This window comes from Sorangium sp. So ce726, from assembly GCF_051521405.1.
In the GTDB taxonomy this organism is placed as follows: Bacteria; Myxococcota_A; Polyangia; order Polyangiales; family Polyangiaceae; genus Sorangium.
Genome location: NZ_CP150349.1, coordinates 6,621,887 through 6,737,229, shown reverse-complemented (window position 1 = coordinate 6,737,229; position 115,343 = coordinate 6,621,887). Strand labels below are relative to the sequence as shown.

Below are 115,343 nucleotides of genomic sequence, written 5' to 3'. Positions count from 1 at the left end.
TGCGCGCGCAGCTGACCTACACGCTGGAGAACGACGAGATCTCGTCGGCCAAGAATACCGGCCTCGGCACGGCAGAGGAGCGAGCCTCGTTCCAGCGGCTCCCGCTCTACAACCTCTTCAACGCCGGGCTCACGTCGAGCATCCGCCCTGCGCTCACCTTCGACACGCGCAACAACCAGCTCTTCCCGACCTCAGGCATTTACCTGCAGGGCTCGGTGGAGCTCGCCCACAGCGCGTTCGGCAGCGAGAACGAGTTCCTGCGGTACCGTGCCACGGGGAGGTTCTACTACCCGATCACGGACAGCCTGGTCCTCAAGCTGAACACCGAGGCCGGCATGGTGACGAGCCCCAACCCGCAGGGCGTGCCGATCTTCGCCCGCTTCTTCCTGGGCGGCATCCTCGATGTGCGCGGCTTCGAGATCCGGGACATCGGCCCGCGCCTCCCGCTCCGCGAGTCGCTCGATCCGAACTCGCTGCCTGTCGCGAACGGCGCGAATATCGGCGGCAACCTGATGTACTACCAGAACCTCGAGCTGGAGTTCCCGATCCTCGAGGCCGTGCAGATCAAGGGCGTCGTCTTCACGGATCTGGGCAACGCCTGGAATCTCGAGAAGCTCTACTGCAACGCCGCCCCCGCATCGCCGCACGACGTCACGAACCCGTGCTTCTCGGCCGAGCGCCTCCTCGACGTCCGCACCTCGTGGGGATTCGGGCTCCGGTGGTTCTCCCCCCTCGGACCGCTGCGCTTCGAGTGGGGCTTCCCGTTCAAGCGGCTGCCCTACGAAGAGACGTACAAGTTCGAGTTCAACATCGGCAACTTCTTCTGAGCCGCTAGCCAGCGGGCGCAGCAGGGACGTGCGCGCTCCCGGGGGGGTTGCCCGGTGGCTGGTGCGCGGCCGGGCGGACCCTGGCTCGGAGCGTCCTGGATGGCGCGCAGCAGGCGTCGCGACCGCTGGAGGGCGGTCGGCGCTGGGCGGATCGCCGTGGAGTCCGGGGGCAGCGGTTGCTCGTCGGGGGCGCCGCTGTTAGGTGGAGATCCATGCGCCCGGAGCACAGCTCGATGGGGTTCCCCAAGCCAGGCAAGGCCCTGCTGGGGATGATGATCGCGATCGGCTGTATCTGGGTGATGTTCACCCTGGGCCTGAACTGGGGGGGCGCTGGCGAAGGCGTGCTCGAGCCGTTCCTCGGCATCAGCGAGAAGGTGCTCCACGGCCAGGTGTGGCGGCTGCTCACCGCGCCGCTCGTCCACAACCCGAGTGATCCCTGGCACTTCGTCACGACGCTGCTCGGCCTGTATTTCCTCGGTGCCTCGCTCGAAGAGCGCTGGGGAGCCAGACGTACGCTGGCGTTCCTGTTCGGCTCTGCCGCCTTCGCGTTCGCGCTCCAGGTGGCGGTGGGCGCGCTCCTCCCGAAGGTGGCGCGGCCGGTCTTCTACGGCGGGCTCGGGATGATCGAGGCGGTCGCCGTCGCGTGGGCGCTCGCGCACCGACATGCCACGGTCCGCCTCTTCTTCGTCCTCCCCGTGACGGGCACCATGCTGCTCGTCTTCATCTTCGGGATCTCGGTGCTCAACGTCATCGCCATGCGCGCGCCCCCCGAGGGGCTGATCACGCCGTTCGGGGGCATGCTCGCGGGGTATCTCTTCGGCGACTTCTCCCCGCTGCGCCGCTTCTATCTACGGATGCGCTTCCGCCAGCTGCAGGCGCAGTCCGCCGCGCTCCGCCGTGTCCCTGCGGCGCGCGGCCGCTCTGGGGGCGTCCCGCTGAGGGTCATCCCCGGCGGCCAGAAGGACCCCCCGAAGGACAAGCGCTATCTCAACTGAACGGGTCGCGGGGCGCCCCGCCTCGGCCGCGCTCCCAGGTGTTCAGGGCGTGGCGCACCGGCGGAGCTCTTCGAGCGTCTTCGCGCGGGTAAGGCAGCCGAGCTCGCCGGGGTCCACCCTGCTCCCGGCGAGCTCCCGCTTGCAGTCGGATGTCCACTCCGACGAGAGCCTCTCGCCCTCGCTGTGGATCACCACGGAGGCTTTCCCCGCGCCCCCTGGAGCGGTGGACCCGACCCGCTTTGCCTCCGCTGCCCATGCGGCGCGCATGCCCTCGCCGATCGTGCGGCAGTCGTCTTCGGACATCGTCTTGCTGCAGCCGCTGAGGACCGCGCTTGCGAGCACGAGGAGGGCCACGGCGGCGCGCTGCTCGCCAGGCAAACTCCTGCCCACGCGAGCGCGTGCTTGGCCAGCGAGAGGCCAGCAGCGCGGCCCGCGCGGGAGAGTTGCCTCCGGTTGGCGAGCAGGCCAGCCCACGGACTAGCTGTCGATGAAGCTCTTGAGCTGCTTCGAGCGGCTGGGGTGCCGCAGCTTGCGGAGCGCCTTCGCCTCGATCTGCCGGATGCGCTCGCGGGTGACCTCGAAGTCCTGACCGACCTCTTCGAGCGTGTGGTCGCTCTTCTCGCCGATGCCGAAGCGCATCCGGAGCACCTTCTCCTCGCGCGGCGTCAGCGTCTTCAGGACCTTACGGGTCTGCTCCGCGAGGTTCATGTTGATCACGGCCTCCGCGGGCGAGATCACGCTCTTGTCCTCGATGAAGTCGCCAAGGTGCGAGTCCTCTTCCTCGCCGATGGGGGTCTCGAGCGAGATCGGCTCCTTCGCGATCTTCAGGACCTTCCGCACCTTGTCGAGCGGGAGCTCCATCTTCTCGGCGATCTCCTCGGGGGTCGGCTCGCGGCCGTACTCCTGCACGAGGTAGCGCGAGGTGCGGATCAGCTTGTTGATCGTCTCGATCATGTGGACCGGGATGCGGATCGTCCGCGCCTGGTCCGCGATCGCGCGGGTGATCGCCTGCCGGATCCACCACGTCGCGTACGTCGAGAACTTGTAGCCGCGCTTGTACTCGAACTTGTCGACGGCCTTCATGAGGCCGATGTTCCCTTCCTGGATGAGGTCCAGGAACTGGAGGCCGCGGTTCGTGTACTTCTTCGCGATGGAGACCACGAGGCGGAGGTTCGCTTCGACCAGCTCCGCCTTGGCGCGCTCCGCCATCCGCTCGCCTTCGCGGATGTTCTCGTAGGTATCGCGGATCGCCGCGACGTCGATGTTGAGCTCTTCCTCGACCTTCTTCAGGCCCTTCTGGGCGTTCTTGATGGTCGATTCGAAGTCGTTGAGCTCTTCGCGGTTGACGTTGAGCTTCTTGGCGAGCCGCCCCTCGAGGGCGCGGTTGCCCTTCACCTTGATGAGCTCGCGCTTGAGCTCGCCCTTCGAGAGCCCGGTGCGCCGCTCCAGCTCCGTCGCCCCCGCCTCGGCTTTCTCGACCTTCGAGATGAGGCTCTTCAGCTTCTGGACGATCTTGTCGATCGTCCGCTTGTTGAGGCGCATCTCCTCGAGCGTCGTCACGAGCTCGGCTGTCGCCTGCGTCACCTCGACGTCGATCTGCTTGCGGCGGACCTCCGTCTTCACCTCTTTGCGCTCCTCCAGGAGCTCCGCCTTCTTCTTGTCGACGCGCTTCACCTTGTCGATGAGGCGGATGATGCGCCGGTCGGCCTCCTCCTCGTCGAACTCCTGGTCGTCGTTCTCGGCGTCCTTGATGAGCTCCTTCACCCGGATCTTGTGCTTCCGGAGCTTCTCTCCGAGATCGATGATCTCGCGGACGGCGATGGGGGAGTCGAGGATGGCGGCGTTGACCTTCTGCTCGCCGATCTCGATCCGCTTCGCGATCTCGACCTCGCCCTCGCGGGTGAGCAGCGAGACGCTGCCCATCTTCCGGAGGTACATCCGGACGGGGTCGTTCGACTTCGAGTAGTAGTCGACGTCCTCTTCCTCGCGGTCGGGCGTGACGACGAGCTTCTTCTCGCCCGCCTCCTCGTCCGCGATGCGCTTCGGCGCGATCTTCACCTGGGTCGCGCCGTCGACGATCTCGATGTCCTCGTCGCCGAGGGCGCCCACCACGTCGTCGAGCTGATCGGGCGCGACGTCCGCGGGGAGCGCGTCGTTCACCTCGTCATAGGTGAGAAAGCCTTTGCTCTTGCCGGTTTCGACGAGCTTTTCCAGCGTCTTTCGGTCCTTCTCTGACCGCTCGGCCCGGATGCCCGCGTCTCCTTTGTTGCTTGGGCGTGCCCCCGGCTCGCGTGTCGATGCGTGCCGCGCGCCGTTCAGCGCGCCGCCCCCCGCCGCCCTCGCGACCCCGCCTGCCCGACCGGAAGATTGCTTGGCCTTGCTCGCCATTACCTCATGCTCCACTTACGGCGATCAGCTCGCCGCGACCGACAAGACACCAAATGACTCCGATAAACTCTAGGGATCACGCACGTCGGGCCGCCACGGCGAGGCGACCCGGAACGCATCAAGGAAGACCGAGACCCCCCGCTCTTCGCTGGAATAGCTCACGCAGCAAAGCGTTTTCAGCATCAGCGTCGACCGCGCTCTTCTGAAGCTGGCTCACGACGGCTGCTTTTTGTCGCGCCAGGGCCTGTCTGCTCAACTTTTGTGAATTCTCCAAGAGCGTCGCCTTGGCCGTTGAGGCCGCTTCGAAGACAGGCGAGACCAGCCGTCCAGCCGCGAATGAATGGATCGGAGCCGGGACTTGCGCAAGAAATTCGCTGGCGGCAAGACCCATTTCAAAAGTGAAATTTTGACGCGCCGCAACAATCGCCAGGGCGACGTCGCCTTCGAGGCACTCCAGCGCTGTCTGGAGATCGTCGTCGGCCAGAAGCTCGGGAAAATCGAGGAGTGCGCCCAGGATCTCCAGGCTTACCTCCTGAATTTGCGCGCGTGAGCGCGCGCGCTCCCACGTCTCGGTCGTCTGTCCGGAGGGGATCACCTCGCGGGTTGGCTGGTTCCGCGGGCGGGAGAGGGACTCCTCGACGACGCGCTCCAGCTGCCGGAGGTCGTCCGGTGAGCGGCCGCCGATCACGAGCTTCGAGGAGAGGCGATCGGCGTAGAGCTTCGCCATCATCCTGAGGTTCGGGTCGTCTTCTTCGGCGAGCAGCGAGGTCACGGCGCGCACGCGGGCGAGCTGCTCGGGCAGCGACGAGCCTCCGAAGCTGTCGCCGTCGAGCGCCTCGTCGATGAGGTGCTCGAGCAGGCCGCGCGCCGCTTTGACGATGCGCGCGATCGCCTCTGGGCCGTGCTTGCGCGCGAGGTCGTCCGGATCGACGCCGGAAGGCAGCACGGCGACGCGCGCGCTGAGCCCCGCCTCGCGGCACGGGGAGCGCGCCGCGCGCGTGGCCTTCTTGCCGGCCGCGTCGCCGTCGAACAGCAGGATGACCGCGGGCGCGAAGCGCTTGATGAGCTTCGCCTGTCCGGGCGTGAAGGCGGTCCCGAGCGGAGCGATCGCCTGGCCGATGCCGCGCGCATGGAGCGCGACGACGTCGAAGTTGCCTTCCACGAGGATCGCCTCGCCGCGCTGGCGGATCGCCTGGCGCGCCTGGTGCAGCCCGAAGAGGTGCTCTCCCTTCGTGTAGATGGGCGACTCGGGGCTGTTGATGTACTTCGCCGGCGCGCCGTCGGCCTGCGGCGCAGGGCCGGTGAGGCCGAGCGACGAGAGCTCGGGAGGGCTGGGATCGGGCAACGCGCGTCCGCTGAACGCGATCACCCGGCCCATCACGTCGGTGACGGCGAACATGAGCCGGTGCCGGAAGCGGTCGTAGTGTCCGCTCCCCGACGAGCGCGGCACGAGGAGCCCGACGCGCTCCGCGAGGACCGGGGAGACGCCTTGCTGTCGCAGGTACGTGGAGAGCCCGTCCCAGCCGAACGGGGCGTAGCCGATCCGGAACGCCTGGAGGGCGTCGGCGATCGGATCGGCGGCTCCATCGCCGTCGCGGAGAGGCAGGCCGCGCCGCAGGAGCTCCTCGTGAGCGTAGCGCGCGAGTGGGTGAGGAGCGCTGCCCGGCCCTCCGCGGAGGCTGTGCTCGAAGAACGTCGCGGCGAGGTGGTTGACGGCATAGAGGTCGTCCTTCGACCTGCGCGCCGCCTGCGCCTCGCGGCGCTCGGCCTCGGTCAGCGACTCCGCCACCTCGATGCCGGCGCGCTCGGCGAGCGCGCGGACCGCCTCGGCGAACGTCCGGCCTTCGAGCTTCATCACGAAGTCGATGGCGCTGCCGGTCTCCTTGCAGCCGAAGCAGTGGTAGAACCCGCGGTTCGGGCTCACGTGGAAGCTGGGCGTCTTCTCCTTGTGAAAGGGGCAGAGCCCGGTGAAGGAGTGCCCTCGGCGGGCGAGGCGCACGCTTTCGCCGATGAGCGCTACGAGATCCGTGCGCTCTTTCACGAGCGCGATCGTCTCCGGAGAGATCATGGGCTGCCTTGGGGGCTCCGTGCGTGCGGGGCCCGCGGATCATCACGGGTGGACTCAGATGGCGTGGCGGCGTCCGCGCCAGCGCCTCGATGGTGCGGATGGCTCGCGAAGCGGGAGACCCCCCAGTCCCTCGCGGCCTGTGTGAAGACCAGTGTCCTGTGCGGCGGCCGCACGTGCAAGGCGGTAGCCGCCAGAGACGTCACTTCGGATCGGGGAACGGAGAGCCGGGCTTCTTGTGGTCCGTGAGGCTCTCGTCGGGCTGGGAAGCCTCGACCATCTCGTCGACCGGCGGCGCCTCGGCGTGCTCGGCCAGGAACCGCGTGTCTTCGCGGACCATCGGAGGGGGCGGATCGCCGATGAGCTCGAGCTCGGTGGCGAGCCACTGCTCCTCTTCGATGAGCGCCCTACGGCGCGGATCAGTCAGGTCGCCTTGCCAGTGGTCGAGCTCGGTATCGACCTCCTTGAGCCGGCGGCGTACCCTCACGACGTCTACGTCGTCCTTCACCGCGAAGCGCTCGGTGAGGAGCAGCGCGGTGTCGTCGGCGACCTCGACGAAGCCATGATGGACGGCCAGGCGGTGCTCCTGACCGTTCTGGTGGTAGGTCACGAGGCCGGTCCGGAGGGCGGCGAGCAGCGGGAGGTGACCCGGGAGCACGCCGAACTCGCCGGCGACGCTCGGCGCGGTCACGTCCGTGACCTGCTCGCGCAGCGCGACACCGGTCGGCGTCACGATCTCGAGGAGGATTGTGTCGGCCATGGCTGCGTCAGGACGCCCTCTGCGACGCCTTGGCCTTCACGTCCTCGATGCCGCCTACCAGGTAGAAGTCCTGCTCCGCGACATGGTCGAGCTTGCCGTCGAGGATCTCCTCGAAGCCCGCGATCGTGTCCTTGAGCGGCACGAGCTTGCCCTCGAGCCCGGTGAACTGGGCGGCGACGAAGAACGGCTGCGACAGGAACTTCTGGATCTTGCGGGCGCGCGCCACGACGAGCTTGTCGTCCTCGCTGAGCTCGTCCATGCCGAGGATGGCGATGATGTCCTGGAGGTCCTTGTAGCGCTGCAGCGTCTGCTGAACGCGCCGCGCGACGGAGTAGTGCTTCTCACCGACGATCTGGGGATCGAGCATCGTCGAGTTCGAGTCGAGCGGATCGACGGCCGGGTAGATGCCGAGCTCCGAGATCGCGCGCGAAAGCACGGTGGTGGCGTCGAGGTGGGCGAAGGCCGTGGCCGGCGCGGGGTCGGTCAGGTCGTCCGCGGGGACGTAGATCGCCTGGACGCTGGTGACGGAGCCCTTGGTCGTCGAGGTGATGCGCTCCTGGAAGGCGCCCATCTCCGTCGAGAGGGTCGGCTGGTAACCGACGGCGCTCGGGATGCGGCCGAGGAGCGCGCTCACCTCGGAGCCGGCCTGGGTGAACCGGAAGATGTTGTCCACGAACAGGAGGACGTCCTGCCCCTCCTCGTCGCGGAAGTGCTCGGCCACGGCGAGCGCCGAGAGCGCGACGCGGGAGCGAGCGCCCGGCGGCTCGTTCATCTGGCCGTAGATCAGCGCGGCCTTCGAGATGACGGGGCTGCCGTCCGCGAGCTTCGACTCGCTCATCTCGAGGAAGAGGTCGTTGCCCTCGCGCGTCCGCTCGCCGACGCCGGCGAAGACGGACACGCCGCCGTGCGCCTTCGCGACGTTGTTGATGAGCTCCAGGATGAGCACCGTCTTGCCGACGCCAGCGCCGCCGAAGAGGCCGATCTTGCCGCCCTTGCGGTAGGGGGCGATCAGGTCGATGACCTTGATGCCCGTCTCGAAGACCTCGACCTTGGTCGACTGCTCGATGAAGGGGGGCGGCTCTCGGTGGATCGGCGCCACCTTCTTGGCGTGCACGGGCCCGGCTTCATCGATCGGCACACCGACGACGTTCAGGATCCGGCCGAGGCACTCGTTGCCGACCGGCACCATGATGGGCTTGCCCGTGTCGCGGACTTCCATCCCGCGCACGAGGCCGTCGGTGGAGTCCATCGCGATCGTGCGCACCGACGACTCGCCGAGGTGCTGGGCGACCTCGAGCACGAGGTTGTCTGGCTCAGCCGAGATGCTCGGGTTGCTCAGCTTGAGCGCGTTCAGAATCTTGGGCAGCTGGCCAGCCGGGAAATCGACATCGACGACCGGTCCGATGACCTGGGTGATCTTTCCAACAACCATGGAGCGGGAGCCCTCCTCGTACGTGCTTTGACGAGTCGCGGGGCCCACTAGCACGGACCTGCGCGTCCGACTAGTGCCGTCTGCCAGAAATTCTGCGGGATTTTTGACAGCCACTCCGCTGCGGACGCGCAGCATTGGGCGTGTTTTCCGGGGCTGGGCTCCACACGGGACGTCCGGGTGCGACGTCCATTCGCGGCCGCTCTCCGGCTCTGGCGAGGGGGCGCCGGTGCGCGGCGGGCGCTCAGCGTCCTCTGGAGGCGGCGATCCGCGCAAACGCCTCCACGCTGAGCGTCTCGCCTCGCGCGTCGAGCGAGATGCCGGCGTCCTTCGCGTGCTGCTCGAGCTCCTGGGAGGACCAGCCATAGAGGTTCTTCCAGGCGTTCCGGAGCGTCTTGCGGCGCGCCGAGAACGCGGCGCGCACGGCCGCGCGAAAGGCGTCCGTCTCCTCGGCGCGCCGCGGGCGCCACGGCGTCAGCACGACGACCGCCGAGTCGACCTCGGGCCTCGGGTAGAACGCGCCGGCGCGCGCGATCAGGAGGCGGCGCACGTCGAACGCGGCCTGCACGAAGACCGAGAGCGCGCCGTAGTCGGCGCTGCCCGGGGCGGCGACGAGGCGCTCCGCGACCTCGAGCTGCACCATGAACACCGCGCGATCGATCTGATGCGCGACGGTGGTCGCCTGCTCGAGGAGCCGGCCGGTGATGTGGTACGGGAGGTTGCCCGCCACCGCGTGCGGCCGCGCGTGGCCGGAGAGCGCGCCGACCCAGTCGACCTGCGCCGCGTCGGCCTCGAGCAGCGTCAAGCGGCCTTCCTCGATCGGTCCAGCGAGCTGCTCGCGCAGGATCGGGACGAGGTCGCGATCGCGCTCGATGGCGACGACGTGCGCGGCGCGATCGAGGAGCGGCCGCGTGAGCGCGCCGAGCCCTGCTCCGATCTCGATCACCGCGCCGCCCTCTGTCGTTGTGGCCGCCTCGGCGATTCGGCGCGCCGCATCGACGTCGACGAGGAAGTTCTGCCCGAACCCCTTCTTCGGGGAGAGACCGCGTGTGCGCAAGAGCTCTGCGATGGCCATCTCTCGCCCTCAGATCTGTGGTGGGTGCGCCCCGTCGTGGGCTGCGTCTGCGGCTCTGCTCGGCGCGGCCGCCGCGCGCAGCCGCACCACGCGCACGCCGACCTTACGGAGCACGGCTTCGCGGCGGGTCTGAGCCACCCGCGCGCGGATGAGCACCGCCTCGGCCGCGATCGGCGCTAGCTCCTGGAAGGCCTTGTTGGCCGGCGTGGGGCCGCTCTGCCCCTCGTCGCCGTCGCTCTCCTGCGGCCGCGGAGCCTCCCAGGGAGGGCCGAGCCCTGGCTCGAGATCCGGGAGCGTCCACACCACGTGGACAGCTTTCCGAGAGAGCCGACGCACGGCCTCCGAGAGCTGGCTCAGCTGCGCGTCGGCGGGAGGCGGCGCGAGGACGTAGACCATGCTCGCGCGCGGCTTGACGCGCGCGATGTGCGTGAGCGACTCGGCGACCGCCACGGCGGGATCGCGCCGATCCGGCTCGGCGCGCGCGGGCGACTCGATGCCGTAGCTCGCGAGGTAGCGGCGCAGCGTCCGTTCGCGCTGCGAGCGTCCGAGCGGCGCAGGCGCCGAGAACGGCGCACGCGCGCGCATCGACTCCGCGCGGGCCGCCAGCCGGTCGAGGTCGCCGCGGCGCAGATCGTCGAGGCCGCGCGCGTCGAGCGGCCTGAGGTGCTCGATGACGCGCGCCGCGACGTCCGACTCGTCGAGCTCGCTCCGATCCGCGTCGTACGTGCCGCACCCGACGGTGAGCGCTTGCGCGATCTTCTGGCCATGCCCTGGGCCGTGATCGGGCGCGATCGTCACGCGCGGGCCGGGCGCCAGGATGATGAGCCCGACACGATCGCCGCGCCCGAGGTGCCTCGTCGCGATGGCCGCGGCCTCGTCGATCATGAGATCGAGCGGCGCGCGGCCGAGCGGCCCCGCCCAGAGCTCCACGGCCGCGTCGACGAGGACCCAGACCACATCCCGCTCCTCGCGCTCGAACTCCCGCACGAGCAGTGTGCCCCGGCGCGCGCTCGCCTTCCACGCGATCTTCCGGAACGGGTCCCCCGGCTGGTGCTCTCGCAGCTCGCGCAGGTCGTCTCCTTCGCCGCGTACGCGCCCGGGCTTGCCGGAGGCAGCGAGGAGGTGACTGCGTCCTCCGCGCGGCTGCGTCAGGTACGGCATGAAGGGCCGCGGGAGCACCTCGATGCCGTACGGGTTCGCGAAGGTCAGGGGTACCTCGAAGAGGCCCGGGGCGCCGTGCACCTCGAGCGCGAGCCCGTGGAGCCCGTGCTGGCCGACGCGCGGCGTTCGCACGATGACCTTCACCTTGAGCCGACCCGAGGCGGAGACCTCGCCGCGGTTCGGCTCGATGCGCACGTCGAGCTGCGACGAGGCGATGGTGCGCAGCTTGACGTAGCGAGCCGCGAGGGTGTCGCGGTTCCGAACCTCGGCCTCGATCTCCACGGTGCCTCCGCGCGCGGAACGGAGGATCCGCCGCGAGCCGCCCCAGAGCATCTCGAACCCGGCCGCGCGGATGCGCGCCACCGACACCAGCGTCACGCCGCGGGCGAGCGCGATCGCGACCAGGATTGCCCCGCCCCAACCGACGATCGCCGGCTCGCGCGCGATGAGCCCGGCGCCCATGACCGCGACGCCGGCGATGGCCAGGTGGGCGGCGGTGCGCGTGGGGTAGAGCTGCATGCGGATCTACGCCGGCCGCGCCGCGCGCCGGTACCCCACGCGCTGAACCGCCTCGTCGATGATCGTGTCGCGCGCCTTGGGGTCCACGTCGGCCTCGGGTACCAGCACCAGGCGATGGGCCAGCGTCGCTGGCGCCATGCCGCGCACGTCGTCCGGCGTGACGAACGGGCGCCCGCCGATCACCGCCGCCGCCTTCGCCGCCTGGACCAGCGCGAGCGTGGCCCGCGGCGACGCGCCGAGCAGCACGCGAGGGTGCGTGCGCGTGAACGCGGTGAGGTTCACCGCGTACTCGTACAGATCGTCCTCGACGTGGATCCTTCGCGCGACGCCCTGCAGCATCAGGAGGTCCTGGACGGAGAGCGTCGCCCGCGCCCGCGGCGCCTCGACGTTGTGCGCGCGGAGCATCGCCACCTCGTCCTTGTGCTGCGGGTAGCCGAGGCTCACGCGGATGAGGAACCTGTCGATCTGCGCCTCGGGCAGCGGGTAGGTCCCCTCGAGATCGATCGGGTTCTGTGTCGCGAGCACCATGAAGGGCGACGGCAGCTCGAAGCGATCGCCCTCGATCGTCACCTGTCGCTCCTGCATGGCCTCGAGCAGGGCCGACTGGGTCTTCGCCGGGGCGCGGTTGATCTCGTCGGCGAGCACGAGGTTCGCGAAGATCGGACCGGGGCGCAGCGTGAAGGTCCCCTCTTTGGGCGACAGGACATAGGTTCCCGTGATGTCGGCGGGCAGGAGGTCGGGCGTGAACTGGATCCGCCGGACCGACGCGCCCAGCGTGGCCGCGAACGCCTTGACCAGCGTGGTCTTCGCGACGCCGGGGACGCCCTCCAGCAGCACGTGCCCCTGCGCGAGCAGGGCGGTGAGCATCAGATCAATCGCGCGCGGCGATCCGATGTAAACGCGCGTGATCTCTCGCCGGACCGCCTCGATCCGCTCCTTGGCCGCGGAGATTTCGTCGACGGCGACGGCCTGAACCTGGTTCATCGAGCGCCTTTGTCTGAGTGGGGTGGTGCGAGCTTCGCGTCTGTTGGCGACGGGGACGCCGTCGCAGGATCGGGGGGCGCGCTGGGGTGACGTCCGCGCGGCGGCTTCCGGCCGTCGGCGCCGCAGGCGGCGAGGACGTTCCGCACGACGTCGGCGGCGTGCATGAGCGCGGGCCTGGACACGTTCGCCGGTTTGCCGGCGACGACGGACGCTTCGACTCGGTACATGGTGCCCAGAACATCCTTGAAGGCCGAGAGGGCTCGCTCGTCAAGAGATCCCTCTCGCGCCACGAGCCGCGCGACCGTCTCCTGCGCCGGATTCGCCTCCAGGCCGAACCGCAACGACAGCGCCTCGAACAGGGCGCTCTTCAGCTCGAGGAACGCGAGGCCCCGCGGGGACGAGGGGGCGGCGAGGACGGCGAAGCGCCCGGCTGCGCCTCCCTGGGCGACGAGCGGCGTCGGGCGGGCGTACCGGGGGAGCGGGCTTCGGTACGGCCGTGCGGAGGCGCGCGCCGTCCAGATCGCGAGGCCGAGGCCGGCGAGCGCAGCGAGCGCGAGGAGGGCGCCGCCCGGAAGTCCGTCGCGGCGGGCGCCCTCGACGGCGCTCGCGAGCGCCTTGACCTGCGCGTCGAAGTCCTTGCGGAGCGACGTCTCGCCGCCGAACGAGCTCTCTTCGTCGAACCGGTTCGCGACGATGTGGAGCCGCCCTCGGCGCGGCTCCGCCCCATCCTCGTCGACCAGGTAGCGGGTCAGGCCCGAGGCGAAGGCGCGGTTGCCCGGGTACCTGAGCATCATGTTCATCAGCGCGGACGGGTCCCCCATCGCGAAGAGCCGGCCCTTGCCGACCTGCCCGGCGACGGCGAGGATCACGTCCGGCTCGCTGACGGCGCGGATCCGCAGCACGGGCGAGAGGTTCGGGTGCCGGAGGCCGGTCGCGTGGTTCGTGACGAGCCGCTCCACGTGGCTGACGACGGGGTGCCGGCCGACGGAGTGGCCCCCGACGGTGTCGGCGACCGGCTCCGCGATCGCGAGGGAGGGCCGGTTCCGGAGCGCGGCGAGCGGCCGGGCTGGCGTCGGGATGCGCTCGATCTGGAACCGCCGGAGCGTGTCGTCGCCGCGGCCGAAATCGTCGATGATGGCGAGCCGGCCGCCGGCCTTCATGAAGGAGGTCGTGTCGTCAGCGTCCAGCGTTTGCAGCGGGTGGAGGACCAGGATGCCGTCCTCGGGGCCGACCTGGCTCCAGTCGAGCACAGCGACGGGGTGGACCCTCGCGGCCCCCAGCTCCGCGCGCGCGATCTCGAGAAGCTCCGAGCAACCCTCCCAGCTCGGGTCGTTCACGTCGAAGGCGGCGCCCGCTGCCCGGGCGGGCGCAAGCAGCGCCATCAGTGCGACCAGCACCGCCAGGAAGGAGCAGGATGTGACCTGCGAGCGCACTGGCCGACGCCGATCTTCCCGAACAAGTTCGGAAGCGGAGCCGGAACCAGAAGCAGAACCCGACCCTGAGCCTGAGAAGCATGCGTGCGAAAACCACGCGCCGTGCCGCGTCATGAGCGCCGCGAACATACCACTGTCGGCCCGACCGATAACCTTGACCCGCCATCCCACATTGCTAGATTCGCTTCTAAGAGCGGGGTGCTTTCTCGCAGACCTCGTTCCACCAATTCAGCCGAGCACTCTACGAGGTGGAGGGGTTAGTCGATGCTTCCTCCGTTCATCATCGAGCAAATACGGCAGCGCGAAGAAGAGAAGGATCGGTCCAGAAGAGAAGAAATTCGACCGCGCCTCGAGCTGCCGATCGAACGCTACCCTGCACCTCGTCGTCTTCCGGACTCGGAAGAGGACGATCCCAACCGGGGTGTCATCATCCTCGATCTGGGCTGACGCCACGTGTAGCACGCGCTTCCGCGTGAACTCGCTGGAAGCTCTGCTCCAGCAACGTGTCCTGGACGACGTACCTCCGAGACACTCCCCGTTCTTCTCGCGAATTCCACGAAATTAGTGACCGTTCTGGCACGCGGATCTCGGCTCCGCGCTTGCACCAGGCTCGTCCGGCGAGGACGGTTGGCGACGGGGCGAGAGGGGCTTTGAGCGGGCCGCCGTGGTCCGGAAGTTGTCCGCTGCAGACGTGCCCTGCTTGTGCGGGGTTGACCCCCGGCAGGATCTTCGCCTAGGTTGCGCCCCCACTTCTGGCGCCGAGCACTGAACGAGCTACGCTCCGGCGCCTCCAGAGCAGGCCGTGCACAACGTGCGCACGGGCTCTTCCATATCGATCGAGGTTCTACAGATGGCCGTTCATATTCGCCTCGCCCGCGCGGGCACCAAGAAGACGCCCTTCTACCGCATCGTCGTCGCCGACCAGCGCAGCCCGCGCGGCGGCAGGTTCATCGAGCGGCTGGGCACGTACGACCCGCGCAGGACCGAGATCCGCCTCGATGTTCCCCGCGTGAGGCACTGGATCTCGAACGGCGCCCAGCCGACGCACACGGTGGCGCTGCTCCTGAAGCACCCTGGGCTGGCCCAGGCGGCCGCTCCTGTGGACGTCGCGAAGTAGCATGGCCTCGTCGACGTCTCCGCTGGTCGATCTCGTCGCGCTGGTTGCACGCGCGCTCGTCGATCAGCCGGACCGGGTCGTCGTGCGCGAGGTCGCGGGAGACCGCTTCCCCCGGATCGAGCTGACGGTCGCTCGCGAGGATATCGGCAAGGTGATCGGCAAGGACGGGCGCACTGCGCAGTCGATCAGGACGTTGCTGAGCGCCGCCGCGAGCAAGTCGGGGCGCCGCGCGCACCTCGACATCCTCGACTGAGACGAGCACGACGTGGAGCGACGCTACGTTCCCGTCGCGGAGGTCGCCCGTCCGCACGGCGTCCAGGGGGAGCTGCGGCTGCGTCTCTACAACGAGGCGTCCGACCTGCTCCTCACGCGCCCTCCGATCAGGCTGCGCCTTCCCGACGGCTCTGCGCGGGACGCGAAGATCGTCGCGACGCGGCCCGTCGACAAGGCGCTGCTCGTGCGGATCGTCGGGATCGACGATCGGGACGCGGCCGAGGCCCTGCGCGGAGCGACGGTGTGCGTGCCGCGGGATGCGTTCGCGCCGCTCTCCGAGGGCGAGTTCTACGCCTGCGACGTCGAGGGGGCGCGCGTGATGACGCCCGACGGCGACCTGCTCGGGCACGTGAGGTCGCTCCAGTCGTACCCGACCTGCGACGTGCTCGTCGTGGAGAGGCAGGGCGCCGATTCCATCGAGATCCCGCTGACCGAGAGCTTCGTCAGCAGCGTGGACGCGGAGCGGCAGGTCGTCCAGCTGGCGACGCTGGAAGGCCTGGTCTGAGCCGCCGTTCCACGCAAGGGAGCCCGCCTCGGCAAGTTTGATGCGCATCGACGTAGTCACCCTGTTTCCGGAGCTCTTCGAGGGGTTCCTGGCGATCGGCATGGTCGGGCGCGCGCTCGCGTCGGGGGCGCTTGCCGTGCGGACACGTAGCCCGCGCGAGTTTGGTCTCGGTCGGCACCGGAGCGTGGATGACACGCCTTACGGCGGCGGCTCCGGCATGGTGATGCGCGTCGACTGCATCGTCCGCTGCATGGAGGCGCTCGACGAAGCCACCGCCGAAGGCGACGCGTCGAGCGCGCCTCCCGGGGCCGAGGCGGCGGCGTCCTCGGGGCCTCTGCCGCGCGCACACCGGGTGCTGCTCACGCCGCAGGGGCAGCCTTTCCGTCAGGAGAAGGCCATCGAGCTCGCGGCGCGCCCTGCCGTTGCGCTCGTTTGCGGTCGCTATGAGGGGTTTGACGAGCGGGTGCGCGCGTTCGTCGACGAGGAGATCTCGCTCGGCGACTTCGTGATGACCGGCGGCGAGGTTGCGGCGATGGCGGTGATCGATGCGTGCGTGCGCCTGCTCCCAGGGGTGCTCGGCAATGCTGTGTCGGCGGAGCACGAGTCGCACAGCCCCGCGCTGTCAGGGCTCCTGGAGTACCCGCAGTACACCCGTCCCGTGGAGTTCCGTGGGCACAAGGTGCCCGATGTGCTGCAGCAAGGAAACCATGCGGCCATCGCGCGCTGGCGACGAGCGGAGGCCGAGCTGCGCACGGCTCAGCGCAGGCCCGACCTCTGGCGCAAGGCGCGGGGGGGAGAGCCGCCCCCGGATGAGAGCGGCGAGGCGCGGCGATGAGGCTCGCGCTCGCGCTCGTTCACTACCCCGTGCTCGACCGGTCCGGGGAGACGGTGACCACGGCGATCACGAACCTCGACCTGCACGACATGGCGCGGAGCGCGCGCACGTACGGGGCCGAGCGGCTCTTCGTCGTTCATCCGGTCGCCGCTCAGCGCGCGTTGGCAGAGCGGATCAAGGAACACTGGGTGATCGGCTCCGGCAAGCGCCGGATCCCGGATCGCGCGGTCGCGCTCGATGTGCTGAGCGTGGTCTCCAGCCTGGACGACGTGTACTCCGCGCTGAGCAGCGCAGGCCGGGGCGGCGTCGAGGTCTGGACGACCGCGGCGGCCTCGCGAGGGCTCCCGGTGACGAGCTACGCAGCGACCCGCGCGCGCCTCGCGCAAGCGAGCGATCCGGTGGTGATCCTGTTCGGCACAGGCTGGGGCCTCGCGCCAGAGGTCATCGCCGATGCCGACGTCCGGATCGAGCCGATCAGGGCGGAGGCGAGCACGGGCTACAACCACCTGAGCGTGCGCGCGGCGTGCGCGATCACGCTCGATCGGCTGCTCGGCGACCGGAACGCGGGGTGATCTCGCGTGGCGCCAGCACCGCCGCGCGCCCTTCCGGTCCATCCTCCTGCGATGAGCGAGCGCGATGCCCATCCTCCCGCCGGGGAGGCGAGCGCGGCGCAAACGACGCCGGATCGGCTGGTGCGCGAGCAGGCGTTCGCGCTCGGCTTCGATGTTGTGGGCGTCGCCCGCGCCGATGAGCCGCTCGGGGTCGAGCACGCACGGTACCTGGAGTTCGTCGCGCGCGGCATGCACGGGGAGATGGGTTACCTCGCGGAATACGCGGAGCAGCGGCGCCGGCTGGACACGAGCGCGATCCTTGAAGGGGCACGCTCGGTCGTGTGCGTCGGCCGAAGGTATGCCCGGCCCAAGGAGAGCGAGCGGCGCGACCCGACGCTCGCGCAGAGCGTCGCGCGGTACGCGCGCGGGCAGGACTATCACAACCACCTGAAGCGGCGGCTCCGGCGGCTCGCAGCGTTCATCCGATCGCTCGCGCCATCCGTGCTCGCGCGGCCGCTGTGCGACGTCGAGCCGGTGATGGAGCGCGTCTGGGCGGCGCGCTCTGGCATCGGCTTCGTCGGCAAGAACGGGCTGATCATCACGCCGGGGCAGGGGAGCTACCAGCTGCTCGGCGAGGTGGTCACCACGCTGGATCTCGTCCCCGACGTGCCCATCGCGGAGCGCTGCGGATCGTGCACGCGCTGCCTCGACGCGTGCCCGACACAAGCGTTCGACGCGCCCTTCGTGCTCGATCCGCGGCGCTGCATTGCGTACCTGACGATCGAACAGAGGAACGCGCCGGCCGAGGCGCTGCGGTCCGGCATGGGTGAGCATCTCTTCGGCTGCGACGTCTGCCAGGAGGTCTGCCCCTTCAACAAGACCGCGCCCCCGCCCCTCGAGCGCACCGCGCCGTTCCATCCTCTGGCCCGATGGGAAGCGCGGGACGTCGATGACCTCGTGTCGCTCGACGAGCAAGCGTTCGACGCGCTGACCGTCGGGACGCCGGTCCGGCGCGCGCGACGCGGCGGGCTCGCACGGAACGCGACGATCGTCGCTGCGAACCGGCTGGCGAGCGGCGCAGAGGGCGCCGCAGCAGCGAGCGCGAAGCGCGCGCTCGTCGCGGCGCTCGCCCATGACGACGCCTCGGTGCGCGCCGTCGCCGCGTGGGGGATGAGCCACGCAGGGGGCGGCGAGCCGGCGAGCCCGGGCGCATCGAGGCCTGACGGACCGAGCGAGGATCCCGGTGCAGGTTGAGGCGCGCTGCCCGCCGCGATCGAACGCGGCGCGGAAGCGCGGCGGTGCTCGGGCGCTCTTCGCGGGCGCCCGATGATCCGCTACGGTGTCCGCCGGCAAGGCGCCGCGCGCACGAGCACCAACGTGGATCTCCCCTCCAGGCTCCGAGCGCTCCTCGACGATCTACGCCGGCACGATTCCGTCCTCTGGCGGCGGGCAGTCGACGCTGGGGTGACCTATGGCCCGGACCTCCTCGTCCGGCACAGCCCTGCGTTGTTCGGGCTCGTCGTCGGGGCGGTGTTGCCGGAGCAGCGGAGGGCCGTGCGCAGGAACCTGCGGCTGGCGCTGGGCGAGCGAGGGAAGCTCGACGAGTACCGCGACGTCGCCCGGGTGTTCATCAACTTCGCTAGCTGTCTCACGGACGCGTTCATCGCGGGCAGCAGCCGGCCCGATCGGCTCACCGGCCTGTGCGTGAACGACGAGCACTTCACGAACGCGTTCCGGCGGGGCCTCGGCGTGATCGTCGTCACGGCGCATACCGGCGGCTGGCAGGCCGCCGCGCCGCTGCTGCGATCGGTGCACGCCGCCGACGTGCTCATCGTGATGCAGCGCGAGCGCGACCAGCGAGCGCAGGCCATCCAGGACGGTACGCGAGATCGGGTCGGGGTCCGGATGCAGCACGTGGCCGACGATCCGCTCGCGGTGCTCCCGCTGCTCGCGCACCTCAGGCGGCAGGGCGTCGTGGCCATCCAGATCGATCGACTTCCGTCCGGGATGCGCGGGCGCGACGTCGAGCTCTTTGGGCGGCCCTGGCGCGTCCCGGAGGGCCCGCTTCAGCTCGCGGCGGTCAGCGGCGCGCCGATCGTCCCTGTGTTCACGCGGCGGACCGGCTTCATGGAGTACGAGATCTGCATCGCGCCGCCCATCTCGCTCCCCCGCAAGCCAGGATCGTCCGAGCTCGACGTGGCAGCGCGGCAGATCACGGCGGAGATGGAGCGTTTCCTCCGGGACAACCCGACGCAGTGGTTCCACTTCGAATAAATCAAGGATTTTGCTCCCCAAATGAGAAATCGCGCCGCCGTCGGGCACGCGCTGCATCGGCGCGCAAGCTGGGTTAAGAGTCCGCGCTGATGGCCCGCCTCCTCGTCGGACTGCCCTCGCTCAAGGGGGATATCCAGAAGTACAAAGATCGCTTCGATCTGGTCGAGCTCCGCCCGCTCGATACGTCGCTGCCTCGCGTGACGACGCTGCGCAAATGGCGCAAGGCGGTGCCGCCGGGCTTCGTCTTCAGCGTGGTGCTGCCGCGCGTGGTCGGCGAGCTCGCCGACGGGCGCGAGCTCGACGAGGCGCTCTCGGCCTCGCTCGAGGTGGCGGCCGTGCTCGAGGCGCGGTGCGTCGTGCTCCAGACGCCGGCGTCGCTCCGGCCGACGGCGAGCAACCGCAAGAAGCTCGCGGCGCTCTTCGAGCGCCTGCCCGCCGAAGGGGTCGTGCGCTGTTGGGAGCCCTCCGGGATCTGGGAGCGCGACGACATCGTCGCGACCGCGCGCGCCGCGAAGGTCATCCCGGTGCTCGACGTGGCTCGCGACGCGCCGCCGCCGGGGCCGATCGTCTATACACGGCTGCGAGCGCTCGGGCGCTCCTCGTCGATGGGAGCGGCCGCGCTCGAGCGGGTCGCCGAGCGTCTGCGCGGGCGGCGTGAGGTGTTCCTGGTCGTCGAGGGAGACCGCGCGCCGCAGATCAAGTCGCTGCTCGCGGCGGCGCTCGCGCGCACGCCCGATCGCTCGACGGCGTCGGCTGTGGTAAGGCCGACCATGCCCATGCCCAGCACCCTCGTCGCCGAGGACGAGGAGCAGTGATCCGCGGCGCGGCAGCCACCGCGAGCGATCCTTTTGCGGCTTCGGCCGCTCGGGCCACGCTCGAGTCCTCCGGCAGCGCGATCGACGCGATCGTCGCCGGCTTCTTCGCTGCAGCTGGCGCTCAGCCCGACGTGCTGCTCGCGCCCGCCGTCGCGCTGGCGGCCGGCGTCGGCGTGGGCGCGAGGGCGTTCGATGGACGGGCGATCCAGCCTGGGCGCGGCGCGCCGCGGCCGCGCGGGTTCGTCGACGGGCAGAGCGTCCCGGAGGCCGCGCACGTCGCCGTTCCGCGCTCGCTCGGCATGCTGGTCCTGCTGCACGGCTACCTCGGACGCGCGCGGCTCCGCGAGCTGGTTCGCTCCGGTGTGGCCGCGGCCGAGCGCGCGGGCGCGGCCGGGCGCGCTGCGCTGCTCCGCGAGGTCGGCTCGCTTGGCGCGGTGGCGCTCCGGGCGCGCGATGTGGAGCGGGCGCTGCTGGCCGTCGGCGGGGCGGTCGCAGGGGGGACGCTGACCGCCGAAGACCTCGCTGAAGCGGTACCCGCCGAGGTGGAAGCCGCGTCGACCACGATCGCGGAGGGAGCGACCGCGCTCCAGGCGCCGTGGCCGGTCGGGGATGTGGCGCGACCCACGGACGCCATCGTCGCCTGCGACGGCTGGGGCACCGTCGCAGCGCTCGCGTACACGCGCACCGACGATGGCGTCACCGTCCCCGAGCTCGAGATCGTGCTCGGCCGCGACGCCGTCCCGGTGCGCCGCGGGATCACGCGCCTCGCCCCGGGCACGCCCCTGCCCGCGGCCGCGCCGATCGGGATCCTCCAGCGCGGCGCCTTCGCGGCTGCGATCGCGCTGGCAGGCAAGCCCACGATCGAGGTGAACGTCCTCACCGCGCTCCTCGGCGGCACCTCGCTCGAGGCTGCCCTCCATGATGTCCGCACGCAGCAGGGCGCCAGCGCCGCCATCGCCGTCCTGCGTGACGAGCGCGACGCGCGCACGGCCAACCTCGCAGCCGGCTTCATGGCCGGGGCAGGGACGCAGCCGGCAGAGGGGTGAGGCGCAGCGGGCGTCGGTCGGCCGAAGCGGAGATCGGTCGGCCACCCGGCTTCCGTTCGCCTACGCGGCGCGGGCCATCGGCTCCGTGGAGGCGCGTTGACGCTGCAGCGAGGCGCAGCGAGCCGCCGCGCAACGTGCGCTGCGGCCGACGCCTGCCAGCTCGCGCCGGCTGCATGCGCCGCGTGCTGTGACGCACACGGCACTTCTGAGGCTGGGAATGGATGGAGGCGAACCCCGAGAGGGGGAGAGCCGAGCGCGGCGTGTAGCCAGCCGCGAAGCGGCGGCCGATATTCAGGCCGCCGCGCTGACGCTGGGCCTAGAGCGGGGAGCAGGTCCGAGGTGCACGCTGCTTGCATCCCCATGGCGGGAGGGCAGCAAGGATGCGACCCTGCGGACTCGACCTTCGAGAGCGCATCGTCAAGGCGTACGAGAATGGGGCAGGATCGGTACGCGACCTGGCCGAGCAGTTCGAAGTCGCACCGAAAACCGTGCAGTCCTATCTCACGCTCTACCGGACGACCGGCAGCGTTGCGCCGCGTCCTCGCGCCAACGGGCCGCGACCGAGGATCGACGGGCAAGCCCTGGATGACCTGAGGTCGCTCGTGGCGACGTCCTCCGACGCGACCCTGGACGATTTGGCTGACCAGCTCGCGCGCCGTGATCACATCGTAGCCAGCCGCCATACCGTCGGCCGGGCGTTGCGGCGGCTGAACATCACCCGGAAAAAAAAGCGCTCCACGCAGCCGAGCGCGACACGGAAGGTGTGACAGCGGCTCGCAAGGCCTTCGCGAAGAAGCTCGCTCGACTCGATCCACAAGAGCTGGTTTTTATTGACGAATTTGGGACCAATCTGGGTATGACACGGAGGTACGCATGGGCGCCACGGGGAGTCCGTGCCCACGGTGCGGTGCCGATCAACACCGACCCCACGATCACGCTCACGATCGGGCTGGCCCTCGATGGTGCCGTCGCTCCCTTCGCGTTCGAAGGCACGACGGACGGCGTAGCCTTCCGCGCGTACGTCGAGGGACAGCTCGTCCCGGCGCTGAGGCCAGGCCAAGTCGTCATCGCAGACAACCTCGGGTCGCACCGCACGCGGGGCGTTCGCGAAGCGATCGAAGGTGCTGGCGCGAAGCTGATGTACCTGCCGCCCTACTCCCCGGACTTTTCTCCGGTCGAGAATTGTGGTTCCAAGATCAAAGAGTCGATCCGAGCGGATGCGCCTCGATCGCCCTCAGCCGTCTACAAGTCGATGGGACATGCGATCGGCGCGATCACTCCGGTGGACGCTCGCGGCTGGTTCAACCACTGCGGGTACTGTATCCCTCGGACCTGCTCCCCGCTCTAGAGCGCGACGCCGTAGCGCTTCGCGTAAGCGACAACGCCGATCTTGTCGATCGTGCGGATGTCGCGCGTCGTGAGGTTGAGCTTCACGAAGCGGTTGAGCTCGGGGACCCAGACGCGCCGGGTCTGGATGTTCACGAGCTGCCAGCGCTTCGTCTTGATGTTGGAGTGGGAGACATTCTGCGCCAGAAGCTTCCGCTTCCCAGTGATGTCGCTCTTCGCCATGACGTCCTCGGTTGGAAGGGGCCCTGCGTCGGTGCCCCGACCGTGAATCGAACTAGCTGGCCGGGCGCACGCCCTGCGCGGGGGAGCAGGGGGGCTCGGGAGCGCGGGAAAGTGAAGGAAGCCGGGGGACATGTCAAGCGTCCTCCGGGGGGTTCATTGCTGCAGCGGGCCGGAAATCTCTATCGGCGAGGTCGATCGCGCGCTGACGCCGGCCGGACGCAGGAGGGGATGCGGGGAAGAGCAGGTCGCAACCCGACCCGGACGAGCCTCTCCCCTCCGTGTCCCCGACGCCCTACGCGCCGGCTGACGCGCGGCCTAGGTCAGCCACTCGCCGCCCGAGGGCGGACGCCGATCCCGCCCGTCCTTCTCGTTCTCGGGGCGGCGTGAGTGCAGATCGATACGCCGGGCGTCGGCAGCCAGGCGCCAGGCCAGGATCTGGAACAGGCCGAGGCTCGTGATGGCGGACGTCGCCGCGAACGCAAGGCCCGCGGAGAGCACGATGACGAGCTCCCGGGGCGAGAAGACGTCGAGAAGGGCAAGCCTGCCGACGACCAGGTCGGCCGTGAAGGCGAGCACCACAGCGACAGCAAGGAACGACCCGGCGCCCGTCGTCTCCGCGCCCATGAACCCGGTAAGGCTGGACAGGACCGCCAGGATCACCAGCAAGGCACCGAGATGGCCCAGGTGTGGATCGTGCAGAGCCAGCTGTCCTATCGCATGCCCGAACGATGGGAGCGTGACGAGGAAGGCGGCGACGAGCAGCCACCGCGCGCCGCTGTAGGCCCTGTAGCGAGACCGGAAGACGAGCGCCGCCGGGAGCGCTATCGCCGCGACGGCCCGGGCGGTTCCCCAGCCGACCGCGGTCCCCGAGCTCTGGAGGCCGATGACGGTCGCGATCGCCCCGAGCACCACCATGGCGACGGCGCGTTGCCGGTAGCTCACCGACGTGAGCGCGGTGAACAGGGCGACGATGCCCAGGACAAACGCTGGCGGTCCCGCGACAACGCCGTCCGGGCGGAGCCCAGCGATCGACAGGCCGCCGAGCAGAAGGAAGCCGGCGCCCACCGCAGCACACCAGATCCGCGCTGCGTCCTGCGCTGGGCGCATCGGCGCCAGGTCCTCCATGAGCGCTTCGGACGCGAGCAGCGGCTTGGTGACGGGCTCACGCGTGCTCGGGGGCGCCACCTCCATCGGGATGGCCGGGTTCGACTCGTGGCGCCGATCGACCGGAGCAACGCTGATGGACGCCGCAGCCGGTCCTTCCTGGGCGCGGTCGGCCGGGCTGTCGCCGGCTGTGGCGCCCTCCGGCTGGGCTGGTGCTGCCTTTTCCCGTTCGGCGATCGCGCGACGGCTCGCTGGCGGGCGGTCGCGGCTCGCCTCTCCGAAAGGCTTTTCCATTGATGGAGCTGGATCAGATCTCACGGGCGTCGAAGGGAGGGCTGCTGCGGAGCTGACCGAGCAGCTCGGCTGAGGTGAGCCGCGCGACCAGGGTGCGCCCGAAGTCTCGCACGGCAGGGAATCCTTGCCCATCCATGGCAAGGGATTGCTCGTCCATGTACAGCCGGCGTGCAATCTCGATTTGCACGGCGTGGACGGCACGGTGCGGTTGGCCGTAGTGCGCGGTGCTGAAGCCCCCTTTATAGGGGTCATCATGGCGCACGGAGAAGCCGCAGGCGCGCGCGTGCTGATCGACCGCGTCGATCACCGCGCTCGCGGCGGTCGTCCGCCCGCGCGTGCCGGGGACGATGTCGGCCCGACCGATCGCCGCCTCCGCGTGGCCGCGGCGGCCCTGGCTCGGCATCGAGTGCGCGCAGAGGAGGATCGCGAAGCCGAAGCGCTCGCGCTTCCGGGCGAGGAGCGCGCTGAGTGCGCCGTGATAGGGGCGGTAGAAGCGGTCGAGCCGGCGCTCCAGCTCCTGCCGCGGCAGTCGGGCGGCAAGGATGGGCTCGCCGTCCGTGGTCATGCGCCAGATGAGCCCCCGCGGGTAGGGCACCCGGCCGCCGCCCTCGACCGCGTCGCCGTCGCAGTCGGCCTCGCTCCGGTTGAGGTCGACGACCAGCCGGCTCATCCTGGAGAACAGGAGCGTCGCCCCCTCGGCCGGAGCGTCCTGGAAGAGCGCGTCGACGTACAGGTCCGCGTCGCGCCCGATGCTGCGCGCCGGTGCGATGGTCCAGGACAGCGACTCGGGATCCACGTGGACGCCCGCGTGCGGTACCTCGACGAGGACCGGGCTTTCCGCTCCGCGGGGCTCGATGACCTCGAAGGCTGACACCACGGGGCCCACTGTGACGCATTCCGCGTCCGGCTGGAACCAGGACGGGGAGGTGAAACGCCGGAAGGGAGGAAGACGTATTGCCGTTCGGGGCGTTCTGGGCCGATTCGCTCCAGCCCGGCTTTCTGGCGCGCTTCGCCGCTTTCGAAGTACCGTTGGCCGTGGACCTCGCGACCTGGGTGGACGCCTACCTGGATCACCTTCGCGTCGAGCGGGCTCTGGCGCCGCTGACGCTCGAGGCGTACGGCCATGATCTCGCCAAGCTCGTCGCCCATGCAGAGGCGAGCGGGATCACGACCGTCGACGGGCTCGACCAGGCGCTGATCGGCACCTACCTGGTCGCGCTCGGCCAGGCAGGCATCAGCGCCAGCTCGGCGGCGCGCCATCTCTCCGCGGTCCGCGGGTTCATCCGCTTCCTGCTCCGCGAGCGCCGCATCGAGCGGGATCCGTGCGCGCTGGTCGAGCGACCCAGGGTCGGGCGGCGGCTGCCCAAGGTGCTCTCGTTTGACGAGATCGCGCTCCTCATCGAGGCGCCCGAGCAGGGGACGTTCAAGGGGCTGCGCGATCGCGCGATGCTCCACGTGATGTACGCGGCCGGTCTGCGCGTCAGCGAGGTGGTGCGCCTCAAGCTCGCGGACATCGACCGGCGCAAAGGGATCGTGATGGCGTTCGGCAAGGGGGGGAAGCGGCGGCTCGTGCCGCTCGGCGAGCCGGCGCTCGCCGCAATCGACGCCTACCTGGAGCTTCGCGCCACGCACCCGCGCAGCGCGGCGACCCAGGTGCTGTTCCTCTCGCCGCGCGGCGGGGCGCTCACCAGGCAGGCGGTGTGGAAGCTCCTCGGCGGATATGCGCGCGCCGTGGGCATCGCCAAGCCGAGCTCGCCGCACAAGCTCCGCCACTCGTTCGCGACGCACCTGCTCGAGGGGGGCGCGGATCTCCGGAGCGTCCAGGCGCTCCTCGGTCATGCGAACGTCGTGACGACCGAGATCTACACGCACCTCGCCGACGATCACGTGCGCGCCGCGTACCGTCGGGCGCACCCTCGCGCGTGAGCGCGCGCAAGATGGCTATTTGCAGCGTTTGAGGAATTTGCCGCAAGGCTTGCTCGCCGCCTGCCCCGCTGGCTGAGCCGGGGGGATCTCGGTGAGCTGGAACTCTTGCACGAGCGGCGTTCCGGCCTTGACGACCACGCTCATGCTCCGCGGGAAGTAGCCGGTTCGCTTGACGCTCACCTTGTGAACCCCAGGGGTGAGCCCGAGCTCGACCTCCGGGGCCTGAGTCACCTTGCCGTCGATGGTGATCTCCTCGCAGGCGACGGGCTTGCACGAGATCTTCACCGTCGCGTCGGTCGCCACGCCGGCGTCGGTCGAGGCGCCGGCGTCGATCGGGGGCTCGGCGCTCGGGGTCCCGGCATCGGCGGCCGGCGCGCTGTGGGCTGGCTCAGGCGGAGCGGGCTCGGCCGACAGCGCGGGGGGAGCCGCCGCGGAAGCGCTGGTCGAGGCGCTGGGGCTCGGCTGCGCCTTGTCCTTGCGGTCCAGGACGTACCACGCGGCGGCCGTGCCCCCGACGAGCAGCACCGCAACGATGCCCACCATCAGGGAGGCCGCCTTGCCCCACGGCGACCGGGGCGCGGTGCTGACCGCCGTCAGCGCGGGGATGCCGCTTCGACGGGATGCTGTCGGGCTCTGGGCTGATAGCGACGGCGCTTGTCCGGCGGGGGCCTCGGCAGAAGGCTGCGGCGAGGGCGCCAGCGGCGGCGAGGGCGAAAACGGCGCGTGTGACGGCTGCGGCGAGGGTGAAAACGGCGAGGGCACCAGCTGCGTGGCGTCGCCGGGCGGCAAGGGCGCGGGCGCGCTCCCCGCGGTGACGGCAACGGCCGGCGGCGCAGGAGCGACCGCCTCGTTCACCGAAGGGGACAGGGCGAGCGTCGAGCCCACCTCGATCGCGGCCGCCGAGAAGCCGCTGAGCATGGCCGCGAGCTCGCTCGCGGAGCGGAAGCGCTCGCGCGGATCGTGCGCCAGCGCGCGCGCGAAGGCGCCGTCGAGCACAGGGCTCAGCGGGACGCCGAGCTCCGCGGCCCGCACGGACGCGGCGAGGCGCGGCGCCATGATCTCGCGCTGCCAGCCCTGAACGTCCACCTGACCCTGGCAGGAACGCCAGTACGAGCGGCCCGTGAGCGCGAAGAAGGAGACCAGCGCAGCGGAGAAGATGTCGGCGGCGGCCCCCGCCTGGCCGCCCGGCTGAAGCTGCTCGGGCGCTAGCCACGGCGCGGAGAGGACGTACCCCTCCTGCGTCGGCAGCATGCTCCGCGCAAGGGACGGCCCGAAGTCGCTGAGCTTCATGCTGCCCGGCGCGCTCGGGTCGATGAACAGGTTCGTCGGCTTGAGGCCGTGGTGGGGGACCTCGCGGGCGTGGGCCGCGTCGAGCACCGCCGCGAGAGAGCGGAGCATCGAGCCGACCTCCTCGAAGCCCATCGGCCGGCGACGCACGAGCTCGGCGAGCGACGGGAACGGGATCATGTCCGTCACCGTGAAGGGCGCGGCCGTCGTCGGGTCGTAGCCGGCCTCGAGGATGTGCGCGGCGAGCTCTGGCGGCAGCCTGTTCGTCTCGGCCACGTACCGCTGGAGGTGCTGCATCGCGTCCGCGCGCTGGCCGACGACCGGCGAGTACAGCTTGAGAGCGACGTCGCGCGCTTGCGCCGTCACCGCGCGGAAGGTGGCCGTCGCGCCCCCGTAGCCGAGGAGCGAGCGGACCGAGAACCTCCCGGCGATGACGCTGCCAGGCGCGACGTTCGGTGCCGTCACGAGATCACTCCGCCGCCACCGAGATCGACTCGATCGATTGCAGGATGGTCTCGTCGGCGCCGGAGTTGTCGTCCTCGGGGACGAAGCCGAGCCCCAGCACGATCTCCCCGTCCTTCCCGGTGTCGCCGAAGATCAGCAGCGGGCCTTTCCTGGCCCCGCGGGTCGCGCCTTCCTTCTGCCACAGGCCGATCTTCCGCCCGGCGACGTCCTTGATGTCGTCGGGCTTCTTCCAGTTCACCTTCTTCTTCGGCAAGGTCACGTTGATCTCGCGCGCCAGCGCCTCGAGCGCGGCGTCGCGCTTCTCGATCGCCTGCTTGCCTTCGCCCGCGTCGATCTGCGCCGTCGCGAAGGCCGGGCCCTCGTCCGCGGCCTGCGCGATCGTGGCGCTCTCCGCCTGGGCGTAGGTCCAGCCCTTCGCGGGCGTGAACACGAGCGAGCTCTGGGCGATCTTCGCCCGGGTCGACGCCTCTGCCTGGCACTGCTCATCGAGCGCCTTGCACGGCTTCGGAGCAGGGGGAGGCGGAGGCGGAGGCGCCGCGGTCACGGTCGGCGGCGGCGCTACGGGTGGCGGTGGAGGCGGCGAGCTGCACGCCGCGGCGAGCGCCGCCGCAGCGCCCAGCGCTAGGGTAGGCAATCGTCGGAAGAACATTGCGCCCGAGCGTTGCAGGACCGGACCCGGTACGGCAAGTAAAGAGCGACTGGGGGGGGAGACAGCTTGCGCCGCAGGGCGCGGCCGGCGCCGCGCGGAAGGCTGACCGCGCCGGCCGCGCCGGCCGCGCCGGCCGCGCCGGCCGCGCCGGCCGCGCCGGCCGCGCCGGGGCGGCTGCACCGGCGCGGCCGCCCCGGCGCAAGGGCTACTTGACGACGGCGCCGACGTCCTGTTCGACCTGCTCGGCGACGCCTACCGGCACCTTGCCGTAAAGGCGGGTGCGCTCCGTGACCAGGAAATAGTCGGGCTTGCCGCTCGCCCCGGGGGGCCCCTTCACGAGCTCGGCGAAGCCGATGTCGCCGGAGCGGCCGGTGTACTCGAGCCGCACGACGACCTCCTTCTGCTCCGGGGCAGCGGCCACGTACTCGGTGGGACGGAGACGGTCGAGCTTGCTCATCCAGTTGCCGACCGTCTCGTCGTTCTGCTCGGGGCTCGCCGGATCGGCCCAGAACTTCTTGCCCTCATCGCCGCTGCGCACGAGCTCCCGGCGCTTGTCCCCGGCGATGACGCGCGCCCTGGCGAGGTCGACGTCCTTCCACTCGTGCAGATCCCGCTCCAGGAGCCGTGACTCGGCGGTGTCGAGATCGCGGTAGATGTCGCCCTTGATGGCGTACACCTCGCCCGTGGCCTCGTCGCGCGCGTACCGGTCCGCGCCGCCGGGCGTCGCGCCGCCGAGGACCAGCTTGCGCTCGGCGCCGCGCAGCTTGACGGTGAGCGTGCCCTCCGGCTCGGTCAGTCCGAACTCGGCCGCGCGGTCGTCCGCGATGCGGCCGATCGAGCGCAGCGCCTTCAGCGGCGCGATCGCCTCGGCGAGCTTGTTGCCGGCGGCCACCGAGACGAACGTCGTGGTCTTGACCGTCGGCCCAGGCTCGGCGGGCGGCTCGTCGTCCTGCGCCTCGTCATCGGGGTTCTGGTGCGGGTCCTTCGGCTTCTCGGCCGGGGGCGTCGTCTTCCGCTCCGCCGTGCCGACGAAGTAGCGGCCCTCCTTGTCCTTCTTCGCCTCGAGGACGACCGTCTTCGATTTCCCCTCGAAGGCGATGCGCTCGACGTCGTCGGCGCGGCCGGTCCAGACGGTCACGTCCGCGACCGAGAGGGCGGCCGCCTTCTCGTCGCGCGTCCAGACGAGGACGGCGAACAAGGCCGCGACCACAACAAGGCCGAGGTGCACGAAAAAGCTGCGTTCCAACCTCATGCGCGCCTCCCGCTCGCGCGCCGCCCGCGGCGCGTGATGAAGAGCCCGAGACCGAGCACCATGGCCGGCGCCACGAGGATCGTGGCCCAGAACCAGACCTGGTCCTTCTCCTTCGTGTGCTCGATCCGGACGTCCTCGCTCGTCGTGATCTCCCCGGCGTAGCTCTCCTCGCCGCCGAGCCACCGGAGCGCGTCGAGCGCGAGCACGATGTTGGGTTCGTTCCTGAACGCCGCGTCGCTGAACACGTCGGCGTCGGCGACCACGAACGCGCGCAGCTCCTTCTTCTCCTTGTCGTCCCCGCCGGGCGCGAGCTCCTTCGAGACCGCCGCGGCGAGGTTGTAGACGCTGCGCTTCTCGCCGCCTTCGTCGAACTTGAAGTTGCCGTTCGCGTCGGCGAACGTCTCGCCCAGCGAGCGGACGACGAAGTCGATCTTCAGGTCACCGTCCTCGCGCTTGTCGAGCGACGACGCTCCCGGGAAGATCGTCGGCGCTTGCTGCGAGTGGCGGCTCAGCGTCGACACCGAGGCGTGCGAGGAGTACCGCGTCGTGACCAGCATCGCCTGGTCCGAGTCGTTGTAGCGCCGCCGCACATAGACCCGATCGTTCGCCAGGACCTCGGGCTTCCACGTGAGCCCCACGGCGCCGGCGAGCGGATCCAGATCGACCTTGGCGTCCGGATCGAGCGCGAGCAGGAGGTGCCCGCCCTCGTCGGCGTGCCGCTTGAGCGCCGCGACCTCCTCCGGGAGGAACGCCTTCTGCGGGCCGAGCACGATGACGACGCTCGCGTCCTTCGGGATCTCGCTGCCGAGCCCCTGGGCGAGCCCGAGGTCCTTGATGATGTAGTTCTGGGACTCGAGCAGCTTGCGGAGGTTCTTGGTCGTCCGCCCCTCGGGGGAGCTGGTCGACTCGTTCAGCTCGCCGTGGCCGACCGTCAGGTAGGCGGTGCGCTGCGGCCGGATCACCTTGAGCAGCACCTTCTGGAAGTCGGCGTCGAGGCTCTTCAGCTTGGCGCCCGCGCTCTTGATGTCGGAGCCGACCGTGAGCGTCTCGCGCGAGCCGTCGCGCGAGAGCACGATGACGCCGTCCTGCGTGACCTTCGCCTCCTTGGCGAGCGCGGGGACGAGCAGGCGATCCTGCACCTCCACGGTGATCTGCGGCGACGCGGCCTTCACCTCGCGCAGGTAGCCCTCGACCTCGGCGCCGACCTCGTTCTGCTGCGGGTAGAAGGCCGTGATCTTGAGCGGCGCGGTCAGGCTCTCGGCGACGCGCTTCGTGGACTCGCCCGGGCGGGCCGTGCGGTAGTACGAGAAGTCCGCCTTGAGATCGAGCTTGCTCGCGGCGAACACGAAGAGCGCCGAGTAGACGGCGGCGAACCCGAGCGTCAGGCCCGAGAGCGTCGCGGCGCGCACCCGCCGGCCCTCGATGCGCTCGGCGCGCCGCATCGGCGCGAGCGCCGCCTCGCCGAACAACAGCGGCACCGTCGCCATGACGAGGAGCGCGACCCAGGCGACCGTCGTGGCCGCCTCGATGCGCGCGCGCAGCTCGGGCGCGGCGCGCGAGACGCCGAGCGTGGCCTGCCCCGCGTCGGTCGTGGTGAAGTAGGCCGCCACCGCGACGACGCCGAGCGCCGACAGGATCGCGAGCGCGCGCTCGACCGCGCGGCGCTCGCCCGTCTCGCGCACCGCGGTCGCGAAGCGCAGCGCGGTGACGAGGACCAGGGTCAAGAACCCGAGCCCCGACAGGGCATAGCGGAGCCACTCGACCGTGGGCACCACGCGCTCGCCGAGGAAGAGGGCGAGGAGCGCGCCCGCGTACGCCGGGACCATCCAGCCCCCGGCGCGGAGCGCAGGCGCCGCGCGCGGCGCGGCAGGCGCCGGCTCGCCGGCCGGCGGGGCCTCTCGCCCGGCGTCCGGCGGGGGCGCGGAGCCCGCTCCCTCACCGCGGTTCTCGGCCTCGTCGGCCTGAGCTTGCTTGTCCTTCACCGCCACCTCCGCGCCTTCAGGGTGTGGGTCGCGGCGAGCAGGAAGAAGTACGCCACCGCGACGTAGTACAGGACGTTCTCCAGCCGGAGCACGCCGTTCAGGAACGGCTTCTGGTTGAGCGGGTAGAGGTTCAGCGCGCTCACGAAGTCGTTGAGCGGCGGCTCCGTCACGCGGGCGACGAGGAACAGGAAGCCGAGCGTCCCGAGGATCGCCGCCCCGAGGATGACCGCGATGACCTGGCTCGCCGCGAGCGTCGAGGCGAAGAGCCCGATCGCGAGCGACGCGGCGCCGAGCAGCAGCACCCCGGAGTAGCCGACCAGGATGTGCCCGACGGACACCTTGCCGTTCACGAAGATGAGCAGCGGCATGTAGATCGTGATCGCCGTCATCAGCGAGACCAGCGCGAGCGCGGCGAGGAACTTGCCGACGATGATCTCGCCGTCGCGCACGGGCGCGGTCTTGAGCAGGATGAGCGTCCCGCTCTCGCGCTCGCCGGCGATGAGCCGCATCGAGAGGATGAGCGCCGCGACCATCGTGATGAACGCCGTGCCGTCGAAGAACTTGAGCAGCACCTCCGCCGACAGCCGGGCGCCCGAGCCGAGCGCCGCGACCTGGAAGTAGATGCCGTCGATGAGCAACGCCGCGGCAGCAACGACGTACCCGAGCGGTGATCTCAGGTACGCGGACAGCTCCCGCCGCGCGACGAGCAATGTCCCTCTCATGTCTCGCCCTCGCCTTCCTCCGCCTGCTCCTCCGCAGGGGCCTTCCTTGCCTCGCCGCCGGCCTTCGCCCTGTCGGCCGCCGCGGACCTGTCCTTCGCCCCGGGCGTCGCGCGCGTGGCGAGCCGCAGGAACACCGACTCGAGCTCGCGCTCGCTCCGCTTCACCTCGAGGATGCCGATGCCCGCCTGCACGAGCTCGGCGCACAGCGCCGCGCGGACGTCGCGGTCGGCCTCGACCGCGAAGCTCATGACGTCGTTCCCCGGCTCGGTCGTGGTGAGCGGCTCGACGGACGTGACGCCCTCCACCTCGCGCGCGAGCTCGAGCGCCTTCGCTGCCTCGCCGCGCGCCACGCGGTAGCCCGCGCCCTCGGCCGCGGGGCCGCGCACCGTGAGCTCGACCCGGACGCCGTGGAGCAGCTTGGCCGAGAGCTCCTGCTCGGTCCCCTGCGCGCCGATCTCGCCGTCCCGGATCACGAGGATGCGATCGCACGTCTCGCTGATCTCGGAGAGGATGTGGCTGGAGAGCAGGATGGTGTGCTTGCCGCGCAGGCTCCGGAGCAGGGCGCGCATCTCGACGATCTGCACGGGATCCAGGCCGCTGATCGGCTCGTCCAGGACGAGCAGCTGCGGCTTGTGCACGATCGCCTGCGCGATGCCGACGCGCTGCTTGAAGCCGTGGGACAGCGAGCTGATGGGATCCGCGGCCACGTCGTCGAGCTGCGTCACCGCGAGCGCCTCGGCCACCCGCGCGTCGGCCGCGCCAGCGTCGACGCCGCGCAGGCGCGCGGCGAAGTGGAGGAAGGCGCGCACGCTCATCTCGTCGTAGAGCGGCGGCCTGTCGGGGAGGTATCCGATGCGGGACCGCACCTCGTGGGGGTGGTCGACGACATCCAGTCCGTCCACGAGCACACGGCCCGCGGACGGGAGCAGATCGCAGGCGAGGATCCTGAGCGTCGTCGTCTTGCCCGCGCCGTTCAGGCCGAGCAGACCGACGATCTCTCCCGCCTCGATCGAGAACGACAGGGGCCCGATGGCCTTCCGGTCACCGTAGTACTTGTATAGGTCGCTGATTTCGATCACGGCCGTGCACCCCTCCGCGAAGGGAAGAAGCTCTCCGCGCCGGCGATTCCGATGCCGCAGAGCGCGGCGATCGAGGCGCCAGCGGCCCCTTACAACAGCGGGAGGCGGAAATCATTCCCGACGCGGCGCGCGCGGGGGCTTGCTCCGGCGGGTGGTCTCTCCCTCCAGACGCATCGAGCGGAACACTCGGTGAAGCGGTGAGCGAAGCGACCAGGACGTGATGGATCTCTGCCTGCAGCGCCGAGAGGTCGGCGATCCGGCAGCGCTCGCCCCGCCGTCAGCAGTGCTCGGCGATGATCGCCCAGCAGGCGTCCGCGAACTCGCGGTACGTCGATCGATCGAGCGTCGCCTGCGTCACCGGCATCACGTCCTGGTGCTCGGCGAGCATCGGGCGCAGCGCGCCCTCGATGTCCGCGCTCGTCTCGATCCACAGGAACTCTTCGATGCCGTCGGTGATCTGGCCGCGGATGAGCTTCGGCACCTCGCTCAGGCGGACCTTCTTCGGGCTCCGCCGCGCGATCGACGAGGCAATCTGCTCGGCGTGCGCCGGCCACCGCTTGAGCGCGTTATGGAACGTGGAGCCGACGAGCCGCAGGATCTGCTGCGCGAGCATCGCCACGCGCGGGCGCTGCACGCGCTCCTCGTTCTCCGCCACCATCGCCAGGTAGTCGTCGCTCAGGAGCTTGCGCAGGTCGCTCGAGAGGATCTGCTGCGACTCCGGCGTCATCCGCAGATCCGCGATGTGCGCGAGGAAGATGTCCCGCAGCAGGGTCAGCCGCGCCGTCACCGAGCCGGTCGGGGTCGTGTCGAGGATCTCGGCGAGCGGGTCGATCAGCCGGCGCCCGAAGGTGGTGAGGATGTGATCGAGGATTCGCTTCTGGTGCTGCTTGTGGCCGAGCACGGACAGCGCGCGCGCGATGTGCGCCTTGCTCGGCGCGTCGACGAGGATCTCCAGCGGCTGGTCTTGCGGCTTCCCCTCGTACATGCGCAGCGACGCGAACATCTCGCGGAACGCGTCCGCCGCGGCCGCCCCCTCGCCCGATTCGCCGTAGACCCGGATGACGAGCCCCGAGTCGGGGCCGGCGTCGAACAGCCGCCGGAGCTCTTCCCGGATGTCCTCGTCCGTGACGAGCGGCCCCGGAGGGAGCGATTTCCCGCGTGAATCCATGAGCCTCCAGCCTACGGCAAAGCGCAGCGTACCTGAACCTCTGTGCCCCGAGAAAGCGAGCGCCGGGGGCGCGCTCGCGGTCCAGTGAGGACGTGCGTGCGGCGATGTCGTACTCCCAACCCCGGCAGGTGTGCGGCTGGGATGTCCTGATGGGCGGCTGAGGTGTCCTGATGCGCGTCGGGGGCTGAGGAGGTCCTCCCAGCCCTGGCGTGCTCCATCCGACGATCAGATGAATCAGATGAAGACGACGGGCTGCTCCCAGATTGCGAGGACGATGCAGCCCTCGGCGCTCGAGACGCTATGCCGGCTGCCTGGGGCGTTCATCACGAGCGTGCCGGCGCGGTGATGCCCGCGCTCGTCCGACTGCGAGCCTGCGAGCACGAAGATGTGCTCATAGCCACGATGGACGTGCTGCGGCACAGATGCTCCCGGCGCATAGCGCAGGAGCGCGGCCGAAGCACCGGTGTCGCTGCTACCGTAAAGACGATGAATATCGACGCCCTCCCGGAAGCGCCTCCAGGGGACTGACTCCGGATGAGCGGCCATCGTTGCGACATTCGCAATGATGAACGGCAACTGCACAGGCACGAAATCCCGCGTCGCTGCTGGAAGTGTAGCTGTCATCGCGAATCTCCAGTGTTGATGGAACCATGCCACAGCGCGCGGTGCGCGCTCAACGGTAATCACGCGAAGCGCGCAAAATTCACGCGTGGGAAAACTTCTAGAAATGAGGAGTCGCGTACACATCCATGGCGTGAAGAGTACATCGAGAACTCCTCTGTTCCCCGCGGCCGTCGTGGCACGGGGGCAGCGCTTCCTCGCCGTCCTCCGTCCACTGCTCCTCTCGCTCTCGCTCCTGCCGGCGGCCGGCTGCAGCAAGGAGGGGTCGAGCGATCAGCCGCTCACGGTGGGCTTCATCTACGTCGGCCCCAGGGACGACTATGGATACAACCAGGCGCACGCCGAGGGGGCCGCCGCGCTCGCCAAGCTGGCTGGCGTGAAGACCCGTGAGGAGGAAAACGTCCCCGAGACGGTCGCCGTGCAGAAGACGCTCGAGAGCATGATCAACCTCGATGGTGCGACGGTGATCTTCCCGACGTCGTTCGGCTACTTCGATCCGCACATCCTCAAGGTGGCGGAGAAGTTTCCGGACAAGACCTTCCTCCATTGTGGCGGCCTCTACGACGCGTCGAAGCACCCGAGCAACGTCGGCAGCTATTTCGGTTACATCGACGAAGCCGAGTACGTGTCCGGCATCGTCGCCGGGATGACGACGAAGAGCGGCAAGCTCGGGTTCATCGCGGCAAAGCCGATCCCGCAGGTGCTCCGCAACATCAACGCGTTCACGCTGGGCGCCCGGAGCGTGAACCCGAGCGCGACGACGGCCGTGATCTTCACCGGCGACTGGTCGATGCCCGTCAAGGAGGCGGAGGCGGCCAACAGCCTCATCGATCAGGGCGTCGACGTCCTCACCGCCCACGTCGACTCACCCAAGGTGATCATCGAGCTCGCGGAGCGGCGCGGCGCGTTCAGCACCGGCTACCACACCAACCAGGCGACGCTCGCCCCGAAGGGGTACCTGACCGGCGCCGAGTGGAACTGGTCCAAGGTCTACACCGACTACCTGACGTTCATCCGCGAGGGGAAGCCGTATCCGCACCTCCTGCGCGGTGGTTTCAAGGAGGGGTACATCAAGATCTCACCCTACGGCCCCGCCGTCTCCGAGGAGGCGAAGAAGAAGGCCGAGGAGGCGAAGGCGAAGCTCACGGACGGCACGCTCACCATCTTCAAGGGACCCATCATGAGCAACGAGGGCAAGGTGGTGATCGCCGATTCGGTCGCACAGCAGCAGACCGACATCGCGCTCGAGAGCATGGACTACCTCGTAGCCGGCGCCCTCGGCTCCACCCACTAGAGCAGTGGCCACCCGCTTCGGATACGGGCCCATCTCGACGTTTTCGGTGCTCAGCGCACGGGAGTGCGCTTCCGCGCCGAAAACGCCGATCTGGGCCCGTCTCCTGTGCGGGTGACCACCGCTCTGGAACGGCCATTGAACAGCCGTCTCCTGTGCGGATGACCACCGCTCTGGAATGGGCATCGATCAGAGCGCTTCGAGGACGGCGGCGGCGGGGGCGGTCCAGCCGATGATCGCGCCCTGGGCGCGCACCATCTCCAGCGTCGCCGCCTTGAACTCGGGGAAGTAGCTCTCGGTGGCGTCCTCGATCAACAGGCACTCGTAGCCGCGATCGTTCGCCTCGCGCATCGTGGTCTGGACGCAAACCTCGGTCGTCACGCCGGCGATGATCAGGTGGGAGACGCCGAGCGCCGCCAGCCTGGCGTCGAGGCCCGTCCGGTAGAAGGCGCCTTTTCCGGGCTTCGGTACGACGAGCTCCCCGGGCGCTGGCGCGAGTTCGGGCACGAAGTCGTTGCCCGGCTCGCCCAGGACCAGGATGCGCCCCATCGGCCCGACATCGCCGATCCGCATGCCGGGAGCACCCCGGCTCCGCTTCGCGGGAGGGCAGTCCGAGAGATCCAGCCTGTGACCCTCCTTCGTGTGGATGATGGGCAAGCCGTGCTCACGGAAAGCGTCGAGGACGCGCCGGACCGTCGGCACGATGCGCTGGAGCCGCTTGACATCGTTGCCGAGCGCCGCGCCGAAGCCCCCGGGCTCGAGGAAGTCGCGCTGCATGTCGATGACGAGCAACGCCACGGCGTCCCGATCGGCGACGCGGAAGGGGTACGGCTTCGCCGCGATCTCGAGGGGCCGCGCCGTCATCGGTGCCCCGCCATCGCGCGGCCAATCTCCGCGACGTCGGCCGAAGCGATCGGCGACTCGAGGACGATGCGGCCTTCGCTCATCACAAGGACACGGTCGGCCATGGCGAAGATCTCGTCGAGATCCGCGCTCACGAGGAGGACGGCGGTCCCGCGGTTGCGCGCCTTCAGGATGCGGGAGCGGATCTCGGCCACAGCCGCGAAATCGAGCCCGAAGCAGGGGTTTGCGGCGACGAGGAGCTCGATGTCCTCGCCCATGCCGAGCTCGCGCGCGAGGACGGCGCGCTGCACGTTGCCGCCGGAGAGCTTGCCTATCGGGGCGTCGACCGAGGGCGCTTTGATGGCGTACTCCGCGGCGAGGTGCTCGGCCGATCGCCTCAGCGCCGCGCGGCTCACGCCCCAGCGGAGCCTCGTGAAGGGCGGCCTGTCGAAGACGCGGAACCCGATGTTCTCCGCGACGGACATCGCGGGGACGCAGGCGTTGCGCAGCGGCTCCTCGGGCAGGCACCGCACCCGGTGGTGCAGGATCTGCGCGCGCCCGGCGCCGTACGGCTCGCCATGGACAAGCACTTTGCCCGCCCGCGCGAGCCGCTGCCCGGCGAGGACCTCGACGAGCTCCTCTTGCCCGTTGCCGGAGACGCCGGCGATCCCGACGATCTCGCCGCGATGGACCGTGAGCGTCACGCCGTCGAGCGCCGGCCGACCGCGATCGTCGCTCGCGGCGAGCCCCTCGATGCGCAGGATCGGCTCCCCGGCCGGCGCGTCGCCGCGCGCCGCGGAGACCTGCGCCGGCTGCGCGCCGACCATCATCTCGGCCATGGCCGCCGGCGTGAGGTCCTTGACCTTGCCCCGGCCGGCGACCCGGCCGCGCCGCAGCACCGTGACCTCGTCCGCGAACGCCGTCACCTCGCGGAACTTGTGCGAGATCATGAGCACGCTGAGCCGCTGCTCGTCGGCCATGCAGCGGAGCATCCCGAGCACCTCGTCGGCCTCCCCGGGCGTGAGGACCGAGGTCGGCTCGTCGAGGATGACGATCCTGCTGCCGAGGTAGAGCTGCTTCAGGATCTCGAGCTTCTGCTTCTCGCCCGCGGCGAGCGCGCGGACGGTCCGCTCCGGATCGAGCCGGAACGGCATGCGCTCCATGAACGCGCGGATCGCCTCGCGCTCCTTCCGCCAGTCGATCACGAGGGGGAGCGACGCGCGCGCGAGCACGAGGTTCTCGGCGACCGTCATGTTCATCACGAGGGTGAAGTGCTGGTAGACCATGCCGATCCCCAGCGCCTGCGCGTCGCGCGGGCTCCTGATGGACAGGGCCGCGTCGCCGACCCTCACCTCGCCGGCGTCGGCCTGGTGATAGCCCATGATGCACTTGACCAGCGTGCTCTTGCCGGCGCCGTTCTCGCCGAGGAGCGCGTGGAAGCTCCCGGGCGCGAGGCGCAGCGAGACGTCATCGAGCGCGAGCAGCGGCCCGAACCGCTTCGTGATCCCCGCGGCGGAGAGCGCCGGCGGCGGCGTGGGGGGGCTGGGCTCCCGGGCGGCGGCGCGGGGCGGCCTCGCCGCGGGGCTCGAGAAGACGCGCGGGTCCATGGTCACGGGAGCGCCTCCAGCAGCGCGGCGGAGGTCGAGACCGCGCCGAACACGCCGTTCTGCATCTTGATCATCTTCAGCGCCGCGGCGTGGTTGCCAGGATCCGTGGCCGCGCAGCAGTCGGAGAGCAGCAGGCACTCGTACCCGCGGTCGTTCGCCTCGCGCATGGTGGTGTGCACGCAGACGTCCGTCGTGATCCCCGTGAGGATCAGGTTCTCGATGCGGCGCTGGCGGAGGATGAGATCGAGATCCGTCGCGCAGAACGAGCCTTTGCCCGGCTTGTCGATGATCGGCTCGCCGGGCAGGGGAGCGAGCTCCGGGATGATCTCCCACCCAGGCTCTCCGCGGACGAGCACGCGCCCGCACGGCCCGGGGTCGCCGATGCCCACGCCCGTGCCGCGCCCGCCGTCGGTCCGGCGGGAGCGCCACCGCTTGTTCGCCGGGAGATCGGAGAGGTCCGGCCGGTGCCCCTCGCGCGTGTGCAGGACGTGATAGCCGCGGCGGCGCAGCTCCGCGAGCGTGCGCTGGATCGGCGCGATGCACGCCCGCGTCAGGGAGATGTCGTAGCCGAGCAGGTCGATGTACCCGCCCTTCCCGCAGAAGTCGGTCTGCATGTCGATGACGATCAGGGCCGTCGTCTCGGGGCGGAGCGCGCCGTTGTAAGGCCAGGCGTAGGGATCAGCGGCCACGTAGGGCATGGGTCGAGTCCTCCTGTCATTCAGCCGTTTCGCTCGTCTCGTACGGTTCGCTCGTCTCGCGGGGCTCGCTCCTTTCCTTCGCTACATACGGTTCACACGGCTCGTACGGCGCGCGCCGCCTCGCGCGATCAACGCGCGAGCGTCAGCTCGGCGGGCTGATCGCGCAGGGTCTGGGTCGCGGAGCTCGCAGCGACCATGATGGCCAGCGTCACGATGTACGGCGCGGCGTTGAAGAGGTGGTATCCCCAGGTGATCCCCACGGACTGGAGCGCCGGCCCGAGGGCGCTCGCGCCGCCGAAGAGCAGCGAAGCGAAGAGGCAGCGCACCGGGTTCCAGCGCGCGAAGATGACGAGGGCGACGGCCATGAGCCCCTGTCCGCTCGAGAGGCCCTCGTTCCAGCTGCCAGGGTAGAAGAGCGAGAGGAACGAGCCGCCGACTCCGGCGAGGAAGCCGCCGGCCATGGTCGCGCGCTGCCGGACCAGGTTCACGTCCACCCCCATCGCGCGGGCGCTGTCCGCGCTCTCGCCCACGGTGCGGAGCACGAGCCCGAAGCGGGTGCGGTTCAGCGCCCAGAGCAGGAACGGGGCGAGCGCGGCCCCGATGAGGAAGAGCGCGTTCACCTGGAGCGCGGAGCGGACCTGGGGGAGATCGCTGAAGAAGCCGAGCGATATCGCGGGCAGGCGGGGCGCCGTCGGCTGGATGAGCGGTTTGCCGAGGAAGAAGGCGAGGCCGACGCCGAAGAGCATGAGCGCGATGCCGACGGCGATGTCGTTGACGCGCGGCTTTGAGCACAGCCACGCGTGAAGCGCGCCGAGCGCGGCGCCGATGGCGCCGGCGGCGAGCACGCCGAGCCAGGCAGAGCCGGTGAGGTAAGAGACTCCATAACCTCCCATCGCGCCCATGACGAGCGTGCCCTCGAGGCCGAGGTTCACGCGGCCGCTCTTCTCGGTGAGGCACTCGCCGAGGCTGACGAAGAGGAATGGCGTGCTGATGCGGATGGCCCCCGCGGCGACCGCGAGGGGGATGCCCCAGAGACCGAGTGCAGATGCGTCGCTCATCATGCCACCGAAGGCGCCGGAGCCGCCTGACGGACCTTGGGCTCGCGGGCAGAGAGGGAACGGCCGTAAAGCGTCTCGCTGGCGAGGATCGCGATGAACAGGATCCCCTGGAGCACGCTCACCGTCGCGTCGGGGAGCCGCGCCGTCCGCTGCAGCAGGCCGCCGCTCGCGCCGATGCCGCCGAGCAGGAGGGCGACCGGCATGATCGCGAGCGGGTTGTGGCGCGCGATGAACGCGACGAGGATACCGGTGTATCCATAGCCGCTGATCAGCGACGCGTTGGCCCGGCCGTGGACCGCCGCGACCTCCACCATGCCGGCGAGCCCAGCGCACGCTCCGGCGAGCGTGCAGGTGAGCACGACGAGGCGCTTGACCGGCAATCCGGCGAGGAGCGCCGCGCGGACGTTGCCGCCGCTCATCGCAGCGCCGAAGCCGAACGTCGTCCTGTGCATCAGCACATAACAGAGCGCGCAGGCGAGCACCCCGTAGGCGAGGCCCCAGTGGACCTCGAGGCCGGGCAGGCTCCCCAGCGCGTTCTCGGCGCCGATGGAGGCGGTCGAGGGCTTGTTGAGGCTCGCCGGGTCGCGCAGCGCGCCCTCGACGAGGTGGTTCAGGATCGCGATTCCGATGTAGTTGAGGAGCAGGCTGCTGATCGTCTCGCTCACGCCGCGGTAGACGCGCAGCGCGCCGGCGAGGCCGATCCAGAGTGCCCCGGCGGCGAGCCCGGAGACGAGCATCGCGGCGAGCACGGCGGCGGGCGGCGCGCCCCATGCCCGTGAGGCCAGCGCCGCCGACGCGGCCGAGAGCCCGCCCATGACGAGCGCGCCCTCGCCGCCGATGACGATCAGGCCGAGGCGCGCCGGCAGCGCCGTGCAGAGCGCGGTCAGCATGAGCGGCGCGGCCCGAAGGAGGGTGTTCTGGAACGAGAACCACGTGCCGAAGGCGCCGCGGTACATGTCGTAATAGACGCTCAAGGGGTTCGCCCCCTGGGCGGCCACGAACGCGCCGAACACGAGGAGCGAGGCCGCGAGGGCCCCGAGGGGGATGGCGATCGCTTCGGTCGTCTCACGCCCGAGCAGCCCGTGCGAGATGACTTTCACGCTGCCGAGGATAAGGCCTCCATTATTTCCACACGTTTTCGGGGAGCTTGCTGGTCGTGACAGGACGGACAAGATGGGCGCCCCGCGCCCGGACAACCCGCTCCGGCCGGCGAGCGGCGCGCCGTTGTCATGACGTGCGACACCCCGGGGGCCCACCGGGTCGAGTGATGCTGTGATGTGGTGACCGCGCTGCAATGTGGCGGTCGTGCTGCGATCGGGTGGCTGCGATGTGGTGGCCGCGCTGCGATGTGGTGGCCGCGGCGACCGCGAACGGTTCGCACAGCGCGGCGGTCTCCGCCTTGCACTCGCCGTCAGCTGCCGGTGAGTTTGCTTGGCGATCATTGCGTAGACGGCGAAGAGAGCGGCGAGCGCTCGCGCACCTGAAAGATCTGGGAATGCCGAGGTCCGCGCCGTGCGGCCCCGGCGAGCCTCGTTCCTGTGCCCACGTGCACAGCGCGCCGCGCAGAGGACCGCCGATCGATCCCACCCGCGCACCCCTGACTGGAGGTAACGCTGTCATGCGGTTCGAACGATCGATTTTGTTCCTGCTCGGCGCTGGCGTCCTCATGGCATCTCGCCCGGCGGCGTCGGCGGACCTGACCTGCTCGTCGAGCGCGACCCTGGAGGCGCTCGTGACGTGCATTCGCGATCAGATGCCCGGCAGGGACTCAGGCATCTTCGTCACCCCGAGCTCGACGCAGTTGACCGCGTGGCGGAGCGTCGTTCGCACCATGATGGGCGGCAGCTGCACTATCGTGCTTCCGTCCAGTCTGTCGTCTACGCGGATCCGGCTCCTCCGCGACGTCAACAATGGACGAAGATACTGTGTGCTCATGGAGGTCGGCGATCGGAACAGCGACGGAATCGTCGATCTCGGGCTGGGCACGTTCATCGTGGACGCGGCCGCGGAGCGAGAGCTCGCTCATTCCGCGCCGCATGCGACCGCGGACCTGGAGACGGAGATCCAGGCCGTCAGCATCTTCAAGGCGACGAGATCCCGCAGCTTCCTGATGGCCGGCGCTCACCGCGATGCGAGCTTCACCGACAGCGTTTGCCAGAGCTCGACCATGAGCTCGGACGTGGCCCACAACGTGACGAACGCGTTTCACGCGACCTATCTGGAGCTCGCGGCCTTTTACGGATCGAATCCCTGGTGGGCCATTCAGTGGCATGGCATGGCGAGAGATACCTGCGCGGAGGAGGTGTTCGCCTCGCACGGCATGGATGTCACCCCCGCCTCGGGTGACAAGATACTGGACCTCAAGCGCAACTTGCTCGCCAACAAGCCCACCTGGCGGGTCGGCGTTCCCGGCAGCAGCGATTGTTCGCTGAACGCGACGACCAACGTTCAAGGCAGGCTCCTCAACTTCGTCTCGGCGAGCCAGGTGTGTGGTCGCCCCGCCGCGAGCTATAGCGGACGCTTCGTGCACATCGAGCAAGATCCGGCCTTTCGCCTCGCGGACTACTGGATCAATGCGGTCAAGGCCACCTGGCCCTGAGCGCCGCTCCTCGGCCGCGCGCTGCGGAGCAAGCCTGACGATGAAGAGAAGGATCGTATGGGTCTCGCTCGCGCGCTCGAGTTGTGCGCATCGTGGAAGATGCCCTGGGCATTTCGCGTCGCGTTAAGGAAGCCCGGGTGAGCGGTCGCGCGGGAAGAAAGGTTTGCCTCGGAAACGACGGAATCTTCCAGCGGTAACGAAGTTAATGCATTGCCATTGGTACGGTGACGTGCGCGCGCGATCCGCATATGCTCGCCGTCATGACATTGCCCCTTATCCCACTACGCTCTCTGGGTGTCGTCGCTGCCGGTGCCGTCCTCGTCGTCGCGACAGCCGCCTCGTGCGGTGGAGGTAGCTCGAGCTCGTCCTCGTCGGATGGCGGATCGGGGCCTGGTGGCGCCGGAGCCGGAACCGGAACAGGAACCGGAACAGGAACAGGAGCCGGAACAAGCCAGGGCCCTGCGAGCAGCTCGTCGACAGGGGAGGGCACCGGGGGCGCTCCACCCGCGGTGGGCTCCGGCGGCAGCGAAGGCGGCGGTCCGCCGGCGCACGTGCCGGGCGAGCCGATTTCCATTCCTTCTCAGGCGTGGAGCAGGGGTATCACGGACGGCGTCTACGAGGACGGCGCGCCCATCGGCGGCTTCGGTGCCGGGACGATCACCTGGCGGTTCGACGGCAGGTTCTACAAGGGTCGCCTCGATATCGGGAGCAACGACCAGAACGTCGACAACAACGCGGGCTTCTTCATGTACCAGAAGGCCGAGGGGGGCGCCGCGGCGACGAAGCGCCTCGACAAGGACGGCCTGGGCCAGGGGCAGGCGACGTATTCCTCGCTCTTTCCGCGCTCGTGGGTCGATTACCACGGCGCGGCATTTCCCTGCAAAGCGAAGGTCGAACAATACAGCCCCATCATCCCGGGCGATTACAAGAAGACCAGCTATCCGGTCGGCGTCTATCGGTGGGAGATCACGAATCCGACCGGAGCGCCTTGCGATGTCGCCGTGATGCTGACCTGGAAGAACGATCACGGCGGCAATGGCGCCATGGTGCAGACCTCCGGCGACGACGTCGGCCTGGTCCTCACGCGCGGCGGCGGGGCGCCGAACGCCGAGGGACAGGGGGAGTTCACGCTCGCCAGCCGGAACGCGCCGGGCGTGGTCGTCTCGTACCAGTCCGCCGACAGCGTCGCCGCCCTGCAGAGCGAGCTCGCCAACGACGGCGCGCTCGCCAACACGACGGGAGGGCACTCGCTCGGGGCGATCGCGTTCAAGGCCACCGTGGAGCCGGGGAAGAGCGTCACTGTGCCGATCGTGCTCGCGTGGGATATCCCCGTCACGCAGGCGGGCTCGGGGGACAGGTGGTACCGCGCGTACACGCGCCACTTCGGGCGGACGGGGAACGCCTCGTGGACGATCGCGGCGGAGGCGCTCGCCGAGCACGAGCCGTGGCTCTGGGCGATCCAGGACTGGCAGGCGAGCGTGCTCGACGATCCGAAGTACCCGGAGTGGCTCAAGGGCGCTCTGTTCAACGAGCTCTACTACTACGCCATCGCGGGCACGTACTGGGAGGCCGGCGCGGCGTCCGGCCAGCCGGACGACCCGGACGAGGACATGTTCACCAGCCTCGAGTCGTACATCTACCCGTTCTACGGGACGTCGGACGTGCGCTTTTACGGCTCATGGGCCCTGTTCGCGCTCTGGCCGGACATCGACAAGCAGGAGGTGCGGCAGTTCTGCGACAGCGTGACGACCACGCGCTCCGACAGGCCACGCGCGCTCGGGACGACCGCGCACGATTTCGGAGACACCGACACCGTCTTCCGCAAATGGAACGCGTACACGTACCGCGACTCGACCAACTGGAAGGATCTCAACTCCAAGCTGGTCCTGATGGTCTATCGCGACTGGGCGCTCACCGGGAAGAACGACAAGGAGTTCCTCGATTACTGCTGGCCCGCCGTGAAGATGGCGATGCAGAAGGTGAAGGGCCAGGACGGCGACGGGGACGGGCTGCCGGAGAGCAACGGCATCGATCAGACCTACGACGACATGGATCTGCACGGCAACACCGCGTACTGCGGGGGCCTCTTCCTCGCCGCCAGCGAGGCCGCGAAGGAGCTGGCGACCGCGGTCGGTGACACCTCGCTCGCGGGCACCTACCAGACGTGGTTCGATCAGGCCAAGGGCGGCTTCGAGTCGAAGCTCTGGACGGGGTCGTATTACAAGATCGACACGGGGAGCCGGGACACGAACCGGATCATGTCGGACCAGCTCGCAGGCCAGTGGTATGCGCGCGCCCTCGGGCTGCCGCCGATCGTCGACCCGAGCCACGCCGTGTCGGCGTTCACGAAGATCTACGAGAACAACTTCAAGCGGTTCGACGGCGGGACCCGCGGCGTCGTCAATGTCATGACCGCCAATGGCTCGGTCGACGGGACGAGCAACCAGACACGGGAATGCTGGGTGGGCACGTCCTGGGGCGTGGTGTCCGGCATGATCCAGGAGGGGCTCGCCGCGCAGGCCGGCGAGATCGGCGCGAGCCTGGTCGACACGATCTGGAAGACCGACGGCCTGTGGTTCCGCACGCCGGAGGCATGGGAGGGCAACGGCAGCATCCGCGCGCCCTACTACATGCGCGCCACCACGCTGTGGGCGGCGAAGCACGCGTACGATATCGCGCCGTAGACTCGCGACATCGCCCTCGCGAACACGGCGTTGCTTTCGACTCGCCACCCATAGAGCGGGGTGCAGATTCGTGCGCTACGGGCTCAGCCGCTAGGCAGGCGAGTGAGGCGTACGAAAGTACGCCGCAGCGAGCCGAACGACGCGGATGAGCCCGTAGCGCACGAAGATGCGCCCCGCGATAGAGCTGCGGCGGTCGCGGCCGGAGCCCGGGCGCCCGCGCGTCACCGGCGCTCTTGGGGTGTGTCTCGCCTGCCACATCGCGCGCCCGGATCCCGCCGCGGACTCGCCTCTTGCGCCCGCGGCATCCCCATTGCTGAGTCGCGGCCATGTCCGTCGCTCCGCGCCTCCGATCTGCGCCCGCCGTTCTCGCGGTCATCGCCCTCAGCCTGGCGTGCGTTCAGGGCGCGCGCGCCCCCAACGTCCCGCCCCGAGGGACGCTCGCGCCCGGCGCGCTCGATGCGGGCGGAAAGGCCGCGGCAGGGCCGTTCGCGGTGGTGTTCGGCGCGCCCCGCGGGCAGACCACGAGCCCCGCCGAGATCAGCCTGGTCTTCAACCGGCCGATGCGATCGCTCGATCTCGCGGGCAGCGAGGCCGCGGCGCCCGCGGTCCTGAAGCCTTCCGCGCCTGGACGCTGGCGCTGGGTCGGCACGAGCGGCCTCACGTTCGTCCCCGAAGGGCGCCTGCCGCGCGGCACGGAGTTCACCGTCGAGGTCCCGGCGGGCACCCGCGCGCTCGACGGCAGCGCGCTCGCCGAGCCGTACTCCTTCACCTTCCGCACCGAGCTGCCCGCGGTCGCGCGCGTCGAGCCCTGGTCGGGCAAGGACGACCTCAAGCCGGAGGCGCGGTTCGAGCTGCGGTTCAACCAGCCGGTCGACACCGCCGAGATCGCGCGGCGCGCGTCCCTCACGGTGGGCGACCGGAAAGACAAGGTGGCGTTCGAGGTGCGGCGCCCCGACGCGAAGAACGAGATGCTCGCCGAGCTCGTCCCCCGCGCGCCGCTGCCGCGCGACAGCGAGATCGAGATCGCCGTGGCCGAGGGCCTCCGCGGCCGCGAAGGGCCGCTGCCGGCCGGCGAGGAGCAGCGGTTCACGTACCGCACCTACGGGCCGCTCCGGGCGCTGCGCCCCCAGTGCGATCGCGACACGCCGAAGGGGGGCTGCGCGGCCGACGGCGGGTTCACGCTCGCCTTCTCGAACCCCATCAAGTTCGCGGACGCGAAGCGGGCGATCTCGGTGGAGCCCGCCGTCAAGCTGCTATGGCCGTCGTGGATCGAGGACGACGAGCCCACGAGCCACATCCCCCTCGGCGGCGCCTTCGCCCCGGGTCGCAGCTACCGGGTGCGCGTGGCCGCCGGGCTGCGCGACGTGCACGGGCAGGCGCTCGCCGACGTCGTCACCGAGGAGATCGCCTTCGACGATCGCTGGCCCGAGGCGCAGATCGGCCTCGTCGGGAGCGTGTTCGAGCCGGCCCAGCGGCGCGAGATCCCGGTCGTGTCCGTGAACGTGCGCGAGCTCTCGCTCGCCGTCGGCGCGATGACCGAGGAGATGATCCTCGCGCTCCAGGGCGATCCGCACAGCCCGGGGCGCAGCCCGAAGATGAACGAGATCGCGGCGCTGCCCTCCGGCAAGCAGACGGTCATGCGCCCGGCCGCCGCGACCAACACGCCGGCGACGCACCTCGTGCGCGCCGCCGAGGTGCTGGGCGGCGAGGGCAAGCGCGGGCCGCTCGCGATCGGGATCAGCTACACCGCCCGGCCCGGGACGCGGCACGCGCGCACCACCTCCGAGGCGGTGATCGCGCAGGTGACCGACCTCGGGATCAGCGCGAAGGTCTCGCCGAACGGCTCGCTCGTGTGGGTGACGCGCCTGTCGACGGGCGCGCCGGTGCCCGGGGCGCGCGTGTGGATCCGGGCCCCGGGCGCGCCCGCGCCTGCCGCGGTGTCCACCGACGCCGAGGGGGTCGCGATGGTCCCCGCGACGGCGCGCGGTCCGGAGGCCACGTCGACGCTCGGGCGCAGCGTGGTCTTCGCGCGCGCGGGCGACGACTGGACGTACCGGAGCGTCGCCGAGTCGCTCAACGGGTGGCGCTTCGGCGCGGCGTCGGACTTCAGCGAGGCGCGCCCGTTCGGGATGATGTTCTCCGATCGCGGCATCTACCGGCCGGGCGACACGGTGCGGGTGAAGGGGATCTTCCGCGAGGAGGGCGCGCGCGGGGCGAGGACGCCGGCGGGCAAGAGCGTCGCGTTCAAGGTCGAGGGGCCCGACGGCGACGCGCTCGTCTCCCTCTCCCCGACGCTCGGCGCCTTCGGCACGTTCTCGGCCGACGTGAAGATCCCCGAGAGCGCGCGGCTCGGCACGTACAGCCTCGCCGCGACGGTCCAGGGCGGCGAGGCGGGGTGGCCGGATGTGTGGGGCAGCGTCGAGGTCGCCGAGTACCGCCCCGCCGAGTTCAAGGTCGGCGTCGAGAGCGACAGGCCGAGCTATGTCCGCGGCGACAAGGCGCGCTGGACCGCGCGCGGCGATTACCTGTTCGGGGCGCCGATGACGAACGCGGAGGCGTCGCTCTCCGTGACGCGCGCGCCTGCGTCGTTCTCGCCGCCGGGGATCGAGGGGTTCACGGTCCGCGAGGACGAGCTCACCGACGCGCTGCGCGACCAGGCGCCGCGCGAGTTCGAGGTGCAGAGCGCGCGAGAGAAGCTCGACGCGGCCGGGCAGGCGGCGCTCGGCGCGGCGCTCTCCCTGCCCGGGCAGCGCGGCACCGAGCTCGTCACGTGCGAGGCGTCGGTCACCGACGTGTCGCGGCAGACGATCGCCGGGAGCTCGACGGCGCTCGTGCACCCGGCCGAGTTCTACGTCGCCCTCAAGGAGCCCGAGCGCTTCGCGAAGGCGGGCGATGTGCTGCGGCCGGAGATCCTCGCGGTCGATCCGAAGGGGGCGCGCGTCGCGCAGGTCGCGGTCCGGGTCGAGCTCGTGCACCGGACGTGGACGCTCGCGCGGGAGGAGAGCGGCAGCGCGTACCGCAGCGTGAGCGCGCCGGTCGACAAGGTCGTCGCGCGGTGCGGCGTCACGACGGCGTCGGCGCCGCGGAGCTGCGAGCTCACGGTCCCGTCGGGGGGCTATTACCTCTTGCACGCGACGGCCAGGGACCGCCGCGGCAACCCCGTCGGCGCTGCAGCCGGGGTCTACGCGCTCGGCGAGGGCGGCGGGGGCTTCGGCGACAGCGACGAGCTCAAGGTGGACCTCGTGGCCGACCGCGACAGCTACGAGATCGGCCAGACGGCGCGCATCATCGTGAAGTCGCCGTTCGCCTCCGCCGACGCGCTGGTCACGGTCGAGCGCGCCGGGATCTCCACGCACCGGAAGGTGACGCTGTCGGGCGCCATGCCCGTGATCGACGTCCCGATCACGGAGGACCTCCGGCCGAACGCCTTCGTCTCGGTGCTGCTCCTGCGCGGGCGGACGAAGCCGCAGCCCGCGCCGGGGAAGGGCGGCGCGCCTGGGCCGGACGTCGGCGCGCCGGCGTTCCGCCTCGGCTACGCGCCGCTCCGCGTGAACCCGGAGGCGCAGCGGCTCGCGGTGCGCGTCCGCGCCGACAAGGCGGACGCGCGCCCCGGCGATCCGATCCGCGTGGATGTCGACGTCCGCGATCGCGCCGGCCAGCCCGCCCGCGCGGAGGTCACCCTCTACGCCGTGGACGAGGGCGTGCTGTCGCTGACGGGGTACACGACGCCGGATCCGATCCCCGTGTTCGGCGCGCCGCGCCCCTTGAAGGTGGCGACGATCGAGACGCGCGAGGCGCTCGCCCGCGTGCGCAATCCGTTCGCCGACCTCGGCGCCGACAAGGGGCGCACGGGCGGCGGCGGCGCCGCCGAGGGCGGCACGGGCGTGCGCCGCGATTTTCGCCAGAGCGCCTACTACAACCCCGCGCTCGTCACCGACGCCTCCGGGCAGGTGCACGCGAGCTTCAAGCTGCCGGACTCACTCACGACGTACCGGGTCATGGCGGTCGTGGCCGCCGAGGACGATCGCTTCGGCTACGGCGAGTCCCGGGTGACGACGAGCCGCCCGCTCATGGCCCGGCCCGCGCTGCCCCGCTTCCTCCGCGCGGGCGACGCGATCGACGCAGGGGTGGTCGTGACCTCGAAGGGGCTCGGGAAGCCGGCGACGGTCGAGGTGGAGGTCACCGTGTCGGGGCTGACGCTCGCGGGCAGCGCCAGGCGCGCGGTCGAGCTCGCCCCGGGCGGGTCGGCCGAGGTCCGCTTCGCGCTCTCAGCGCCGCGGGCTGGCCCCGCGACGCTGCGCTTCCGCGCGACCGGCGGCGGCGCGTCGGACGTGGTCGAGGTGAACCGCGAGATCAAGGCGCCCATGGCGCCGGAGGCCGTCGCGCTCTACGGCGACACCACCACGGCGAGCGCGGAGCGGCTCGGGGAGCTGTCGGCGATCCGCGACGACACGGGCGGGCTCACGGTGAGCCTCGCGCCGACCGCGCTCGTGGGCCTCGGCGGCGGCGTGGAGCAGCTCCTCGAGTACCCGTACGGCTGCACCGAGCAGCTGACGAGCCGGATGGTGCCGCTCCTGTCGCTGCGCGACCTCGCGAAGGCCTACGGGATCGCGCTGCCGAAGGACCTCACGGCCGTCATCGGCAAGACGGTCCGGGAGATCCTCTCGCACCAGCGCGGGGACGGGGGCTTCGGCTTTTTCGCCGAGTCGGACAGCGCGGACCTGTGGACCACGGCGTACGCGCTGTGGGGCCTCACCGAGGCCAGGCGCTACGGGGTCGCGGTGCCGCCCGACGCGGTGGAGCGCGCGACGTCGTACCTGCGCCAGGAGCTCAACCGGATCGGCGCCGACCCGCTCCTCCGGGCGACGGCGCCGTTCCTCGTCGACGTCCTCGCGGCGAGCGGCACCCCCGACCCCGGGCGCGCGAGCCAGCTGTTCGACGAGCGCGACAAGCTGCCGCTCTTCTCGAAGGCGCTGCTCGCGCACGCGATGGTGATCGGCAAGAGCGACAGGGCGTCCGTGGATCAGCTCGTCCGCGAGCTCGAGGGCGCGCTGCGCCTCGACGGCCCGGTGGCGCGGGCCGTCCACAACCAGGGCGACGCGTACGCGGTCCTCATGGACTCCGAGGCCCGCACCTCGGCGCTCGTGCTGCGTGCGCTGCTCGCGGCGCGGCCGGCGCACCCGCTCGCGCCGCGGCTGGCGGCGGGGCTGCTCGCGGATCGCCGCGGGGGCACGTGGCGCAGCACGCAGGAGACGGCCTGGGCGCTGCTCGCGCTCGATCAGTACCGGAAGGCGCAGGAGAAGACGGCGCCGGACTTCGACGCGCGGGTGTTCCTGGGGCAGGCGGAGCTGTTCTCGGCGCCGTTCCACGGCCCCACGACGGAGCAGGTCAAGACGTCGATCCCCGCGGCGAGGCTCGCGACCGCCGGGGGCGCGCCGCTCGCGTTCGCGGTCGACGGGCGCGGCCGCCTGTTCTACGAGGCGCGGCTCCGCTACGCGCGCAAGCAGCTCCCGACGGAGGCGCTCGACCGCGGCTTCTTCATCGAGAAGTCGCTCCGCGCGCTCGCGCCCGAGGACCTCGCGTCCGTGGTGGGCGGCGCGTCGACGTCGAGCGAGCGCGCGGCCCCCCCGTCGGTCGCGTTCGCCGGCGGCGACCTCGTGCTCGGCGAGATCGTCGTGGTGACGCCCTCTCCGCGCGACTTCGTGGTCATCGACGATCCGCTGCCGGCCGGCCTCGAGGCGGTCGACGCGCGGCTCGCGACGTCCGCGCGCTCGCTCGACGTCGACGCGGCGGAGGCCCAGGCCGAGGCGGACGACGCCGACGTCGATCAGGACGATCTTCGCGCGACCGGCCGCGTCTATGACCCGAGCCGCTTCGTCCGCGAGATCCGCGACGATCGCGTCCTCTTCTTCGTCGATCACATGGCTGCCGGGATGTACCGGTACCGGTACCTCGCGCGCGCCACGACGCTCGGCTCGTTCGTGGTCCCGCCCGCGCGTGCGGAGGAGATGTACAGCCCCGAGGTCTTCGGCCGGACGGGCGCCGTCACGGTCCAGGTCTCCAGCCGAGCGCCGGACGCGGCGCCGCGTCCACGCTGAGCTGTGCGCGCGCCTTCCCCGCCAGGGCCCGGCTGCGCAGGGCGGTGGCTTGCGCGCTTCGGCCCGCGCCCGCGCGCGCGGCGGATCCTGCGCCGCGCGGCGCAGATCGCGCTCGCCCTCGCCGTCGCGCCGTGGCTCCTGCTCGCCACGCTCGCGGCGCTCACCCCGCTCCCGCCGGAGCTCGCGGCGCCCGAGGACCACGCCGTGTCCACGGTCCTGCTCGACCGACATGGCACGGTGCTCCGCGAGCTCCGCGCAGGAGACGGCACACGCGCGCGCTGGCTCCCGCTCTCCGAGGCCGGCGATCGCATCCAGCGCGCGCTCCTGGCCGCGGAGGACAAGCGGTTCGCGCGCCACCCCGGCGTCGATCCGATCGCGATCGCGCGCGCCGTCGGCCAGCTCGCGGCGGAGCGGCGCGTCGTCTCGGGCGCGTCCACGATCACGCAGCAGCTCGCGCGCACGCTCGTGCCGCGCCCCCGCACCACGCGCGGCAAGCTCGGCGAGGCGGCGCTCGCGTTGCGCATCGAGGCGTCGCTCTCGAAGCGCGAGATCCTCGAGCAGTACCTGAACCGCGTCGCGTTCGGCCCGGGCCTGCGCGGGGTCGAGGCGGCGAGCCGCTTCTACTTCGACAAGCCCACGCGGGACCTGTCGCTCGCGGAGGCCGCCGCGCTCGCCAGCATGCCGCGCGGCCCGGCGCTGTACGATCCACGCCGCGGCACCGGGCCGCTCGAGCGCCGCAGGAACCGCGTCCTCGATCGCATGCTCGAGGCCGGCCTCGCCGGCGAGGCCGAGGTGGCCCGCGCCCGCGCGGAGCCCATCGCGCTCGCCCCGAAGGGGGGCGGCCTCGGCGCGCCGCACCTCGTCCGTGCCGTGCTCGGCGGCGCGCTGGGCCCGGGCGCAGGTCTGGACACCGAGGGCCCCGGCGCCGCGTCGCCCCGCGGCCGGGCGACCTCGATCACGCTGACCATTGACCGCGGCCTCCAGCGCGAGATCGAGGTCCTCGCGCAGCAGACCGTCCGCGGCCTCTCGGATCGCGACGTCGGCGCGGCGGCGGTGGTCGTGATCGAGAACGCGACCGGCGAGATCCTCGCGTACGTCGGCTCGCACGACATCGAGGACGCCGCCGGGCTCGGCCACAACGACGGCGTCCTCGCGCTGCGCCAGCCCGGCTCTGCGCTGAAGCCGTTCGTCTACGAGCTCGCCATGGAGCAGCTCGGGTTCACCGCCGCCACCGTCCTGCCCGACGTCGAGCTCTCGTTCCCGACGGCGGACGGCAACTACGCGCCGCGGAACTACGACGGCCGCTTCCACGGCCCCGTCCGGCTGAGGGACGCGCTCGCCAACTCGTACAACGTCCCTGCGGTCTGGGCGGCGGCCGCGCTCGGCCCCGAGCGCATCCTCGCGCGGCTCCGGGATCTCGGCCTCCGCTCGCTCGATCGCGAGCCGTCGCGTTACGGCGTCGCCATCGCGCTCGGCGACGGCGAGGTCCGCCTGGTCGACCTGGCGAACGCTTATGCAACGCTCGCGCGGGGAGGCCTTTACCTGCCGGTGCGCGCGGTGCGCTCGTTCGCCTCCGCATCGCCTCCATCGCCCTCCTCGCAAGCGGCCTCTTCCGTATCGCCCGCGCCCAGCGGAAGCGGCGCGCCCGCCGAGCTGCCCGCGGCGCCTCCCGAGGGCGGCGCGCGCGTCCTCGACGCGGCGCGCGCACGGGTGATCGTCGACATCCTCGCCGACGACCGGGCGAGGCTCGCGTCGTTCGGCGAGGGCAACGTGCTCGATCTCCCGTTCCCTGTGGCCGCGAAGACGGGCACGTCCAAGGGCTTCCGCGACAACATCGCGGTCGGCTTCACGCCCGACGTCACCGTCGCCGTCTGGGTCGGCAACTTCGATGGCTCGCCCATGGGCGGCGTCAGCGGCATCACCGGCGCGGGCCCGCTGTTCCGCGACGCCATGCTCGCCGCCGCGCGCGTCCGGCCGCCGCGCCCCTTCGATCCGCCCGATCCCGAGCAGCTCGCCGAGGTCGAGGTCTGCGCCCTGTCCGGCATGCGGCCGACCGCCGCGTGCCCGCACCGCCGCCACGAGCTCCTCCCGCGCGGCGACGCCGCGGCGCTCTCGCCGTGCGACATGCACGAGACCGTGCGCGTCGATCGCCGCAACGGCCTGCGCGCCGGGGCCTGCCCCGACGCGGTGGTCGAGGAGCGCGTCTTCGAGCGCTACGACGCGGAGCTCACCGCGTGGGCGCGCGCCGCCGGCCGCCCCCTCGCGCCCGAGGCGGCGTCGCCCCTCTGCGGCGCGCTCCCCGGGGCGCCCGGCGCTCCTCCGTCCGGCGCCGGTGCGCGCGTCCGCGTCTCGTACCCGCCCGACGGCGCCCGGTTCGTCCTCGACCCCTCGATCAACTCGCTGCAGGCGATCCGGCTGCGCGCCGGCGTCCCTCCGGGCGTGCCCCGCGTGCGCTTCGTGCTCGACGGGCGCCCCATCGAGGTCGGCCCGCCGTTCGCGCTCGACTGGCCGCTCGTCGCCGGCGCGCACCGGCTCCGCATCGACGCGGACGGAGCGGCCGCCAGCGAGGAGATCGCGTTCTCGGTGGAGTGAGCGGCGGGCGAGGCGACATCCCGTCTCCTCGCCCGCCCGCTCCGATGAAGTCACCCGCGCTGCAGTCGATGGCGTCGATGGCGGCGCGGCGCGCCGCCCGCGGGCCACATCACCCGAAGATGGGCAGGTCTTCTTCCTCGGAGAGCGGGAATCGCTCCACGAGCGGATCGCTCGCGATCCCCGCCAGCTTGCGCAGCGCCTTGTGGATGTGCCCCGGCTTGAGCCGGACGCCACCCTCCTTGGGCGCGAGCGTGACCGGATCGACGTCGAGCGGGTTGTGCCGCTCGTCCGTCGCGCCGATCACCCTGTCCCCCGCGATGCCTGCGCCGGCCAGGATCATGCTGGTGATGTTCCAGTGGTCCTTGCCGTTGCCCTCGTTGTAGCCCGGAGTCCGCCCGAAGTCCGAGCCCACGACGAGGACGATCCGGTCCGCGATGCCCTGCTCCTCCGCGGCGGTCAGGATGAAGTCGATCCCGTCGCAGATCTCGGTGAGCCGCGGGATGTGGTTGTCGTCGTGGTTCCCGTGGGTGTCGAACCCGCCCACAGACAGGTTGGCGCTCACGCAGATGCCGGCGCGGTAGGCCGCGAGCGCGACCTGCGCTTGCCGCCGCAGCGAGGCCTGCTCGAACTCCGCGGGCAGGTACTGGATGAGCTGCTTGAGCTCGTTCTGCCCGACGCGCGACGTGAAGAGCGTGCTCATCGCCTGCTTGACGTGGGGCAGCCGCTGCTGCTCGAGCTTCGCCGCGTGCCGCGCCTGCCGCGCCTCCAGGATCCGCGTCATCGTGGCGTCGGTGTGGTACTGCTCGCGGTTCTCTTCGTTCCCCGGATCGATCCTGTTCGGATAGGCGAGCCGCTGCAGGAGGCCGGTGTCGGGTATGCGGGTGACGGCCACGACGTTCGCCGTCGTGTCGTAGCCGCCGTTGCTGATGAACCCCATCGGCAACGCGCCGCCGTGGACGCCGGCCACGAGCGCCGCGAAGCCGGGCTTGCCCTCCCGGAGCGTGCCGCACCACGTGTTGCGGACGCCGGCGTCATGGCTGTTCGTCCCGGTGTCGATGCCGTTGATGACGAGCAGCTTGCTGTAGTGCCTCTTGAAGAACGCGTCGTTGCCGCCGACCGGCGCGTACTTGAGGTTGCCGGCGGTCCCGATCGCCTCGCTCAGGTAGCTGCGGTTCATCGCTTCCCGCGTCTTCTGCTGCTCTTCGTCCGTCGCGCCCTTGGGATCGCAGAGGCTCGTCGGGTCCCAGCCGCCGCTCGCGTGGATGTGGACCCAGAGGGGGCCCGCGTAGGGGCCGGCCGCGGCGGCGTCCTTCGACAGCACGCCCCCCGCGACGACGCCGAGGCCCGCCATAGATGCCAGTTTGAGGAAATCTCGACGTTCCATGGCTGCTCCTACTGGTAAAGAAACCTGAAGTCCGAAAGGAGATAGGTCATGACGCTCATCCACGCGCGGATCGTGTAGTTCTCGTCGCGCGTGAGCTTCTCTTCGTCGGGGAGCCCCTCTCGAGTCCAGTAGTCGTTGTGCACCTGGCAGGGGCCGGGCAGCGACCTCGAGAGTCGGCCCTCTTCGCCCTCCGGCTTCGCCATGCCCGCCTTGCCCTCCTCCCACGTCTCGAGGAAGACCTTGTACGTCCGCTCGATCTCGGGATCGCCGAGCTCGAGCGACTCGCCCAGCACCCGCTTGTGGAGGTACTGGATGTTCTGCTTGATCCCCTCGACGGCCGGCAGCACGTCGAAATCGTTCGTGTCCCGCGGCTCGAACGTCGTCTCGACGTACGGGAAGAGGAGCCGCTCCTCCTGCGGGAGGTAGAGGTCGCGCGGCACCGAGATGCACGCCATCTCGTTCGCCATCCGGTCGGCGATGTTGGCCATGATCCCGTTCGGCTCCGTGATCCGCTGGATCACGTCCTGCGAGTCGATGCCGCCGTACAGCATGCGGTAGGCGTCGCGCCGGAGCAGGAAGTCGTAGCGATTGCCGTCGTCCTCGAACGCCCGCGGGCGCCACGGATACCCCGTCACCGCCCAGATCTTCCGGTGCAGCTGCTCGGGCCCGAGGAACCGCGTGCCGCCGAGCTGCGTGAGCGCCTCGCCCCGAGACGCCTGCGCCACGTTGCGCGCCCGGAAATAGGGGCTCTTGACGATGGCCTTGACGACCGTCTTCAGGTTGTAGCCGCTGTCGGCGAAGTCGTGCGCCATCGTGTTGAACGCGTGGTACTGGGCGAGGTACGCCCGGAACTTGGCGTTGAACTCCGGATCCTCGTTGCTCGGCGCGGCGAGCGGCTGTTGCCCGGTGAGGCCCGCGTACATCGTATAGACCGCCGAGAGCGCGAAGCGGGGGTCGTCGGCGACGCGCTTCGCCACCCACGAGAGCGCGCTCGGGAACTCGCTGAACGGCACCGATTCGGCGCCGAAGCCCGGCGGCCGCATGTCCTCGTACCAGGTGTCGTCCTCCTTGTACCGGCCCGCCGAGTCGAAGCTGTGGAACCCGCCTGACAGCGGGTCCAGGGCGGCGTGGCAGACGGTGCACGCCGCGTTGTTCATCGTCGGGTTGAAGTCGGTGATCTTCGTCTGATCGAGCGGCTGCTCGGCCGTCTTCAGGATGTCGGTGCCGAGGAAGAACTGATAGACCATCCTCGCGCGGTGGCGGTTCCTGTTGGTGTTCGTCGTCGGGTGCCTGGACAGGAAGACGGGGGAGGTGAGCACGCCGGCGAGCGGGATCGGATCGCGCTTCGCCGGGACGAACTCGTCCGGATCCGCGTCGTTCTTGAACTCGGCTGTCACGCCGTACGCCTTGGCGGAGAAGGGGCTCACGACCGTGTAATCGGCGGTGAGGACCTCCTTGAAGGACCTGTCGTTCCGCACGATGTAGGCGATGAGCTCGAGCGGCTCCCTCCCGACGGCCCGGTTCGTCCAGCTCTTCAGCTTGTTGGCGACGTCCTCCAGGTCCCGCGCGCCGTATTTCGCGACCAGCGTCGGATCCTGCGGGAGGCTGTTGTACCACTTCGGATCGTACGCGTCGCTCCGCAGCAGATCGACGGCCTCCTCGCCGTTCAGGTAACGGTCGGTGAGGAAGAGATCGTTGTAGATCTCCTTCAGCCGCACATAGAACGTCTCCTCCGTGAGCATCTGGTCCAGGATCGGATCCAGCGCGGCCATGCCGCTCTGGGCGACGGCCTCCTCCTCGGCCTCGGTCGGCAGGCGCCCGGCGAGCTCGAGGCTCGCCGTGCGGAGCGTATCCTCGGGCCCGCTCATCACCACCCCGGCGAAGGAGGCGTTGACGTCCGTCTCGCAGGACGACGGCTCCTTCGTGCGCTCCACCATCGCCCGGAGCGCCTCGACCTCGGCGCTGTCCGAGGCGAGGACCTGGCCGCCGCCGTGCTCGATGGCCTTCGTCGGCTTGAGGAGGACGTACGACTCGCCGCCGAGCTCGAGCCCGGCGAGCGACTTGAACGTCGCGAGGTTCTTGTCGAGGAACCCCGCCTCGCTGCTCCCGGCGAGGATCAGCTTGGATTCCGCCGCCTGCCCCTGAGGGTTATGGCAGCCGATGCACTTCGTCGAGAGGATGGGGACCCACACCTTCTCGGCGAAGAATTGCTCGTCGGAGATGCACGGGCCTTCGGCCTCGCTGCTGCAACCGGTGGACACGGACGCGAGCGCGCTCGCACCCGCAGAGAGCCCCAGGAGCCCCAGGGCCGTCGCGGCGCGCTTCCGGAGTAACCATCCTATTCTCGGCATAAGCATCCTCGCCGGGAGCGCTCGCGCGACTCCCACGTTGAGGGGACCGGGAGAGCGGAGCCCCGAATCGCGTTGAAAGAACACACACCGACAGCCCTATCGCAGGGCGCATCCACCCCGCGATGGTCGGGTCCTCGTTCATCGACCATCGACACCCGATGAGGCGAGCTGGACGAACGCCCGCTTCATCGCTTGCGTAGACCACGTACTCTAACCTCTCGGGGGCCTCTCCCGCTATGCGCTCAGCACATTGCTTGATCAGAATTTCTTGTCGATCGTGACGACAGTGCGTCGATTCCTCTCGTGGCTCTGAAGTTTTTCGACGAGAGGCTGCGGCTCCTCCGGAAGCCACGTACCCGGTGCGCCCAGGTGGGCGCTCCTACCCGTATGCGCGCGGGGCGTGCGTGGATGTGGTCAAGACCAGGGAAATCGAATAACCGTTGGATATGAGCTCGACGAGGGATGCGACCCGCGCTCGCGCGGTTCAGTGGTTTGTTCGCGGCGGCACGCTGCGCTCGACGGGCCGGGATCCCGTCAAGATCGGCATCGCGCCGATCGTCGTGGGGCGCGATCCGAGCTGCGGTGTGGTGGTCGACGATCCGGAGGTCAGCTCGACGCATTGCGATCTTCGCGCGGAGGGGCCGGGCGTGCTCGTCCGCGATCTCGGCAGCAAGAATGGGACGTTCGTGTCGACGGTCCGCATCCGCGAGGCGATCTTGACGGCCGCGTGCGCCATCCAGATCGGCGGCTCGGTGCTGAGCTTCGAGCCGCTCGACAAGGAGCGCGTCGACGTCGGCTTCGACGAGAGCTTCGGCCCGCTGATCGGCGCCTCGCCGCGGATGCGCCACCTGTTCCGCCTGCTGCGCGAGGTGGCCTCGACGGAGCTCTCGCTGCTCATCACCGGGGAGACGGGCACGGGCAAGGAGCTCGCGGCGCAGGCCATCCATGACGTCTCGAGCCGGCGCGGCGGCCCGTTCGTCGTCGTCGACTGCGCCTCGCTGCCGGGTGCGCTCGCCGAGAGCTTCCTCTTCGGGCACGAGCGCGGCGCCTTCCCGGGGGCGAACGAGCGGAGGAGCGGCGCCTTCCACGAGGCGAACGGCGGGACGATCTTCCTCGACGAGCTGGGCGAGCTGCCGCCGGATCTCCAGCCGAAGCTGCTGCGCGTGCTCACCGAGCAGAAGGTGAAGCGCGTCGGTTCGCGGATCTACGAGCCCGTCGACGTGCGGATCATCGCGGCGACGCGCCGCGACCTCGGCCGCAGCATGAACACCGGGCGCTTCCGGAGCGATCTCTTCTTCCGGATCGCCCAGATGCGCATCGAGCTGCCGCCGCTCCGCGAGCGGCGGGAGGACATCCCGCTGCTCGTCGAGCGCGTCTGCGAGCGCCTGGGGTGCCCCGAGCGCGCCGTGGAGATGGTCAATCTCATCACCACGACGCTCGGCCAGCACGATTTCCCTGGCAACGTCCGCGAGCTCATGAACGTCACCAGCGTGGCCGCGAGCCTCCCGCCCGGAGCCGAGGCGATCGCCTCGATCCTACCGCTCGAGGGCGGCGGCGACGTGGTCGTGCCGACGTCGGCGTTCGGCGAGGCGAAGCGGAGCGCCGTCGCGGCGTTCGAGCAGCGCTACTTCAGCGAGCTGATCCGCGCGACGGGCGGCAACGTCAGCGAGATGGCGCGCCGCGCTGGTATGGAGCGCCACCACGTGCGGATGTTCTTGAGGAAGCACGGGCTCACAGCGAAGCAGTGAGGGCTCGGAGCGGCGAGGGCGCCGAGCGTGTCCTAGGCGCCGCCTGCGCCGCCGTTGCCGCCCGCGCCGCCGTTGCCGGTCGGGCCGCCGCCCGCACCGCCGTTGCCGGTCGGGCCGCCGCCCGCGCCGCCGCCGCCGGCCGGGTCGCCGCCCGTGCTGCTGCTCGTCGTGGCCGCGGCCGTGGTCGTGGCCGGGTCCCCGCCGCAGCGCTCCACGCCGCGGCAATCCGCGCACGAGCACCCCTCGAAGTACTCCGCGCACGAGCCGTTGTCCGTGCAGTTATCGGTGCACCGCGGGGTGCTCGTGCAGTCGGGGCAGGTACAATCCTCGTTGGTGTTGCACCCCTCGTTGTCGTTGCACCCGCGCCTCGGGCTGCAGGCCGCGACGGTGCCCGCGCAGTCCTGGCAGGTGCAATCCTCGCCGTCGGGGGAGTCCGGCTGCATGTCGCAGGCGCCGTCGTCCTTGCAGCGGCCGAGGCAGCTCGCCGTGTCGGAGCAGTCGGGGCAGCTGCAGCTCTCGGGGACCTGGGCGAGGATCGTACACCGCCCATCCGGGCTGCCGCCGAAGCAGCCGAAGCCGAGCGAGCCGCCGGCGCCGGCGACCGTGGCCGCCGTCGTCGTCGAGGTCGTGTCGGTCGCTTCATTGCTCGAGCAGCCGCCGCTCGCGGCGAGCCCGAAGACGATGGAGGAGGCGAGGAGTGCAAGAAAGGCGCGCATGTCTGGCAGCATCCCTCTCCAGCGCGCGTCACGTCAACACCGCATGTCGCGCTGCACCAGGAAGGCGCTCAGCGGAATGCCACGCTCCTGTCCGCCGTCTTCGCGCGGACGGCCGCGCGCTCGCGCACGAGGAACTCGCGCACCGCGGCGTCCAGGCGTGGATGCGCGATGTGGTGCGCGCTGTGGGTGACACTGGGTGCGAAGCCGCGAACGAGCTTGTGCGACCCTCCTGCGCCCGGCTCGAAGCGGCGCAGTCCACGGGTGATGCAGTCCTCGACCGGGTGATAATAGCAGACGTTGAAATGCAGGAACGGGCGCTCCTCCGAGGCGCCCCAGTAACGGCCGTAGAGCGTCGTCGGCCCGGCGAGGTTGAGCGCGCCCGCGATGGGGCGTTTGCCTTCCCGCGCGAGGACGATCTCGACGCCTCCCTGGGCCCCGCCGCCGCGCAGCCGGGCCGTGATCTCCTCGAAGAAGGCGCGGTTCAGGTACTGCCGGCCCCAGGCGAACTTCTCCACGGTGGAGACGTAGAAGCCGAACATGGCATCGACGATCTCCGGCGTGATCTCCGCGCCGCGCAGCGTATCGATCGACAGCCCCTGCCTCGTGGACTCGCGCATTTCGCGCCGGATCTGGTGCCGCCGCTTCGCGTTGAAGCGCGCGAGGAAGTCATCGAGCGTCTGATACCCCTCGTTCTCGAACTGGAACTGGACGCCGCAGCGGTGCGCCATGGCGGCGTCGGAGAGGGCGGCGGCCTCGTCCTCGGTCGGGAACAGGACGTGGGCGCTCGAGATGCGGCTCCGCGCGACCAGCTTGCGGAGCGTCTCGGCGAGGACGGGGAGGAGCGCCGGGCGGTCTTCCGGCCGCCGCACGAGCAGCCGCGGCGTCGTCGCGGGCGTGAACGGCACCGCGACGACGAGCTTCGGGTAGTACGGCGCGCCGATCTGGTGGGACGCAGAGGCCCAGCCGTGGTCGAAGACGAACTCTCCCTCGCTGTTGTCCTTGAGGTAGGCGGGCGCCGCGGCGAGCAGCGCCCCCTCGGCCCGGAGCGTGATGTGGTGGGGCAGCCAGCCCGCCTCCTCGCCCACGCACCCCGTCCGCTCGAGCGCGTCGAACCACGCCCAGGTGAGGAACGGCGCCTCGCTCACCCCATGGAGCGCGTTCCACTCGCTCTCCGGGATGTCGCGGATGGTGTCGTGGACGTGCGCTTCAAGCTCCATGGCCGATCATAGCAGCGCGCGTCGCGCCGCCTGGCCGGCTCACGAGGTCCTGGATCGAGCGCGCGCCGGAGCGGGCCACGAGGTTCGACAGCCCGCGCGCGATCGCGGCGGGGAGGAGGGGGCCGCCGTAGATGAAGCCGGTATAGATCTGCACGAGATCGGCGCCCGCCTGGAGCTGGTCCATCGCGTGCTCCGCCGACTCGATGCCTCCGGCGCCGATCACGGTGACGCCGCTCCCGAGGCGCGCGCGGATGCGCCGCACCATCGCGAGCGAGCGCTGCCGGAGGGGCGGGCCGCTCAGCCCGCCTGCGCCCATCGCCTCGACGGCCTCCGGGCTCGTCGCGAGCCCGTCGCGCCGCACGGTCGTGTTGGTCGCGATGACGCCGGCGAGGCCGACCTCCTCGACCACGGCGAGCAGCGCCTCGAGCTCCTCGTCGCCGAGGTCCGGGGCGACCTTGATGAGCAGCGGCAGCGGCGCCCTAGCGGCGCGGTTCTCTCGCGCGATCGCGGAGAGCAGCGCCCGCGCGATCGCGGGCCCCTGCATCGCGCGGAGGTCCTTCGTGTTCGGCGACGACACGTTGATCACGACGAAGTCGGCCGCGCGCCGCGCCTCCCGGAAGCTCGCGAGGTAGTCGTCGATCGCGGGCTCGATGGGATCGAGCGGCGCGACCCTGGATTTGCCGATCGAGATGCCCACCGGCACGCCGACGGCCGCCGCGCCGCCGCGGCCGAGGAGCCGCTCGGTGACGCGGGCCGCGCCCTGGTTCGGGAACCCGAGCCGGTTGATGAGCGCCCGGTCGGCCGGCAGCCGGAAGAGGTTCGGCGGCGGGTTCGCGGCCTGGGGCTGCGCCGTGACGGTGCCGAGCTCGACGAAGCCGAACCCGAGGGCGGCGAGCGCGCGGGCCCGGCGGGCGTCCTTGTCGAAGCCGCCCGCCACGCCGAGCGGGGAAGGGAAGTCGAGCCCCATGGTGCGCACCGCGATGCGCCCGTCCCGGGGCGCGAGGCGGGCGTGCACGAGGGCGCGGAGCGGCGCTGCGTGCTCGAGCGGGGCGAGCGCGAGCATGCCGAGCTCGTGCGCGAGGCTGGGCGGCAGCGTGAAGAGGAGCGGTCGGACGAGGCGGTACATCGGGGCGCGTCTCCGTTGCGGGTTGCGGCGTGCGGCGTGCGGCGTGCGGCGTCGGAGGAGGTCCTGCGAGCGGCGCGGTGGTGGCGGATACCATGGCGCACCTGCCGCGTGGGCCGCCATCGCGGCGTGCGGCGTGAACGAGCGCGCGCGTCCGCGCGCCGGGCGAGGCTCGGCGGCTCTGCTAGACTCCGCGCCCTCCATGACGCCCCCCGAGATCCTCGATCGCGCAGGCGATCCCAGGCCACTGACCGACCTTGGCGAGCGCTTCGCGAGGAGCGCGGACGAGATGGCGGCGCTGCGCGAGCGCGGCGTCGCGGCTGCCCGCGACCTCTGCGCGTTCATCGATCGCTCGCCGACGCCGTACCACGCCGTGCGCGAGGTCGCCTCGCGGCTCGTGGCGGCCGGCTTCTCGGAGCTCGGGGAGCGCGACGCGTGGGCGGTCGCTCCGGGCGATCGCCGCTTCGTCATCCGGGGCGGGTCGACGATCGTCGCGTTCGTGGTCGGGGCCGAGCACCCGGCGCTCGGCGGCTTTCGCGTCATCGGCGCGCACACCGACTCGCCGAACCTCCGGGTGAAGCCGAGCGCCGAGCTCTCGCGGAGCGGCTACCAGCAGCTCGGCGTCGAGGTCTACGGCGGCGTCCTGTACTCGACCTGGCTCGACCGCGATCTCAGCGTGGCCGGCCGCGTCCATGTGCGCAGGGACGGGCGGATCGAGCGCCTCCTCGTCGACCTGGGCCGCCCGGTCGCCCGCGTCCCGAACCTCGCGATCCACCTGAACCGCGGGGTCAACTCCGAGGGGCTCGTGCTGAACGCGCAGAAGCACCTCGTCCCCGTGATCGGCCTCGGCAAGGAGGCCGATCTCAGCGCCCTGCTCGCGCGCGCGGTCGACGCGCCGCGCGACGCCATCCTCGGCTTCGATCTCTGCCTGTACGACACCCTCAAGGCGTCGCTCGGCGGCCTCTCCGACGAGTTCCTCTTCGCGTCCCGCCTGGACAACCTCGCGAGCTGTCACGCCGCGACGGCCGCGCTGCTCGGCGCCGCTCCTTCCGCGGCGACGCGCGTCATCGCGCTCTACGACCACGAGGAGTGCGGCAGCCGGAGCGCCGTGGGGGCGGCGGGGAGCGTGCTCCGCGACGTGCTCGCGCGGATCGTCGACGTCTACCCGGGGCGTGAGCCGCAGGCGTTCGCCCGCGCGATGGCCGGGTCGCTGCTCGTCTCGGCGGACATGGCCCACGCGGTGCACCCGAACTACGCCGATCAGCACGAGCCGCGCCACGCCCCGCAGATCAACCGCGGGCTCGTGATCAAGTCGAACGTGAACCAGTCCTATGCGACCGACGGCGCGACGGCCGCCGCGCTCGAGGCGCTCTGTCACGACGTGGGCTACGCCCCCCAGCGCTTCGTCGTGCGCAGCGATCTCCCCTGCGGCAGCACGATCGGCCCGATCACGGCGGCCTCGCTCGGCATCGCCACGGTCGACGTCGGCGCGCCGATGCTCAGCATGCACTCCTGCCGGGAGATGGCCGGCACGCTCGACGTGCACCTCTCTATCGAGACCTACCGCCGCGCGCTTTCTTGAGGCGGGCCCCCGCGGCGGATACGGGCCCACCTCGGCGTTTTCGGTGCTCAGCGTACGAGAGTACGCTTCCGCGCCGAAAACGCCGATCTGGGCCCGTCTCCTGTGCGGGGGCCCGCCGCGATCGCCTCGTTGGGGGGGAGTGCGCGCGGGAGGGGGCTGACGCGCTTGCCTCGTTACCGGCTGCGGGTGTCGTGGGAGAGGAGGGTGAAGCCGATGAGCTTGTACAGGAGGCGGGCGCCTACGTTGCCGTCCCAGTCGTCGGTGTCGTCCTTCGGCGCGACCTCGTTCAGGTCGAAGCCGACGATGCGCCGGCCGCTCTTCTGGATGCGGCCGATCAGGGCGACGGCTTGCTGGAACGTCAGCCCGCCGGGGACAGGCGTGCCGGTGCTCGGACACAGCGTCGGATCGAGGCCGTCGATATCGAAGCTCACATAGACGTCGTCGGGGAGATCCTCCACGATCGAGTCGGCGATCAGGTGGAACGGCTCCCCCTCGAAGAGCCGATCGGCGATCGAGGCGTCGATGTGGGCGACGATGCGGCCGTTCGACTCGCGGATGAAACGGAGCTCGTCTTCGCTCATGTCGCGCAGCCCGACCTGGACGATCCGCGGGATCTTCGGGTGGTGCGTCGCGACGTTGTGCATGATCGAAGCATGGGAGTCGGTGAATCCCTCGTACGCGTTGCGGAGATCGGCGTGCGCGTCGATGTGCAGGATCCCCATTCCCGGGTAACGCGCGGCGTGCGCCGCGATCGCGCCGTAGGGGGAGGAGTGGTCGCCGCCGATGACACCGACGACCTTGCCCCGCTCCATCCATCTCATGGCGATCTCCGTGACGCGCTCGTTCAGCCGGCGAGACAGCGCGTTGACCGCGGCGAGGCGCGCCTCCAGGTCCCGGTCGCCGGCGACCTCCCCGTGCGCCGCGATCACCGGCTCGGCCGCCGCGCACGCCTCCGCGTTCCAGCGCACGATTTCCGGATCGACGTCGAGCATCGCGATGCCCTGCTCGTACGGTCTGCCCGTGTGCAGGTCGAAGAGGTCGACCTGCCGGCTGGCCCGCAGGATCGCCCCGGGGCCCTTGGCGGCGCCGCGGCGGTAGGACACCGTCGGCTCCCACGGCACCGGGACAAGGACCACCCGGGCGTCCTCGGCAGTGTGTGGCAGCCCGTAAATCCCGTTTCCGATGGCGGGACCGTTCGGATCGAAACCGACAGGGGATGAGCTCACGCGGCCACGTTGGCGGTTCGCGACCAGGTCGTCAAGCGCGAGCCGCCTCCGGCCCAGCGCACGCCGGAGCGCACCGGAGCGCGCCGGAGCGCTCCACCGCACGCGCCGCCGAGCACCGCCGGAGCGGCTTCCTCACCGGCACACCGGTGGAGCGGTTCCCTCACCGGCACACCGGCGCAGCGGCTCCCACGCTTGCACACCGGCGCGAGGTGCGTAGAGACGATCGCACCGAGCGCGAGACATCGGCGTGAAACACGGATGTCAGGTGAGGATGGCGCGATGCGCTCGTCGGAATGCAACTTCCGGCTTCCAGCTGCGACGAAATGCGCTAGGAAGAGCGCCGAGAAGATGGGCCGCTGCGCCCGTCCGGGCCGGCCAGCGCTGCTCGGCGCTGCCGGTCGGTTCGGCGCGTGGTCCTGGTAGTAGCAGCGAAGAACAGCCATGCTCCGGTACCGCGCCGATATCAAGACACTCCTCTTCGTCGCGACGTATTTCGTGCTCGTGGCGGTGCAATGGGTCTACGCGCCGCGCGCGCTATGGCTCGCGATTCCGCTTCTCGCCACGACGTGCGTGTTCTCGTTCCTCGGAGCGGTCGCGACCCACAACGCGGTCCATTGCCCCGTGTTCCGGCGGCGATGGATGAACCGCGCGTTCCAGGTCGTGCTCACGCTCACCTACGGGCACCCCGTCAGCGCCTACGTCCCTGGCCACAACCTCAGCCATCACAAGTACACGCAGTCCCGGCGTGACGTGATGCGGACGACGAAGGTGCGTTATCGCTGGAACCTGCTGAACGGCCTCTTTTTCATGAGCCGCGTGGTCCGGGACATCCTGCCCGCCGACATGCGCTACTTCAAGGCGATGTACCGGCGGAACCCGCCGTGGTTCCGTCAGATGCTCCTCGAGTCGGCGGTGTTCCTCGGCGCGATGGGGGCCCTGCTCGCGCTCGACTGGCAGAAGTTCCTCGTCTACGTCCTGATCCCGCACCAGTACGCCGCGTGGGGGATCGTGACCATGAACTACCTCCAGCACGACGGCTGCGACGAGGACAGCGAGTACGACCACTCGCGCAACTTCGTCGGCCGGCTGGTCAACTGGTGGACGTACAACAACGGCTTTCACTCCATCCATCACATGGAGCCCGGCCTCCACTGGAGCCTCCTGCCGGCCGCGCACGCGAGGCGCGTGGCGCCCTTCATCCACCCGGGCCTCGACCAGCCTTCGCTCCTCGCCTACCTCTTCCGCAGCTTCGTCTGGCCTGGCAAGCGCCTGCGCTACGACGGCGCCCCGGTCGTGCTCCCGCCGGAGGAGCCCGACGAGGAATGGATCCCTGGCCCGAAGGAGACGCCCAGCGACGTCTCGCTGGGCGCGATCGCGCCCGGCTGAACCGCCGGCTCCTGCCCGCGCTCGAGGCTCGGCGCGGCCCTCCTGGGGCGGCGCGCCGGGCGCCTGGCCGAGATGTGCGGGGGCGGCCACGCCGGCGCGGCGCGCGCGGTCCTGTGGCACCTGGAGACCTCCCGAGGGGCACCTCGCGGCGACGACCGGGAGGCCAGGGTCGTGGCCGTCGCGAGGGGGCAGGGAGCTGGCCCGGCGCCCCCGGCGCCGGGCCCTGCGCGTTCCCCGGTCAGCGCGGCTGGTTCTCCCGCGGCTGGTCTCCCCGCGACTCACCGCCCCGACGGCCGATCTCGGCCATGTGCTGGCGATCGCCGCTCACGGCCTCGCCGCCTTTGCGGCCGATCTCGGCCATGTGGGCCCGGTCCTGGCTCACGCGCTCGCCGCCACGGCGACCGATCTCGGCCATGTGTTTGCGGTTCTGGCTGACGACCTCGCCGCCCTTCTTGCCGGCGGCGCGCGCTTCGTCGCGCGTGAACTCGTGCGCCGTGCCCTTCTCGTGGGCAGCCTTCCCGCCCTTGCTGGCGATCTTGCGCTGACGGTCCTCGTCCATGGCGGCGAAGCCACGCTGCTGCCGCTCGTTGGCAGCCCGCTGCGACGCTGACGAAGGCGGGGGTTCGCTCGGCGAGGCCCCTCTCTCCTCCTGGCCCTCCTCACTCCTGGAAATCATACGATCATCCATGCTCGCCATCATCCTCTCCTTACGGTTGGCTCGCTCGATTCAGGTCTCCGAACGGGGCCTGCGAGCCGGTAAAGGACGGCGTTCCCCCCGTCCCCTCCCGGGCCGGTCGAGACCGGCGATGGCCGCTCTCTTCCGGTGCTGGTCGGGGAGCGGCGTTCACCGTCCCCTTCCGGCGCTGGTCGGGGAGCGGCGTTCGCCGTCCCCTTCCGGCGCTGGTCGGGGAGCGGCATTCACCGTCCTCTTCCAGCGCTGGTCGGGGAACGGCGTTCGCCGTCCCCTCCCGGTACTGGTCGGGGAGCGGCGTTCACCGCCTCCCTCCCAGCTGCGGAAAGGCCGACAGACCCTTTCCGCGAAGGCCTGTTGTGCCGGGCGGAACAACGTCAAGCGGGCTGAAGGTTGGGACGCGACGAATTAGGGGGAGGTTCGCCGAGCGTGTTTTGGAAACAGCGGTGAACCTGGAATACCGAGAACGTCGTGCTCCCGCAGCGAGTCAAGCCCTCTTGGCGAAATCCCGCATGAACGCCGTGAGGCGCTCCACCGATGCAACGGGTACTGCGTTGTAGATCGAAACCCGGATTCCCCCGGTCGATCTGTGTCCGGCGAGCCCCACCATACCCTCCTTTGCGGCCTCGGCGACGAAGCGTTTTTCCATCTCCTCGCTGGCCAGCCGGAACACCACGTTCATGAACGAGCGGCTCTCCTTCTCGACCGGCGCCCGGAAGACGTCCGGGTGCGCGTCGATGGTTTCGTACAGCAGCTCACCCTTCTTGCGATTCCGTCGCTCGACCTCCTCGAGCCCACCGATCTCAAGCGTATACGCGAGCACGTTGCGCATGAGGTAGATTGCGAATGTCGGAGGTGTGTTGTAGAGCGAGTTGTTGGCAGCGTAAGTGGCATAACGGAAAATGACGGGAATGTCTTTTCGCGCGCTGTCAACGAGATCCTTGCGGGCGAGCACGACCGTGATCCCGCTCGGTCCAATGTTCTTCTGGGCACCGGCGTAAACCAGGGCAAACCTGGAGATATCCATCTTGCGCCACAGGATGTCGGACGACATATCCGCGACGAGCGGCACGTCGCCCGTATCGGGCAGCCAGTGCCACTGCGTGCCGAACAGCGTGTTGTTCGTCGTCATGTGGACGTAAGCGGCGTTCGGATCGAGCGAGAGCTCTCCCTGGTGGGGGATGCGGGTGTACCGCTTGTCGACGGCGGTGCTGGCGGCCACGCGCACCGTCCCGACGCGCTTCGCCTCCTCCAGGGCCTTCTCCGACCAGCCGCCGGTCAGGATGTAGTCGGCGCTCTTGCCGGGCGGCAGGAGGTTCATCGGCACGACCGCGAACTGCATGGCCGCGCCGCCCTGCATGAACAGCACGTGGTAGTCGTCCGACAGGCCGAGCAGCTGCCGGAGCAGCGAGATCGCCTCGTTGTGCACCGCCTCGAACGCCTTGCCGCGGTGGCTGTGCTCCATGATGGACATGCCCGTCCCCTCGAAATCGAGGAGCTCGCGCTGCGCGCGCTCGAGGGCGGGGAGGGGGAGCCCGGCAGGGCCGGCGTTGAAGTTGTGGACACGCGCCATGGTGCTTCTCCTGAGGTTCAAGTCGGCGGTTCCTGATGCCGCCGTGTCGGCCGTATACCACGGGGGGCGCCGCCTCCGCCGGACGGGCCGAGCAGGAGCGCCGCCGCGGCGGATCGCGCCGCGCCGGGCCCTTCGCCTCGGACCTGCCGGCGGCCGTGATCTGGGCTAAATTCACCGCTCCGGAGGGCGAGTGATGCTGGTGACCCGCGAAGAAATGGCGTTCGATTTCCAGGGCGCCAAGCTCGATCCCGTCAAGGACAAGGACGTGATCGTCTGGGCCGTGCAGCAGTTCCTCTACGGGGAGATCACCGGCGTCCAGATAGGGCACTGGCTCTACAACGCCCCCGACCTGGAGTCCGCGCGCTTCCTCGCGCGCCAGGCTGTCGAGGAGTTCCAGCACGTCGGCAACTTCCTCCGCATCCTCGAGATCCTGGGCGCGCCGCCGGACAAGGCCGCCTGGAGCGTGCGCTTCCTCGCGACGGGGCTGATGGGCGGGGACTGGGCCGAGCACGTCGCCCTCGAGATGGCCCTCGGCGAGGGGCTCGTCCTCCAGGCCTTCTACGCGATGATCGAGACCGTGGATGAGCCGGAGATCGTCGCCATCCTGAAGCGCGGCGTGCGGCAGGAAGAGCGGCACGTCGACTTCGGCGAGCAGCAGACGAGGAAGGCCATCGCGGGCAGGCCGGCGCTCCGGAGGCGGCTGCTCGGCCTCGCGCTGGTGTCGCTCTGGGGCGTGTCGCGGCTCGAGGCGTTCATGAAGAAGCGCCTGCCGATGGACCACCCGGCGCTCAAGCGCCTGCCCGATCTGGTGCGCCACACGGTGCGGATCGCGGAGCTCCGGCTCATGCGGATCGGCCTGACCGAGGCGCCGATCTCGTCGATGTCGGCCGGCCGCAAGCTCGCGCTGGTGGCGGAGGCGTACGGGGGCAAGCTCGCGCTCGGCCTCGCGTCGTGGGTGCTCTCGGTGCTGCTCTTCCCGCTCCGGCTGCTCGGCCTCGCAGGGCCGAAGCGGCTGACGGACACCTACCTGAGCGATCCTCTGGTCGCGCGCGGCGGCCGCCTCGGCGCTGGCACGGAAGCTGGTACGGAAGCTGGCGCGAATAGCGCGGAAGACGACCCTGGCGACGCCGGTGAGCAGGCGGGCCCGGGCGGCAGGCAGGCGGGGCACGGCGCGGCGGCGCGCGCCTGAACGCGAGAACGCGAGGTGGAGCGTGGCTGACGGCGAGGACGAGGAGCGAGCCACCCGCGCCGGGGCGATCGGCGCGGCGGGGCCTCCCGGGGCGCGCCCTGCCGCCTTGCCGACGTTGCCCGCGTCGCGGGAGCTGCCGCTCTTCGCCGAGCTGCCCGAGCTCTCGGGGCAGGTCCCGTGGCGCCCCCTCGCGCACGCGCCGACGCCGGTCGTCCCGTGCGCCGCGATCGAGGGGTACCTCGGCCGCGGCGGCGTCTGGGTGAAGCGCGACGATCTGAGCTCGCCGCTCTACGGCGGCAACAAGGTGCGTCGCTTCGAGTTCCTGCTCGCGGACGCGGAGCGGCGCGGCGCGAGGACGCTCGTCACCGTCGGCGGGCTGGCGTCGACGCAGGTCACCGCCACGGCCCTCTTCGGCCGCGCGCTCGGCTTCGCCGTCACCGCGATCCTGTTCGATCAGCCGATCACCCGGTTCGGCCGCGGCGCGCTCCTCGCCGACGCGGCCAGCGGCGCCGAGCTCGTCCATGGCGGCGGCTACGCGACCACCGCGGTCCGGGCGATCCGGGCGCTGCGACGGGCCGACCGGCCGTATTTCATCCTGCCAGGCGCCTCGTCCGCCCTCCCGTGCCTCGGCTACGTCGACGCGATGCTCGAGCTCGCGGAGCAGGTCCAGCGCGGCGAGGCCCCCCGGCCCGATCGCATCGTCGTCCCCTCGGGGACGGGCGGCACGCTGGCGGGGCTCACGCTGGGCGCCGCGGTGCTCGGCTGGCCGACCACGATCGTCGGCGTTCGCATCACCGAGCGCATCGCGTCGAACCGCGCCGTCGTCCGGTACGAGATCGGCAGCATGAAGCGCCTGCTCGCCCGGCGCGCGCCGCGCTTCACCCGGCGTCGGCTCCCGCCGGTCCGCTTCGAGATCGATCACCGCGCGATCGGCCCCGGGTACGGCATGCCGACCCCCGCGTCCATCGCCGCGATCCCCGAGGTGGAGCGGCTGATCGGCGTGCCGGGGGAGGTCACGTACAGCGCCAAGGCGCTCGCCGCGCTGCGCGGGATCGCGCAGGAGCGCCCGCGGGAGACGATCCTCCTCTGGCAGACGCTCTCGAGCGCGCGACCGCCGCTCGCGGAGGGCGGTGCGGCGGCGCTCCCGCCGGCGTTCGCAAGATTCTTCGAGGGGGATGTCGCGTACTGAAGGCGCGCGCCGGATGGCGCTCTCCTGAAGCCGCGGCGCGTGGTCGACGCGCCGCGCTGTGGCGTCACTTCAGACGCAGGCTGTTCACCAGCTTGTCGAAGTCGGCGCGCGCTCCGGTGACTGTCTTCTCGGGGCCGGTCATCTTGAAGAACCAGAGCCCGCCGGAGGGCGTCTCGGCGATCGCGCCGAGGAGGGCGTAGTTCGGCTTCGGATCCGAGGCGGGCATGCCGGGCATCCCGGAGCCGGCGAACGTCCCCTTCACCTCGACGATGCTGACCTTGAGATCGCCGGCTTTGAGGTCGGTGCGCTTGGGGGAATCGTCGCTCTTCTGGGAGAACTGGCCGGCCCAGCGCGTGATGTTCGCGTCCACGCTGCCGCCCGCCTGGCTCACGCTGAGCTCCGCGTCCTCGGTGTCACCGGCGGCGCGCTTGATCTTGTACGTGGCCTTGCGCATCGTGTTGGGGTTCGGCGCGCTCTCGAAGCTCGCGGGGGCGTCCCACGCAAGCTCGCCTCCGCCCGCCTGCTGGCCGCTGGCCGGCGCCGGCTTCGGAGCGGGCGTCGCCTCGGCGGGCGCGGCGGGCTTGCTGGTCGCCGGCGCCTCGGGCGCTGATGTGGCTGTCGGCTCGGGGGTCTTCGAGCACGCCGCGGCGAGCGCGGCGACGAGCGGCAAAACGATGGCGGAGCGGAGCTTGATCATCGTGGGAGGCCTCGGCGGGGTTCGCGGCGACTGTAGTCGCCGTGCCCGCGGCCTCAAGCCGGATCGGACCGCGGGGAGGTCCCGGTGCGCTCTTGCTGGAGGCGCCCGGCGGGTCGTTCAGCCGCGCGCGTTGCCGTGATACCACCAAAATACAAATACATGGACCCCACCTTCCGGCGCGCGTTCAACGCTGCCTTCGGGCCGTCGACCTACGCGGACTACCTCGGTCGGCTCGAGCGGCGGCTCGGGTGCGCGATCCCGTTCCGTGTCGCCGAGACGCCGCTGTTCCTGCCCGACAGGCTGCGCGATGACCTCGAGCGCTCCGCGACGGAGATCGTGCGGCAGATCTCGAGCCCCGCGCTCATTGCGCAGATGAAGCGCGCCATCCCTGCGCACCTCGACGTTCCGGGCATGGATCCGCTCCCCAACTGCGCGCAGGTGGACTTCGCGATCGTGCGCGGCCCCGACGGCGAGCTCACGGGCAAGGTGGTCGAGCTGCAGGCGTTCCCGTCGCTCTACGCGCTCATGCTCATCCAGGTCGAGATCATGGCCGAGGTGCTCGCCGGGATGCCGGGGCTCGACCGGCGCTGGTCGTGCTGCTTCGGCGGCCGGAGCACCGCCGACGTCCTCGCGCATCTGCGCCGCGCCATCCTCGCGGGGGAGCCCGAGGAATCGGTGGTCCTGCTCGACCTCGCGCCGGAGAAGCAGAAGACGTACCCCGACTTCGTGGCGACGAAGCTCCTTGTCGGCATCGACGCCATCTGCCCGACGGCGCTCGTCCGGGAGGGGAACCGGCTGTTCCGCCGCGTGGGCGGGCGGCTCGTCCCCGTCCGCCGGCTGTACAACCGCGTCGTGTTCGACGAGCTCGAGTCGAAGCGGGTCGAGCTCCCGTTCCGGTATGGCGATCCGCTCGACGTCACGTGGTGCTCGCACCCGAACTGGTACTGGACCTGGTCGAAGTACACGCTGCCCTACATCGATCACCCCGCGCTCCCGCGGGCGTGGACGCTGAGCGCGCTGGACGACGCGCCCCTGGATCTGGAGCGCTACGTGCTCAAGCCGCTGTTCTCCTTCGCGGGCTCCGGGGTGAAGGTCGACGTCACGCCCGAGGACATCGCCGCGATCCCGGAGGGGGAGCGATCGGGCTGGCTGCTCCAGGAGAAGATCGCGTACGAGCCGGCGCTCGTGATGCCCGAGGGGAACGGGGTGAAGGCCGAGGTCCGGATGATGTTCCTGCGCGCGCCGGACGAGGCCGAGCTCTCGCTTGTGCTCAACCTGGTGCGCCTCTCGCGCGGGAGGATGCTCGGCGTCGATCAGAACCGCGACCTGACCTGGGTCGGCGGCACCGTGGGGATCTGGCCTGTCGACTGAGGTCGCGTTACGGCGCTGAGCGCGCGCCACGCGCCGAGGATGAGCGCCGCCGCGGTCGCGCGCTCAGGTGATGAGCGCGATCTGCCACGCGCCGAGGACGAGCGTCGCCGCGGTCGCGCCCAGCGCGACCTGGACGAGGGGGCGCCGCGGCGCGGGCCGGTTGCGCAGTGCGAGGCCGGCGACGACCCCGATCGCGGCGCCGCTGAGCAGCCCGAAGGCGTGCGCGCCGAGGTCGGAGCGTGGGCTCGCGCCGAGGGCGCCGAGGAGGGCGAGGCCTCCCACGAGCGGCGCGACGAGGTGGAGGAGATGGCGCTTCTCGCCGTTCTCCTTGTCGTGCGCGCGGTCGAGCATCAGCTGCGTGGCGGCGAGCAGCCCGATCGCGCCGAACACCGCGGTGGAGGCGCCGATCGAGGCGTGGTGCTGCCCCATGCTCTGGTGCCAGAGCGCGTTCGCGAAGTTCCCGATCGCGCCCGAGGCGACGACGGCGAGCGCGGCGCCGCCTGGCCCGAGCCGGCGCTGCACGGCGGACGCGAAGACCGTCCCGGAGATGACGTTGCCGAGCACGTGGGCCGAGTCGGCGTGCAGCGTGAGCGCGGTGATGGCGCGCCACGGCTCCGGTCCCACGACGAGGTCGGCGACCGAGGCGCCGCGCTGGAACCAGCGTCCGCCGCCGCTCGCGGGCCCGGTGACGAGGAAGAAGAAGAGGGCGAGCGCGGCGAACGCGACGCCCGCGACCATGGACGGAGGGTGGCGCAGTCGCTCGCGCGGGCGGAGCGGGGGCCAGTTGCGGTTCTCCGCTTCGTACCGATCGATCGAGCCTGCGGCGAGGGCGTAGTCCTCGTCGCGCACGAGGACCACCCAGCCTGCCGGCGTGTACCGCACGGCGTGCCAAAGCTCGCTCGACTGGAGGACGAGGGCCCACTCGCGGATCTTGCGCTCCGGCATGACGGGGCCGATGGCCGTGAGCCCGAGGCCGTGATTTTCCGCCTCTCCGGAGGTGGGATCGCCGTTCTGGATCATCGCCGCCCTCTCGCCGCGCCTCGGCGGCAGGATCGCGATCGGGACGAACGGCTCGCCAACTGCATCTCGAACACAGACACGGTTCTGTTCGCCCACGGCGGGTCCTCCACGGCTCGTCGACCCAAGGTTCATCGAAACGTGCGGACGAGCCCGGAAGCTGTCAACGCCGCGTCTTCGGGAGCCTGGCCGTCTTGTCGTCACGCCCAGCGCGGCTCTCTCCGCCGGCTCTGTGCGCGCGGTGCGCGGCCGGGCCCTTGTGCGCGCGCCGCAGCGGTGGCAGTGCGTGGTTGTGTCGACGGCCATCACGCAGGGCATCCGGGTCACCGTCTCGACGGTCTACGTCCCCACGCAGTCATCCCCGACGGAGCACCGCTACGTCTTTGCTTACACCGTGCGGATCGCCAATGAAGGCACCGAGCCCGCCCAGCTGAGGACGCGGCACTGGATCATCACGCACGGCAGCGGAAAGGTGGAGGAGGTGCGCGGCCCTGGCGTCGTCGGCCAGCAGCCCTCGCTCAAGCCTGGCGAGCACTTCGAGTACACGAGCGGCTGTGTGCTCGAGACCCCGCGCGGCACGATGCGCGGCACCTACCAGATGCACCGCCCCGACGGCCGCGTCTTCGACGCCGAGATCGCGTCGTTCACCCTAGCGATGCCCCACTCCCTGAACTGACCCCCCCGCCCCCTTGGAAGAGCCAGCGTGGAGGGGGTGCCCGTGCGCGCGGGCGGCGGGGTAGGGCCCCACGAACCCGAGCGCCGGCCCGCATCGCAGCCTATCCCTCCCGACCCACCTCTCCCGTACCCACGGCAATCGCCTCCCAAAAGGCGCGAGTTCGTGGGAGGGGCCCCCGCCGCCCGCGCGCACGGGCACCCCCTCCACGCTGGCTCCGTCGCTGCCGTCCTAGCCCACGGCCTCCGGCTCGACCGCCGCCCCGTTCGCCTTCGCCTTCTCCGCCTCCGCGCCCCCCCCGCTCGCTGACGAGAACTTGAACGTGAACTCCTCGCCTTCGAAGTCGACGGTGACGTTCCCCCCGTTCTCGAGGGCCCCGAAGAGCAGCTCGTCCCCGAGCCGCCGTTTGATGTCGTTCTCGATGACGCGCCCGAGCGGCCGCGCCCCGTTCGCCGGATCGTACCCTCGCGTCGCGAGCTCCGCCCGCGCCCGCTCCGTCACCTCGACCGTCACCGACCGATCCGCCAGCATCGCCGCAAGCTCGCCGATGAACTTGTCCACGATGCTGCCCATCACCGCCGGATCCAGCGCTCGGAACATGATGCGCGCGTCCAGCCGGTTCCTGAACTCCGGGCTGAACGTGTTCTTGTAGGCCTTGTCGTCGTCGCCCGCCGTCCCTCGCTCGCCGAAGCCGACGCGCGCCTGCGCGAGCTCCCGCGCGCCCACGTTGCTCGTCATGATCAGCACCATGTGGCGGAAGTCGCTCTTCTTGCCGTTGTTGTCGGTCAGCGTGCCGTGGTCCATCACCTGGAGCAGGACCTGGAACACGTCCGGGTGCGCCTTCTCGATCTCGTCGAGCAGCAGCACCGCGTGCGGCGTCTTCGCCGCCGCCTCCGTCAGCAGGCCGCCGCGGTCGAAGCCGACGTAGCCGGGCGGCGCGCCGATGAGCCGGGAGACGGTGTGGCGCTCCTGGTACTCGCTCATGTCGAACCGCAAGAACCCGATGCCGAGCGCCTTGGCGAGCTGCTTCGCGAGCTCCGTCTTGCCGACGCCGGTCGGGCCCGAGAACAGGAACGACCCGATCGGCTTCTCCGGCGCGCGCAGCCCCGCGCGCGACAGCTTGATCGCCGACGCGAGCTGCTTCACCGCCTCGTCCTGGCCGAAGATCACCGAGCGCAGCGACTGATCGAGATCCTTGAGCTGCGCCTTGTCCGACGTCGACACCTGGCGCGGCGGGATCTGCGCCATCTTCGCGACGACGAGCTCGATGTCCGCCGCCTCGACCGTGTACCCGTCGCCGTGGCGGAGGCGCGCCGCCGCGCCCGCCTCGTCGAGCAGATCGATCGCCTTGTCGGGCAGCCGGCGATCTTGCAGGTACCGCGCCGACAGCTTGGCCGCGGCATCGATCGCCTCGGCCGTGTACGTGATCTTGTGGAACTCCTCGTAGCGCTTCTGCAGGCCCTTCAGGATCTGCGCCGTCTCGTCGACCGAGGGCTCCGACACCTCGATGCGCTGGAAGCGCCGCGCGAGCGCGCTGTCGCGCTCGAGGTGGCCGCGGTACTCCTGGAACGTGGTCGCCCCGATGCAGCGCAGGCGGCCCGAGGCCAGCGCGGGCTTGAGCAGGTTCGACGCGTCCATCGTCCCGCCGCTCGCGGCGCCGGCGCCGATGATCGTGTGGATCTCGTCGATGAAGAGGACCGACCCCGGCTGCTTCTCGAGCGCGCGCAGCACCGCCTTGAGGCGGTTCTCGAAGTCGCCGCGGTACTTCGTGCCGGCGAGGAGCGCGCCCATGTCGAGCGCGTACACGGTCGCGTCCTTGAGCGGCGCGGGCACGTCCTTCTTCTCGATCCGCTGCGCGAGCCCCTCGACGATCGCCGTCTTGCCGACCCCGGCGTCGCCGATGAGCAGGGGGTTGTTCTTGCGCCGCCGCGCGAGCACCTGGATCGTGCGGGCGACCTCGTTCTCGCGGCCGACCAGCGGGTCGATGCGGCCCTCGGCCGCCTCCTTGTTGAGGTTCGTCGTGAACGCCGCGAGCGGATCCTTGATCGGCTGCGCGGCGCCGGGCTCGCCGCCCTCCTCCGGCGGCTCCTCGCGGAGGCCGTCGTCCTGGCCCGTCTTCGAGATGCCGTGCGAGATGTAGTTCACGACGTCGAAGCGGCTGATGCCCTGCTCGCCGAGGAGCGTCACCGCCGGGCAGTCGCGCTCGGCGAACATCGCCACCAGCACGTTCGCCCCCTTGAGCTCCTTCTTGCCAGAGGACTGCACGTGCATCGCGGCGCGGCCGACCACGCGCTGGAACCCGAGCGACAGCGTCGGGCTCGTGTCCGCGTCCTCCGGCAGCACCTCGATCTCCTCGTCGAGGAAGCGCTCGAGCTTCTTCTTGAGCAGCGGGGTGTCGCCCCCCGCGTGCCGGAGGACCTCGGCCGTCTCCTCGTCGAAGAGCAGCGCGTAGAGCAGGTGCTCGATGGTCACGAACTCGTGCCGGCGGCGCGAGGCCTCCCGGGTGGCGAGCGAAAAGGCGATCTCAACTTCGGGGCTGATGCGCATGGTCATTCCGGCTCGGCGGTCAACCGAAGGGGCATCGCGTGCTCCTTGGCGAAGTCCTGTACTTGGGCGACCTTGGTCTCGGCGACATCCTTCGTGTACACGCCGGCGACCCCGTGGCCGCGGTGGTGCACGCTCAGCATGATGTGCGTGGCCTCCGTCTCGGTGCGGTGGAAGAACTTCATGAGGACGAGCACGACGAACTCCATCGTCGTGTAGTCGTCGTTGTGGAACACGACCTTGTAGCGGCGGGCCTTCTCGACCTTCCGTTCCCGCTCGGTCGCGAGGTCGCCCTGCTTGTCTTCTCTTTCCTCAGGATCGTTCGGCATAAATCCGTCGGGAAGGATAGCAAGAGCCCCGCCCCGGCGAGCGGCCGACGAAGCTGGCTCATGCCCCGGAAGCATGCTCCGCCGCGGCGCCTTTCGCCACGCGCGGGCCGGGATTTTCCGTCCGCCGTGGCGCCCGGCTCATGGAACCGGGCGGAGGGAGCTGCTGGGTTCGTTCGCAGGTGCCGGCGTTGTCCGGCTGGCGGGGCGCCGCCGCCCCGCCGCGAGCGCGCGAGCGGCCCGCGGCGGAGGGCGCGCCGGAGTCGTCACACGAGCGACATGGCCGCGCCGAGGTCGATCTCGACGGGCGTGAGGCCCCAGATATCGCGCGCGTACTCGCGCACCGTGCGGTCCGAGGAGAACTCGCCCACGCGCGCGATGTTGAGCGCGGACTTGCGCAGCCAGCTCTGCCGGTCGGCGTAGGCCGCCTCGACCTCGCGCTGACAGGCGGAGTAGGCCTTGAAGTCGGCCAGCATCATGTATTCGTCCCGGCCGAGGAGCCGGTCGAGCAGGGGCTGGAAGAGCTCGCGGTACTCCGGGGAGAAGAAGCCCGACGAGATGAGCTCGATCACCTCGCGCAGCTCCGGGTCGGCCGCGACCGCGGAGCGCCCCTCGAAGTGCTCGCTGCGGCGGGCGATGACCTCGTCGGCGGTCAGGCCGAACAGGAAGAAGTTCTCCGGGCCCACCGCGTCGCGGATCTCGATGTTCGCGCCGTCGAGCGTGCCGACGGTGAGCGCGCCGTTCAGCGCGAGCTTCATGTTCCCGGTCCCAGACGCCTCCATGCCCGCGGTCGAGATCTGCTCGGAGACGTCGGCGGCGGGGATGATGCGCTCGGCCAGCGAGACGCGGTAGTTCGGCATGAACGCGACACGGAGCCCGCTGTGGCGCCGGTCCCCGTTCACGACGTAGGCGACGGCGTGGATGAACTTGATGATGAGCTTCGCCTGCCGGTAGCCGGGCGCCGCCTTGGCGCCGAAGATGAAGGTCCGCGGCACCACCGGCTCGCCGCGCTTCTGGCGCAGGTAGAGCGCGACGATGTGGAGCGCGTTGAGCAGCTGGCGCTTGTACTCGTGGAGGCGCTTGATCTGGACGTCGAAGATCGAGGAGGGGTCGACGTTGATGTCGAGCTCCTGCCCGATGACCTTCGCGAGCGCCACCTTGTTCGCGCGCTTCACCGCGGCGATCCGCTCGATGAACTCCGGATCCTCGAGGTGGCGCTCGAGCTCGCGCAGCCGCTCGAACTCCGTCACCCACTTCGGGCCGACCTTCTCGGTGACGAGCGCGGCGAGCGCGGGGTTACAGGCGAGCAGCCACCGCCTGAACGTGACGCCGTTCGTCTTGTTGTTGAACCGCTCGGGCCAGAGGTCGTAGAAGTCGCGGAGCAGGTCGCGCTTGACGAGCTCGGAGTGGAGCTTGGCCACCCCGTTCACCGAGTGCGAGCCGACGACCGCGAGGTGGGCCATGCGCACGTGGCGCTCGTGGCCTTCCTCGATGAGCGACATCCTCGCCACGCGGTCCTGGTCCTGCGGGTGGGCGTCCATGACCTCACGCAAGAACCGCCGGTTGATCTCGTAGATGATCTCGAGGTGCCGCGGCAGGAGCCGCTCGAAGAGCGCGACGGGCCAGCGCTCGAGCGCCTCCGGCAGCAGGGTGTGGTTCGTGTAGCCGAAGGCCCCGACCGTCTGCTTCCACGCGTCCTCCCAGGCGAGCAGGTGATCGTCGATGAGGACGCGCATCAGCTCGGCGATCGCGATGGCGGGGTGGGTGTCGTTCAGCTGGATCGCGTTCTTCTCGGCGAAGCGCGAGAAGTCCGGGTGGACGCGGTTGTAGCGGTTCACGATGTCGGCGATGGAGCAGGCGACGAAGAAGTACTCCTGCCGGAGGCGCAGCTCCTTGCCCTTGTCGAAGTTGTCGTTCGGGTAGAGGACCTTGGAGATGACCTCCGACTGGTTCTTCTCGTGGACGGCGTGCACGTAGTCGCCGGCGTTGAAGAGCTCGAAGTCGAACTCCTCGCCCGCGCGGGCCGACCAGAGGCGGAGGGTGTTGACGGTGTTCGACTGGTAGCCCGCGATGGGCGTGTCGAACGGGACACCGATGACCTGCTCGGAGTGGCGCCAGACCACGCGGAAGCCGCCGCGCTTGTCGGGGACGCGCTCGGTGTAGCCGCCGAACGAGACGGGGACGGCGTGCTCGGGGCGCTCGATCTCCCAGGGGTTGCCGAAGCGGAGCCACTCGTCGGCGCGCTCGACCTGGTAGCCGTCGCGGATGACCTGCTCGAAGATGCCGAACTCGTACCGGATGCCGTACCCGTAGGTGGGCAGGCCGATCGTGGCCATGGAGTCGAGGAAGCAGGCGGCGAGCCGCCCGAGGCCGCCGTTGCCGAGCCCGGCGTCGGGCTCTTGCTCGACGAGCTCATCCAGGTCGAGGCCGAGCTCGCCAAGCACGGTTTTGAAGCTGTCGTAGATGTCGAGCGCCTGCAGGTTGGCGACGAGCGCACGGCCGAGGAGGAACTCTGCGGAGAGGTAGTAGCCGCGCTTGACGTCCTGCTCGTAGTAGGTGTGCTGCGTCTTCGTCCACCGGTCGACGAGGCGGTCGCGCGCCGAGAGGGCGAGGGCGACGTACCGATCGAACGGCGTGGCGGACATCGACTCCCGGGCGCGCGAGTAGTGCAGGTGATCGGCGAAGGCGCGGCGCAGCGCGATCGGGTTCATGCCGGTGCGGGCGTCCGGCGCCGGGTTGCCGCGGAAAAATGCGGCGGGGGTGTCGCGCTGCTGGGCGTTGCCGTCTCTCTGGGCGGAGGTTTCTCTCTGACGGTTGGGGTCGGCGTCGATCGGGTTGGCCATGGCCGGCCACTTTAGACGGATCCGGCCCGACCTGGTTGGCTGCGCGACGTGCTCGGATGAGGTTCCGTGTGGGCGGGGGTTGCCGATGGTCCCCGGTCGCCGGTGTAGCAGGAGCGGAATCCGGCCTGGCGATCGGGGGCGTTACGAGACGGTTGCCAGCGGGAGCCGTGAGGCCGTGAGGAGGGCGAGCGGCACGGCCGACGACGAGCGGGCGGAGCTGGGGCGCGGCCCCGTGCGGGTCATGGATCGGCGGTGATCCCCGGCGGCGCGACCGGGGCGCGCGCGGCGCTGACCGGCTTCGCCTTCGCGGTCGGCTGCGCGGCCGAGAGCGACGGGGTGCGGGTGCCGATCGGCGGCACGTGGGCGTCGAGCTGGCGCAACCCGAACACGGCGACGCCGGCTTCTCGCAAGTGGTCGTAACGCCGGTTCACGACGGTCCGGATGATGGCGCCGACCAGCGAGGTCGTCGCGCCGTCTGAGGAGGCATCGGAGTGGCGAAGGTCCTCGGAACCGCCCTGTCCGGGGGGCAAGGGGGAGCCGCGATGCCGGAAGCCGTAAGCGGAGCAGGCGGGGCCGGACGTGCTCTAGGTGATCTCACGGCAGCCGAGATCCGTCAAATCCAGGGCGTCGTCGATAAGGCCGGGCGTCCCCTCGAAGTCGTAGGATCCGCAGCAATGGGGGCGAGGCGAGGCGTCGGAAGTAGTCTACCCATCGGAAAGGGGCCAGGAACTCGCAGTGATATCGACTTCCTTGTGCCACCTTCAAGCCATCCCTATTACAGGGGGCTCGAAGGAGGCCTGCCATCGCTAGATCCAGGAACGGGACTCATCCCGGGAATCCACAATCCATACATCGGGCCGGCGATTCGCTTCGAGCCCGGAGCTGTACCCTACTTTGTTCCAGGAGCGCTATAGCCATGTTTCGTCGATTCTGGTTCGAGTTTGTTGTTGATAATCCTGCGGATCTGCCGCCTGGTGTCAGGGTCGGTTGCGGGGTGACGGCGTCCTCCATTGAGGAGGCTATGGTTTTGATTCAACAGCGTGTTTTTGGGGGTGCTCCAGTTCCACAAGTACGAAGGGCCGTGTCGGACGTCGATGTGTCGACCTTGGATCGAGGGCATGTTCGGCCCAATATGTCGAATCCCGCGATTCCGGGTATCTGGTTTCCTCTGGGCTACTGAGACGATGCGTCGTCCCCCCCGTCATGGCATGCACCCCGGCGATGGTCTTGTCAGCTCGAGGCCGCGAGGCTGCGCGGGGCGATCGGCGACGCGAAGACTCGATGGCCTGAGATGTTCGACCCGGAGGCACATGGAGTCGTGTTTGTGGCACGCGAGTAAGCGACTCATTCTACGATCTATTCCTGTGCGAGAATTCAGGAGCGAGCCCGCTGAACGCGGGCCGGCTTATCCTCCGACAGGCGAGGACGTTCGGTTCGATCGTCGTACCCCCTCGTGGAGCGCACCGCGCTGCGAATCAGCGCAAGATCTGCGGTCAGTGTCGACGATGCCCCTGGGGCGCGACGCTCCACGTCGCATTTCGTGAGAATCGGGCGGCGCTCACCGGAATGCGTGCCTACGCTCCGGTGAGCGCCGTCGGCACGTACTCCGCCAGCCCATGACACCTATACGCGAGCGGCGGCGAGCAGTACGCCATCCTCGCGCGCGCGTCCAGGCGTCGTCGACCACCGGCCTGCCTGCTGGCAGAGCTCACTGGAATGCATCGCCGCACTCCGGTGAGAGACGACCGATTACCACGTCACGTGAAGGTCGCTGCATCCACGCGCAGGCAGAGCCCGGCGTGCGACGGGCGGGGACGCGCCTGCGCGATCGTCGTGATGGATGAGATCGACGCCGATAGCTTTCGGACTACTCTCTCCCCTGAAGGAGTCCCGGCGGGATGGCCGATTGACCTGCGAATCGCACCTGGCGGAGCTTGAGGCGTGCAACAATGTCAATCACGAGCGTGGGCAGATCGACAATCCGAATGGGATCGGCTGGCGCGGCGACCATGCGGTACGGCCCGCCATGGAGGTCTGAGTCGAAGGCGAAGAGCCCGCGCTCCGCCGCCATCCGCCACGTGTTCTTCAACCCCGGGGGTAGCTCTGGCGCGAACCGCGCGACGGTCGAAGCGGGGGATGCAAGGACAACATCGATCGCCGCATTGTGCGCATCCGTGTCCCGTAGGAACTCATCCGGGGCGTAGCCACCGCCCGCGGTACTGAACAGGGCAACGAACCCATCAGCATCGCTTGCTAGCCAGTCGAACTCTAGGCCGAGAATCTCTTCGGCGGATTTTGTTCCTGTCTTAGACATCACTGCCCTCCTCGGTCGGTTCGAAAACGTGTGGCTGGATCTGGAAACGCACTGCGGCCATACGTCGATTCGCAGATTGGCATACATCAATTGGTTGCCCCGTGCGAGGCCTCACGGCCGGCGTGAAACGGATGTCGGGCGGATGCCCGAGAGCTTCGGAGCAGACGCCCTCTGCGCAGCCAAGTCCGCCACCCCGATTGGCTCCCGCTAGCGTCGCGAGCGCTCGATCTCGTGCCAGAAGGGCGTCAACATCCGCTGACCGAGGCGCGTCTCCGCGGCTTCCACGCGCACGAGCAGGCGGCGCGGGAGGGCGCGCCGACCCGCCCGGAGACATGTCTCCACCCGCTCCGGCAGTGACGCCGGACGCGCTCGCGTCGCCTCAGCGCTGGCAGCCGCCGAGCAGCGGCGCCCCGAGCAGATCGAGCTGCTCGACCGCGCGCTGCGGCCGGCGCGCGCGCAGACCCGCGCCCGTCCCCGGGGCGGCGCTCCAGGAGCTCGCCCGCCGGACGAGCTCCTCGCGGAGCGCCACGAGCTCGCGCGCCGGCAGGGTGCTTGTGTTGGTCACGAGCCGCGCTCCGTCACGGTAGCCGGTCCACACGGTGTAGCCGTCCCGTGTGACCTCGATCCCGAACCTGGGGCCATAATCCGTGATCTCGTAGCTGCGCCCCAGGGCCAGGAAGCTCCACTTCTTCATCGCGACCGTCTCGCCAGTGTCCGTCGAGGCGGCCGGATCGGCCAACAAACCGGAGGGCGGGCCCCACGCGCTGCGGTCGGCGCTCGTGATCTGCGCGGAATCCGTGAGGAGTCCGGGTCACCCGGGCCCGCGCACCGAAGCGGCGCGCCCGCACGAGGCGGCCTCCCCAGCCGCTTCGCTTCGCGAGGCGCCTGACGTCGTGGGGTACCTGTCGTGATGGCGGACCCACGCCATCGTGTAAGGGAGCGCTGCCTCGTCCCGGCCCAGGGGCGTGAGATCCAGGTAGTTGTAGGTGCCGATCAGGACGTCGAGCCCGCGCGCGTAGGTCGAGTAGGTGTGGAAGACCTCGTCGCCTTCGCGGGCGAAGACGCTCAGCCCAGGGGCCTCGGGGAAGGGGGAGCTCGCCTTCTTGAAGTTGTACTCCATATCGCCTCGAGCGCGCTCCTCCTCACGGAACGAGACGTGATAGTCATAGTTGAAGTCCGTCTCACCCGCTGAGACCCACGGGAATGTCCAGCCCATTCGCGCCTTGAACGCCTCGAGCTTGGCGAGCGGCGCGCGGGAGACGGCGCAATACGCGGTGTCGCGGGCGGCCAGGTGGACGTGGCCACCCTGGATGTTGTCGGCCACATACGAGCAGCTCTTGCAGCCCTCCTCCCAGCTCGGCGCGAACATGAAATGGTAGACGAGGAGCTGCCGGCGCTCGCCGAAGAGCTCGCGCAGCGTCAGCTTGCCTGAAGGGGCGTCGAACACATAGGCCTTGTCGACCCTCACCCACGGCAGCTCGCGGCGCGCGGCGCTCAGCGCGTCGCGCCGCCGGTCGTGCTCTTTCTCTCGCTCCAGCAGCGCGAGGCGCGCCGCCAGCCACTCTTCCCTCGAAACGACGTTGGCGCGGCTCATCGGCGCTCTCCCTTCGATGCGGGGGCGCCGGCGGCGCTCCTGCTCTGGTTCCGGTTCCGGAGCTTCTTGACGGCGATCGCGGTCACGGCGCCGGCGGAGGCCGCCTGGGCGAGGACCCATCCGATGGACGCGAGGCACGCAGGGCACATGGGGATCTCCTCCTGTGGGCGGCTGGCGCGGCGCCTCGCCTCGCCAGCCGTTGACCCGTGGAAATGACCACGGCGCCTGCGGCCGCGACAGCAACATCGATGTCGCGATCCGTTGGCGCGCGCCGCCGGGCGTGCGACGCTGCCGCGATGGATGCGATGGCCGAGGTCCCCGCCGAGCTCGGCGCGCTGGCGGCCCGCTCGCTCGCGGCGGGCGACGCGCTCGACGCGCTGAAGGTGGTCGGCCCCTTCGGAGGTCCACATGCGCTCGCGCTCCGCGGGATCGCGCTCGCGCAGATGGGCGCCTATCCGGAGGCGAAGGCGGCGCTCGGCCGCGCCACGCGGGCGTTCGCGGCGGTGGGCGCCGAGCGCGCCCGGGCGCGCGCGAGCGCCGCCCTCGCGGAGATCGCGCTCGCGCAGCGGGAGATCGGCGAGGCGTGGCAGGGGCTCGTCGAGGCGGGTGACGCCCTCGAGCGCGCCGGCGATCTCACGAACGCGGCGTGGGCTCGCCTGGGCGCGGCGCGGGCCGCGCTCCTCGAAGGCCGCGTCGCCGAGGCGGAGCGGGCGCTCGCGGCCGCCGAGGCCACGGTCACGAGCGACGCGCCGGTGTTCACCAGGGCCGCGCTGGCGCTCGTGCGCGCCGAGGTCCACGCGCGGCTCGTGCGCGCGTCCTCGGCGCGGCGCGCCGCCGAGGAGGCCGCGGAGTGGGCGCGGGCGAGCGGACATCCGCTGCTCATCGCCGAGGCCGAGCGCTTCCTCCGCGCGCACGACGAGCCCGTGGCGCGCCTCATCCAGGGCGGCCGCGACGAGCCCGTGCGCCTCGCCGACGTCGAGGCCCTGGTCGCCGCGCCCGCGGGGCGGGTCGTCGTGGACGCGCTCCGCCGCCGCGTCCTCGACGGCGGCGAGGTGCGGGCCGACCTCGCGCGCCGGCCGGTCCTGTTCGCCCTGCTCGAGGCGCTCGCGCGCGCCCACCCGGCGGCGATCGCGAGCGACGACCTCGCGCGCGCGGCGTTCGGCGTTCGCGCCGTCAACGAGTCCCACCGGCGGCGGCTGCGCGTCGAGGTGGGGCGCCTGCGCGCCGCGATCAACGGCGTCGGGGTCGTGCGAGCGCTCGGGAACGCGTACCGCTGGGAGCTCGGCGCGGGCGTGGAGGTGGTCCTCCTCACGCCGCTCGATCCGGGCGACGCGGGCGCCATCCGCGCGCTCCTCTCGGACGGCGCCGCGTGGAGCGCCGCGGCCATCGGCGCCGCGCTCGGCAAGAGCGCGCGCACGGTGCAGCGCGCGCTCGCGGAGCTCTCGCTCGCGCGCGCGGTCGAGGTCACCGGCAGCGGCCCCTCGCGGCGCTACGCGAGGCCCAGAGCGGCGCTGTCGATCGCGTCACAGATGTTGCTCCTCGGGCTCGCGCTCCCTGGTTGAGTGCGCGGGGCGAGGGAGGAGTGGACCATGAAAGCCCGGCAGGCCGAGATCATCGCGGAGCGCACGTTCGAAGGGGTGGAGTCGATTCATGGGGTCACGTTCGACGGACAGGCGGTGTGGTTCGCGCACGGAGATCGCGGAGACCTCCTGTCCGCCGAGCCCGAGAGCGGCCGCGTGCTGCGTCGCCTGAAGGCGCCCGCCAGCGCCGGGGTGGCGTTCGACGGGCACCACCTGTGGGTCGTCGGGGGCGGTAGGATCCGGAAGATCGATCCCACGAGCGGGGCCGCGGTCGGCGAGGTGCCGGGCTTCGACGCGACGCCCGTGAGCGGGCTCGCGTGGGCGGACGGCGCGCTCTATGCGGGCATCTACCGCGAGCGGAAGATCCTCAAGATCGATCCCGAGCGCGGGGCCGTCCTCCGCACGCTCGTCTCGGATCGGCTCGTCACCGGTGTCACGTGGACCGACGGCGATCTCTGGCACGGCGTGATGTGCGAGGAAGAGGGCGCACCGTCGGAGCTCCGCCGCGTCGATTCCCAGAGCGGCGAGGTCCTGGACCGGCTCGCGCTGCCGGAGAGCGTGCGCCTCTCCGGCGTCGAGGCGGACGCGAGCGGCCGCCTGTGGTGCGGCGACCCGGCGACAGGCAGGCTCCGCGCGGTGAAGAAGCCGCGAAAGGCCGTCTGATTCACCCTGGGTTCGACCTGCCGGGCGCAGCGGGGCAGGGTTTCGAGACAAACTTACAGCATGAGTGGCACCGCGCCGAGCCGACAGGAAACGGCTGGATCGCTGCGCGCGGCGATGATCAGAACCGAACCCTTCGGGAATGTGAAGGCGCGTAAGGCGCGCGCAGATTTCTGCGTCGATACGATGCCCTCCAGGAGAGGCGGTTCGAGAATGCGGCGACACCGGGCGCCGCGAGTCGCCGAGCTCTGACTCATCACGCCGGGACTGTCGTCAGGCAGCTGGAATCGGATTTCCCGGCGGATCGTGTCCACCTGGGCATGCTGAACCACGGCGTGCTGACTGCGCGGCGCGCGCGAATCTGCGGATAGGACGACAAAGGATCGTGGCAATGAAGCTTGTACGAGAATCCACCATCACCCTTGGGCTCGCGCTCCTTGTCGCTGCTTGCGGCTCGGAATCCGGCTCGACTCCGCGAGATGGCACCGGGGGCAGCACGGATCCAGGTGCGAGCGGGACCACGGCAGCGGGCGCGGACGCTACGGGGTCGGGCGGGCTGGGCTCGGGTTCTGGATCGAGCACGGGTTCGGTTTCGGGCTCAGGCGGCGCGGGCACGGGCGGCTCGTCGAATGCCGGCGGCAATCCAGAGGGCGGGGCAGGCGGCTCGTCCTCCACGGGCGGTGAGCCGCCGGTTCAAGAGCCTGTGCTCGTCACCTCCAGTCAAGAGGCCTACTGGCAGCAGGGGGAGGTGACCGAGGTGGCCGACGGGAACGCCGATGTGACCGTCGACGACAGCTCCACGGCACAGACCTGGGCCGGCTTTGGTGGGACCTTCAATGAGAAGGGCTGGGAGGCGCTCTCCGTGCTCAGCGCCGACGACAAGGAACGAGCGATCAAGCTCCTGTTCGACGCGGTGGACGGAGCGAAATTCATCTATGGGAGGATCCCGATCGGGGCGAGCGACTACGCCACGAGCCGCTACACGCTCAACGACAAGGCCAACGATACGTCGATGGAGAGCTTCTCCATCGCGCGGGACAAGGAGAAGCTGATCCCGTACATCAAGGCAGCGATGGCCGTCAATCCTGACATCCACTTCTGGGGCAGCCCCTGGACGCCTCCACCGTGGATGAAGGACAACAACGCGTACGATCGCGGGAACATGAAGGACAACGCCGCGAACCTCGACGCGTATGCCGTCTACCTCGCCAAGTTCGTGGAAGCGTACGGCAAGGAAGGCATCACGATCGAGGCGATCCACCCGCAGAACGAGCCAGGCTTCCCTCAGGACTATCCGTCCTGTCTCTGGACGGGAGCGTTGATGGCCAAGTTCATCGGGAGCCATCTGGGGCCGACGTTCGAGGAGCGGGGCGTCGACGCCGCGATCTTCATCGGCACGATGTCGAACTCCCAGACGGACGGCAACATCGTCAAGACCGTCATCAGCAACGCGGCGGCGAAGTCGTACGTCAAGGGCTACGGCTTTCAGTGGGGAATGCTGGACACCTTCAGCGGTCTGGGCTTGGACAAGAGCCTTGCCATATGGCAGACGGAGCACAAGTGCGGCAATTACCCCTGGCAGAGCGGGACCAACCAGAGCAAGGCGCCGAATGACCATGCGTATGCCGTGGAGAGCTGGGGCCTCCTCAGGGACTGGATCAAGAAGGGGGTGAACGCCTACTCTGCCTGGAACATGGTGCTGGATACGGTGGGCAGGAGCCTCGACACCGTGCGGCCATGGGCGCAGAACGCCCTCCTGACGGTGGACGTCTCTGCGAAGAAGCTGAACCCCACGCCGGCGTATTACGTCTTCCGGCACCTCTCCCAGTATGTCGACCCGGGGGCCAAGGTCGTCGCGACGAAAGGCGGTGATGCGCTCGCCTTCAAGAACCCTGACGGCGCCATCGTCACGGTCCTGTACAACTCGGGGGCGGCGAAGAAGGCGATCGTCGCGGTGGGCGGCAAGAAGCTCCAGTTCGAGCTGCCTGGCAGAGGGTGGGCCACCGTCAACTGGAAGTGAGGCCCGCAGGGGCGGAATCAGCGGGAGACGAGATCCTTCATCCAGGACACATCGTCGGGCGTCGCGTTCTTGAGCTCGCCGGCCCACTCCTGGTCGGTCATGCGCTCGAAGTCCCCGGTGATCTTCTCGAAATACGACGAGGCGAGCCCCACGAACGCGCGTGAGGCGCCGCCGCACGGATCGGCCGTCACGACCATGAGCCGCGGCAGGCCGGTGCCCACGTGCAGCACGCGACCGACCGGCGTGCCGCCCTCGTCCGTCGGCTGGGTGTGCACGTCGGCGATCGTCGGATCCTGCGTCACGCTCTTGAGCGCATCGTAGAAGAGCTGCGCGTACCACCCCGTGGCGCCAAACGGACTGCCGCAACCCCGCTGGACCTTGACGGCCTGGTTGATGAAATCGAGGTGTTCCGGCGTGAGGGGCAGACCGGCGCGCTCATTCGCGGCCATCTCGCCGAGCGTGCGCGCGACGTCGCGGAGCTGCGAGAAGTACCCCGACAGATGCTGCTCGAGCTGCGGCTCGAACGACGGCGGGTTCGAGAGCTCGAGCGTGCTGACGATCTCGGCGCCGTGCTCGGCCATCTCGGCGATGCGCGCGAAGAACGCCGGGTACGGGTCGACGTAGGCGTCCGGGAACTCGCACTGGGACCCGCCCGTGTACGACTGCTTGGCATAGAGCAGGGTGTCGTGGCGGAGCTCGGCCCAGGAGGCGAGCTGGGTGTTCAGCAGGCGCCGGCCCCATGCCTCGGTCTTGGCCACGCCGGGCAGCTTCTCACCGTCGCCAAGCGCCTGCGCCGGTGACAGCTCCCGCAGCGCGCCGAGCCAGCGGTTGTAGAGGTTCTTCCCCCAGAAGTCCCCGGGGTGCGCGTCGACGAGCACGCGCATCATGTGCAGGTCGGGCGCGTAGGGGAACTGCTTGAGCTCGGGGGCGAGCATCTGGCCCGCTTGATCGTTGCCGAGCGCGGCGAAGCCCACGTCGAGCGTGCTCGGCATCATGCGCTTGACCGTGCCGCCCTTCACCCGGTCGAAGACCACGTTCGAGAAGACGTGGGAGTCGACCACGTACCGCTGGCCGAGCAGCGCGAAGCTCGACGAGAGGGGCAGCGTGCCCTTGTCGAGCCCGTTGATCATGATGTGGCTCGAGATCCGCTGCGTGCCGTGGCGCTCCTTCACGATGACCTCGGTGAGCCGCTCGTCCGAGACGCCGGCGAGGCCCGAGGCGTCGCTGAGGCCGAGATCGGCGAGCAGGTCGTCGAGCTCCGGCAGGGTCATGTAGTCGCTCTCGCCGACGAAGGCCTGGATCGCGTCGTCGATGCGCTTGTAGCGGGCGAGGGTCTCCGCGCCGGTGAGGGCGCGCAGCACGTAGGCGCCCTCGATCTGGCGCCGCTGGAGGAGCTGCGAGCCGTCGCCCTGGGTCTCGAGGAAGCGGAAGTCGACGCGGCCGAGCCACATCATGCTCCGGAAGTAGCGCGCGAGCTCCGGAAGCAAGCTGTCGACGTAATGGCCGCGAGGCTCGAACTGCGAGAAGTCCATGAGCCGGTCGGAGCCGAAGAGGCGCACCCCGGCCATGCCCTGGTGCGCCTCGGCGCTCGCGACGAGCTCGTCGATCGTCGCGGCGCTGGCGCCCGCGACGGGGGCGACCGGCGCGCCCTCGAGCAGCGCGAGCGCGACGGCCGTGAAGAGGTCCGCGTCCGCGCGCGCCTCGGCGCCGAACTCTCCACCGGCGCCCTCGGCGAGCCGCGCGCGCATCTCCTTCAGCATCGCCCCGAGATCGGGCGCGAACGAGGCGTACTCGAGGGTCTTCAGGATCGAGTCATACGAGCGGTGGACCGCGTACAGGATCGAGTCCGCGGACACATAGAGCGGCAGGTCGAGCGCGTAGATGCTCTCGTAGCCGTAGACGAACGTCGGGAAGGACTTCTTGTTCGAGATGACGAAGCCGTTCTTGGAGAGCTTCGCGAGCTCGTCCTCGTCGAGGGCGAGCGCGGTGTCCTGGAGGAGCGAGAGGCCCTCGGCCTCCGCCGGCGCGTAGGACAGACCCGACGCGAAGGGGACGGGGTACTTGGCGGCGAAGTCCTCGGCCGTCATGTTCGCCGAGGCCTCCCGCTCGGCCAGCAGCGCGCCGAACTCCTCCTGCTGCTCGGGCCCGAGCGGCTGATCGGGGAGCTGATCGCGCGGCGGATCGGGCGCCTGATCAGGCGGAGAATCGGACGGCTGATCTGGTGGGAGATGGCTGCCGTCGGCGCCGGGGTTGGGCTGGCTCCCCCCGCCCGAGCAGCCGGCGGCGAGGGCTATGAGGACAGGGATGACGTGACAGCGAAGAAGCATGTGGCGCATCGTGTTTCCGCTTCCAGGGTAAGTCCCTGCGCCCGGGGCACGGCGGCCCCGCCGAGAGCAAAGACGAAGAAGGTGCAGCGGGCGAGGGGAGCGAGGCCGTCCTTCTGCGACAGGATACCACAATCCCGCTCTGGCCCTACCGGAGATGAGATGTACCCACGTCGAGTACGCGTCGTCGCCATCTGCAACGCGTCACGCCCGCGAGCGCGCGACTGCCCGTGCTCGCGCGGGATCCATCTCTCCATCTCTCCTCGGCGATTCGACCCCTGTTGCCTGCGAGCCGGGCAAGAGGCGTGACCGCTGTCGATATGCCCGAGCAACAGATTTACGATGCTCCTGCGCGCTGTCGCGCAGGGCCCGCGAGTCCGCTGGATACGATTTTCCAGCGAGCCTGGCCGCATCGGCCATGACGCCGGGCACGGCACCCGCTTCTCTTATGCAGCTCTGGAGAAGATCCGCTGGCGTCGTCATCGATCGGGATCGAGGAGGGCCATGGGCGGGCCGATTGGAGTTGAAATCGACTATGTGCTCGTTCACAGTCCGCTCGACGGGCACCGTTCTGCTCGGCTCTGGATGGGTCGTCTTGCGCAGCGGCACCTTCGCCACCCACTGCAGCGCAACAATGATGCTGTAAGAGGGTAGGCGGCTTCGGGCGGTTCGACTTGCGGAGTGCGTCTGGACTTCCGGCCTCCTCGACGGGAGCGGTCTCGATTGGCGCCGCGTGCCCATGTGGAGATCCGATATGCATCTTCGATCGTTTGGCTGGATCTTCGTTGTGGGTTCCTTGGCGCCCGCCTGCACCGGGCAGCTTGGCGATCCGTCCTCGGGAGCGGCTGGCGGCGAAACCGAAGCGGCTGGCGGCGAGACCGGCAGCGACGTTCCCCCGCCGCAGGCCGACGGCAGCTTGCCGTACGCGGCGCCCACGCCCGCCTCCACGGCGCTGCGCGCCCGCACATGGCTGCTCACCCCGGAAGAGTACGGCCGCTCCGTCCAGGACCTGCTCGGCGTGTCGATCGACGTTTCGGACATGGAGCCTGTGCCGGACAACGGCATCTATCCGAACATGTCCACCAGCGGGCTCGTCCGCGTGACCCTGGCCGAGCAGTACGCGTCCAAGGCCGAGGCCGCGGTGCTCGCGCTCAGCGATCGGCAGCTCAGCGCGTTGATTCCGTGCGGCAAGGTTGACGCGACGTGCAAGGCGGACTTCGTGCGCGCGGCGGTCAGCAAGGCGTTCCGGCGGCCCGCGACGGCGGAGGACCTGACCAATTATGGCGAAGTGTTCGATCTCGCCGCCGAGGCCGGGGATCCGGCGCTGCCGTTCCGCTGGGTGCTGAAGGGCGTGCTGAACTCGCCCTATTTCTTGTACCGGACCGAGATCGGCGCGCCGAGCGACGAGGCGAAAGCCGCGTTCCGGCTGACGGACCACGAGATCGCGACCTTCCTTTCGTACAGCGTGCTCGGCGAGCCGCCCTCTGCGACGCTGGTCGCCGCCGCCGATCGCGGTGAGCTGGCCGATCCCACGCTGCTTCCTGGTCACATCGAGCAGCTGCTCTCGACGCCGGGCGCCGCCGACCAGCTAGGGTCTTTCCTCGTCCAGTGGTTGCGGTTGCACACGTTCGAGGCCGAGGTGGAGAAGTTCGAGGACGTGTTCCCCGGCTTCGCGGATGTGAAGGGGACGATGTTCGCCGAGACGCAGAGCTTCCTCCGCGCGAACGGAGGCATGGAGGGCTCGATCGCGAGCCTGCTCACGGCGCCTGTACTCGAGGCCGATCAAGCGCTCTCCGCGTTTTACCGCAGCGACGCCTCGGGCGCGACGGACACCGCGCGGAGCGGCCTGCTCTCCCTCGGCTCCGTGCTCTCCAAGACAGCCAAGCAGTACCTCACGTCCCCGACGCTCCGCGGCCTGTTCATCCGCGATCAGCTGCTGTGCCAGCACATCACGTTGCCCGAGAACTTCACGCCGCCGCCGATCGAAGAGAGCGAGCTGCGCTTGGCCCCGAAGACCACGCGCGAGCTGTACGAGACGCACAACGCGCAGGCGGCCTGCAAGACCTGCCACTCGCTGATCGACAACGTCGGCTTCATGCTCGAGAATTTCGACGGCGCGGGCCGCTATCGGACGCTCGAGCAGTACAGGAGCCCGTCGCTCACCGCGCCCATGGCCGCGCCGCAGCCGATCAACGCGGCGGGCCGGCTGCTCAACACCGACGTCGACGGCGAGTACGACAGCGCCGCGGGGCTGGGAGAAGCGCTGTCGCGCAGCACCTGGGTCCGCGAGTGCGTGGCGCGGCAGGCCTTCCGCTTCTATTTCGGCCAGGTCGAGGCTGCGCGCGGTATTCCGCCGGTCGTGGAGGGCACGGCGGCGCTGGATCGCACCGGTCTCCTGCGCGACCTGCTCGTGGCGCTCCTCTCTTCGCCGAGCACGGTGGAGCGCGTGCGCGAATAGCTACGGCCATCGAGGATCGAACATGCCCAAGCCCTTCGACGTATCCAGACGAGACATCCTGAAGACGGCGGCCGGCGCGATCTTCCTGGCGCCGCTGCTGCGCCACCGCGAGGTCGAGGCGCAGACCCTCGTGCCCAAGCGGCTGGTGCTGATCTTCACGCCCGACTCGCACCCGCCCGAGTGGTGGCCGACCGGCAGCGGATCGACGTTCCAGCTCCAGGAGCCGCTCGCCGATTTCCGCGGCCTCGAGAGCAACATGTTGTTCTTGCGCCGGCTCGACCACGCCTGGACGGTCGGGAATCACCACGAGGCGGGCATGGCGCAGCTGTTCACGGGCGCGCGCTTCATCGACGAGAGCTCGCACCACGCGAACGGTCCCTCGCTCGATCAGATCCTGCTCAAGAACTCCGATCTGCGCGGGGGCACGCCGCTCGCGAGCATTCACCTGTGCGTCGCCGATCGCGGCGGCGCCGACAAGCGCCATATCATCTCGTACAGCGGCCCCGGCCAGCCCATGACGCACACGGCCGACCCCGCGCGCGCGTTCAGCACGATCTTCAGCGGCGTCACCTTCGACGGCGCCACGCCGACGCCCACGCCTGGCGGGGTGCCGGATGCCGTCGCGGAAGCGAAGCGCAAGGCCGACCAGCGTATCCTCCAGATCAACACGGGCGAGCTCAAGACCATCCAGCGCTTCCTCGGCCAGGCCGAGCGCCAGAAGCTCGAGCTCCACGTGGAGGCGCTGTTCGAGCTCGAACAGCGCATCGCGGGCATGGGCGGCGGCGGCACGTCGGTCCCGGCCGGCGCGGCGTGCGAGCGCGCGGACACCTCCGGCTACAACGGCAGCACCAACAACGCGACAACGATCACGCGCTGGGCGCAGATCCAGGCCGATATCATCGTGAGCGCGTTCGCGTGCGATCGCACGAGGGTCGCGGACTACCACTTCAGCTTCTCCGGCGGTCACCATGAGGGCCTTCTCGGCTTTGGCCAGAGCTGGCACGACGTGGTCGCGCACGTCAGCCGCACGAACGACAGCGTCAGCGTCGGTGGTGAGTCGATGACCACGCGCCAGGCCTTCATGCTGTTCGATCGTTTCTGGGCGAGCCATATCGCGTACCTGGCGAAGAGGCTCGCGGGCACCCGCGAGGGCAGCGGCACGATGCTCGACAACACCATCCTGCTCTGGGGCGTGGAGAGCGGCACGAACCACAGCCACAACCCGCGGGACATGCAGTACCTGGTCATCGGCGGGAAGAACCTGGGCGTGAACGTGGGCCAGTACATCAACAACACCACCGCGCAGAGCTCGAACAAGCTGCTCACGTCGGTGATGAACGCGCTCGGCCACGCCGCGACCGGCATCGGCATCGAGCCGAATTGCGGACCGCTGTCAGGCTTCCTCGCCTGACGCCTGCTCGTCGCGGTGCGGCGCTGGCCGAGTCGAACAGCGATCAGCGGCCCAGCAGCGTGTCGAACATCCCGCGGTATCAGAGGACAGGCGTGCCGTAGTCGTGGCCGGAGTCGGCGAGCAGGGTCACCGGCGCCGACGCGGCCTCGAGGACCAGCCCGCAATGGGCGCTGGCGGCGAGCTCGCCGCCGATCGAAGGGCTGCCCTGCATGATCCAGGGCACGCTGCCGGTCAGCCGGAGAGTCCCATCGAACGACATCCGGTTGCCGACCCGCGTGTTGACGGTGATCGCCGGGATCGGGGCCGGCGCCGGGCTGCGGAGCGAGCTGAAGCTCCAGTTGGCGGTGCTGGTGGAGCCGTTGACCGTGAAGTTGCAGGTGCTGGAGGCGACGCCGTTGCCGGAGGCGGTCGCGAGGCTCCTGGTGTCGACCCGGAAGGTGAGCGTCACCGGCGTGCCCGCCGGCAAACCGGAGAGCACCACCGCCGAGTCCTTGAACCGGGCCGCGCTCGAGGCGCCTGGACCGTAGTTCGGGAACTGCGTCGAGTCGCGCTTGTCGCCGGCCGCGGCGATCTCCACGTCGAGACCGCCGAGCTGGGCGAGCGATCGACCGTGGGCAACTCCGGCGACGGTGCGGAGGTAGTTGTTCCAGACGATGGGACCGGCGTCGATCTCGGCGACGGCGGCGGGCTCGCCGTAGAGCGGCCCGACCTGGTGAGTCGGCGGACCGGGCATCCCCTGGATCAGCGCGGAGGCCTCGACCATGGTGCGCGGGGTCTGCGCTGCGGCGGGCGAGACGCCGAGGGCGAGGGCGCTGAGGGCGGCGGCGGAGGCGAGTAGGCCGTGAGTGTGCATGTTGATCTTCCTCTCGATCGCGAGCGAGGTTGTGTGTTCGATGTCAGGGTGGAGGCGCCGGCCGGCCGTCGGTCGTGCGCGGCGGCCCCGCGTCACGAGGGCGAGGCCACCAGCGGCGCGATCACGGAGCGTTCGGGGACAGCGATCCTGTCCCCCGGCGCGGCTTGCTGGAGAAGGAGCCGAGTCGTGGACGCGTCGGCGATGAGAACCTCAGGCGACGCTCGTGGCGCGGCGGTCGTGTAGCCCTTTGGCAGGAGCCGTGCCGTGCGGGTTGAGAGGGGTCGGGCGGCCAGAAATCGCCGATCGGGGCGTCTTTCGCGGTGTCCAGGCCGTCCGGATCGCGCGGAGGCTCGCTCCGTTGCGCGAACGCTGCGCAATCTGGGCGGTGGTGGCCCGAATAGCGCCGTGAATCTCGTATCTGGACCCGCGGGTGTGGAGCGAATGGGGCCCTTCGCGACCTCGCGCCGACGATCGAGCCCGCCGCTCGCCTCGGGTCGCCGCTGGAGGCGCTCTTCGAGACCTTCATCTCTTGCGTGAGAGACCGGGAACAAACCACCGGGACCCCGTGTTCCATCGGCCATGGCGCGACGTGTGATGGGCTGGGTGCTGATTCTGTTCACGCTGGCCCTGGTGGGGTGCGATCATGCGACCAAGGCGGTCGCGCAGGCGGCGCTCGAGCAGCGAGGTCCCCTGTCGATCGTGCCGGGGGTGCTCGATCTCCGCTACGCCGAGAATCGCGATATGGCCTTCAGCCTGCTCCGGGGCATTCAATCGCCGGCGAAGGTGGCGGTCCTCTTCGTGTTCTCGATGATCGCCATCGGCGTGGTGATCCTCGGCTGGTGGAGCAGCCGCCGCGCTTCGGTCACCGAGCAGGCCGGGTACGCGCTCATCGTCGCCGGCGCGTTCGGGAACGCGATCGATCGCGGCGTCCGCGGCTACGTCATCGACTTCATCCACCTTCACCGCTGGCCGGTGTTCAACGTCGCTGACATCGCCATCGTGGCGGGCGGGATCCTGCTCGGGATCGCGATGTTCAGGCGTGCGCGCCAGGAGCCGCGCGAGGTGTCCTGAGCTCCGCCTCGTGAGACAGTCTCGCCCGAACATGCCGGCTCCACGAGCAGCTCCGCCAGGGGAGGCATGACCTGGAGGAAGAGCCTGCGCGCCGCATGTCTTCCGGTCCGATGTCTGGGATATCTCAAGAAGATTGGCCGTGCGGTCGCGCCGCTGGGCTCAATTACAGAGCAGCTTCTTCAGCTCATCCGTTGTCTTGGTCTTCGCGCCCGCCAGGGCGGCGGAGGCGATCTGCTGCGTCTCCTTTGCCCTGGAGCAATCGTCAGGCCGGTTGGGCGCCTGCTCCAGCAAGGGGCCGAGCTTCTCCGTGGGACCTTTCGCGTGCTTCTTGCTGCAGAGCACGGGCTCACCCTCGTGAAGATAGTACCGGCGCTGCGTGACGTTGGTCGTCGTCGCCGGCTTGTCCGGCGTGCCCCTCGTCTCGTCAAAGGCCCAGGATCCATCGCCGTGCAGCGCGAAGACCAGCTTGCCCTGGTCGTAGTAGAACTGGTACGTCGACTCGCCGTGCCCCGCGTCGGAGGCTGCGATCTCCGCTTTCTGGATCGCGCCGTCCGCCTGGTACAACCGGAGCTCGCCGCGTCCCTCGCCGCCGGCGCACTCAAAGCGAAGCTCGCTTCGCTTCAGGTCCTTGCGGGCCTGGATGTCCTGATACCGGGCCCTGATCTTCTGGATCCGCGGATCGTCGAGGCTCACCTTGGAGCCCTCAGCTGTGTCCGTGGTGGCCTGGGGTGCTGCCGCCGGCGTCGGGCTTTGTACGGCGGAGGTGCCGGCCGGGGGCGTGGTCGCGCCGGGCGCCGGAGCTCGGCCTGGTTCTGCAGGGGCCGCGGAGACTCTCGCCGTCGAGGTGGACGACGGCGAGCTACACCCGATGCCGACGGCGACCAGCAGAGCGATGGAGGACCGGATCATGAGGACCCAGAACGCTCGGTGCAACCGTCCCATTCGGCGGGTCGGGTCACCCGCCCTTGCGTCGAAACTCCACGAAGAACCGCACCGGGCCGTCGGGGTCGACGTGGTGCAGCACCTCGGGGGCGACGATCCCTGGGCTCTCTGGATCAAGAGAGAGCTCTCGACCGCCGAGCCCATCGATCCGGTAGCGGAGCCGCCCCGAGATCACGTGGATCACCCCCCATACGCCGGGCTTGGTGGAATGGTTCTTTCGCAGGCCGGAAGGGATCGTGACCTCGTCGAAATCGGCCGTCCGCTTGTACGCGACCAGCCCGTCAGGCATCTCGAGTCGATCGCAGCGCACGCAGTCGAGCTCGGTGCCGAGCATCGATGCGCGGCCCTCGGACGTGACGACCCAGGGGCGCGAGAAGAACGGTGGCTTGTGCCGGACGTGCTGGCCATGTCCACAGCTCAGCTCGGCCACCCAATCGTTCACATCGTCCTGATGGTATCCCGTGATCGATCGACGCATCGTCTCAATCTACTTGCTACTTACCGTTTTCTGGACGTCGTTCCACTCGATCCGCGTGTCCGGAGCGAGCTGCGTCTGTCTATCGTCCATACCCCCGGGACACGTCGGATCGCGTCCTTGCTACGACCACGCGCCCAGCAGCGCGGCCATCGCCGGTGCGATGACCTCCGCGACCGCGCGGCGGTGGGAGGCGGCCAGCGCCGCGCCGTCAGGGCGCCCGTGCGCGGCGAGGGCGCCGGCCTCGGCGTCCGGCGCCGTGGCGGCCGGAGGAGGCGAGGTGAGGGCCGCCTCGAAGGCCTCGGAGACCGCCTGGCGCACCGGCTCGCCGCCCGTCTGGAGCGCCCAGGCCACGAAGCGCCATGCGAGCTCGGCGTGCCGGGCCTCGTCCTCGGCGATCGTGGCAAGGGCGCTCCGGACCGCGGCGTCGGTGGCGCACGAGAGCTGCTCGCTGGCTTGCACGGCGGCGAGCGTCTCGCCGATGCAGCCCTCGCGGACGGCACGCGCTGCGATCTCGGGCAGGTCCGAGGCGACCTCGACCCGCCCGCCAAACGCGAACGGCGCCGGCGCGAGCGCCGCGCCTGCGTACGCGCTCGCCAGGCCGAAGCAGAGCGCAGCGTGGCGCACCTCGTCGCCCGCGGCCTCGTGCGCGGCCGCGAGCAGGTCCGGGGGGGCCCCGACCGCCATCAACTCCAGCGCGAACCGCGCGAAGGAGGCGACGGACGCGTGCTCGAGCAAGGCATCGCGGAGCCATGCCTCGGCCAGCGCGGCGCGGGTCACCTGCGTCAGCGCCGCCGCGTCCGGCTGCGCCGCGGCGCCCCACGCGCTCGCCGCTTGCCGCTCTGCCCGCGCGGTGCGCGCGCGCTCGCCCACGAGGAACGGACGGCCTGAGCCGCCGCAGGTCGCGGTGAACTCGTAGCAGCACTCGCCGCCTCGGAGGACGCCGTCACCGAGGCTGCTGTACCAGCACCCCGCGGGCGCGCCGGACGACGATCCCGGGAAGGAGGTGCTGTAGGGGTCGAAGGTCGGGCACGTGACCGCGGGTGAGCCGCCGATGCCCCCCTCGCCGGCAGTCCCCCCTTCGCCGGCAGCGCCTCCGGCACCGCCCTGTCCTCCCTGTCCCGAGGGGCCCAGGGCGACACAGACCGTTCCTTCCTCGGTCCACTGGACGCCGCCTGCCTGGATTGACGTGACGGTTTCGCCGCTTGGCCCGCCATTCCCGCCCATCCCTCCACGCGCCCCCGAGCTCTCGTCGCCCGACCCGGGGCCACCACCTCCGCCCGACGCGCGCTCCAGGGTGACGTCGCCGCCGCAGGCGGCGCCTCCAACAGCCACGTTGAGCGTCGCCGTGGCGAGGATCGCGCGTGTCAGCTGATGAGCGAGCGCGATCCGAAATTGAGCCGGAGAAGAGGGGGTACTGGCCATGTTGCCAGAGAACAGCAGCATCCGTACCAGCGCGGGATCCGCGGGCGCAGCCTTTCAGCGGGAATGGCCGGCACAGCATGGCACAGGCCTGGTCTGCATCGATTGCGTCGCTGCCGCGGCGAGCCCTCGCGGGCAGCGTTGCCCGCGCGCCCGTCGGGCGCTGCGCCGGGCCCGCCTGGCATCGAGCCGGCCGTCCGGGTCCCTGCGCGACGCAGCGTCTCCGGCTGCGCTCGGCTCCGCGGTCGCGCTGCGTTTGGCTCCGCGGATGCCGCTGCGCTCGGCTCTGCGGTCGCCGCTGCGCCGAACCACGGTCGCCGCTGGTATAGAGGCGCTCATGACCCTCCTCCGAGACGTCCTTTCAGCGCTCGAGTCGATCGCGCCGCTCCGGTTCGCGGAGTCCTGGGACAACGTCGGCTTGCTCGCGGGCGACCCGGCGCGGCCCTCGTCGGCGGCGCTCCTCGCCATCGATTACACCCCCGAGGTCGCCCGGGAGGCGCGCGATCTCGGCTGCGATCTCGTCGTCGCCTACCATCCGCCCCTCTTCGAGGCCGTGAAGCGTGTGGTCGCGCCGAGCCCCCTCTTCGCGGCCATCCGTGACGGCATTGCGCTGTACTCGCCCCACACCGCGCTCGACGTCGCCGAGGGGGGCACCAACGATGTCCTCGCCGACGCGCTCGGGATGTCGGCGGACCGCGCGCCGCTCAGGAGGGCGCCATCCAAGGCGTGGCAGCACAAGCTGGTCGTCTTCGTCCCGGAGGATCACGCCGATGCGGTGGCCGATGCCCTCGCCGAGGCAGGCGCGGGCCGGATCGGCCGGTATTCGCGCTGCAGCTTCCGCACGCTTGGGACGGGCACGTTCTTCGGGGAGGAGGGCGCGAACCCCACGGTCGGCGAGAAGGGCCGGCTCGAGCGCGTCGCCGAGGTGCGGCTGGAGATGGTCTTCCCCCGCGACCGGACCGCCGCGGTCGTGCAGGCGATGCGCGCCGCGCACCCGTACGAGGAGGTGGCGTTCGACCTCGTCGAGCTCGCCGCCGAGCCGCTCAGGGCCGGCATCGGGCGGATCGGGCCGCTCGCCGGCGCCGCGCCGGTCTCCGAGCTGCTGGGCCGCATCAAGGAGGGCCTGGGGGTCGATGCCTTGCTCGTGGCCGGCCCCGAGCAGCGCGCCATCTCCCGCGCCGCCACGTGCGCCGGCGCGGGCGGCGCGCTGCTCGACGACGCCATCGCGCAGGGCGCGGAGCTCTACCTGACCGGCGAGCTGCGCCACCACGACGCCCTCCGCGCGGCGAGCGCGGGCGTCACCGTGGTGTGCGCGCTGCACTCGAACAGCGAGCGCGCCGCGCTGACGCGCCTCGCCGAGCGCCTGCGCGCCGCGGTGCCGTCGCTGCGCGTCGAGGTCAGCGCGCGCGACCGGGATCCGTTCTCGATCCGCTGACGGCGCGGCGCTGCGCAGGGAGGGAGACGGGACGCGGTGCGCGTCAAGGCTCGGCGCGCGTCCCGTGTTCCGAGCTCCCTGGCACGCTCGGGACCCGCCGAGGACGGCAGTTTTGGCAAAGGCGTGCAACGCCGCTGGACGAAACGGCCCCCCGCGATCAGCTTGCCGGCCCTCATGCGCGACAACGGCACGCCACCCGCCTCCGACCTGCGCGCGGACGCAGTTGGACCCTCGCCGCCCTCGCCCGGCTCGCGCCGCGGCGCGGGCGTCTGGTCCACGCTCCGCGACGCGGTCCGCGGCGGCGAGCACGACTTCACCACAGGCTCCATCGACCGGGCGATCGCCTTGCTCGCGATCCCGATGGTCATGGAGATGGTCATGGAGTCGCTCTTCGTCGTGGTCGACGTCTTCTGGGTCTCGCGGCTCGGGGCCGACGCCATCGCCGCCGTCGGGCTCACGGAGTCGCTCCTCGCGCTCGTCTACGCCGTGGCGATGGGCCTCGCGGTCGCCGCGTCCGCGACGGTCGCGCGGCGGGTCGGCGAGGGGCGCCCCGAGGAGGCGGCCGCCATGGCGGGGCAGGCGATCGTGCTCGGCCTGCTCATCTCGCTGCCCATCTCGGCGGTCGGCGCGCTCTTCGGGTCGCGGCTGCTCGCGGCGATGGGGGCGACGCCCGGGGTGATCGCGATCGGCGCGCCGTTCGCCTCGATCATGCTGCTCGGCAACGCGACGATCCTGATGCTGTTCGTCATCAACGCGATCTTCCGCGGGGCGGGCGACGCGGCGCTGTCGATGCGGGTGCTCTGGCTCTCGAACGCGCTGAACATGGCGCTCGGCCCGTGCTTCATCTTCGGCCTCGGCCCGTTCCCGGAGCTCGGCGTGGCCGGCGCGGCGGTCGGGACGACCCTTGGCCGCGGGACCGGCGTCGCGCTGCAGGTCTTCTTCCTCAGGCGCGGCAGCGGCCGGGTGAGGGTGCGAGCGCGGCACCTCGTCCCCGACCTGGGGGCGCTCGCGGCGCTGCTCCGGCTCTTCGCGAACGGCGCGTTGCAAAACGTCATCGGCATGGCGAGCTGGAGCGGCCTGGTGCGCCTCCTTGCGCCCTTCGGGAGCGCGGCGCTCGCCGGCTACACGATCGGGATGCGCGTCATCGTGTTCGCGATCCTGCCGGCGCTCGGGCTCTCGAACGCCGCCGCGACCCTGGTCGGGCAGAACCTTGGCGCGGGGCGCCCCGACCGGGCCGAGGCCGCCGTGTACCGCGCGGGCATCTGGACCACCGTCATGCTCGGCGCGGTAGGCGTCGTCTTCGCGGTGGGCGCGCGCGCCATCGTCGGCGCGTTCACGGACGACGCCGAGGTGCTCCGGTTCGGCACGCAGACGCTGCGGATCATCGCGTGCGGGTTCCTGTTCTACGGCTTCGGCCTGGTGTTCACGCAGGCGTTCAACGGCGCCGGCGACACCTGGACGCCCACGCTGCTGAACTTCGCCTGCTTCTGGCTCTGGGAGATCCCGCTCGCCTGGGGCCTCTCGGGCGCAGCGGGGCTCGGCCCGGCGGGCGTGTTCGTCGCGATCGCGGTGGCGTTCTCGACGTTTGCCGTCGCGGGCGGGCTCGTGTTCCGCCGCGGCGCGTGGAAGCTGCGGCGCGTCTGAGGCGCCGCTACCGCGCCGGCCGCGCGAGCCAGGCCTCGATGAGCTTCCGGGCAATGCTGAGCGACGGCGGCAAGAGCGGCAGCGCGTCGCGGTGGAACCAGCGCGCGTCCTCGAGCTCGCGCGTGTCGACGCGGAGCTCGCCGCCGGCGTAGCGCGCGGTGAAGCCGACCATGATCTGGTGGGGGAAGGGCCACGGCTGGCTGCCGAAATAGACGAGTTCGGCGACGTCGACGCCCGTCTCCTCGTGGACCTCGCGCGCGGCGCACGCCTCCAGCGTCTCGCCCGGCTCGACGAACCCGGCGACGAGGCCGTACATGCCCGCAGGGAACCGCGCCTGGCGCGTCATCAGGACGCGCGGGCCGTCCTCGACGAGCACGATCGTCGCCGGCGTGAGCCGGGGGAAGTAGTTGCTCGCGCAGCGGAGGCAGCGCTTGACGCGCTCGTCCTGCCCGATCTCGAGCGCGGCGCCGCACGCAGCGCAGTACTGGTGCGCCCTGTCCCAGTGCTGCACCTGGTACGCCGTGCCTGCGATCTCGAACAGCTCCGGATCGATGCGCCCGTGGAGGCGCCGCAGCGAGACGTAGGCGTATCCCGCCGGCGCCGGCGCGCCCTGCGCGAGCTCGGCGGAGCGGCAGGCGCGGCCATCGAGCTCGCCGAGCGGCTGCGCGCGCGTTACGGAGACGCCAAGGTCGGCGAGATCGGCCGCGATCGGGATGTCGAAGCGATCGGCGCCGTCGCCCGGCGCGCGGACGAGGAGGTCGTCGCCGTGGAACGCGAACCACGCGATCTCGGCGGGCGCCGAGCTCGGACGGCCGAGCCCGGCGCGGAAGCGGGAGGACGGCATGGCGTTACCTGGGGCAGAGCCGCGCGGGCCCCCCGTCGAGGCGTCGCTCAGGTGAGCCGATCGGCTGCATGCGGGGGAGCCTAGCGCTGCGATGGAGGGAGGGATACCGCGACCTCGCGCGAGCGTATCGGCTCGCTCCCAACGTGAGCGCGGGGCGTCCTCGCGGCGAGAGATTCAGCGAAGCGGAGGCCCGTGGCCGCGGGCCGAATGCCACACCGCCATGATCGTCACGGTCCGGGTCGCGTCGTTGACGACGTAATACACGTGGTAGCTCGTTCGTGGCAGCAGGACGCGGCGCACGCCGTCGATGTCGCTCTCCTCGTACGATGTGCCTGCGTCAGGGAACGCGCCGAGACGAGCTGTGGCGGCGGTGAGCTCGTCTCGGAACAGCGCCGGATTGCTGGGCCGGTTCTCACGCCACCAGCGTGAGACGGTCTGCATCTGGGCACGGGCGTGCGCCGTGCTCTGGACGCGGTAGCGCATCACTCGGGAGGACCCGCTCTAGAGCTCCGCCAGCACGTCCTCGACCGGTACGACCTCGCCTCGCTCCAGCTCGGCCCGCGAGGCTCGTAGCGCTTCGTGCAGCTGGGCACGGTCGGCAGCGTCCAGGCTGTCCTGTTCTTCCACGAGCACCATGAGCTCGACCTCGGTGTCATCGGGCAGATCGAGCGGGGCGTCGACGAGAAGCCGACCGCGCGAAACACGGCCACGCACCAGGACGCTCACCCTGTCGAGCCTACGCTGTCCGCGCGCGTTCGCCAAGCGTGGGCGCAGGCCCGCAGAGGCGCTCCGTCTCCGTGGAACACGAGCTCAGGACGGAGGCGCGCTGTACTGCATGGAATCCCTGCAGCGAGCTGGGCTGCGTTCAGGATCGCCTCAAGCGTGCGCACCGGACGCCGGACGGGCTTCGGGGCGAGGTTGCGGACGTCGCTCCGCAGGCTCACGCGGGGCCGGCGAGCGTCGCGGCCCAGGCGAGCGCGACGAAGGCGACCTCGACGTCGTTCTTCTTCGGGACGAGGCGCCTCGTCTCGATGCCCTCGCCGGCGTGGAGGGGGAGCTGCTCCAGCGCCGCGAGCTCGGCGGCCTGCGCGGCGTGGAGGTCCCGGAGCGCGGCGTCCGCCTCGGTCCATTCCTGCCGCGCGCGCTCGAGCTTCGCGGCGGCCTTGTCGCGCTGGGTCCCGGCGCGCCGGGCGGTGTCCCGGCCGGCGACGAGCCCGAGGAGCGCGGCGCCCACGGCGCCGGGGAGCGCGGCCACATCAGCCTCGGCCTGGTCGTACCGCGCCTTCGCGGCGGCGATACGCTCGCCGAGGCGCGCGATCTTGGGCGCGAACCGGCCGACGACCTGCTGCTGCTCGGCGGCGGCGAGCCGGGCCGCGGCGGCGCGGCAGCGGGCGGAGAACGCCTCGAGGGGCTCGCCATCGTCCTGCGCGAGCCCGAGCTCCTTGTGGACGGCCACGGCGGCCTCGGTCGTGCGGTAGGCGTGCTCCCGGAGCGCGCGCGCCGCGGCCTGCGCGGTGGCGCGCTTCGCGAGCGGGGCGGGCAGCTCGGCGAAGCGGGCGCCAGCGGCGGGCGCCGTGGCGAGCAGCGAAGCGTCGAGCCGGGTGACGCGCGAGAGGTCCGGCTTGCCGTCGGGCAGGAGCGGGGCGGCGAGGAGCTGGTTCCGGTTGAGGGCGACGCCTAGCTTCGTGTCGCGCAGGTGGGCGATCACGGAGGCAGCCACCCAGGGGATGTAACGGAAGCCCTCCGGCGCGGCGGCGGGGGCGTGCGCGTAGAGGCTCCGCCAGCCATCGGGCGCCGACGGGGGCGCTGTCGCCGCCGGGGGCAGCGGTGCCGGTGCGGGTGGAGCGGCGTCCGCACGAGCGGCTCCTCTGCGGCGCGCGGGCTGCGGTGCGGCGGGCGTGTGGCGCGGGTCGAGGAGGATCGTGCCGCCTGGGCCAACAGGTGCGCGCTGGGCGGGGCTCGACGGACCGAGGGCGGCGCGTGTGGGATCTGGATAAGCACGCGTCGGATCCAGAGAATTGTGTGTCGGATCGGGGTGATCGCGCCTCGAATCCAGAGAATCACCTGTCGGATCGGGGTGAATGCGCCTGGGATCCAGAGCATCGCGTGCCGGAACGGGCGCGGGCGCTGGCGGGGGAGGGGAGATGCTCCGGACGAGCCGGCCCACCTCGCGCCGGGTGACCGGGCCGCGCAGCCACGACAGGCTGAAGCGCGTCTCGGCGAGGAACGACGGCGGCTGCATGTGGACGTCGCGCACGAAGAACGTGCGCGGGGGGAGCGCCTTCAGCGTGGCCGAGAGGGCCGCGGCCTCGACGCCCCCGGCGCCGCCGTCCGCGCCCGAGAGCCCCTCGACGACGCGCTCGCGGTCGGCGTCGGTCTGGAGCCGGCCCACGAACCAGGCGCCGGCGTTCGAGAGCGCCTTGTAGTCGAGGTCCATCGGGTTCTGCGTGGCGAGGACGACGCCGACCCCGAAGGCGCGCGCCTGCTTCAGCAGCGCGAGCAGCGGCCGCTTCGTCGGCGGGTTCGCCGGGTGCGGGGGCAAGAAGCCGAAGACCTCGTCGAAGACCACGAGGGCGCGCAGGTCGCTCGTGCCGGAGAGGCCGCGCACCCACGAGAGCAGCTGATCGAACAGCAGCCCGAGGACGAGGAGCCGCTCGTCGTCGTCGAGGTGCGCGACGCTGACGATCACCGCCGGCGTTTTGCTGTCGCCGCCGTCGCCGCCGGCCTGCGGCGTGAGCCACGCCGCGACGTCAAGCGGCGCGCCCTTGCGCCACGTGGCGAACGTGGGAGACGCGAGCAGGGTGTTGAGCTCGCGGGCGAGCGCCTGGCGCTCCTTGGGGGCGAAGAACTCGTCGACGCCGAGGGCGCCGACGGCGGCGATCGGCGGCTCGGCCAGGTCCGCGAGCAGCTCCTCGAGCCCCGCGGCCCGCCGCGCGCGCAGCCGCCGCTCGGCGAGGTGCGCGAGCAGCACGTGCTCGCGGCTCCGGGCCGGATCCGGGTCGCGGCCGACGAGCCGGAGCAGGAGCGACAGCGAGGCCGAGAGCGCCTCGCGGGCGGCCTCCTCGTCCTCGTCCCAGAGCGGCGAGGGCGTCTCGAGCGCCGAGAGCACGTGGACCGGCTCGCCCGCCGTGGTGCCCGGCGTCAGCAGGCGCGGGGCCATGCGGGCGCGGAGCGCGGCGACGTCGGCTGGCCCGAGCCCCGAGGAGGCGAGTCCGTCACGCCAGCGCGCCGCGAGCCCCTCGGCGACGTCGGCCGTCGATCGGCCGTCGCGCGCGGCGGCGGAGGGGTCGATCCACGGCTCGAACTCGGCCGGGGAGAGCTCCGGGAACGTGAAGAGCAGGTTGGGCAGGTCGCCCTTCACGTCGACCATGAGCACCGGGACGCCCGAGCGCAGCGCCTCCTCGACGAGGACCATGACGAGCCCGGTCTTGCCGCTGCCGGTCATGCCGACGACCACGCCGTGGGTCACGAGGTGGTGCGCCGGGAGCTCGAACGGGCGCGCGCCAGCGGCGCCTGGATCGCCCGAGAGCGGGCGGGAGCGGCCCAGGGTGAAGGGGCGGGTCGGCATGAGGGCGGGCTCGTGCCATGGCGAGAGGGCTGTCGCAATGCTGGAGGGGGGGCGGGAAAGGCGCCGCAGGCGAGGGGGCGCGGGCAAGCCCGGCGAGGGCGGCGTCGTCGCGTCGCGCGTCCTTGTGACGCGTGACGAACCGTGACGCGCGGCGGGACCCCTCGAGCAGGGCGCCTCGTGCGGTACGCCGTTCTTGCGTTTGCCACGCCTCGCAAGGGAGTCACCATGAAGTTCGCGCGACGGCGATGGCGCCGGACGCGCTAGGCTCACCCGAGCCAACGCAGCGCGAGGTGCCATGTCGTCGATCACCCTGGACGTCCCTGACGAGGTTGCCGAGAAGCTCCACGCTCTGGCGGATCGATTGCCTCGGATTCTCGACCTCGGGCTGCGTGCGCTGAGCGCCGAAGCATCCTCGGAGTACGAGGGGGTCGCGGATGTCCTGGAGCTCCTGGCGACCTTGCCGACGGCCGAAGAGGTGCTGGGCCTCCGGGCAGCCCCGACGTTGCAGCATCGGATCCAGGAGCTCCTGGAGAAGAGCCGTTGCTCAGGGCTCAGCCCCGAAGAGCAGCTCGAGTGGGAGCGGATCGACTACATCGAGCATCTGGTCCGGATCGCCAAGGCGAAGGCAGCGATGAAGCTCAAGGACAGATGAGCCCCACGCAAGTCCCGGCCGCGTTGCGGCGGCTCGTCGGCGAGCGGGCCGGGGGTCGCTGCGAGTACTGCCTCATCCCGGAGCAGATGACGCTGGCGGCGCACGAGGTCGATCACATCGTTGCGCTGAAGCACGGTGGCGCGACCACACCGGAGAATCTCGCCCTCTCTTGCGTCCTGTGCAACAAGCACAAAGGGACTGATCTCGCTTCCATCGATGTGGAGACCGGGGAGCTCACAGCCTTGTTCAACCCGAGACGGGACGCCTGGAGCGATCATTTCGAGGTGCATGGGGAGGAGCTCGTCCCGAAGTCCGCTGTGGCACGGGTGACGGTGCGCCTGCTCCAGCTCAACCACCCGCGCCGGCGCGCGGAGCGACTGTTGTTGGCCGCGGCAGGGTTGCTCCCAGGGCCGCGGTAGCTGTCACGGGCGAGCGCGGGAGGCGCGTGAGGACGTCTGCGCCTCGCGAGCCGTGCGTGGCCGACGGCGCCCACCATGGGAGTGATGGAAGGTGCGCGGCCCGCCCACGGAATCCCCGCGATCGCCTTCCGCTGCCCCCGCATTCTGTCTCCTCCCCCCGACGCCCCGCATCTTCGCGTCAAAAAAGGTGGGAGCGCGGCTATAGTGTGCCCATGGAGGTCGGGCCATCGGAACCGGATGCCCCCGCGTCAACGGCGGGCATTCCAGCGATAGGCGAGGTCTTCGCGCAGAAATACCGCCTCGAGCGCAGCCTCGGCCGGGGCGCCATGGGCGTCATCTTCGCCGCCGAGCACGTCTCGCTGCGCCAGCGCGTGGCCGTCAAGTTCCTCCTCCCCCGCGCGATGACGCTGCCCGGCGCGAGCGCCCGGTTCCTGCGCGAGGCGCGCGCCGCGGCGGCGATCCGCAGCGAGCACGTCGCCCGCGTCATCGACGTCGGCACGGCCGATCTCGGCGTCCCCTACCTCGTCATGGAGTACCTGCGCGGCCGCGATCTCCAGCGGGAGCTCGAGGCGCGCGGCCCCTTGCCCGTGTCCGAGGCGGTCGACTACGTGATCCAGGGCTGCGAGGCCATCGCGGAGGCGCACGCGCGCGGCATCGTCCACCGGGACCTCAAGCCGGGGAACCTCTTCCTCACGACCGGCGCGACCGGCGCGCCCATCGTCAAGGTGCTCGATTTCGGCCTCTCCAAGTCGGCCGCCGCCGAGGACGACGGCAAGCTCACGGCGTCGGAGGTGATGCTCGGCTCCCCCTGCTACATGTCGCCCGAGCAGGTGCGGTGCTCGAAAGACGTCGACGCGCGCACCGATATCTGGTCGCTCGGCGTCATCCTCTACCAGCTCCTGACGGCGCGGTTTCCCTTCGAGGTGTCCAGGATCTCGGCGCTCTTCGTCGCCATCGCCATGCAGGCGCCCACGCCGCCGCGGGTGCACCGGATGGATCTGCCGGCCCGCCTCGAGGACATCATCCTGCGCTGCCTCGAGAAAGAGCCGGAGGTGCGCGTCCAGACCGTGGCGGATCTGGCGCGAGAGCTCGCGCCGTTCGGCACGGAGCACTCCGCCCGCGCCCTGGCGCAGATCGAGGCGATCGCCCGGGGCAAGGCCTTTCCCTCGTCTCGGCCCCTCGGGCCCTCGGGCGACGGCGTCGCGAGCACGCTCCCCGCCGCGGCCAACGACGGCCCCGGCGCGTCGTCGACCCTGCCGGACGCCGACAGGGGGGCGGGAGCCGGGGCAGGTCCCTGCTCGACGGCGCTCGCGCCTGGCGGCGACCACGTGACCACCCTGCCCAGCCAGGGCGCTGCGGCGGCGACCTCGTCCGGCGCCGACGCCCCGTCCAGCGAGCGTCGCACGCTCCCCATCGTGGCCGTCGCCGAGCGGCCCACGCTGACGCTGGCGCGGAGCAACGGACCCACGACCCCGGCGCAGGACAGCAGGCCGACGCTGAAGATGGCGCGGAACGACCGGTCCTCGCCCGGGGGGAGCTCCGAGGACGGCCCCACGCTGACGATGCCGCGAAGCGACGGCCTCGCGCTGATGCTGGCGCAAGGCAGCGGTTCCGTGGTGGCGACGGCGCAGGGGAGCAACGCCGCGCTGAAGATGGCGCAGGACGTCGGCCCCGCGCCGGCGACAGCGCAGGACAGCGGTGCCGCGCTGAAGACGGCGCAGGACAGCGGCATCGCGCTGAAGACGGCTCCCGAAGACGGTCCCACGCTGACGATGGCGCGCGAGGACGGTCCGACGCCGACGCCGACGATGGCGCGCGAAGAAGGCCCCACGCTGACGATGGCGCGCGAGGACGGTCCGACGCCGACGCCGACGATGGTGCGCGAGGACGGCCCTACGCTGAAGACGGCTCCCGAAGAAGGCCCCACGCTGACGATGGCGCGTGAGGACGGCCCCACGCTGATGATGGCGCGCGACGACTCCCCCACGCTGACGATGGCGCGCGACGACTCCCCCACGCTGACGATGGCGCGCAAGCGCGGGGCGTCGCCGCGGCGGTTCGATGCGAGCAAGCGGGCGGTGCCGCTGATCGAGCCCGACGGGAAGGAGAGCGCCGGGAGTCCGTACGACGGTACCGAACGCCGCCGCGATCGATGGCGCACCCGCGCGTTCCGCTGGCGCCGCAACGCGGGCGCGTGGATCGCGGTCGCCGCCGTTCTTCTTGCCGCGGTAGCGCTGGGCGCGGCGCGCTGGACAGGGAACGCGGACGCGCCGGTGGCCGCCAGGTCACCGGCGGGCCAGGACGCGCCGATGACCCTCGCGAGCAAGGCCGGCCCCGCGCCGTTCGGCACGCCCGCGCCCTCAGACGTCGAGCATGCACCGGCCCCGGAAGCGCCCTCGCAAACTGCGGATCCGGCCGTGGCCGACTCGCCCTCCGCGGTCGACGCTGCCGCCACGGCGCCCGACCCCGCAGCGCTCCCCGAACACCGCTCGCCGGGGGGGCGGCCTCCCAAGGTGCGGCGGCCCGGCACCCTCGCGCCCTCGCGCTCGGGCCCCGTCTCGCCAGAGCGCGCCGTGAACGGCGGAGGCGCCGAGGACGTGTACGAGGGCCTGGAGCCGATCCGCGACAAGCGGTAGACCGGCCCCGCGCTCCCCGCGCGGGTCGGCGTCTCCGCACCGGCGGGCCGCAGGGACAGGCATCATGGCGAAGAAGAAGCTCTCGGCCCGCGCCGCCCGGCGCGAAAGCGATCGCACGTCGGCGAAGCTCACCCGCGATATCGAGCGGCTCGCGCTGCTCGAGCCGGGCCACACCCCCGGGCGCGCCATCGCCCTCGACGCGGCCTCGCAGGTCGAGGTGGCCGCCCGCTCGATCCCGTGCCCGCGCTGTCGCGGCGCCTTCCGCGTGGAAGACCACACGGCCGAGACGCTCGATGGCGTCCGCCTCCGCGTCGCGAAGGTCGTCTGCAGCGCGTGCGGCGCAGGCCGATCGCTCTACTTCCGGCTCGGCGCCGCCTCGCTCAACTGAGCTCGCCGACGCGGGATCAGTACCGCGGGACGCTCTCGTCGATGTGGATCGACCACGCGTCGATGCCGCCCTGGAGCGAGGCGACGCGCTCGTGGCCGAGCTTCTCGAGGAGGGCGGCGGCCGAGAGGCTCCGGACGCCATGGTGGCAGTAGGCGACGACCAGCGCGCCCTCGCCGGGCGCGACCTCGTCGGCCCGCTCGACGAGCTCGTTCAGCGGGATCAGCGTGCTGCCCGGCAGCGCGGCGATCTCGTGCTCGCTGGGCGTGCGCACGTCGAGGAGGTACACGGGCTCGCCCGCCTTCAGCTTCAGAAAGAGCTCTTTCACGGAAATCTGTTGGACCATGGCCGTGCTCGCGCCATCCCGCCGTGGACGGCGCCGTAAAGGCTTCTACCTAATCCAAGGAGCTCCCCCGGAGCAACCGCCGCTCATTGGCTCGTCCGATCCGTCGGATTCGTCGGTTCCGTCGGTTCCGTCGGATCCGTCGGTTCCGTCTGATTCGTCCGACCCGTCCGATCCTTGGTGAGCGCCGCGATCACCCCCACGAGCTCCGCCGGATCCAGGGGCTTGGCGACGTGCGCCTGGTACCCGGCGCCGAGCGCCCGCGCCTTGTCCTCGGCACGAGCCAGCGCGCTGAGCGCGACGGCCGGCGTCGCCCCGCCGCGCGCCTCACCGAGGCCCCGCACCCTGCGGATGAGCTGGAAGCCGTCCTCGCCCGGCATCCCGAGGTCGCTGACGAGGACGTCGGGCCGCTCCTGCGACAGGATGGCCAGCGCCTCGGCGGACGATCCCGCGGTCGTGACCGTCGCCTCGCACTCCTCCAGCACGCGCTGGGCGACCTCGCGCGCGTCGGGCTGGTCGTCGACCACCAGCACCCGCAGGCCGGCGAGCGACGCGCCCGGGTAGTCGGCCAGCGCCTCGGCGCACGCCTCGCTGGGGCGCGCCGCCGCGTCCGGCGCCTCCTGCGAGACGCCGGCGAGCGGCAGCCTCACCGTGAAGGTCGCGCCCAGATGCTCGCCCCGGCTCGCGACCTCCACGGTGCCGCCGTGCAGCTCGACAAGGTGCTTGACGATCGAGAGCCCGATGCCGAGCCCGCCGTGCTTCCTCGTCGAGGACGCGTCCGCCTGCCGGAAGCGCTCGAACAGGTGAGGGAGGAACTGCGGGGCGATGCCCATCCCGGTGTCGGTCACCGACAGCGCGGCGTGCGCGCCCGCGCGCCGCAGCGCGACGTCGATCCGCCCGCCCGGGGGCGTGAACTTCACGGCGTTCGACAGGAGGTTCCAGACGACCTGGTGGATCCGCGCGGGGTCCCCCCTCAGCGAGCTCGCCTCGGGGTCGATGCTCGAGCCGACCGCGATCCCCTTGGTCTCGGCCGCGAGCTGGATCGCCTCGAGCGCGCTCCGGATGACCGACGGCAGGTCGACCGGCTGCACGTCGAGCCGCAGCTTCCCCGAGACGATCCGGCTCATGTCGAGCAGCTCGGACACCATGTCGGCCTGGAGCCGCGCGTTGCGCTCGATGACCTCGAGCCCCCGCGCGAGCGTCTGCGCCTCGGGCGCCCGGCCCCGCAGGATGCGCGCCCAGCCGAGGATGGCGTTGATGGGCGAGCGCAGCTCGTGCGAGAGCGTCGCGACGAAGTCGTCCTTGACCCGGCTGACGCGCTCCGCCTCGTCGCGCGCGGCGCGCTCGCTATCGAGAAGCTTCTGGCGCTCTTCCTCGGCCAGCCGCTCCGCTGTGACGTCCTCGGTGATCCCCATGAACGAGTCCACGGTGCCGGTCGGCCCGAGCTCGGGGATGATCCGGGCGCGGAACCTCCGCTCGCCGAGGCTGAACTCCATCCGCTGCGGCCTGGCGGTCGCGAGCGCCTCGCGGCACGCGGCCTCGCTCACCTCGATCACGTCGGGCGGGAGCCCGTTCTCGCGAGGCGTCTTGCCGATGTAATGCTCCGGCGGGAACCCCATCACCGTCCCCGAGGTGGGCGACATGAAGGTGCAGCGCAGGCCGAGGTCCAGGCGGTAGATCACGTCGGGCGAGTTCGCCATCAGGGACGCGAGCTCCCGCTCGCGCGCGCGGAGCTCGTCCTCCAGGCGCTCGCGCTCGGCGAGGACCCGCTGCGCCTCGTCGAGCGCCGCGAGGAGGCGGCCCTCGCTCTCGCGCAGCGCCTCCTCCGTGCGCTTGAGCTTGCTGACGTCGAGGCAGATGCCGACCCAGGCGGTGATCTTGCCTTGCTCGTCGCGGACCGGGACGCCTCGGTTGAGGACGGGGTGGACGGTGCCTTGAGGGCCGAGGTAGCGGAGCTCCTCCTCGAACGGCTCACCCGTCTGCACGCACCGCTCGAAGATCGCGACCTTGTGCCGATCCTCGGGGTGGAGCGTCTCGATCCACCCGTGCTCTGAGCACTGCTCTTGCATTATCCCGGCCATCCTGAGGAATGCGTTGCTGGCGTAGACGTTCCGCCCATCGGCGTCGCTGACCCAGACGCCATAATCGATGGATTCCCCGATGGCGCGGAAGATCTGCTCGCACCTCCGGATCGCCGCCTCCGATTGCCGGAGCTCCGTGACGTCGAGCACGATCGCGAAGCCGGCCTCTTCGTACCGCTGCCCGGGCAGCAGACAGCCGCTCACCAGCATCTTGATGCGCGTGCCGTCGCGCAGCACATAGGTCCTCTCGAAGGGCGTGAACGCCCACCTGCTCGACCGCAGCTCCGCCAGGGCGCGGTCACCGGCGGCGCGATCCTCCGGCAGCCTGTCGGCATCCCAGCGGACCAGGCCGGCCGCGACCTCTTCCCGCGTGTGGCCCACGAGCTTCAGATAGGCGTCGTTCGCCTCGATGATGCGCCCGTCATGCGTCCAGAAGGCCATCGGGGCCATGTCGCTGTAGAAGATGTTCCGCAGCCTGGCCTCGCTCTCCGCCAGCGCCTGCTCCGCGGCGAGCGCCCGCTCCTCCGCGTTCCTTGGCTCGGTGATGTCCTCGACGAAAACCACCGCGCGATACGGCCTCTGCCGGACGTCACGGACGAAGACGCCGGTCACGTGGAGCCAGCGGACGCCGCCGTCCTTGCAGCGGCAGCGCATCTCGAACGTGAGCTCCTCCTCGCCCGTTTCGAGGAGCGACCGCCACGCCGCCAGCGAGCCCGTGCGATCTTC

At 70.7% G+C, this 115,343-nt stretch carries 93 protein-coding genes (2 of these 93 running past the window's edge); 39 read left to right on the top strand and 54 right to left on the bottom strand.

From position 1 onward, the window contains the following. On the top strand, positions 1–827 hold the final stretch of the coding sequence (gene bamA / locus WME79_RS25075; RefSeq protein ID WP_437539719.1) for an outer membrane protein assembly factor BamA. Its footprint begins 1,822 nt before the window's first position; only the last 827 of its 2,649 coding nucleotides appear in the window; its start codon lies off the left edge, out of view; its stop codon occupies positions 825–827. A gap of 212 nt (positions 828–1,039) precedes the next feature. Then, on the top strand, positions 1,040–1,822 hold the full coding sequence (locus WME79_RS25070; RefSeq protein ID WP_437539717.1) for a rhomboid family intramembrane serine protease: 783 nt from the start codon (positions 1,040–1,042) through the stop codon (positions 1,820–1,822). A gap of 42 nt (positions 1,823–1,864) precedes the next feature. Here the strand turns inward: WME79_RS25070 and WME79_RS25065 are convergent, their stop codons facing one another. The 9 genes from WME79_RS25065 to WME79_RS25025 form a co-directional block, all read right to left on the bottom strand. Continuing rightward, positions 1,865–2,212 (bottom strand): hypothetical protein, encoded by a 348-nt coding sequence (locus tag WME79_RS25065; protein ID WP_437539715.1) that lies wholly within the window; start codon positions 2,210–2,212, stop codon positions 1,865–1,867. A gap of 87 nt (positions 2,213–2,299) precedes the next feature. Further along, complete coding sequence (gene rpoD, locus WME79_RS25060; RefSeq protein WP_437539713.1) at positions 2,300–4,210, bottom strand: RNA polymerase sigma factor RpoD; 1,911 nt, start codon at positions 4,208–4,210, stop codon at positions 2,300–2,302. A 118-nt stretch (positions 4,211–4,328) separates the two neighbouring features. Continuing rightward, positions 4,329–6,278, bottom strand: coding sequence for a DNA primase (dnaG, locus tag WME79_RS25055; protein ID WP_437539711.1), 1,950 nt, complete (start codon positions 6,276–6,278; stop codon positions 4,329–4,331). Between the two features lie 199 nt (positions 6,279–6,477). Further along, positions 6,478–7,035, bottom strand: a complete 558-nt coding sequence (gene atpC, locus WME79_RS25050) for an ATP synthase F1 subunit epsilon (RefSeq protein ID WP_437539709.1) — start codon at positions 7,033–7,035, stop codon at positions 6,478–6,480. A 7-nt stretch (positions 7,036–7,042) separates the two neighbouring features. Then, positions 7,043–8,467 carry a F0F1 ATP synthase subunit beta gene (gene atpD, locus WME79_RS25045; RefSeq protein WP_012237076.1) on the bottom strand — a complete coding sequence of 475 codons (1,425 nt, stop codon included), beginning with the start codon at positions 8,465–8,467 and terminating at the stop codon, positions 7,043–7,045. Positions 8,468–8,708: 241 nt separating this feature from the next. Then, on the bottom strand, positions 8,709–9,539 hold the full coding sequence (gene rsmA / locus WME79_RS25040; protein WP_437539707.1) for a 16S rRNA (adenine(1518)-N(6)/adenine(1519)-N(6))-dimethyltransferase RsmA: 831 nt from the start codon (positions 9,537–9,539) through the stop codon (positions 8,709–8,711). A 9-nt stretch (positions 9,540–9,548) separates the two neighbouring features. Then, positions 9,549–11,219, bottom strand: a complete 1,671-nt coding sequence (locus WME79_RS25035) for a DUF58 domain-containing protein (protein ID WP_437539705.1) — start codon at positions 11,217–11,219, stop codon at positions 9,549–9,551. Positions 11,220–11,225: 6 nt separating this feature from the next. Beyond that, complete coding sequence (locus WME79_RS25030) at positions 11,226–12,203, bottom strand: AAA family ATPase (RefSeq protein ID WP_437539703.1); 978 nt, start codon at positions 12,201–12,203, stop codon at positions 11,226–11,228. Further along, positions 12,200–13,636 (bottom strand): DUF4350 domain-containing protein, encoded by a 1,437-nt coding sequence (locus WME79_RS25025; RefSeq protein WP_437539701.1) that lies wholly within the window; start codon positions 13,634–13,636, stop codon positions 12,200–12,202. The genes WME79_RS25030 and WME79_RS25025 overlap by 4 nt, the downstream gene beginning before the upstream one ends. Positions 13,637–13,900: 264 nt before the next feature. On the opposite strand from WME79_RS25025, the gene WME79_RS25020 reads away from it, so the two are divergent. The 12 genes from WME79_RS25020 (at position 13,901) to WME79_RS24965 (ending at position 22,400) form a co-directional block, all read left to right on the top strand. Further along, positions 13,901–14,083: a hypothetical protein gene (locus WME79_RS25020; RefSeq protein ID WP_157906850.1), complete on the top strand. Its 183-nt coding sequence runs from the start codon at positions 13,901–13,903 to the stop codon at positions 14,081–14,083. A gap of 403 nt (positions 14,084–14,486) precedes the next feature. Further along, positions 14,487–14,753, top strand: coding sequence for a 30S ribosomal protein S16 (gene rpsP, locus WME79_RS25015; RefSeq protein WP_437539699.1), 267 nt, complete (start codon positions 14,487–14,489; stop codon positions 14,751–14,753). 1 nt (position 14,754) lies between these two features. Further along, the gene (locus tag WME79_RS25010; protein ID WP_012237070.1) at positions 14,755–15,006 is read left to right on the top strand and encodes a KH domain-containing protein; all 252 of its coding nucleotides are present in this window, start codon (positions 14,755–14,757) and stop codon (positions 15,004–15,006) included. A 12-nt stretch (positions 15,007–15,018) separates the two neighbouring features. After that, the gene (gene rimM / locus WME79_RS25005; protein WP_437539697.1) at positions 15,019–15,531 is read left to right on the top strand and encodes a ribosome maturation factor RimM; all 513 of its coding nucleotides are present in this window, start codon (positions 15,019–15,021) and stop codon (positions 15,529–15,531) included. A gap of 40 nt (positions 15,532–15,571) precedes the next feature. Further along, complete coding sequence (gene trmD, locus WME79_RS25000) at positions 15,572–16,366, top strand: tRNA (guanosine(37)-N1)-methyltransferase TrmD (protein WP_437539695.1); 795 nt, start codon at positions 15,572–15,574, stop codon at positions 16,364–16,366. Beyond that, positions 16,363–16,938, top strand: coding sequence for an RNA methyltransferase (locus tag WME79_RS24995; protein ID WP_437539693.1), 576 nt, complete (start codon positions 16,363–16,365; stop codon positions 16,936–16,938). Before trmD ends, WME79_RS24995 begins: the two co-directional genes overlap by 4 nt. Before the next feature lie 51 nt (positions 16,939–16,989). Then, positions 16,990–18,171: a tRNA epoxyqueuosine(34) reductase QueG gene (gene queG / locus WME79_RS24990; RefSeq protein WP_437539691.1), complete on the top strand. Its 1,182-nt coding sequence runs from the start codon at positions 16,990–16,992 to the stop codon at positions 18,169–18,171. A gap of 72 nt (positions 18,172–18,243) precedes the next feature. Next, complete coding sequence (locus tag WME79_RS24985) at positions 18,244–19,191, top strand: lysophospholipid acyltransferase family protein (protein ID WP_437539689.1); 948 nt, start codon at positions 18,244–18,246, stop codon at positions 19,189–19,191. Positions 19,192–19,280: 89 nt separating this feature from the next. Further along, entirely contained in the window at positions 19,281–20,006 is a 726-nt protein-coding gene (locus tag WME79_RS24980; protein WP_437539687.1) for a DUF72 domain-containing protein, read from the top strand. Then, positions 20,003–21,052 (top strand): hypothetical protein, encoded by a 1,050-nt coding sequence (locus tag WME79_RS24975; RefSeq protein ID WP_437539685.1) that lies wholly within the window; start codon positions 20,003–20,005, stop codon positions 21,050–21,052. The genes WME79_RS24980 and WME79_RS24975 overlap by 4 nt, the downstream gene beginning before the upstream one ends. Before the next feature lie 380 nt (positions 21,053–21,432). After that, positions 21,433–21,819, top strand: a complete 387-nt coding sequence (locus tag WME79_RS24970; RefSeq protein ID WP_437521135.1) for a helix-turn-helix domain-containing protein — start codon at positions 21,433–21,435, stop codon at positions 21,817–21,819. Beyond that, entirely contained in the window at positions 21,816–22,400 is a 585-nt protein-coding gene (locus WME79_RS24965) for an IS630 family transposase (RefSeq protein WP_437521138.1), read from the top strand. Before WME79_RS24970 ends, WME79_RS24965 begins: the two co-directional genes overlap by 4 nt. Here WME79_RS24965 and rpmB read toward each other — a convergent pair. From rpmB to WME79_RS24950, 3 genes are all read right to left on the bottom strand, one after another. Next, complete coding sequence (gene rpmB / locus WME79_RS24960) at positions 22,397–22,621, bottom strand: 50S ribosomal protein L28 (protein WP_012237062.1); 225 nt, start codon at positions 22,619–22,621, stop codon at positions 22,397–22,399. The two genes, WME79_RS24965 and rpmB, sit on opposite strands and share 4 nt — an antisense overlap. 315 nt (positions 22,622–22,936) lie before the next feature. Further along, on the bottom strand, positions 22,937–24,019 hold the full coding sequence (locus WME79_RS24955) for a hypothetical protein (RefSeq protein WP_437539683.1): 1,083 nt from the start codon (positions 24,017–24,019) through the stop codon (positions 22,937–22,939). Positions 24,020–24,032: 13 nt separating this feature from the next. Beyond that, on the bottom strand, positions 24,033–24,896 hold the full coding sequence (locus WME79_RS24950; RefSeq protein ID WP_437539681.1) for an N-formylglutamate amidohydrolase: 864 nt from the start codon (positions 24,894–24,896) through the stop codon (positions 24,033–24,035). Positions 24,897–25,054: 158 nt separating this feature from the next. Between WME79_RS24950 and xerD the strand changes: the two genes are divergently transcribed. Beyond that, positions 25,055–25,945, top strand: a complete 891-nt coding sequence (gene xerD, locus WME79_RS24945; protein WP_437539679.1) for a site-specific tyrosine recombinase XerD — start codon at positions 25,055–25,057, stop codon at positions 25,943–25,945. A 15-nt stretch (positions 25,946–25,960) separates the two neighbouring features. On the opposite strand, the gene WME79_RS24940 is transcribed toward xerD, so the two are convergent. The 8 genes from WME79_RS24940 to WME79_RS24905 form a co-directional block, all read right to left on the bottom strand. Further along, a complete protein-coding gene (locus tag WME79_RS24940; RefSeq protein WP_437539677.1) occupies positions 25,961–27,697 on the bottom strand; it encodes a serine/threonine protein kinase in 1,737 nt (578 codons plus the stop codon). A 4-nt stretch (positions 27,698–27,701) separates the two neighbouring features. Beyond that, positions 27,702–28,331: a hypothetical protein gene (locus WME79_RS24935; protein ID WP_437539675.1), complete on the bottom strand. Its 630-nt coding sequence runs from the start codon at positions 28,329–28,331 to the stop codon at positions 27,702–27,704. A 220-nt stretch (positions 28,332–28,551) separates the two neighbouring features. Next, positions 28,552–29,598, bottom strand: a complete 1,047-nt coding sequence (locus tag WME79_RS24930) for a DUF4340 domain-containing protein (protein ID WP_437539673.1) — start codon at positions 29,596–29,598, stop codon at positions 28,552–28,554. Continuing rightward, the gene (locus WME79_RS24925) at positions 29,595–31,580 is read right to left on the bottom strand and encodes a Gldg family protein (RefSeq protein ID WP_437539671.1); all 1,986 of its coding nucleotides are present in this window, start codon (positions 31,578–31,580) and stop codon (positions 29,595–29,597) included. Before WME79_RS24925 ends, WME79_RS24930 begins: the two co-directional genes overlap by 4 nt. Further along, a complete protein-coding gene (locus WME79_RS24920; RefSeq protein WP_437539669.1) occupies positions 31,577–32,302 on the bottom strand; it encodes an ABC transporter permease in 726 nt (241 codons plus the stop codon). The genes WME79_RS24925 and WME79_RS24920 overlap by 4 nt, the downstream gene beginning before the upstream one ends. Continuing rightward, positions 32,299–33,381, bottom strand: coding sequence for an ABC transporter ATP-binding protein (locus tag WME79_RS24915; RefSeq protein ID WP_437539667.1), 1,083 nt, complete (start codon positions 33,379–33,381; stop codon positions 32,299–32,301). Before WME79_RS24915 ends, WME79_RS24920 begins: the two co-directional genes overlap by 4 nt. A 277-nt stretch (positions 33,382–33,658) precedes the next feature. After that, positions 33,659–34,549, bottom strand: coding sequence for a hypothetical protein (locus WME79_RS24910; RefSeq protein WP_437539665.1), 891 nt, complete (start codon positions 34,547–34,549; stop codon positions 33,659–33,661). A 234-nt stretch (positions 34,550–34,783) separates the two neighbouring features. Continuing rightward, a complete protein-coding gene (locus WME79_RS24905) occupies positions 34,784–35,137 on the bottom strand; it encodes a cupin domain-containing protein (protein ID WP_437539663.1) in 354 nt (117 codons plus the stop codon). Positions 35,138–35,405: 268 nt separating this feature from the next. Between WME79_RS24905 and WME79_RS24900 the strand changes: the two genes are divergently transcribed. Beyond that, positions 35,406–36,464: a BMP family ABC transporter substrate-binding protein gene (locus WME79_RS24900; protein WP_437539941.1), complete on the top strand. Its 1,059-nt coding sequence runs from the start codon at positions 35,406–35,408 to the stop codon at positions 36,462–36,464. Positions 36,465–36,650: 186 nt separating this feature from the next. On the opposite strand, the gene WME79_RS24895 is transcribed toward WME79_RS24900, so the two are convergent. The 5 genes from WME79_RS24895 to WME79_RS24875 all read right to left on the bottom strand — a co-directional run bounded on the left by WME79_RS24895 (position 36,651) and on the right by WME79_RS24875 (position 41,767). Then, the gene (locus tag WME79_RS24895) at positions 36,651–37,325 is read right to left on the bottom strand and encodes a cysteine hydrolase family protein (protein WP_437539661.1); all 675 of its coding nucleotides are present in this window, start codon (positions 37,323–37,325) and stop codon (positions 36,651–36,653) included. Then, the gene (locus WME79_RS24890) at positions 37,322–38,911 is read right to left on the bottom strand and encodes an ABC transporter ATP-binding protein (RefSeq protein ID WP_437539939.1); all 1,590 of its coding nucleotides are present in this window, start codon (positions 38,909–38,911) and stop codon (positions 37,322–37,324) included. The genes WME79_RS24895 and WME79_RS24890 overlap by 4 nt, the downstream gene beginning before the upstream one ends. Positions 38,912–38,913: 2 nt before the next feature. Further along, positions 38,914–39,609 carry a biuret amidohydrolase gene (gene biuH, locus WME79_RS24885; RefSeq protein ID WP_437539659.1) on the bottom strand — a complete coding sequence of 232 codons (696 nt, stop codon included), beginning with the start codon at positions 39,607–39,609 and terminating at the stop codon, positions 38,914–38,916. 128 nt (positions 39,610–39,737) lie between these two features. Next, the gene (locus WME79_RS24880; protein ID WP_437539937.1) at positions 39,738–40,667 is read right to left on the bottom strand and encodes an ABC transporter permease; all 930 of its coding nucleotides are present in this window, start codon (positions 40,665–40,667) and stop codon (positions 39,738–39,740) included. Further along, complete coding sequence (locus tag WME79_RS24875; protein ID WP_437539657.1) at positions 40,667–41,767, bottom strand: ABC transporter permease; 1,101 nt, start codon at positions 41,765–41,767, stop codon at positions 40,667–40,669. The genes WME79_RS24880 and WME79_RS24875 overlap by 1 nt, the downstream gene beginning before the upstream one ends. 518 nt (positions 41,768–42,285) lie before the next feature. Here WME79_RS24875 and WME79_RS24870 point away from each other — a divergent pair. The 4 genes from WME79_RS24870 to pbpC all read left to right on the top strand — a co-directional run bounded on the left by WME79_RS24870 (position 42,286) and on the right by pbpC (position 54,640). Next, complete coding sequence (locus tag WME79_RS24870; protein ID WP_437539656.1) at positions 42,286–43,266, top strand: hypothetical protein; 981 nt, start codon at positions 42,286–42,288, stop codon at positions 43,264–43,266. A gap of 509 nt (positions 43,267–43,775) precedes the next feature. Continuing rightward, positions 43,776–45,950 carry a GH116 family glycosyl hydrolase gene (locus WME79_RS24865; RefSeq protein WP_437539654.1) on the top strand — a complete coding sequence of 725 codons (2,175 nt, stop codon included), beginning with the start codon at positions 43,776–43,778 and terminating at the stop codon, positions 45,948–45,950. A 326-nt stretch (positions 45,951–46,276) separates the two neighbouring features. Beyond that, a complete protein-coding gene (locus tag WME79_RS24860; protein ID WP_437539652.1) occupies positions 46,277–52,048 on the top strand; it encodes an MG2 domain-containing protein in 5,772 nt (1,923 codons plus the stop codon). 3 nt (positions 52,049–52,051) lie between these two features. Continuing rightward, positions 52,052–54,640 (top strand): penicillin-binding protein 1C, encoded by a 2,589-nt coding sequence (gene pbpC / locus WME79_RS24855; protein WP_437539650.1) that lies wholly within the window; start codon positions 52,052–52,054, stop codon positions 54,638–54,640. Between the two features lie 109 nt (positions 54,641–54,749). Here pbpC and WME79_RS24850 read toward each other — a convergent pair whose 3' ends face one another. Next, the gene (locus WME79_RS24850; RefSeq protein WP_437539648.1) at positions 54,750–56,024 is read right to left on the bottom strand and encodes a DUF1501 domain-containing protein; all 1,275 of its coding nucleotides are present in this window, start codon (positions 56,022–56,024) and stop codon (positions 54,750–54,752) included. 8 nt (positions 56,025–56,032) lie between these two features. Further along, entirely contained in the window at positions 56,033–58,375 is a 2,343-nt protein-coding gene (locus tag WME79_RS24845; protein WP_437539646.1) for a DUF1588 domain-containing protein, read from the bottom strand. A gap of 446 nt (positions 58,376–58,821) precedes the next feature. Between WME79_RS24845 and WME79_RS24840 the strand changes: the two genes are divergently transcribed. After that, a complete protein-coding gene (locus WME79_RS24840; protein WP_437539644.1) occupies positions 58,822–60,123 on the top strand; it encodes a sigma 54-interacting transcriptional regulator in 1,302 nt (433 codons plus the stop codon). Positions 60,124–60,155: 32 nt separating this feature from the next. Here WME79_RS24840 and WME79_RS24835 read toward each other — a convergent pair whose 3' ends face one another. The 3 genes from WME79_RS24835 to WME79_RS24825 all read right to left on the bottom strand — a co-directional run bounded on the left by WME79_RS24835 (position 60,156) and on the right by WME79_RS24825 (position 63,182). Beyond that, on the bottom strand, positions 60,156–60,839 hold the full coding sequence (locus tag WME79_RS24835) for a hypothetical protein (protein ID WP_437539642.1): 684 nt from the start codon (positions 60,837–60,839) through the stop codon (positions 60,156–60,158). Between the two features lie 68 nt (positions 60,840–60,907). Continuing rightward, a complete protein-coding gene (locus tag WME79_RS24830; protein ID WP_437539640.1) occupies positions 60,908–62,056 on the bottom strand; it encodes a GNAT family N-acetyltransferase in 1,149 nt (382 codons plus the stop codon). Further along, complete coding sequence (locus WME79_RS24825; RefSeq protein ID WP_437539638.1) at positions 62,046–63,182, bottom strand: quinone-dependent dihydroorotate dehydrogenase; 1,137 nt, start codon at positions 63,180–63,182, stop codon at positions 62,046–62,048. The genes WME79_RS24830 and WME79_RS24825 overlap by 11 nt, the downstream gene beginning before the upstream one ends. A gap of 286 nt (positions 63,183–63,468) precedes the next feature. On the opposite strand from WME79_RS24825, the gene WME79_RS24820 reads away from it, so the two are divergent. After that, on the top strand, positions 63,469–64,761 hold the full coding sequence (locus WME79_RS24820; RefSeq protein WP_437539935.1) for a M18 family aminopeptidase: 1,293 nt from the start codon (positions 63,469–63,471) through the stop codon (positions 64,759–64,761). A gap of 173 nt (positions 64,762–64,934) precedes the next feature. Here the strand turns inward: WME79_RS24820 and WME79_RS24815 are convergent, their stop codons facing one another. Next, the gene (locus WME79_RS24815) at positions 64,935–65,987 is read right to left on the bottom strand and encodes an agmatinase family protein (protein ID WP_437539636.1); all 1,053 of its coding nucleotides are present in this window, start codon (positions 65,985–65,987) and stop codon (positions 64,935–64,937) included. 441 nt (positions 65,988–66,428) lie between these two features. Here WME79_RS24815 and WME79_RS24810 point away from each other — a divergent pair, with 441 nt between their 5' ends. Then, the gene (locus tag WME79_RS24810; RefSeq protein ID WP_437539634.1) at positions 66,429–67,373 is read left to right on the top strand and encodes a fatty acid desaturase family protein; all 945 of its coding nucleotides are present in this window, start codon (positions 66,429–66,431) and stop codon (positions 67,371–67,373) included. 238 nt (positions 67,374–67,611) lie between these two features. On the opposite strand, the gene WME79_RS24805 is transcribed toward WME79_RS24810, so the two are convergent. Both WME79_RS24805 and serC read right to left on the bottom strand, forming a co-directional pair. Then, on the bottom strand, positions 67,612–67,932 hold the full coding sequence (locus tag WME79_RS24805) for a KGG domain-containing protein (protein ID WP_044965509.1): 321 nt from the start codon (positions 67,930–67,932) through the stop codon (positions 67,612–67,614). Positions 67,933–68,551: 619 nt separating this feature from the next. Then, the gene (serC, locus tag WME79_RS24800) at positions 68,552–69,637 is read right to left on the bottom strand and encodes a 3-phosphoserine/phosphohydroxythreonine transaminase (RefSeq protein ID WP_437539632.1); all 1,086 of its coding nucleotides are present in this window, start codon (positions 69,635–69,637) and stop codon (positions 68,552–68,554) included. Between the two features lie 193 nt (positions 69,638–69,830). Between serC and WME79_RS24795 the strand changes: the two genes are divergently transcribed. Next, positions 69,831–70,826: a ferritin-like domain-containing protein gene (locus WME79_RS24795; protein WP_437539631.1), complete on the top strand. Its 996-nt coding sequence runs from the start codon at positions 69,831–69,833 to the stop codon at positions 70,824–70,826. 22 nt (positions 70,827–70,848) lie between these two features. After that, positions 70,849–72,015, top strand: a complete 1,167-nt coding sequence (locus WME79_RS24790) for a 1-aminocyclopropane-1-carboxylate deaminase/D-cysteine desulfhydrase (protein WP_437539629.1) — start codon at positions 70,849–70,851, stop codon at positions 72,013–72,015. A gap of 64 nt (positions 72,016–72,079) precedes the next feature. Here WME79_RS24790 and WME79_RS24785 read toward each other — a convergent pair whose 3' ends face one another. Further along, the gene (locus WME79_RS24785; RefSeq protein ID WP_437539627.1) at positions 72,080–72,712 is read right to left on the bottom strand and encodes a hypothetical protein; all 633 of its coding nucleotides are present in this window, start codon (positions 72,710–72,712) and stop codon (positions 72,080–72,082) included. Between the two features lie 159 nt (positions 72,713–72,871). On the opposite strand from WME79_RS24785, the gene WME79_RS24780 reads away from it, so the two are divergent. Beyond that, a complete protein-coding gene (locus WME79_RS24780) occupies positions 72,872–74,083 on the top strand; it encodes a hypothetical protein (protein ID WP_437539625.1) in 1,212 nt (403 codons plus the stop codon). Positions 74,084–74,146: 63 nt separating this feature from the next. On the opposite strand, the gene WME79_RS24775 is transcribed toward WME79_RS24780, so the two are convergent. After that, positions 74,147–75,199 (bottom strand): rhomboid family intramembrane serine protease, encoded by a 1,053-nt coding sequence (locus WME79_RS24775; protein WP_437539623.1) that lies wholly within the window; start codon positions 75,197–75,199, stop codon positions 74,147–74,149. A gap of 193 nt (positions 75,200–75,392) precedes the next feature. Here WME79_RS24775 and apaG point away from each other — a divergent pair, with 193 nt between their 5' ends. Next, on the top strand, positions 75,393–75,776 hold the full coding sequence (gene apaG / locus WME79_RS24770; RefSeq protein WP_044965505.1) for a Co2+/Mg2+ efflux protein ApaG: 384 nt from the start codon (positions 75,393–75,395) through the stop codon (positions 75,774–75,776). Between the two features lie 228 nt (positions 75,777–76,004). On the opposite strand, the gene clpA is transcribed toward apaG, so the two are convergent. The 8 genes from clpA to WME79_RS24730 all read right to left on the bottom strand — a co-directional run bounded on the left by clpA (position 76,005) and on the right by WME79_RS24730 (position 85,543). Continuing rightward, positions 76,005–78,326, bottom strand: coding sequence for an ATP-dependent Clp protease ATP-binding subunit ClpA (gene clpA / locus WME79_RS24765; protein ID WP_437539621.1), 2,322 nt, complete (start codon positions 78,324–78,326; stop codon positions 76,005–76,007). Continuing rightward, positions 78,323–78,646: an ATP-dependent Clp protease adapter ClpS gene (clpS, locus tag WME79_RS24760; RefSeq protein ID WP_272093285.1), complete on the bottom strand. Its 324-nt coding sequence runs from the start codon at positions 78,644–78,646 to the stop codon at positions 78,323–78,325. Before clpS ends, clpA begins: the two co-directional genes overlap by 4 nt. Before the next feature lie 263 nt (positions 78,647–78,909). Next, positions 78,910–81,486 (bottom strand): glycogen/starch/alpha-glucan phosphorylase, encoded by a 2,577-nt coding sequence (locus WME79_RS24755; RefSeq protein ID WP_437539618.1) that lies wholly within the window; start codon positions 81,484–81,486, stop codon positions 78,910–78,912. A 239-nt stretch (positions 81,487–81,725) separates the two neighbouring features. Further along, positions 81,726–82,016, bottom strand: a complete 291-nt coding sequence (locus WME79_RS24750; protein WP_437539616.1) for a hypothetical protein — start codon at positions 82,014–82,016, stop codon at positions 81,726–81,728. Between the two features lie 1,337 nt (positions 82,017–83,353). Then, positions 83,354–83,800, bottom strand: a complete 447-nt coding sequence (locus WME79_RS24745; protein WP_437539614.1) for a hypothetical protein — start codon at positions 83,798–83,800, stop codon at positions 83,354–83,356. A 379-nt stretch (positions 83,801–84,179) separates the two neighbouring features. Then, positions 84,180–84,494: a hypothetical protein gene (locus WME79_RS24740; RefSeq protein ID WP_437539612.1), complete on the bottom strand. Its 315-nt coding sequence runs from the start codon at positions 84,492–84,494 to the stop codon at positions 84,180–84,182. A gap of 117 nt (positions 84,495–84,611) precedes the next feature. Then, positions 84,612–85,394 carry a DUF899 domain-containing protein gene (locus tag WME79_RS24735; protein ID WP_437539610.1) on the bottom strand — a complete coding sequence of 261 codons (783 nt, stop codon included), beginning with the start codon at positions 85,392–85,394 and terminating at the stop codon, positions 84,612–84,614. Further along, positions 85,391–85,543 (bottom strand): hypothetical protein, encoded by a 153-nt coding sequence (locus WME79_RS24730; protein WP_437331036.1) that lies wholly within the window; start codon positions 85,541–85,543, stop codon positions 85,391–85,393. Before WME79_RS24730 ends, WME79_RS24735 begins: the two co-directional genes overlap by 4 nt. Positions 85,544–85,642: 99 nt before the next feature. Between WME79_RS24730 and WME79_RS24725 the strand changes: the two genes are divergently transcribed. The 3 genes from WME79_RS24725 (at position 85,643) to WME79_RS24715 (ending at position 89,654) form a co-directional block, all read left to right on the top strand. Then, positions 85,643–86,956, top strand: a complete 1,314-nt coding sequence (locus WME79_RS24725) for a helix-turn-helix domain-containing protein (protein WP_437539608.1) — start codon at positions 85,643–85,645, stop codon at positions 86,954–86,956. A gap of 27 nt (positions 86,957–86,983) precedes the next feature. Next, positions 86,984–87,637 carry a Vgb family protein gene (locus WME79_RS24720; RefSeq protein ID WP_437539606.1) on the top strand — a complete coding sequence of 218 codons (654 nt, stop codon included), beginning with the start codon at positions 86,984–86,986 and terminating at the stop codon, positions 87,635–87,637. 388 nt (positions 87,638–88,025) lie between these two features. Beyond that, positions 88,026–89,654: a glycoside hydrolase family 30 protein gene (locus WME79_RS24715; RefSeq protein ID WP_437539604.1), complete on the top strand. Its 1,629-nt coding sequence runs from the start codon at positions 88,026–88,028 to the stop codon at positions 89,652–89,654. 17 nt (positions 89,655–89,671) lie between these two features. Here WME79_RS24715 and WME79_RS24710 read toward each other — a convergent pair whose 3' ends face one another. Next, a complete protein-coding gene (locus tag WME79_RS24710; protein WP_437539602.1) occupies positions 89,672–91,981 on the bottom strand; it encodes a DUF3160 domain-containing protein in 2,310 nt (769 codons plus the stop codon). Between the two features lie 751 nt (positions 91,982–92,732). Here WME79_RS24710 and WME79_RS24705 point away from each other — a divergent pair. Next, positions 92,733–94,436, top strand: a complete 1,704-nt coding sequence (locus tag WME79_RS24705; protein ID WP_437539600.1) for a DUF1588 domain-containing protein — start codon at positions 92,733–92,735, stop codon at positions 94,434–94,436. 22 nt (positions 94,437–94,458) lie between these two features. Next, on the top strand, positions 94,459–95,847 hold the full coding sequence (locus WME79_RS24700) for a DUF1552 domain-containing protein (RefSeq protein ID WP_437539598.1): 1,389 nt from the start codon (positions 94,459–94,461) through the stop codon (positions 95,845–95,847). 79 nt (positions 95,848–95,926) lie between these two features. Here the strand turns inward: WME79_RS24700 and WME79_RS24695 are convergent, their stop codons facing one another. Beyond that, positions 95,927–96,700, bottom strand: a complete 774-nt coding sequence (locus WME79_RS24695; RefSeq protein WP_437539596.1) for a hypothetical protein — start codon at positions 96,698–96,700, stop codon at positions 95,927–95,929. Positions 96,701–97,279: 579 nt separating this feature from the next. Here WME79_RS24695 and lspA point away from each other — a divergent pair. Then, complete coding sequence (lspA, locus tag WME79_RS24690) at positions 97,280–97,771, top strand: signal peptidase II (protein ID WP_437539594.1); 492 nt, start codon at positions 97,280–97,282, stop codon at positions 97,769–97,771. Between the two features lie 159 nt (positions 97,772–97,930). Here the strand turns inward: lspA and WME79_RS24685 are convergent, their stop codons facing one another. The 3 genes from WME79_RS24685 to WME79_RS24675 all read right to left on the bottom strand — a co-directional run bounded on the left by WME79_RS24685 (position 97,931) and on the right by WME79_RS24675 (position 100,523). After that, positions 97,931–98,464: a hypothetical protein gene (locus WME79_RS24685; protein ID WP_437539592.1), complete on the bottom strand. Its 534-nt coding sequence runs from the start codon at positions 98,462–98,464 to the stop codon at positions 97,931–97,933. A gap of 262 nt (positions 98,465–98,726) precedes the next feature. Continuing rightward, entirely contained in the window at positions 98,727–99,191 is a 465-nt protein-coding gene (locus WME79_RS24680; protein WP_437539590.1) for a DUF3565 domain-containing protein, read from the bottom strand. 120 nt (positions 99,192–99,311) lie between these two features. After that, a complete protein-coding gene (locus tag WME79_RS24675; protein ID WP_437539588.1) occupies positions 99,312–100,523 on the bottom strand; it encodes a ferritin-like domain-containing protein in 1,212 nt (403 codons plus the stop codon). Positions 100,524–100,947: 424 nt separating this feature from the next. Here WME79_RS24675 and WME79_RS24670 point away from each other — a divergent pair, with 424 nt between their 5' ends. After that, entirely contained in the window at positions 100,948–102,045 is a 1,098-nt protein-coding gene (locus WME79_RS24670) for a Nif3-like dinuclear metal center hexameric protein (protein WP_437539585.1), read from the top strand. A gap of 174 nt (positions 102,046–102,219) precedes the next feature. Then, entirely contained in the window at positions 102,220–103,689 is a 1,470-nt protein-coding gene (locus WME79_RS24665; protein WP_437539583.1) for an MATE family efflux transporter, read from the top strand. Positions 103,690–103,696: 7 nt separating this feature from the next. Here WME79_RS24665 and nudC read toward each other — a convergent pair whose 3' ends face one another. The 4 genes from nudC to WME79_RS24645 all read right to left on the bottom strand — a co-directional run bounded on the left by nudC (position 103,697) and on the right by WME79_RS24645 (position 108,101). After that, the gene (gene nudC, locus WME79_RS24660; protein ID WP_437539581.1) at positions 103,697–104,533 is read right to left on the bottom strand and encodes an NAD(+) diphosphatase; all 837 of its coding nucleotides are present in this window, start codon (positions 104,531–104,533) and stop codon (positions 103,697–103,699) included. 174 nt (positions 104,534–104,707) lie between these two features. Continuing rightward, complete coding sequence (locus WME79_RS24655; protein WP_437539579.1) at positions 104,708–105,016, bottom strand: type II toxin-antitoxin system RelE/ParE family toxin; 309 nt, start codon at positions 105,014–105,016, stop codon at positions 104,708–104,710. Positions 105,017–105,034: 18 nt separating this feature from the next. Beyond that, positions 105,035–105,259 (bottom strand): hypothetical protein, encoded by a 225-nt coding sequence (locus WME79_RS24650; protein ID WP_437539577.1) that lies wholly within the window; start codon positions 105,257–105,259, stop codon positions 105,035–105,037. 214 nt (positions 105,260–105,473) lie between these two features. After that, positions 105,474–108,101 (bottom strand): ATP-binding protein, encoded by a 2,628-nt coding sequence (locus WME79_RS24645; RefSeq protein ID WP_437539575.1) that lies wholly within the window; start codon positions 108,099–108,101, stop codon positions 105,474–105,476. Between the two features lie 295 nt (positions 108,102–108,396). On the opposite strand from WME79_RS24645, the gene WME79_RS24640 reads away from it, so the two are divergent. The 4 genes from WME79_RS24640 (at position 108,397) to WME79_RS24625 (ending at position 112,196) form a co-directional block, all read left to right on the top strand. Continuing rightward, entirely contained in the window at positions 108,397–108,753 is a 357-nt protein-coding gene (locus WME79_RS24640; RefSeq protein ID WP_437539573.1) for a hypothetical protein, read from the top strand. After that, positions 108,750–109,172, top strand: a complete 423-nt coding sequence (locus WME79_RS24635; RefSeq protein ID WP_437539571.1) for an HNH endonuclease — start codon at positions 108,750–108,752, stop codon at positions 109,170–109,172. The genes WME79_RS24640 and WME79_RS24635 overlap by 4 nt, the downstream gene beginning before the upstream one ends. Before the next feature lie 212 nt (positions 109,173–109,384). Then, positions 109,385–111,808: a protein kinase domain-containing protein gene (locus WME79_RS24630; protein ID WP_437539569.1), complete on the top strand. Its 2,424-nt coding sequence runs from the start codon at positions 109,385–109,387 to the stop codon at positions 111,806–111,808. Positions 111,809–111,872: 64 nt separating this feature from the next. After that, positions 111,873–112,196, top strand: a complete 324-nt coding sequence (locus WME79_RS24625) for a hypothetical protein (protein ID WP_437539567.1) — start codon at positions 111,873–111,875, stop codon at positions 112,194–112,196. A gap of 16 nt (positions 112,197–112,212) precedes the next feature. On the opposite strand, the gene WME79_RS24620 is transcribed toward WME79_RS24625, so the two are convergent. Then, positions 112,213–112,521 carry a rhodanese-like domain-containing protein gene (locus tag WME79_RS24620; RefSeq protein ID WP_437539565.1) on the bottom strand — a complete coding sequence of 103 codons (309 nt, stop codon included), beginning with the start codon at positions 112,519–112,521 and terminating at the stop codon, positions 112,213–112,215. A 101-nt stretch (positions 112,522–112,622) separates the two neighbouring features. Then, positions 112,623–115,343, bottom strand: partial view of a PAS domain S-box protein gene (locus WME79_RS24615; protein ID WP_437539563.1) — the 3' portion only. 198 nt of this gene lie beyond the right edge of the window; 2,721 of the gene's 2,919 nt are visible here — the last part of the coding sequence; the start codon falls outside the window, past its right edge — the gene reads right to left on this strand; the stop codon is at positions 112,623–112,625.

Bases quoted from the DNA above. Each gene is read 5' to 3' on its own strand.
- WME79_RS24645 (WP_437539575.1), bottom strand. From the start codon at position 108,101: ATGCCGACCCGCCCCTTCACCCTGGGCCGCTCCCGCCCGCTCTCGGGC.
- WME79_RS25070 (WP_437539717.1), top strand. From the start codon at position 1,040: ATGCGCCCGGAGCACAGCTCGATGGGGTTCCCCAAGCCAGGCAAGGCC.
- WME79_RS24655 (WP_437539579.1), bottom strand. From the start codon at position 105,016: ATGCGCTACCGCGTCCAGAGCACGGCGCACGCCCGTGCCCAGATGCAG.
- WME79_RS24985 (WP_437539689.1), top strand. From the start codon at position 18,244: ATGATCCGCTACGGTGTCCGCCGGCAAGGCGCCGCGCGCACGAGCACC.
- WME79_RS25030 (WP_437539703.1), bottom strand. From the start codon at position 12,203: ATGAACCAGGTTCAGGCCGTCGCCGTCGACGAAATCTCCGCGGCCAAG.
- WME79_RS24825 (WP_437539638.1), bottom strand. From the start codon at position 63,182: ATGTACCGCCTCGTCCGACCGCTCCTCTTCACGCTGCCGCCCAGCCTC.
- clpA (WP_437539621.1), bottom strand. From the start codon at position 78,326: ATGACCATGCGCATCAGCCCCGAAGTTGAGATCGCCTTTTCGCTCGCC.
- WME79_RS24785 (WP_437539627.1), bottom strand. From the start codon at position 72,712: ATGATCAAGCTCCGCTCCGCCATCGTTTTGCCGCTCGTCGCCGCGCTC.
- WME79_RS24740 (WP_437539612.1), bottom strand. From the start codon at position 84,494: ATGAAGAAGTGGAGCTTCCTGGCCCTGGGGCGCAGCTACGAGATCACG.
- WME79_RS24720 (WP_437539606.1), top strand. From the start codon at position 86,984: ATGAAAGCCCGGCAGGCCGAGATCATCGCGGAGCGCACGTTCGAAGGG.
- rsmA (WP_437539707.1), bottom strand. From the start codon at position 9,539: ATGGCCATCGCAGAGCTCTTGCGCACACGCGGTCTCTCCCCGAAGAAG.
- WME79_RS24730 (WP_437331036.1), bottom strand. From the start codon at position 85,543: ATGTGCCCTGCGTGCCTCGCGTCCATCGGATGGGTCCTCGCCCAGGCG.
- WME79_RS24850 (WP_437539648.1), bottom strand. From the start codon at position 56,024: ATGGAACGTCGAGATTTCCTCAAACTGGCATCTATGGCGGGCCTCGGC.
- WME79_RS24665 (WP_437539583.1), top strand. From the start codon at position 102,220: ATGCGCGACAACGGCACGCCACCCGCCTCCGACCTGCGCGCGGACGCA.
- lspA (WP_437539594.1), top strand. From the start codon at position 97,280: ATGGCGCGACGTGTGATGGGCTGGGTGCTGATTCTGTTCACGCTGGCC.
- queG (WP_437539691.1), top strand. From the start codon at position 16,990: ATGAGCGAGCGCGATGCCCATCCTCCCGCCGGGGAGGCGAGCGCGGCG.
- WME79_RS24700 (WP_437539598.1), top strand. From the start codon at position 94,459: ATGCCCAAGCCCTTCGACGTATCCAGACGAGACATCCTGAAGACGGCG.
- WME79_RS24625 (WP_437539567.1), top strand. From the start codon at position 111,873: ATGGCGAAGAAGAAGCTCTCGGCCCGCGCCGCCCGGCGCGAAAGCGAT.
- WME79_RS25020 (WP_157906850.1), top strand. From the start codon at position 13,901: ATGCTTCCTCCGTTCATCATCGAGCAAATACGGCAGCGCGAAGAAGAG.
- WME79_RS24845 (WP_437539646.1), bottom strand. From the start codon at position 58,375: ATGCCGAGAATAGGATGGTTACTCCGGAAGCGCGCCGCGACGGCCCTG.
- WME79_RS24870 (WP_437539656.1), top strand. From the start codon at position 42,286: ATGCGGTTCGAACGATCGATTTTGTTCCTGCTCGGCGCTGGCGTCCTC.
- WME79_RS24980 (WP_437539687.1), top strand. From the start codon at position 19,281: ATGGCCCGCCTCCTCGTCGGACTGCCCTCGCTCAAGGGGGATATCCAG.
- WME79_RS24840 (WP_437539644.1), top strand. From the start codon at position 58,822: ATGAGCTCGACGAGGGATGCGACCCGCGCTCGCGCGGTTCAGTGGTTT.
- WME79_RS24680 (WP_437539590.1), bottom strand. From the start codon at position 99,191: ATGCGTCGATCGATCACGGGATACCATCAGGACGATGTGAACGATTGG.
- WME79_RS24895 (WP_437539661.1), bottom strand. From the start codon at position 37,325: ATGACGGCGCGGCCCCTCGAGATCGCGGCGAAGCCGTACCCCTTCCGC.
- WME79_RS24715 (WP_437539604.1), top strand. From the start codon at position 88,026: ATGAAGCTTGTACGAGAATCCACCATCACCCTTGGGCTCGCGCTCCTT.
- WME79_RS24640 (WP_437539573.1), top strand. From the start codon at position 108,397: ATGTCGTCGATCACCCTGGACGTCCCTGACGAGGTTGCCGAGAAGCTC.
- WME79_RS24695 (WP_437539596.1), bottom strand. From the start codon at position 96,700: ATGCACACTCACGGCCTACTCGCCTCCGCCGCCGCCCTCAGCGCCCTC.
- WME79_RS24880 (WP_437539937.1), bottom strand. From the start codon at position 40,667: ATGAGCGACGCATCTGCACTCGGTCTCTGGGGCATCCCCCTCGCGGTC.
- WME79_RS25010 (WP_012237070.1), top strand. From the start codon at position 14,755: ATGGCCTCGTCGACGTCTCCGCTGGTCGATCTCGTCGCGCTGGTTGCA.
- WME79_RS24745 (WP_437539614.1), bottom strand. From the start codon at position 83,800: ATGTCTAAGACAGGAACAAAATCCGCCGAAGAGATTCTCGGCCTAGAG.
- WME79_RS24805 (WP_044965509.1), bottom strand. From the start codon at position 67,932: ATGGACGAGGACCGTCAGCGCAAGATCGCCAGCAAGGGCGGGAAGGCT.
- WME79_RS24780 (WP_437539625.1), top strand. From the start codon at position 72,872: ATGGACCCCACCTTCCGGCGCGCGTTCAACGCTGCCTTCGGGCCGTCG.
- WME79_RS24820 (WP_437539935.1), top strand. From the start codon at position 63,469: ATGGCGGCGCTGCGCGAGCGCGGCGTCGCGGCTGCCCGCGACCTCTGC.
- WME79_RS24670 (WP_437539585.1), top strand. From the start codon at position 100,948: ATGACCCTCCTCCGAGACGTCCTTTCAGCGCTCGAGTCGATCGCGCCG.
- WME79_RS24635 (WP_437539571.1), top strand. From the start codon at position 108,750: ATGAGCCCCACGCAAGTCCCGGCCGCGTTGCGGCGGCTCGTCGGCGAG.
- atpC (WP_437539709.1), bottom strand. From the start codon at position 7,035: ATGGCCGACACAATCCTCCTCGAGATCGTGACGCCGACCGGTGTCGCG.
- rpsP (WP_437539699.1), top strand. From the start codon at position 14,487: ATGGCCGTTCATATTCGCCTCGCCCGCGCGGGCACCAAGAAGACGCCC.
- rpoD (WP_437539713.1), bottom strand. From the start codon at position 4,210: ATGGCGAGCAAGGCCAAGCAATCTTCCGGTCGGGCAGGCGGGGTCGCG.
- WME79_RS24725 (WP_437539608.1), top strand. From the start codon at position 85,643: ATGTCGCGATCCGTTGGCGCGCGCCGCCGGGCGTGCGACGCTGCCGCG.
- WME79_RS24830 (WP_437539640.1), bottom strand. From the start codon at position 62,056: ATGGAGCTTGAAGCGCACGTCCACGACACCATCCGCGACATCCCGGAG.
- nudC (WP_437539581.1), bottom strand. From the start codon at position 104,533: ATGCCGTCCTCCCGCTTCCGCGCCGGGCTCGGCCGTCCGAGCTCGGCG.
- clpS (WP_272093285.1), bottom strand. From the start codon at position 78,646: ATGCCGAACGATCCTGAGGAAAGAGAAGACAAGCAGGGCGACCTCGCG.
- WME79_RS24890 (WP_437539939.1), bottom strand. From the start codon at position 38,911: ATGGACCCGCGCGTCTTCTCGAGCCCCGCGGCGAGGCCGCCCCGCGCC.
- WME79_RS24835 (WP_437539642.1), bottom strand. From the start codon at position 60,839: ATGCGCGCCTTTCTTGCACTCCTCGCCTCCTCCATCGTCTTCGGGCTC.
- WME79_RS24710 (WP_437539602.1), bottom strand. From the start codon at position 91,981: ATGCTTCTTCGCTGTCACGTCATCCCTGTCCTCATAGCCCTCGCCGCC.
- rpmB (WP_012237062.1), bottom strand. From the start codon at position 22,621: ATGGCGAAGAGCGACATCACTGGGAAGCGGAAGCTTCTGGCGCAGAAT.
- WME79_RS24920 (WP_437539669.1), bottom strand. From the start codon at position 32,302: ATGAGAGGGACATTGCTCGTCGCGCGGCGGGAGCTGTCCGCGTACCTG.
- WME79_RS25035 (WP_437539705.1), bottom strand. From the start codon at position 11,219: ATGCAGCTCTACCCCACGCGCACCGCCGCCCACCTGGCCATCGCCGGC.
- WME79_RS24955 (WP_437539683.1), bottom strand. From the start codon at position 24,019: ATGGAAAAGCCTTTCGGAGAGGCGAGCCGCGACCGCCCGCCAGCGAGC.
- WME79_RS24735 (WP_437539610.1), bottom strand. From the start codon at position 85,394: ATGAGCCGCGCCAACGTCGTTTCGAGGGAAGAGTGGCTGGCGGCGCGC.
- WME79_RS24755 (WP_437539618.1), bottom strand. From the start codon at position 81,486: ATGGCCAACCCGATCGACGCCGACCCCAACCGTCAGAGAGAAACCTCC.
- WME79_RS24930 (WP_437539673.1), bottom strand. From the start codon at position 29,598: ATGAGGTTGGAACGCAGCTTTTTCGTGCACCTCGGCCTTGTTGTGGTC.
- WME79_RS24630 (WP_437539569.1), top strand. From the start codon at position 109,385: ATGGAGGTCGGGCCATCGGAACCGGATGCCCCCGCGTCAACGGCGGGC.
- biuH (WP_437539659.1), bottom strand. From the start codon at position 39,609: ATGCCCTACGTGGCCGCTGATCCCTACGCCTGGCCTTACAACGGCGCG.
- WME79_RS24810 (WP_437539634.1), top strand. From the start codon at position 66,429: ATGCTCCGGTACCGCGCCGATATCAAGACACTCCTCTTCGTCGCGACG.
- serC (WP_437539632.1), bottom strand. From the start codon at position 69,637: ATGGCGCGTGTCCACAACTTCAACGCCGGCCCTGCCGGGCTCCCCCTC.
- trmD (WP_437539695.1), top strand. From the start codon at position 15,572: ATGCGCATCGACGTAGTCACCCTGTTTCCGGAGCTCTTCGAGGGGTTC.
- WME79_RS24995 (WP_437539693.1), top strand. From the start codon at position 16,363: ATGAGGCTCGCGCTCGCGCTCGTTCACTACCCCGTGCTCGACCGGTCC.
- WME79_RS24910 (WP_437539665.1), bottom strand. From the start codon at position 34,549: ATGGATTCACGCGGGAAATCGCTCCCTCCGGGGCCGCTCGTCACGGAC.
- WME79_RS24795 (WP_437539631.1), top strand. From the start codon at position 69,831: ATGCTGGTGACCCGCGAAGAAATGGCGTTCGATTTCCAGGGCGCCAAG.
- WME79_RS24860 (WP_437539652.1), top strand. From the start codon at position 46,277: ATGTCCGTCGCTCCGCGCCTCCGATCTGCGCCCGCCGTTCTCGCGGTC.
- atpD (WP_012237076.1), bottom strand. From the start codon at position 8,467: ATGGTTGTTGGAAAGATCACCCAGGTCATCGGACCGGTCGTCGATGTC.
- WME79_RS24705 (WP_437539600.1), top strand. From the start codon at position 92,733: ATGCATCTTCGATCGTTTGGCTGGATCTTCGTTGTGGGTTCCTTGGCG.
- WME79_RS24970 (WP_437521135.1), top strand. From the start codon at position 21,433: ATGCGACCCTGCGGACTCGACCTTCGAGAGCGCATCGTCAAGGCGTAC.
- dnaG (WP_437539711.1), bottom strand. From the start codon at position 6,278: ATGATCTCTCCGGAGACGATCGCGCTCGTGAAAGAGCGCACGGATCTC.